General features: G+C 51.1%; 91 protein-coding genes, 2 pseudogenes and 1 riboswitch (1 of these 94 only partly in view). Of the genes and pseudogenes, 60 read left to right on the forward strand and 33 right to left on the reverse strand.

Translation table 11 applies throughout. The features are described 5' to 3' along the window. Positions 1 to 41: 41 nt before the first annotated feature. Both corA and F1381_RS29075 read right to left on the reverse strand, forming a co-directional pair. A complete protein-coding gene (gene corA / locus F1381_RS13265) occupies positions 42 to 977 on the reverse strand; it encodes a magnesium/cobalt transporter CorA (RefSeq protein WP_151735339.1) in 936 nt (311 codons plus the stop codon). 97 nt (positions 978 to 1,074) lie between these two features. Further along, positions 1,075 to 1,197, reverse strand: coding sequence for a hypothetical protein (locus F1381_RS29075; protein WP_281349911.1), 123 nt, complete (start codon positions 1,195 to 1,197; stop codon positions 1,075 to 1,077). Between the two features lie 203 nt (positions 1,198 to 1,400). Then, positions 1,401 to 1,530: riboswitch (SAM riboswitch) on the forward strand. Positions 1,531 to 1,644: 114 nt separating this feature from the next. Here F1381_RS29075 and metA point away from each other — a divergent pair. From metA to F1381_RS13290, 5 genes are all read left to right on the forward strand, one after another. Next, positions 1,645 to 2,562: a homoserine O-acetyltransferase MetA gene (gene metA / locus F1381_RS13270; protein ID WP_151735340.1), complete on the forward strand. Its 918-nt coding sequence runs from the start codon at positions 1,645 to 1,647 to the stop codon at positions 2,560 to 2,562. 54 nt (positions 2,563 to 2,616) lie between these two features. Further along, positions 2,617 to 3,810, forward strand: coding sequence for an aminotransferase class I/II-fold pyridoxal phosphate-dependent enzyme (locus F1381_RS13275; protein WP_151735341.1), 1,194 nt, complete (start codon positions 2,617 to 2,619; stop codon positions 3,808 to 3,810). Then, positions 3,810 to 4,973: a trans-sulfuration enzyme family protein gene (locus F1381_RS13280; protein ID WP_151735342.1), complete on the forward strand. Its 1,164-nt coding sequence runs from the start codon at positions 3,810 to 3,812 to the stop codon at positions 4,971 to 4,973. Before F1381_RS13275 ends, F1381_RS13280 begins: the two co-directional genes overlap by 1 nt. A gap of 212 nt (positions 4,974 to 5,185) precedes the next feature. Then, positions 5,186 to 6,322 carry a cyclic dehypoxanthinyl futalosine synthase gene (gene mqnC, locus F1381_RS13285; RefSeq protein ID WP_151735343.1) on the forward strand — a complete coding sequence of 379 codons (1,137 nt, stop codon included), beginning with the start codon at positions 5,186 to 5,188 and terminating at the stop codon, positions 6,320 to 6,322. Between the two features lie 505 nt (positions 6,323 to 6,827). Then, positions 6,828 to 11,189, forward strand: coding sequence for a bifunctional 2',3'-cyclic-nucleotide 2'-phosphodiesterase/3'-nucleotidase (locus F1381_RS13290; protein ID WP_151735524.1), 4,362 nt, complete (start codon positions 6,828 to 6,830; stop codon positions 11,187 to 11,189). A gap of 159 nt (positions 11,190 to 11,348) precedes the next feature. On the opposite strand, the gene F1381_RS13295 is transcribed toward F1381_RS13290, so the two are convergent. Further along, entirely contained in the window at positions 11,349 to 11,531 is a 183-nt protein-coding gene (locus F1381_RS13295) for a transcriptional regulator (RefSeq protein WP_151735344.1), read from the reverse strand. A 192-nt stretch (positions 11,532 to 11,723) separates the two neighbouring features. Between F1381_RS13295 and F1381_RS13300 the strand changes: the two genes are divergently transcribed. The 20 genes from F1381_RS13300 to F1381_RS13390 all read left to right on the forward strand — a co-directional run bounded on the left by F1381_RS13300 (position 11,724) and on the right by F1381_RS13390 (position 35,039). Next, the gene (locus F1381_RS13300; RefSeq protein ID WP_151735345.1) at positions 11,724 to 12,563 is read left to right on the forward strand and encodes an SPFH domain-containing protein; all 840 of its coding nucleotides are present in this window, start codon (positions 11,724 to 11,726) and stop codon (positions 12,561 to 12,563) included. A 12-nt stretch (positions 12,564 to 12,575) separates the two neighbouring features. Further along, entirely contained in the window at positions 12,576 to 12,746 is a 171-nt protein-coding gene (locus tag F1381_RS13305; protein WP_151735346.1) for a type II toxin-antitoxin system antitoxin, read from the forward strand. Between the two features lie 425 nt (positions 12,747 to 13,171). After that, on the forward strand, positions 13,172 to 15,109 hold the full coding sequence (gene thrS / locus F1381_RS13310) for a threonine--tRNA ligase (RefSeq protein WP_151735347.1): 1,938 nt from the start codon (positions 13,172 to 13,174) through the stop codon (positions 15,107 to 15,109). A gap of 345 nt (positions 15,110 to 15,454) precedes the next feature. Beyond that, entirely contained in the window at positions 15,455 to 16,078 is a 624-nt protein-coding gene (locus tag F1381_RS13315; RefSeq protein ID WP_425495274.1) for a 3D domain-containing protein, read from the forward strand. 154 nt (positions 16,079 to 16,232) lie between these two features. Then, positions 16,233 to 16,373 (forward strand): hypothetical protein, encoded by a 141-nt coding sequence (locus F1381_RS28280; protein ID WP_187355336.1) that lies wholly within the window; start codon positions 16,233 to 16,235, stop codon positions 16,371 to 16,373. Between the two features lie 240 nt (positions 16,374 to 16,613). Beyond that, positions 16,614 to 17,699, forward strand: a complete 1,086-nt coding sequence (liaF, locus tag F1381_RS13320; RefSeq protein ID WP_151735348.1) for a cell wall-active antibiotics response protein LiaF — start codon at positions 16,614 to 16,616, stop codon at positions 17,697 to 17,699. Further along, positions 17,699 to 18,793: a sensor histidine kinase gene (locus F1381_RS13325; RefSeq protein ID WP_151735349.1), complete on the forward strand. Its 1,095-nt coding sequence runs from the start codon at positions 17,699 to 17,701 to the stop codon at positions 18,791 to 18,793. Before liaF ends, F1381_RS13325 begins: the two co-directional genes overlap by 1 nt. Then, the gene (locus tag F1381_RS13330; protein ID WP_151735350.1) at positions 18,790 to 19,443 is read left to right on the forward strand and encodes a response regulator; all 654 of its coding nucleotides are present in this window, start codon (positions 18,790 to 18,792) and stop codon (positions 19,441 to 19,443) included. The genes F1381_RS13325 and F1381_RS13330 overlap by 4 nt, the downstream gene beginning before the upstream one ends. A gap of 28 nt (positions 19,444 to 19,471) precedes the next feature. Further along, a complete protein-coding gene (locus F1381_RS28840) occupies positions 19,472 to 20,248 on the forward strand; it encodes an SMI1/KNR4 family protein (protein ID WP_246188018.1) in 777 nt (258 codons plus the stop codon). Positions 20,249 to 20,824: 576 nt separating this feature from the next. After that, positions 20,825 to 22,489, forward strand: a complete 1,665-nt coding sequence (locus F1381_RS13340; protein ID WP_151735351.1) for a S1C family serine protease — start codon at positions 20,825 to 20,827, stop codon at positions 22,487 to 22,489. 125 nt (positions 22,490 to 22,614) lie between these two features. After that, positions 22,615 to 23,304 (forward strand): response regulator transcription factor, encoded by a 690-nt coding sequence (locus tag F1381_RS13345; protein WP_151735352.1) that lies wholly within the window; start codon positions 22,615 to 22,617, stop codon positions 23,302 to 23,304. Between the two features lie 2 nt (positions 23,305 to 23,306). Beyond that, positions 23,307 to 24,755: a sensor histidine kinase gene (locus tag F1381_RS13350; protein WP_151735353.1), complete on the forward strand. Its 1,449-nt coding sequence runs from the start codon at positions 23,307 to 23,309 to the stop codon at positions 24,753 to 24,755. A 61-nt stretch (positions 24,756 to 24,816) separates the two neighbouring features. Further along, positions 24,817 to 25,767 (forward strand): 4-hydroxy-3-methylbut-2-enyl diphosphate reductase, encoded by a 951-nt coding sequence (locus F1381_RS13355; protein WP_151735354.1) that lies wholly within the window; start codon positions 24,817 to 24,819, stop codon positions 25,765 to 25,767. 271 nt (positions 25,768 to 26,038) lie between these two features. Beyond that, positions 26,039 to 27,085, forward strand: a complete 1,047-nt coding sequence (aroF, locus tag F1381_RS13360) for a 3-deoxy-7-phosphoheptulonate synthase (protein WP_151735355.1) — start codon at positions 26,039 to 26,041, stop codon at positions 27,083 to 27,085. 280 nt (positions 27,086 to 27,365) lie between these two features. Continuing rightward, positions 27,366 to 28,790 carry a type I glutamate--ammonia ligase gene (gene glnA / locus F1381_RS13365; RefSeq protein ID WP_151735356.1) on the forward strand — a complete coding sequence of 475 codons (1,425 nt, stop codon included), beginning with the start codon at positions 27,366 to 27,368 and terminating at the stop codon, positions 28,788 to 28,790. 295 nt (positions 28,791 to 29,085) lie between these two features. Beyond that, positions 29,086 to 31,824 carry a GH36-type glycosyl hydrolase domain-containing protein gene (locus tag F1381_RS13370; RefSeq protein WP_151735357.1) on the forward strand — a complete coding sequence of 913 codons (2,739 nt, stop codon included), beginning with the start codon at positions 29,086 to 29,088 and terminating at the stop codon, positions 31,822 to 31,824. A gap of 36 nt (positions 31,825 to 31,860) precedes the next feature. Beyond that, positions 31,861 to 32,742, forward strand: a complete 882-nt coding sequence (locus F1381_RS13375; RefSeq protein ID WP_151735358.1) for a hypothetical protein — start codon at positions 31,861 to 31,863, stop codon at positions 32,740 to 32,742. Between the two features lie 146 nt (positions 32,743 to 32,888). Then, positions 32,889 to 33,977, forward strand: coding sequence for a 3-phosphoserine/phosphohydroxythreonine transaminase (serC, locus tag F1381_RS13380; RefSeq protein WP_151735359.1), 1,089 nt, complete (start codon positions 32,889 to 32,891; stop codon positions 33,975 to 33,977). A 133-nt stretch (positions 33,978 to 34,110) separates the two neighbouring features. Continuing rightward, complete coding sequence (gene trmL / locus F1381_RS13385; RefSeq protein WP_151735360.1) at positions 34,111 to 34,575, forward strand: tRNA (uridine(34)/cytosine(34)/5-carboxymethylaminomethyluridine(34)-2'-O)-methyltransferase TrmL; 465 nt, start codon at positions 34,111 to 34,113, stop codon at positions 34,573 to 34,575. A 209-nt stretch (positions 34,576 to 34,784) separates the two neighbouring features. Continuing rightward, the gene (locus F1381_RS13390; protein ID WP_151735361.1) at positions 34,785 to 35,039 is read left to right on the forward strand and encodes an AbrB/MazE/SpoVT family DNA-binding domain-containing protein; all 255 of its coding nucleotides are present in this window, start codon (positions 34,785 to 34,787) and stop codon (positions 35,037 to 35,039) included. A gap of 121 nt (positions 35,040 to 35,160) precedes the next feature. Here F1381_RS13390 and F1381_RS13395 read toward each other — a convergent pair whose 3' ends face one another. Both F1381_RS13395 and F1381_RS13400 read right to left on the reverse strand, forming a co-directional pair. Beyond that, on the reverse strand, positions 35,161 to 36,237 hold the full coding sequence (locus tag F1381_RS13395; RefSeq protein WP_151735362.1) for a phosphodiester glycosidase family protein: 1,077 nt from the start codon (positions 36,235 to 36,237) through the stop codon (positions 35,161 to 35,163). Then, a complete protein-coding gene (locus tag F1381_RS13400) occupies positions 36,234 to 36,641 on the reverse strand; it encodes a hypothetical protein (RefSeq protein ID WP_151735363.1) in 408 nt (135 codons plus the stop codon). The genes F1381_RS13395 and F1381_RS13400 overlap by 4 nt, the downstream gene beginning before the upstream one ends. Before the next feature lie 283 nt (positions 36,642 to 36,924). Between F1381_RS13400 and F1381_RS13405 the strand changes: the two genes are divergently transcribed. Both F1381_RS13405 and F1381_RS13410 read left to right on the forward strand, forming a co-directional pair. Beyond that, complete coding sequence (locus F1381_RS13405) at positions 36,925 to 37,581, forward strand: response regulator transcription factor (protein ID WP_151735364.1); 657 nt, start codon at positions 36,925 to 36,927, stop codon at positions 37,579 to 37,581. Positions 37,582 to 37,652: 71 nt separating this feature from the next. Continuing rightward, the gene (locus F1381_RS13410) at positions 37,653 to 38,870 is read left to right on the forward strand and encodes an aminotransferase-like domain-containing protein (RefSeq protein ID WP_151735365.1); all 1,218 of its coding nucleotides are present in this window, start codon (positions 37,653 to 37,655) and stop codon (positions 38,868 to 38,870) included. Between the two features lie 819 nt (positions 38,871 to 39,689). Here the strand turns inward: F1381_RS13410 and F1381_RS13415 are convergent. Beyond that, complete coding sequence (locus F1381_RS13415; RefSeq protein WP_151735366.1) at positions 39,690 to 40,583, reverse strand: DUF2161 family putative PD-(D/E)XK-type phosphodiesterase; 894 nt, start codon at positions 40,581 to 40,583, stop codon at positions 39,690 to 39,692. A gap of 654 nt (positions 40,584 to 41,237) precedes the next feature. Between F1381_RS13415 and F1381_RS13420 the strand changes: the two genes are divergently transcribed. Next, positions 41,238 to 43,133 carry a PrkA family serine protein kinase gene (locus F1381_RS13420; RefSeq protein WP_151735367.1) on the forward strand — a complete coding sequence of 632 codons (1,896 nt, stop codon included), beginning with the start codon at positions 41,238 to 41,240 and terminating at the stop codon, positions 43,131 to 43,133. Positions 43,134 to 43,425: 292 nt separating this feature from the next. Here F1381_RS13420 and F1381_RS13425 read toward each other — a convergent pair whose 3' ends face one another. Then, complete coding sequence (locus F1381_RS13425; protein WP_151735368.1) at positions 43,426 to 44,193, reverse strand: class I SAM-dependent methyltransferase; 768 nt, start codon at positions 44,191 to 44,193, stop codon at positions 43,426 to 43,428. Positions 44,194 to 44,387: 194 nt separating this feature from the next. Between F1381_RS13425 and F1381_RS13430 the strand changes: the two genes are divergently transcribed. Together F1381_RS13430 and F1381_RS13435 are read left to right on the forward strand one after the other, a co-directional pair. Beyond that, positions 44,388 to 45,281 carry an AraC family transcriptional regulator gene (locus F1381_RS13430; protein ID WP_151735369.1) on the forward strand — a complete coding sequence of 298 codons (894 nt, stop codon included), beginning with the start codon at positions 44,388 to 44,390 and terminating at the stop codon, positions 45,279 to 45,281. A 211-nt stretch (positions 45,282 to 45,492) separates the two neighbouring features. Then, complete coding sequence (locus tag F1381_RS13435; RefSeq protein ID WP_222850443.1) at positions 45,493 to 46,344, forward strand: hypothetical protein; 852 nt, start codon at positions 45,493 to 45,495, stop codon at positions 46,342 to 46,344. A gap of 69 nt (positions 46,345 to 46,413) precedes the next feature. On the opposite strand, the pseudogene F1381_RS13440 reads toward F1381_RS13435, so the two are convergent. Next, positions 46,414 to 46,998 (reverse strand): annotated as a pseudogene (locus F1381_RS13440) (SpoVR family protein); the annotation flags it as partial. 100 nt (positions 46,999 to 47,098) lie between these two features. On the opposite strand from F1381_RS13440, the gene F1381_RS13445 reads away from it, so the two are divergent. Genes F1381_RS13445 through F1381_RS13455 form a run of 3 tightly spaced genes read left to right on the forward strand, consistent with a single transcriptional unit; the run spans position 47,099 to position 51,346 of the window. Further along, complete coding sequence (locus F1381_RS13445) at positions 47,099 to 48,613, forward strand: dsDNA nuclease domain-containing protein (protein WP_151735371.1); 1,515 nt, start codon at positions 47,099 to 47,101, stop codon at positions 48,611 to 48,613. Then, a complete protein-coding gene (locus tag F1381_RS13450; RefSeq protein ID WP_246188019.1) occupies positions 48,610 to 49,263 on the forward strand; it encodes a hypothetical protein in 654 nt (217 codons plus the stop codon). The genes F1381_RS13445 and F1381_RS13450 overlap by 4 nt, the downstream gene beginning before the upstream one ends. Positions 49,264 to 49,267: 4 nt before the next feature. Beyond that, positions 49,268 to 51,346: an AAA family ATPase gene (locus tag F1381_RS13455; RefSeq protein WP_151735372.1), complete on the forward strand. Its 2,079-nt coding sequence runs from the start codon at positions 49,268 to 49,270 to the stop codon at positions 51,344 to 51,346. A 147-nt stretch (positions 51,347 to 51,493) separates the two neighbouring features. Here the strand turns inward: F1381_RS13455 and F1381_RS13460 are convergent, their stop codons facing one another. The 3 genes from F1381_RS13460 to F1381_RS13470 form a co-directional block, all read right to left on the reverse strand. Beyond that, positions 51,494 to 52,240 carry a macro domain-containing protein gene (locus tag F1381_RS13460; RefSeq protein WP_151735373.1) on the reverse strand — a complete coding sequence of 249 codons (747 nt, stop codon included), beginning with the start codon at positions 52,238 to 52,240 and terminating at the stop codon, positions 51,494 to 51,496. A gap of 2 nt (positions 52,241 to 52,242) precedes the next feature. Then, the gene (locus F1381_RS13465; RefSeq protein WP_187355338.1) at positions 52,243 to 53,196 is read right to left on the reverse strand and encodes a DarT ssDNA thymidine ADP-ribosyltransferase family protein; all 954 of its coding nucleotides are present in this window, start codon (positions 53,194 to 53,196) and stop codon (positions 52,243 to 52,245) included. A 153-nt stretch (positions 53,197 to 53,349) separates the two neighbouring features. Beyond that, positions 53,350 to 54,822 carry a recombinase family protein gene (locus F1381_RS13470; protein ID WP_151735375.1) on the reverse strand — a complete coding sequence of 491 codons (1,473 nt, stop codon included), beginning with the start codon at positions 54,820 to 54,822 and terminating at the stop codon, positions 53,350 to 53,352. Between the two features lie 114 nt (positions 54,823 to 54,936). On the opposite strand from F1381_RS13470, the gene F1381_RS13475 reads away from it, so the two are divergent. Continuing rightward, positions 54,937 to 55,179: a hypothetical protein gene (locus F1381_RS13475; RefSeq protein WP_151735376.1), complete on the forward strand. Its 243-nt coding sequence runs from the start codon at positions 54,937 to 54,939 to the stop codon at positions 55,177 to 55,179. Between the two features lie 185 nt (positions 55,180 to 55,364). Here the strand turns inward: F1381_RS13475 and F1381_RS13480 are convergent, their stop codons facing one another. Next, complete coding sequence (locus F1381_RS13480; protein ID WP_151735377.1) at positions 55,365 to 55,706, reverse strand: helix-turn-helix domain-containing protein; 342 nt, start codon at positions 55,704 to 55,706, stop codon at positions 55,365 to 55,367. A 44-nt stretch (positions 55,707 to 55,750) separates the two neighbouring features. Here F1381_RS13480 and F1381_RS28285 point away from each other — a divergent pair, with 44 nt between their 5' ends. From F1381_RS28285 to F1381_RS13495, 4 genes are all read left to right on the forward strand, one after another. Then, a complete protein-coding gene (locus F1381_RS28285) occupies positions 55,751 to 55,903 on the forward strand; it encodes a hypothetical protein (protein ID WP_187355339.1) in 153 nt (50 codons plus the stop codon). Positions 55,904 to 55,922: 19 nt separating this feature from the next. After that, positions 55,923 to 57,404, forward strand: a complete 1,482-nt coding sequence (locus F1381_RS13485) for a recombinase family protein (protein WP_187355340.1) — start codon at positions 55,923 to 55,925, stop codon at positions 57,402 to 57,404. Then, positions 57,382 to 58,932: a recombinase family protein gene (locus F1381_RS13490; RefSeq protein ID WP_187355341.1), complete on the forward strand. Its 1,551-nt coding sequence runs from the start codon at positions 57,382 to 57,384 to the stop codon at positions 58,930 to 58,932. The genes F1381_RS13485 and F1381_RS13490 overlap by 23 nt, the downstream gene beginning before the upstream one ends. A 342-nt stretch (positions 58,933 to 59,274) precedes the next feature. Next, on the forward strand, positions 59,275 to 60,585 hold the full coding sequence (locus tag F1381_RS13495; RefSeq protein ID WP_151735380.1) for a competence protein CoiA family protein: 1,311 nt from the start codon (positions 59,275 to 59,277) through the stop codon (positions 60,583 to 60,585). 39 nt (positions 60,586 to 60,624) lie between these two features. On the opposite strand, the gene F1381_RS13500 is transcribed toward F1381_RS13495, so the two are convergent. Next, positions 60,625 to 60,945, reverse strand: coding sequence for a hypothetical protein (locus tag F1381_RS13500; protein ID WP_151735381.1), 321 nt, complete (start codon positions 60,943 to 60,945; stop codon positions 60,625 to 60,627). Then, positions 60,938 to 61,234, reverse strand: a complete 297-nt coding sequence (locus tag F1381_RS13505; RefSeq protein ID WP_151735382.1) for a hypothetical protein — start codon at positions 61,232 to 61,234, stop codon at positions 60,938 to 60,940. Before F1381_RS13505 ends, F1381_RS13500 begins: the two co-directional genes overlap by 8 nt. A gap of 115 nt (positions 61,235 to 61,349) precedes the next feature. Here F1381_RS13505 and F1381_RS13510 point away from each other — a divergent pair, with 115 nt between their 5' ends. From F1381_RS13510 to F1381_RS13530, 5 genes are all read left to right on the forward strand, one after another. Continuing rightward, on the forward strand, positions 61,350 to 62,096 hold the full coding sequence (locus tag F1381_RS13510) for a DUF6946 family protein (protein ID WP_151735383.1): 747 nt from the start codon (positions 61,350 to 61,352) through the stop codon (positions 62,094 to 62,096). A 28-nt stretch (positions 62,097 to 62,124) separates the two neighbouring features. Beyond that, entirely contained in the window at positions 62,125 to 63,180 is a 1,056-nt protein-coding gene (locus F1381_RS28290; RefSeq protein WP_187355342.1) for a hypothetical protein, read from the forward strand. 335 nt (positions 63,181 to 63,515) lie between these two features. Continuing rightward, positions 63,516 to 65,879: an EcoAI/FtnUII family type I restriction enzme subunit R gene (hsdR, locus tag F1381_RS13520; protein WP_151735384.1), complete on the forward strand. Its 2,364-nt coding sequence runs from the start codon at positions 63,516 to 63,518 to the stop codon at positions 65,877 to 65,879. A gap of 36 nt (positions 65,880 to 65,915) precedes the next feature. Further along, the gene (locus F1381_RS13525) at positions 65,916 to 67,385 is read left to right on the forward strand and encodes a class I SAM-dependent DNA methyltransferase (protein ID WP_151735385.1); all 1,470 of its coding nucleotides are present in this window, start codon (positions 65,916 to 65,918) and stop codon (positions 67,383 to 67,385) included. Between the two features lies 1 nt (position 67,386). Further along, entirely contained in the window at positions 67,387 to 68,871 is a 1,485-nt protein-coding gene (locus tag F1381_RS13530) for a restriction endonuclease subunit S (protein ID WP_151735386.1), read from the forward strand. Between the two features lie 75 nt (positions 68,872 to 68,946). On the opposite strand, the gene F1381_RS13535 is transcribed toward F1381_RS13530, so the two are convergent. From F1381_RS13535 to F1381_RS13550, 4 genes and pseudogenes are all read right to left on the reverse strand, one after another. After that, complete coding sequence (locus tag F1381_RS13535) at positions 68,947 to 69,339, reverse strand: retropepsin-like aspartic protease (protein WP_151735387.1); 393 nt, start codon at positions 69,337 to 69,339, stop codon at positions 68,947 to 68,949. Further along, positions 69,329 to 69,586 carry a hypothetical protein gene (locus tag F1381_RS13540; protein ID WP_151735388.1) on the reverse strand — a complete coding sequence of 86 codons (258 nt, stop codon included), beginning with the start codon at positions 69,584 to 69,586 and terminating at the stop codon, positions 69,329 to 69,331. Before F1381_RS13540 ends, F1381_RS13535 begins: the two co-directional genes overlap by 11 nt. A gap of 118 nt (positions 69,587 to 69,704) precedes the next feature. After that, positions 69,705 to 70,529: pseudogene (locus F1381_RS13545) on the reverse strand (SpoVR family protein); the annotation flags it as partial. A gap of 254 nt (positions 70,530 to 70,783) precedes the next feature. Then, positions 70,784 to 71,080 carry a hypothetical protein gene (locus F1381_RS13550; protein WP_151735389.1) on the reverse strand — a complete coding sequence of 99 codons (297 nt, stop codon included), beginning with the start codon at positions 71,078 to 71,080 and terminating at the stop codon, positions 70,784 to 70,786. Between the two features lie 160 nt (positions 71,081 to 71,240). On the opposite strand from F1381_RS13550, the gene F1381_RS29350 reads away from it, so the two are divergent. The 4 genes from F1381_RS29350 to F1381_RS28295 are packed head-to-tail and all read left to right on the forward strand — an operon-like array spanning position 71,241 to position 73,672. Next, the gene (locus F1381_RS29350) at positions 71,241 to 71,543 is read left to right on the forward strand and encodes a GIY-YIG domain-containing protein (RefSeq protein WP_484549334.1); all 303 of its coding nucleotides are present in this window, start codon (positions 71,241 to 71,243) and stop codon (positions 71,541 to 71,543) included. Positions 71,544 to 71,566: 23 nt separating this feature from the next. Then, the gene (locus tag F1381_RS29355; RefSeq protein ID WP_484549335.1) at positions 71,567 to 71,842 is read left to right on the forward strand and encodes a GIY-YIG domain-containing protein; all 276 of its coding nucleotides are present in this window, start codon (positions 71,567 to 71,569) and stop codon (positions 71,840 to 71,842) included. Next, on the forward strand, positions 71,829 to 72,629 hold the full coding sequence (locus tag F1381_RS28845; protein WP_246188020.1) for a DUF7662 domain-containing protein: 801 nt from the start codon (positions 71,829 to 71,831) through the stop codon (positions 72,627 to 72,629). The genes F1381_RS29355 and F1381_RS28845 overlap by 14 nt, the downstream gene beginning before the upstream one ends. 5 nt (positions 72,630 to 72,634) lie before the next feature. Further along, on the forward strand, positions 72,635 to 73,672 hold the full coding sequence (locus F1381_RS28295) for a hypothetical protein (protein WP_187355343.1): 1,038 nt from the start codon (positions 72,635 to 72,637) through the stop codon (positions 73,670 to 73,672). Here the strand turns inward: F1381_RS28295 and F1381_RS13570 are convergent. Together F1381_RS13570 and F1381_RS13575 are read right to left on the reverse strand one after the other, a co-directional pair. Next, positions 73,652 to 74,050: a pepsin/retropepsin-like aspartic protease family protein gene (locus F1381_RS13570; protein ID WP_151735390.1), complete on the reverse strand. Its 399-nt coding sequence runs from the start codon at positions 74,048 to 74,050 to the stop codon at positions 73,652 to 73,654. The genes F1381_RS28295 and F1381_RS13570 overlap by 21 nt on opposite strands. After that, on the reverse strand, positions 74,040 to 74,297 hold the full coding sequence (locus F1381_RS13575; RefSeq protein ID WP_151735391.1) for a hypothetical protein: 258 nt from the start codon (positions 74,295 to 74,297) through the stop codon (positions 74,040 to 74,042). The genes F1381_RS13570 and F1381_RS13575 overlap by 11 nt, the downstream gene beginning before the upstream one ends. Positions 74,298 to 74,434: 137 nt before the next feature. Here F1381_RS13575 and F1381_RS13580 point away from each other — a divergent pair, with 137 nt between their 5' ends. After that, on the forward strand, positions 74,435 to 74,734 hold the full coding sequence (locus F1381_RS13580) for a cupin domain-containing protein (protein ID WP_151735392.1): 300 nt from the start codon (positions 74,435 to 74,437) through the stop codon (positions 74,732 to 74,734). A gap of 231 nt (positions 74,735 to 74,965) precedes the next feature. Continuing rightward, positions 74,966 to 75,721, forward strand: coding sequence for a DUF4362 domain-containing protein (locus F1381_RS13585; RefSeq protein WP_187355344.1), 756 nt, complete (start codon positions 74,966 to 74,968; stop codon positions 75,719 to 75,721). A gap of 129 nt (positions 75,722 to 75,850) precedes the next feature. On the opposite strand, the gene F1381_RS13590 is transcribed toward F1381_RS13585, so the two are convergent. Further along, entirely contained in the window at positions 75,851 to 77,587 is a 1,737-nt protein-coding gene (locus F1381_RS13590; RefSeq protein ID WP_151735394.1) for a glycoside hydrolase family 2 protein, read from the reverse strand. Between the two features lie 152 nt (positions 77,588 to 77,739). On the opposite strand from F1381_RS13590, the gene F1381_RS13595 reads away from it, so the two are divergent. Further along, positions 77,740 to 78,621: a helix-turn-helix transcriptional regulator gene (locus F1381_RS13595; protein ID WP_151735528.1), complete on the forward strand. Its 882-nt coding sequence runs from the start codon at positions 77,740 to 77,742 to the stop codon at positions 78,619 to 78,621. Here F1381_RS13595 and F1381_RS13600 read toward each other — a convergent pair. Further along, positions 78,587 to 79,597, reverse strand: coding sequence for a bifunctional glycosyltransferase family 2/GtrA family protein (locus F1381_RS13600; protein ID WP_151735395.1), 1,011 nt, complete (start codon positions 79,595 to 79,597; stop codon positions 78,587 to 78,589). The two genes, F1381_RS13595 and F1381_RS13600, sit on opposite strands and share 35 nt — an antisense overlap. Positions 79,598 to 79,604: 7 nt before the next feature. After that, positions 79,605 to 80,564: a phosphodiester glycosidase family protein gene (locus tag F1381_RS13605; RefSeq protein WP_151735396.1), complete on the reverse strand. Its 960-nt coding sequence runs from the start codon at positions 80,562 to 80,564 to the stop codon at positions 79,605 to 79,607. A gap of 196 nt (positions 80,565 to 80,760) precedes the next feature. Between F1381_RS13605 and F1381_RS13610 the strand changes: the two genes are divergently transcribed. From F1381_RS13610 to F1381_RS13630, 5 genes are all read left to right on the forward strand, one after another. Then, positions 80,761 to 81,435: a response regulator transcription factor gene (locus tag F1381_RS13610; protein WP_425495275.1), complete on the forward strand. Its 675-nt coding sequence runs from the start codon at positions 80,761 to 80,763 to the stop codon at positions 81,433 to 81,435. Beyond that, positions 81,432 to 82,379, forward strand: a complete 948-nt coding sequence (locus F1381_RS13615; RefSeq protein ID WP_151735398.1) for a sensor histidine kinase — start codon at positions 81,432 to 81,434, stop codon at positions 82,377 to 82,379. The genes F1381_RS13610 and F1381_RS13615 overlap by 4 nt, the downstream gene beginning before the upstream one ends. Positions 82,380 to 82,490: 111 nt before the next feature. Beyond that, positions 82,491 to 83,408: an ABC transporter ATP-binding protein gene (locus tag F1381_RS13620; RefSeq protein ID WP_151735399.1), complete on the forward strand. Its 918-nt coding sequence runs from the start codon at positions 82,491 to 82,493 to the stop codon at positions 83,406 to 83,408. Beyond that, positions 83,392 to 84,081: an ABC transporter permease gene (locus F1381_RS13625; protein WP_246188021.1), complete on the forward strand. Its 690-nt coding sequence runs from the start codon at positions 83,392 to 83,394 to the stop codon at positions 84,079 to 84,081. Before F1381_RS13620 ends, F1381_RS13625 begins: the two co-directional genes overlap by 17 nt. A gap of 284 nt (positions 84,082 to 84,365) precedes the next feature. Then, on the forward strand, positions 84,366 to 86,024 hold the full coding sequence (locus F1381_RS13630; protein WP_151735401.1) for an ATP-binding protein: 1,659 nt from the start codon (positions 84,366 to 84,368) through the stop codon (positions 86,022 to 86,024). 112 nt (positions 86,025 to 86,136) lie between these two features. Here the strand turns inward: F1381_RS13630 and F1381_RS13635 are convergent, their stop codons facing one another. From F1381_RS13635 to F1381_RS13660, 6 genes are all read right to left on the reverse strand, one after another. Further along, positions 86,137 to 86,982: a DegV family protein gene (locus F1381_RS13635; RefSeq protein WP_151735402.1), complete on the reverse strand. Its 846-nt coding sequence runs from the start codon at positions 86,980 to 86,982 to the stop codon at positions 86,137 to 86,139. Positions 86,983 to 87,166: 184 nt separating this feature from the next. Then, the gene (locus F1381_RS13640) at positions 87,167 to 88,027 is read right to left on the reverse strand and encodes an AraC family transcriptional regulator (protein ID WP_187355345.1); all 861 of its coding nucleotides are present in this window, start codon (positions 88,025 to 88,027) and stop codon (positions 87,167 to 87,169) included. Positions 88,028 to 88,232: 205 nt separating this feature from the next. Beyond that, a complete protein-coding gene (locus F1381_RS13645) occupies positions 88,233 to 89,921 on the reverse strand; it encodes a glycoside hydrolase family 13 protein (RefSeq protein WP_151735403.1) in 1,689 nt (562 codons plus the stop codon). An 89-nt stretch (positions 89,922 to 90,010) separates the two neighbouring features. Further along, entirely contained in the window at positions 90,011 to 92,329 is a 2,319-nt protein-coding gene (locus F1381_RS13650) for a glycoside hydrolase family 65 protein (RefSeq protein ID WP_151735404.1), read from the reverse strand. A 136-nt stretch (positions 92,330 to 92,465) separates the two neighbouring features. Continuing rightward, positions 92,466 to 93,128, reverse strand: a complete 663-nt coding sequence (gene pgmB / locus F1381_RS13655; RefSeq protein ID WP_151735405.1) for a beta-phosphoglucomutase — start codon at positions 93,126 to 93,128, stop codon at positions 92,466 to 92,468. A 115-nt stretch (positions 93,129 to 93,243) separates the two neighbouring features. Then, complete coding sequence (locus F1381_RS13660; RefSeq protein ID WP_151735406.1) at positions 93,244 to 94,281, reverse strand: LacI family DNA-binding transcriptional regulator; 1,038 nt, start codon at positions 94,279 to 94,281, stop codon at positions 93,244 to 93,246. 603 nt (positions 94,282 to 94,884) lie between these two features. Here F1381_RS13660 and F1381_RS13665 point away from each other — a divergent pair. Further along, positions 94,885 to 102,465, forward strand: a complete 7,581-nt coding sequence (locus tag F1381_RS13665; protein ID WP_151735407.1) for a pullulanase — start codon at positions 94,885 to 94,887, stop codon at positions 102,463 to 102,465. A 213-nt stretch (positions 102,466 to 102,678) separates the two neighbouring features. Here F1381_RS13665 and F1381_RS13670 read toward each other — a convergent pair whose 3' ends face one another. Further along, entirely contained in the window at positions 102,679 to 104,424 is a 1,746-nt protein-coding gene (locus tag F1381_RS13670; RefSeq protein WP_151735408.1) for an alpha-glycosidase, read from the reverse strand. Positions 104,425 to 105,277: 853 nt separating this feature from the next. Here F1381_RS13670 and F1381_RS13675 point away from each other — a divergent pair. The 4 genes from F1381_RS13675 (at position 105,278) to F1381_RS13690 (ending at position 111,249) form a co-directional block, all read left to right on the forward strand. Then, positions 105,278 to 106,612 (forward strand): sugar ABC transporter substrate-binding protein, encoded by a 1,335-nt coding sequence (locus F1381_RS13675; protein WP_151735409.1) that lies wholly within the window; start codon positions 105,278 to 105,280, stop codon positions 106,610 to 106,612. A 106-nt stretch (positions 106,613 to 106,718) separates the two neighbouring features. After that, positions 106,719 to 108,032 carry a carbohydrate ABC transporter permease gene (locus F1381_RS13680; RefSeq protein ID WP_151735410.1) on the forward strand — a complete coding sequence of 438 codons (1,314 nt, stop codon included), beginning with the start codon at positions 106,719 to 106,721 and terminating at the stop codon, positions 108,030 to 108,032. Next, a complete protein-coding gene (locus tag F1381_RS13685; RefSeq protein ID WP_151735411.1) occupies positions 108,029 to 108,874 on the forward strand; it encodes a sugar ABC transporter permease in 846 nt (281 codons plus the stop codon). The genes F1381_RS13680 and F1381_RS13685 overlap by 4 nt, the downstream gene beginning before the upstream one ends. A 245-nt stretch (positions 108,875 to 109,119) precedes the next feature. Then, on the forward strand, positions 109,120 to 111,249 hold the full coding sequence (locus tag F1381_RS13690; RefSeq protein WP_151735412.1) for a methyl-accepting chemotaxis protein: 2,130 nt from the start codon (positions 109,120 to 109,122) through the stop codon (positions 111,247 to 111,249). Positions 111,250 to 111,412: 163 nt separating this feature from the next. Here F1381_RS13690 and yhbH read toward each other — a convergent pair whose 3' ends face one another. From yhbH to F1381_RS13705, 3 genes are all read right to left on the reverse strand, one after another. Beyond that, complete coding sequence (gene yhbH / locus F1381_RS13695; protein ID WP_151735413.1) at positions 111,413 to 112,576, reverse strand: sporulation protein YhbH; 1,164 nt, start codon at positions 112,574 to 112,576, stop codon at positions 111,413 to 111,415. 110 nt (positions 112,577 to 112,686) lie between these two features. Continuing rightward, positions 112,687 to 114,372: a COG1361 family protein gene (locus F1381_RS13700; protein ID WP_151735414.1), complete on the reverse strand. Its 1,686-nt coding sequence runs from the start codon at positions 114,370 to 114,372 to the stop codon at positions 112,687 to 112,689. After that, on the reverse strand, positions 114,369 to 115,343 hold the final stretch of the coding sequence (locus F1381_RS13705; RefSeq protein WP_425495276.1) for a DUF7507 domain-containing protein. It continues 5,739 nt past the right edge of the window; only the last 975 of its 6,714 coding nucleotides appear in the window; the start codon falls outside the window, past its right edge; it ends in the stop codon at positions 114,369 to 114,371. Before F1381_RS13705 ends, F1381_RS13700 begins: the two co-directional genes overlap by 4 nt.

Consider the following 115,343-nt stretch of genomic DNA (forward strand, 5'->3'; position numbering starts at 1 on the left):
CGGCAGGTCGTCTTCGTCCTTTGGACTTCGTTCGTTTAGGTTCATAGCCAATCCTTCTTGCGGAAGATCAGCAGCATGGTAAGGCCTAGTGTAATCATTACGCCGATGACGCCGTAATAGCCGTATTGCGTATGCGTCTCGGGAATATTGTCGAAGTTCATTCCGTAGATACCGGTGATGACCGTAAGCGGCATGAATATCGTTGTAATTGCCGTGAACACGCGCATGATTTCGTTCGCACGGTTGGCAATGCTGGATTGATAGGCTTCGCGCAAGTTGCCCATGAGATCGCGGTAGGTCTCGAAGGTTTCAGAGATTTTGACCGCATTTTCATAGATGTCGCTGAAGTATTTCTGCAGCTGGTCGTCAATCAGCCGGAGATCCTTTTTGTTGAGCGTGTTGACGACTTCCTTCTGGGGACCGAGCATCTTCTTCAGCCACAGAATTTCACTGCGCAGACCGATAATTTCGTTCAGGTGCGACTTCTTGGTGTGCATGAGGATGTCTTCCTCAAGCTTCTCAATGCGCGCTTCAATCCGGTCGCCGACCGAGAAGTAATTGTCCACTACAAGGTCGATCAGCAGGTACAGGAAACGGTCCGCTTCGCTGACTTCCTGCTCCCAGAGAATAGGCTTCAGGATGCGCAGTTCGTTGATCTTCTGCTTGGTGACGGTAATAATGAAATGTCTGCCGAGAAAGATATTGAGCGCCCGCAGAAAAATCTCTTCATCATCAAAACGGATGCTGTTAACAACGATAAAATAATGGCTTTCGTAAATTTCAATCTTGGGCCGCTGTTCCTCTTCGCTGAGGCAGTCTTCTACGGCCAGGTCATGCAGATTGTACAAAGGCTGGAGCAGCTCCAGATCCTCCACATCGGCATCAATCCAGTAGAAGCCCTCGGCAGGGGCCGTAAGTGTGGTTTGCAGGTCGTCTACAGGCGTAAATACGCCCGAATTCACCAGCCGAATTTTCATCTGATTCACTCCTTCATCATCCGCTCCGCTCAGGCGGCGGGACATGCTTAATTAAGCACAGGGAAGAAATCAGCTTGGCCGGTGATCCCATCAGGGGTTACAGACCCGATGACGGTACGGTGGCAAAAGAATGAAATGCCGCGCCGGCCGGCAAGCTGATAATCGTCCTGTGTGGCTGCTCGTTCTGCACGCTTAACTGCGTACCCGGGTCGCCTTCCATTCTTCTCTCACCTCAATTTTCGTCATAGTGGTAAAACACTTGTCTAGTATAACGCCCGGGGTACCCTCTTTCAAGACAAATTCTTCAGCTTTACAGGGCCCCACAGCATTGTATGACTTGACGAAAAGGAGGTTCATGATTTAAAGTGATTTTTAAGAAAAAACATCTGCAGATGTTTAGCTTGGCCAACTGAATACAGCGAAATCTTATCAAGAGCAGGTGGAGGGACTAGCCCGATGAAACCCGGCAACCGGCGCCCAGGCGCACGGTGCTAATTCTTGCAGAGACCACGCCCGGAATACCCTTCCGGCTGGCGTCTTTGACAGATGAGAGAGGCGCATATGACTTTACAGCAGATATGACCTTTCTCTTCGGAGTGAGGTCATTTTTAGGTTATCAGGACCCCTCCGGTGAACAATCATAAATGATAAAGGAGTGAATGCAGCCATGCCGATTAAAATTCCCGATACGCTGCCGGCCAAAGAAGTGCTGTCCGGAGAAAATATATTTGTGATGGGGGAAAGCCAGGCTTTTCACCAGGACATCCGCCCCTTGCGGATTGCCATTCTTAATCTCATGCCGACCAAGGAAACGACGGAGACGCAGCTGCTGCGCCTGATCGGAAATTCACCGCTGCAGGTGGATGTGGTGCTGCTGCATCCGAGCTCCCACACTTCCAAGAATACATCGGCCGACCATCTGCGCAGCTTCTATACCACCTTCGGGGAGATCAAGCACCGCCGTTTTGACGGGCTGATCATCACCGGCGCACCTGTGGAGCAGCTCGAATTCGAAGATGTGAACTATTGGGAAGAGCTGCAGGAAATCTTCGAATGGAGCAAGGATAACGTCACCTCGACCATGCATATTTGTTGGGCGGCCCAGGCGGGTCTGTATCACCATTTCGGCGTCCGCAAGGTGAGCCTGGAGGAGAAATGCTTCGGTGTATTCTCCCACACGGTGAACCACAATAATGTTAAGCTGCTGCGGGGCTTCGACGAGCTGTTCCACGTTCCGCATTCCCGGCATACCGACGTCTCGCGTGAAGATATTGAGGCCTGTCCCGATCTGCAGATTCTGGCCGAGTCCGAAGAAGCCGGTGTGTATCTGGTTGCCACTTTGGACGGAAGACAGATCTTTGTAACCGGGCACTCCGAATATGATCCTTTCTCTTTAAAGTGGGAATACGACCGGGATGTCGCCAAGGGTATGGATATCGCGCTGCCGAAGCATTACTATCCGAACGATGATCCGCAAGCCTCGCCGCCGGCCGTATGGCGGGCCCATGCCAACTTATTGTTCGCCAACTGGCTGAATTACTATGTATACCAGGAAACGCCCTACGACATTGGCCCGATTATTTGAACTATATAAAGAATCAGGTACATCCCACCACACATTTAGGAGGCTTACTGAACGATGGACGAGAAACTGAGGATTGAAAGCAGACTGGCGCAAATAGGCTCGCAGGAGGACCCCGCTACCGGCGCGGTCAATTATCCGATTTATAATTCCACCGCATTCCGCCATCCGCGGCTCGGACAAAGCACGGGCTTCGATTATATCCGCACCAAAAGCCCGACCCGTTCCGTACTGGAAACGGCGGCCGCGGAGCTGGAGTCCGGCGACGCCGGCTTTGCCTGCAGCTCCGGGATGGCGGCGCTCACCACGGTGTTCACCTTGTTTGGACAAGGCGACCATCTGATTGTCTCGCTGGATCTGTATGGCGGAACCTACCGGCTGCTGGAACGGATTCTCTCCAAATACGGCATCAGCGCCTCCTATGTGGATACGAACGATCTGGACGGGCTGGAAGCGGCCCGGCGGCCGGAGACCAAAGCCGTCTTCATCGAGACACCGACCAATCCGCTGATGATGATTACCGATATCTCTGCAGTGTGTACATGGGCCCGTCAGCATGGGCTGCTCACTATTGTAGATAATACACTGCTGACCCCGTTCTTCCAGCGGCCGCTGGAGCTGGGAGCCGACATCGTAGTCCACAGCGCAACCAAATACCTGGGCGGGCATAACGATGTCCTGGCGGGTCTGATCGTCACCAAGGGCGCGGAATTGTCTTCGGAAATGGCCGTTCTGCACAATTCGCTCGGCGCGGTGCTGTCCCCGAATGACAGCTATCTGCTGATGCGCGGCATGAAGACGCTGGCGCTGCGCATGGAGCGCCATGAGAGCAATGCGCTGGCGGTGGCCCGCTATCTGCAAGAGCATCCGGCGGTGGCCGAAGTGTTCCATCCCGGACTCCCGGATCATCCCGGCTATGAGATTCAGAACCGCCAGTCTTCGGGCAATACAGGGATCTTTTCCTTTAAAGTCAAGGACGCCAGATATGTGGAGCCTCTGCTCCGGCATATCCGCCTGATCGCCTTCGCCGAGAGCCTCGGCGGCGTGGAATCGCTGATGACTTATCCTGCCGTGCAGACCCATGCCGACATTCCGGTGGAAATCCGCGATGCCGTCGGCGTCGACGACCGGCTGCTGCGCTTCTCCGTAGGCATTGAGCATGCCGAGGATCTGATATCCGATCTGGGTCAGGCCCTGGAGGCGGCGCAGCGTGAAACCGGAGAAGGATTGACTGAAGGGGGACAACAATAATGAGCCGGGACCATAACCAGGACGAACTGCAATTTTCCACCCGGCTGCTGCACTTCGGTGCAGAGATTGACAAGGCAACGGGCGCTTCCAGCGTTCCGATTTACCAGGCATCCACGTTTCACCATGAGGATATCCATAATCCTCCGCTGCATGACTACAGCCGCTCCGGCAATCCGACCCGCCAGGCGCTGGAGGATTATATCGCCCTGCTGGAAGGCGGTGTACGCGGCTTCGCCTATGCCTCGGGCATGGCGGCCATCTCCAGCACCTTCCTGATGCTGTCCGCCGGAGACCATGTCATCGTGACGGAGGATGTGTACGGCGGTACATACCGGCTGCTGACGCTGATCTTAAGCCGGATGAATATTGAGAGCACTTTTGTGGACATGACGGATCTGGAGCAGGTGAAGTCGGCGCTGCAGCCGAACACCAAAGCCGTATATATGGAGACGCCGTCCAATCCTACGCTGAAGATTACTGATGTATCCGCTGTCTGCGATTGGGCGGGCAGCCACAATCTGCTGACGATCCTCGACAATACGTTCATGACGCCTTACTATCAGCGGCCGATTGAGCAGGGCGTCGATATCGTGCTGCACAGCGCGACCAAATTCCTCGGCGGCCACAGCGACGTGCTGGCCGGCCTTGCCGTCGCCCGCACGCCGGAGATCGGCGCGCAGCTCAAAATGCTGCAGAACGGGCTCGGCACCGTGCTCGCCCCGCAGGAGAGCTGGCTGCTGATGCGCGGCATGAAGACGCTGGAGGCGCGGATGGCGCACAGCGAGCGGAGCGCGGCCAGACTGGCGGCCTGGCTCGATGCCCGCAACGACATCGCCGCCGTGTTCTACCCGGGGCTGGCCCAGCACCCGGGCCGGGAGATTCATGAGCGCCAGTCCACGGGATACGGCGCAGTGGTCTCCTTCGACGTAGGCTCGGGAGAACGGGCCAAGAAAGTGCTGAACAAGGTCAAGCTGCCGCTGGTGGCGGTCAGCCTCGGCGCCGTGGAGAGCATCCTCTCCTATCCGGCGATGATGTCGCATGCGGCGATGCCGGCGGAAGTGCGCGTGGGGCGCGGCATTACCGACGGGCTGCTGCGCTTCTCGGTCGGCCTGGAAGCGATCGAGGATCTGATCAACGACCTGGAGCAGGCGCTTGCAGAGTAAGGATAATCAGAGGCTGGCGGCTGGCCCGGGAGGACCGGGTACAGCCGCCTGCTATAGTTACAAACCCCGCGGAGCGGGGTTTTATTTTGTCAGAACCTTTTTCAAGTATCGGCGATTGTGTTACCATGAGAGAATGACTGCTATCCATAGACTTAAACTGCTATGATAACTTACTGACCAATGATATGGATTTGATGGGAGGCTGCGAACGAATGAGTGCAATTGACCTTATTCTGGACAAAGCGCTGAAGGGCGAACGTCTGCAACTGGAAGACACAGTCCGGCTGTTCGAGAGCAATGAGATTGAGAAAATGGGGGCCGCCGCCGATGTCATTATGAAGCGCTGGCATCCCGAGCCGCTGGCCACATTCGTGATCGGCCGCAATATCAACTACACTAATGTCTGCGATGTATATTGCCGCTTCTGCGCCTTTTACCGGCGGCCGGGCTCGGAGGAAGGGTATGTTCTTCCCGACGAGACGATCTATCAGAAGATCGCCGAGACGATCGCCGTTAACGGCACGGAGATTCTGATGCAGGGAGGCACCAATCCTAACCTGCCGTTCAGCTATTATACCGATATCCTGCGCGGGATCAAGCAGCGGTTCCCGGAGATTACGATGCATTCCTTCTCGCCGGCCGAGATCAAGAAGATGCAGGAGGTTTCCGGACTGCCGCTGGAAACGGTGCTGCGCGAGATTCATGCCGCCGGTCTTGATTCTCTGCCCGGAGGGGGCGCCGAGATTCTCGACGACCGCACCCGCCGCAAGATCAGCCGCTTGAAGGGCTCCTGGCGCGATTGGATGGACGTGATGCAGACAGCGCATAAGATCGGCATGAACACCACCGCCACGATGGTCATCGGCCTGGGCGAAAGCCTGGAAGAGCGGGCGCTGCACCTGCTGCGCGTACGGGAGGCGCAGGACGAATGTATCGCGAACGGTTATGATTCGGAAGGCTTCCTGGCCTTCATCTCCTGGACCTTCCAGCCGGACAACACCAACCTGAAGCTGGAACGCCAGACTCCGGAGGAATACTTGAAGACGGTGGCTATCAGCCGCCTTGTTCTCGACAATATCAAGAACTTCCAGTCCTCCTGGGTCACGATGGGACCTGAGATCGGCAAGCTGTCGCTGCAGTATGGCTGCAACGATTTCGGCAGTACGATGATTGAAGAGAACGTCGTATCCTCGGCCGGCGCTACCCACAAGGTCAACATTCAGGAGACGCTGAATATCATCCGCGCAGCGGGCAAGATCCCGGCGCAGCGCAACACGCGCTACGACATTCTGCGGGTGTTCGACGATGTTAACGCCAAGGTGGACAATGATTTCGTGATGCAGAACTGACAGTACCCTTTCGTTGAAGGATTGCAGTTTGTATCGTAAAGCCTATTCCTTATTCCATATGGATAGAGGAATAGGCTTTTTTGGTGCGAAGAATGGTTATATCAAAATATGGTACCAAAGAGTGATAGCGGGATTGAAAGTGAATATGATATATATTGATTTGTATAATTTGTTAATACATAACAGCGAAGGGCTTGTCTATCATCTGCGATCCATCGGAGCGAAAGGGATAGGTAAGCCTTTTTATATAGATATGCTTTTGGCCCCATCATCCCAGCAGCTCTAGTATCTGACACTTGCAAATTTTACAAAACACGCAATTCCAGTTAATGCAAAATGATAGATTGCCGCCTGGTTGTGCAGTACAATTTCTTTCGTCACAGGCGGAGCAAGACCTCCTGTAACAGGAGCGGTCATGGCTTTTGCAGGGAATATAAGGGTTCGGAGGCAGCAAGCTGATGTGCGCCTATATTTTTTAAAAAGACACTGGGAGGTTTACAAGTTGATGAAAGAAACAGGATGGAACAAGCCGATAGCTGCTGTGGTGGCCGGTACGGTACTTACCGCGCAGTTATTCGGCGGAATCCTCGCCGGACCGGCACTGGGAACCGCCAAGGCGGAGGCTGCCGGTGAGCAGGCTGCCCCTGCCGCAACCGGGACAACCGTTGATTTGCGGCTGATGAGCACAACGGACGTACATACGAACGTGTACGGCTGGGACTATTTCAAGGATCAACCGTCGCTTACGGTCGGTCTCGACCGGACTGCAGCGCTGGTCAACGAAGCCCGCAAGCAGAACCAGAACAATCTGCTGCTCGACAACGGCGACCTGATCCAGGGAACTCCACTGGGTACTTATTTGGCAAAGGAAACGGATTTCGCTGGTGAACCGGAGCGGGTTCATCCAATGATCGCAGCTATGAATGTTATGGATTACGATGCGGCGACTTTCGGCAATCATGAATTCAATTATGGACTGGATTATCTGGACCGGGCGATCAGCGGCGGGGCAGCGGATACAGGGGCGGACTTCCCTTACGTGAATGCCAATATTTATGTGGATGATCATGACAAGAATCCGGATAATGATGTCAACAAATATCAGCCATACATTATTCTTAATAAAACCGTGGTGGGCAGCGACAATCAGCAGCATACCGTAAAGGTCGGCTTACTCGGTCTGGCCACTCCGCAGATTATGGAATGGGACAAGGTGAATCTGGAAGGAAAGGTTATCACCAAGGGCATTGCCGAAACGGCCAAGAAATTTGTTCCGGAAATGGAAGGAAAAGCAGATGTTATTGTCGTTATGGCCCATACCGGCTTTGATGCGGCAGCCACCGGCACCCTTTCCGAGAATGACATTAATGCATTGAGTAAAGTTCCGGGCATCGATGCCATTACGTTCTCGCATACCCACAAGGTGTTTCCGACGAACGGGAATAACGGCAGCCTGGACGCTTCGTTTATCGATCCAGCCACCAAGGCTCCGTATAACAGCAGCGTAGCCGTCATTGATAACGTTAACGGACACATCAACGGCGTTCCGGCCGTACAAGCCGGCTACGGCGGGGCTTATCTGGGCCTGATCGACCTGAAGCTGGAGCAGGACGGCCAAGGCTGGAAGGTGAATAAGGAAGCTTCCAAAGCTTCGACCCGCTCCATCTACCGGACGGAGAATAAGCAGAATTACTCCACTGTTGAGCCGGATAAGGCTGTGCAGGCGGCCGTTGCAGCCGACCATAAGGCAACCATTGAGTATGTCAATCAGCCGCTCGGCGAAACGGCAATCCCGATGAACAGCTATTTTGCCCTGGTGCAGGATAATCCGACGGTGCAGATCGTAACCTACGCACAGCAGCGTTATGTATCCGATCTGATCAATACCGACGACACGCTGGCCCAGTACCGGAGTCTGCCAATTCTAAGTGTGGGCGCTCCTTTCAAGGCCGGCCGGAACGGTGCGGGGGAATATACTGAAATTGAGGCCGGTCCGCTGACCATCCGCGGGGCAAGCGACCTGTATCTTTATGACAATACCCTGAAAGCGATCAAGGTTCCCGGTTCCACAGTTAAAGAGTGGGTGGAAATGAGCGCGGGCATGTACAACCGGATCAAGCCGGGCATCTCCACGCCGCAATCCCTGCTGAATCCTGCTTTTTCTGTCTTTAACTTCGATATTATCGACGGCATTAAGTACACGATTGATGTAACTAAGAATGCCAAGTACAAGCCTGACGGTTCCTACAATGATCAGACCTCCAGCCGCGTGACTTCAATTACTTACAACAATGAGCCGCTGGATCTCGATCAGGAATTTATCGTTGTAACCAATAACTACCGCGCCAGCGGCGGCGGCAACTTCCCTGGTGTCAAAGGGGCGCCGATGGTCCTCGATACCCAGGAAGAGAACCGCCAGGTGCTGATGGATTACATCAAGGAAGCAGGTACCGTTATCCATCCGGCCGACAACAACTGGTCGATTGCGCCCATCCAAGGCAATGTGAGCGTAACCTTCACGTCTTCCCCGAACGGTGTTCATGCGCTTCCGGCTGACGGATCGATTACGGATACCGGCGTCCAGAACACCAGTGGCTTCGAAGTATACAATCTCAATCTGAAGGCAGATGTTGCGAAGCCGGCCGGTGATATTGAAGTGCATCTGATCGGTATCAATGACCTTCACGGCCAGCTCGACACGACTTCCTTCGTCGGCGACAAAAAAGTGGGTACAGCCGCAGTGCTGGCTGCCTATCTGAAGCAGGCCCAGGCCAAATATGAGCACTCGCTGCTCTTCCATAACGGTGACTCGGTTGGTGCTTCCGCGCCGGTATCCTCGCTGGAACGCGACGAGCCGACCCATGTGTGGATGAACATGATGGGCTTCGATGTCGGCAGCCTTGGCAACCATGAGTTCGACCAGGGCGTTGCGGCGCTGATGGCCCAGCTTTACGGTGGCGTTGATCCTAAAGAGGGGAAGGTTACGCATGCCGGCTCCGATTTCGATTATGTCAATGCCAATGCCGTAGATGCCACTACCGGCAAACCGATCATTAACCCTTATGTCATTAAAGAAGTCGGCGGTGTCCGGATCGGCTTTATCGGCACGGTAACCAAAGCTACACCAGCCAAGGTATCGCCAGCCGGTACGGCAGGCGTGCGCTTCCTGACCCTTGAAGAGGAAGTAGCAGCCATTGAGAAATATGCCAAGGAGCTGCAGGCTCAAAAGGTAGAGACAATTGTGGTGCTGGCCCATGATCCAGCCACGACTAAGAATAATGAAACGACAGGCGAAGCCGCCGATCTGGCGAAAGCATTGCCGGCGGACTCTCCGGTTGATGTCATCGTAGCGGGCGACAACCATGCGCTGGCCAACGGTGAAGTCAACGGCAAGCTGATTGTGCAGGCTTACTCTTACGGCACCGCTTTTGAAGATATCAAGCTGGTCATTGACGGGGCAACCGGCCACGTGAAGAGCAAATCGGCAACCGTTACAACAACTTATCAGGACGGCATCACACCAGATCCTGAAACGGTGGCTCTCGTTGATAAGTATCTGGCGCTGCACCCGGAGCTGACCCAGCCGGTAGGCACAACGGACGGCACCATTACCAAGACTGATGCGTACACCAAAGAATCGAACCTTGGCAACCTGATTGCCGAAGCTATGCGTACTGCCGATTTCGGCGATGGTAAAGGCGCTGCAGACTTCGCCTTCATGAATCCGGGCGGCATCCGCGCCGATCTGCCAAAGGGCAATGTGTCCTTCGGAGACCTGGCGAAGATCCAGCCGTTCGGCAACACACTGGTGAAGCTCACCCTGACAGGTGAACAGATCAAGACGCTGCTGCAGCAGCAGTGGAATGTCAAAGCGGACGGAACGGAAGACATTAAGACACTGCAAATTTCCGGGTTGAAGTACACCGCCCATATGTATTTACCAGTAGCACAGCGTGTAACCAGTCTGACGAAAGCGGATGGTACACCGATCAGCATGACGCAGAGCTACACGGCAGTAGTGAACAACTTTATGGCCGCTGGCGGCGACAATTACAGTGTACTGACCAAAGCCAGTGACTCGCTGGCCGGACCGATCGATCTGGATGTGTTCTATGATTATATCGTGAAGACCTTCAAGGGCGGTGCCATTACCTCCAAGCTGGACGGACGCATTACCAATGTCCTGAGCGCTCCGGGAGGCGGCTCTCCGTCGACGCCTGCGCCGACGGCAACACCGAAGCCAAGCGCAACAGCAGCGCCATCGGCAACGCCTGCACCGGCTGCTACTGCAGCCCCAAGCCCGACTCCTGCAGCGGTGCCGGTGTTCAGCGACCTGGGCAACGTAGCCTGGGCACAGGATGCCATCAATGAGCTGGTCAGCAAGGGTGTTCTCCAGGGTGTCGGCGGCGGCAGCTTCGCTCCGACCAAGAATGTAACCCGCGCCGAATTTGCGGCAATGCTTGTGCGTTCTCTTGGCCTGGAGGCGACGGGAACACCGGCAGCCTTCACCGATGTGAAGGCAGGCGTCTGGTATTCCCAGCCGATTGCAGCCGCGGTCCAGACAGGTCTGCTTCAAGGCTCCGGCAACGGCAGATTCGAGCCCGGACGGCAGATTACCCGCGAAGAAATGGCAATCATGATTGCCAATGCGATGAAGGATCAATTACAGAACGCGGAGAAAGGTTCTCTCGACCAATTCTCCGACAAGGGAGCTATTGCCCCTTATGCTCAGACTGCGGTAGCGCAGCTTACTGAGCTGGGTATCGTGAACGGCATGAGCGGCGGCAAATTCGCACCGAAGACGGCTGCGAACCGGGCACAGGCAGCAGTAATTGTATACCGGATGCTGGAACTTAAGGCCTCATGATTATTCAGGCAGGGCAGCCTCCTGCAGAAGGCCCCAACCGCTGATAACCAAACTAAGACCCATGCGTCTATTCGCATGGGTCTTTGTTGTGCGGAGGCGCATATTTTTTTGCCGGAAGCCCTTGTGTACGAGTCGTTCATCACTCTTAGTCAGGTAGCATTACTTGACGGCTGCTTCCCATTTGCAGCGAATCGGAGAAACAATGGCATTTTCCTTCTTTAGCTCGGTGAAAGCTTTATCGACGGCTTTGCGTTCCAGCCCGGACAGCTTCTCCACTTCGCCTGCACTGAGCGGCTTGTCCGAAGCTTTAATAATGTCGAGCACTTGCTCTTTAACAGTCATGTTTCCCACGTCCTTCTTCAATTTTTGAATTTGAGCGCTGATCAGGACTTTATTTTAGAATAGGATATTTAAAATTTCTGTGAGATTTGTGGCTTGTTCACGGGAAGTGAAAATTATTATTTCGGGATTTACAGTAGTATCCAAAAGTGATATCATATAAATATCAAAACCATATCTATTGGAGGGTTTATCATGGAGGAGAAAGTTTTGCGTCCCGTCAGCGGCTTCTGGGTGGTAGCACTGATCGTCATTTGTGCGGCCGGCGGAGTCTACACCGCGCAGGATTACAACGTTCTGCCCTTTATCCTGTTCTTTATTGCCGGGGTGCTCTGCACGAGTATAACCGTGGTACAGCCTAACAAGTCGGTGGTTGTAACGTTCTTTGGGAAGTATGTCGGCACAATTGCCGTAAGCGGTCTGTGGGCAGTCATTCCGTTCAGCATCCGTAAGACAGTCTCGCTGCGGGTCAGTAACTTCAACAGCGTGAAGCTCAAAGTCAACGATGTGGAAGGCAATCCGATCGAGATCGCCGCGGTGGTGGTATTTAAAGTCGTCAATTCGGCCAAGGCGCTGTTTGATGTCGATCAATATATGGCTTTCGTGGAAATCCAGAGCGAGACGGCACTGCGTCATGTGGCCAGCAAATACCCTTATGACAACTACAAGGATTCCGGAATGTCGCTGCGGGCCAATGCCGATGAGATCGCCAAGGAGCTGGCGGTCGAGCTGCAGGAGCGTCTGGCGATTTCCGGGGTTGAGGTGCTGGAAGCCCGGCTGACGCATCTGGCTTACTCCACCGAGATTGCCAGCACCATGCTGCAGCGCCAGCAGGCTTCCGCCATTCTGTCGGCGCGGCAGCTCATCGTTGAAGGCGCCGTAGGCATGGTGGATATGGCGATCCGCCAGCTGAAGGAGAACGGTGTCGTCGAGCTGGATGAAGAACGCAAGGCGGCGATGATTAACAACCTGATGGTCGCTATTGTATCCGAACGCGGAGCGAATCCGGTCATCAATGCCGGCTCGCTGTATTAGAGGTGAATTGCAATGGCCGCCAAGAAGAGCTTCCCGCTGCGGATCGACCCCGACCTGTACGCAGCGCTGGAGCGTTGGGCGGGCGAGGAATTCCGCAGCGTTAACGGGCATATTGAGTATCTGCTGCGCGAGTCTCTAAAGCGGGCCGGACGTTTGCCGGACCGCTCGCGCAAAGAGGAATAGCTTCTCCCGCTCCGGCCCGCCTGCTGCCTGAATATACAGCAGCCTGCAGGGTTGACGGGAGCGGGGGACAGCTTTATAATTATCCATTATTCACGTTTATCAGCGTTGACAAAGACATGGCGCGATTGCTCCGAACCGTGCAGAGAGAGGGAACCTGGGCTGCAATTTCCTCCGGCTTTCGGCATTCGAGCTACCCCTTTGTAGCTGCGGTTATGAACTCCCGGAGACGGGATGGTAAGAACCGCCGGTTCATGGCCGTTATCCCCATGCTGACGAAGGATTCCTCACAATGAGAGGAATTGAATTTGGGTGGAACCACGGGTATAGCACTCGTCCCTATGCGGGACGGGTGTTTTTTGTTGCGTGGATAATCAGCCTGACCGCAGAATTCAGCGTATTCACTAACTCTTAGGAGGAACAGGAAAATGGCAGTTAACATTAAGCTTCCGGACGGCTCCGTCCGGGAATATCCGCAAGGCAGCACGATTGATGATGTAGCAGCTTCCATCAGCAGCAGCCTACGCAAGAACGCAGCCGCCGGTAAGCTGAACGGCATCGTTGTCGATTTGTCGGTACCGCTGGAGGAAGGGGCGCTTGTCGAAATCGTCACGCTCGATTCCCCGGAAGGGCTGGAGGTGATGCGCCACAGTACCGCACATCTGATGGCCCAGGCCACGCGCCGTCTGTTCGGTGCGAAGGAAGTTAAGCTTGGAGTAGGCCCAGTGATTGAAGACGGCTTCTATTACGATATGGACCTGGAGCATTCGCTTAACCCCGAGGACCTGCTGAAGATTGAGAAGGAAATGGAGCGGATTATTTCCGAGAACCTGCCGATTGTTCGCAAGGAGGTCAGCCGGGAGGAAGCGCTGCGCATTTTCGGCGAGCTGGGCGATCCGTACAAGCTTGAACTGATTGAAGCGCTGCCTGAAGACAGCGTCATCAGCATTTATGAGCAGGGCGAATTCTTCGATCTGTGCCGCGGCCCGCATGTGCCTTCCACCGGCAAGATCAAAGTATTCAAGCTGATGAACGTGGCCGGCGCTTACTGGCGCGGTGACAGCAAGAACAAGATGCTCCAGCGTGTATACGGCACCGCCTGGATCAAGAAAGCCCAGCTTGACGAGCATCTGCGTCTCTTGGAGGAAGCGAAGAAACGCGACCACCGCAAGCTCGGCAAGGAGCTGGAGATCTTCACCTTTAATCAGCTGGTAGGCCAGGGGCTGCCGATCTGGCTGCCGAAGGGCGCGAAGCTGCGCAGCATTCTGGAACGTTACATTGTCGATCTGGAAGCCAGTCTCGGCTACCAGCACGTCTATACGCCGGTTCTGGGCAACGTGGACCTGTACAAGACCTCCGGGCACTGGGAGCACTACCAGGAGGATATGTTCCCTAAGATGACAATCGACACCGAGGAGTTCGTGCTGCGGCCGATGAACTGTCCGCACCATATGATGATCTACAAGAGCTCGATGCACAGCTACCGCGATCTGCCGATCCGGATTGCCGAGCTCGGCACGATGCACCGTTATGAAATGTCCGGTGCGCTGACCGGTCTGCACCGCGTGCGCTCCATGACGCTCAATGATTCGCATATTTTCTGCCGTCTTGACCAGATCAAGAGTGAGTTCAAGCGCGTGCTGGAGCTGATCAAGCAGGTGTACAGCGATTTCGGCATCCATGATTACCGTTTCCGTCTGTCCTACCGCGATCCGCAGGACACCGAGAAATACTTCCAGAACGATGAGATGTGGGAGACGGCACAGCGGATGCTGCGCGAAGTAGCTGAAGAAGCCGGTCTGCCGTTCTTTGAGGCCGAAGGTGAAGCGGCGTTCTATGGTCCGAAGCTGGACGTGCAGATCCGCACGGCGCTCGGCAAGGAAGAGACGCTGTCCACAGTGCAGATCGACTTCCTGTTGCCGGAACGCTTTGAGCTGGAATATGTCGGCGACGACGGCCAGAAGCATCGTCCGGTCGTGCTGCACCGCGGTATTCTCGGCACCATGGAGCGCTTCGTAGCCTTCCTGCTGGAGAATTTCGCCGGTGCACTGCCGCTGTGGCTCTCCCCGCAGCAGGTCAAGGTCATCCCGGTTTCGTCCGCGTTTGACGACTATGCGAAGGAAGTGGAAGCACAGCTGCTGAAGAGCGGCATCCGCGCCGAAGTGGACCTGCGCAACGAGAAGATGGGCTACAAGATCCGTGAAGCCCAACTGGAGAAGCTGCCGTATATGTTCGTGGTCGGCGAGAATGAAATGAATGCCGGAACCGTATCGATCCGTAAGCGCGGCGAAGGCGACATCGGCGCCCAGCCGCTGCAGGAAGTCATTGCCACACTCGTCCAGGAAGTTGCCGGACGCGTGATCTAAATCTTTCACTAATCTCAGCTATAAGCTGCTGGAGCCGCCCCACGGGGCGGCTTTATGTATAATTTTGCGGGAAACGGGAAACCTTCGCTAATAGGGGGAGGTTTAACGATGAACAAAGTGGGCTTATGTCAGAGGTTATGGTTACTTGCGGTAACGATTGTCGTGTTAATGGCCACCGGAGGCATTTATCCGGATTGGAACCGGGAAGCTGTCCAGGCCAGCGGGGTGATGCACGCAGAATCTGCCGATTCCGGCGCAGCGCAAACTAAGCTTGATTCCAATATAGCGGATGATCCGAATGCCGCATTCAGCAGCATGAACACTACGACAGCCAGGGAGCTTCCGGTGATTCGTACGGAGAACAGTCACTCCAATGTTGCATCTCCGCTCGGCGGCACCTCGCGGGCGCTCCGCCACCTCCAAGCGGCCAGGCAGGCCCGGAAGGCGGAGACGGCGAAACCAAAGGTACAGCCGGCAGCCAAAGCCGAGACGCCAGCGGCCACAGCTCCGAATTCCATACCGGTAGCCGCACCCGGGCCGGATCAGATTATTACGACGATGAAAGTTACAGCCACCGGTTACACCGCCGGATTTGAATCGACGGGCAAGACGGCGAAGCATCCGCAATACGGCATTACGTATTCAGGGGTTAAGGTCCGGCGCGACAAGAATGCCTTATCCACCATCGCCGCCGATCCCAAGGTTCTGCCCCTGGGCAGCATCCTGTATGTTCCGGGATACGGCTACGCCGTTGTTGCCGATACGGGCTCGGCGATAAAAGGCCGGAAGATCGATCTGTATTTTGCCACCACCAAGCAGGTTTATAAGGAATGGGGTAAAAAAACGGTGACCGTCCAAATCATCAAACGGGGCAGCGGCAAATGCACGGAACGCATGCTGAAAAGCCTCGGCCAGGCTATTCAAACCTACAACGCCATCCCGCAATACCTGCTGGACGAGCTGATTTGAACACGGGTTGCCGCCGGCTGCTTGCATTTTTTTTCACGTAAGCGGTGCATAATACGGGACCTCACGATCCATACTACTCACTGGGGCACAAGATATGGCCTCTTTCGAAAGAGACTCCGGGCTACAGCCTGGGAAGAGTGGGAGGTGAACATCCGTGGCCAAATCGCAGAAACCGAAGGTAACTGAGAATTATCAAACGCCGAATGAAAAATATGATGCTGAGTTCGCTGTAGAAAACCAAGGCGCAACTAAGCAAGGCACGTTCGTAAAACCGGTGCAAAAACCGCAGCAGTAATGCTGCCGGGCGCAGGTCGAACGCGCTCCCGATGATACAGGCTGCTTCGCCCGGCTTTTTAGCCGGCTGCGGGGCAGTCTTTTTATTTTTGGACCAGTTTCCGTAAAATTCCACCGTCCTCGGTCTGCAGACTGAGCCGAGTTTCCTTCTCACGGCGCTGTTCTCCATTGTTCCTATCCTGTACACTGGGACTATAAGTAGCGGATATGCATGATGACACAGGGTAAAGGAGAGCAAAGCATGAAGAGTAAATTTATGAGCCAGTTGCTCGGCGGAATGCTTCTGATCGGCTTAGGCGCATTGTTTTTATTGAGGCAGCTGGGATATACGGATTTCAGTGTCGGTGATCTGTTTGCGGACTATTGGCCGCTGTTTCTGATCTGGCTCGGGGTATCGCAATTGTCGGAGGCGCGCTCCAAATCGGGATCGCTGTTCGGCGGCCTGCTGTTTACTGCCATGGGCGTCTTCTTTCTGGGACGTAATCTGGACTGGTTCGATTTCTCCGCCGGCGATTTCTTTAAATTGCTGTTCCCGGTGCTGCTGATCCTGGGGGGCCTCTCGGTAATCTTCAAACCCCGGCAATCCCATACGCCGCCACCACCGCCACCGCCAGAGCCGCCCGTACCGCCGCAGCCGTTCAGCCGGGATGCTGATCCGCTGGATGTGCCGGCACCAAGCCCGCTGGAGTCTACGCTGGATGAGGAGTTCGAACGGAAATTCGGCAAGCCCGCCGGCAAGACGGAGCCAACCGGGTATATGGCCAGCGGCGTAGCGGAGGAGCAGCGCGAAACCGCAGAAGGCATCGGCCGCTTTCATTCGCACGCGGAAAAGCACTGGCAGGATAACCGCGAACGCCATGAGCGCCGCCGCCAGGAACGCGAGGAGCGTCATAGCCACAGACACGGGGAGTGGCACGGGGAATTCCGGCAGGAGTACGGCAGCAGCGAGACACTGAACCGTTCCGCTTTTATCGGGGATGTGCATATCGGCCGTGAGCCGTTCCAGCTGAAGCATACGAATATTTCGCAGTTTATCGGCGATACCGTACTGGACCTCACCAGCGCGCAAATCCCTTACGGGGAGACCAAGATCAACATCTCCGCTTTTGTCGGGGACATCAAGGTTTATATTCCGGAGGATATGGATTTGGCAGTGTCCGTGAACGGCAGCTCATTTATCGGAGACATGCAGGTTCTCGACCAGTCGCGCAGCGGGTTTATGGGCAGTGTACAGTGCAAGACCCCATATTATAAGGAAGCCGGCAAAAAGGTTCGCATTAACGTCAGTGCTTTTATCGGCGATATAAAGGTTAAATCGGTGGGCTGATGATGGGCATCCGGATTCTCAAAAATACGAAGTGGGTGCTGCTGCTGTACTTCCTTCTCAGCGGGTCGATTACCGCGGGAGTTGTGTATGCCGGGACATGCCTGGGTTATATAGAGGTCGCCGACTATCGGATGTGGGTGTATCTCTGCCTGGGCATTGTGCTGGTTACGGTTATTATCGGCTATATGGCCGGCCAGCGAATTCAGCGGCGGATCGACCACCTCGATCTGAATATGCTGCAGGTGGCCAAGGGCAATCTCGCCGTGCGGATGCCAGAGAGCGATGATCAGTCCTTCGCCCGGGTCTACCATGAGTTTAATATGATGATGGACACGGTGGAGAACAAGATGAAGCTCCTGCAGAAGCTGGGCGAACAGGAAGTGATGGAGAAGGAAAAAGCGGCTGAGAGCGCGGTGCTGGAAGAACGCCGGCGGATGGCGCGCGATCTGCATGATACGGTAAGCCAGCAGCTTTTTGCCATTCATATGTCGGCTTCGTCCTTGCCGAAGGTACTGGAGCGGAACGCAGAGCATGGCCGGACCGTCATGGACCAGCTCATTACGATGTCGCAGATGGCCCAGAAGCAGATGCGGGCGCTCATCGCCCAGCTTCGTCCGGTGGAACTGGAGGGGCGGAGTCTGTTCGAAGCGCTGGAAAAATGGTTCCCCGACTATTGCCGCCAGAACGGGCTCAAAGGCATTAAGGAGCTGGAGCTGCAAGGCGAGCTGTCCGAAGCGATCGAGCACCAGCTATTCCTGATTATCCAGGAATCCATGGCTAACATTGTCAAGCATGCAGGTGCCCGTCTGGTCAGCCTGTCGCTGCGCGAGACACCGCGGCAGGTGGTGCTCAGCATCAGCGATGATGGCCAGGGCTTCGAGCATGTCCAGCACAAGCAAGGCTCTTACGGGCTGACGACGATGCGCGAGCGTGCGGAGAAGCTCGGCGGCCAGGCGGAGATTATCAGCCGCAAAGGGGCGGGCACGACGATCCGCGTACATATCCCTAAATTTGTACAGGACTCCCGGAAGAGCCTTCACGGGAGCACTGACGAAGACATTCACGAGAACATTGGCAAGGGGGAAGAAGGATGAGTATCATCAAAGTGCTGTTGGTGGATGACCATGATATGGTGCGGATGGGCCTGAAAACCTATCTGATGCTTGATCCCAGCTTTGAAGTGATCGGAGAGGCGGCGAACGGCCAGGAGGCGCTGAAGATGCTGCGTGAGGGCGGTCTGGAGGGCCTGCCTGACCTGGTCCTGATGGACCTTATGATGCCGGTAATGAACGGTGTGGAGACGACCCGGGCGGTGCTTGCCGAATTTCCCGGACTAAAGATCGTCATTCTGACCAGCTTCCTGGAAGATGAGCTGGTTGTGGACGCCATTGAAGCAGGAGCTGTAAGCTATGTGCTTAAGACCGTCTCCGCCGAGGAGCTGATCTATGCGCTGCAGGGCGCCTTCCGCGGGATGCCGGTCATGACCGGCGATGTGTCCCAGGCGCTGACCCGCGGTATCCGGCAGCGCACGGTCCAGAGCGATTCCTCCGGCCTGACCGAACGGGAGAAGGAGGTGCTGCTGCTGATCGCCGAGGGCAAGAGCAACAAGGAAATCGGCGAGGAGCTGCATATCAGCATCAAGACGGTCAAGACGCATGTCAGCAACCTGCTGATGAAATGCGAGCTGGATGACCGCACCCAGCTGGCGATTTACGCCCACCGCAAGGGCTGGGCGCAGGGATAGGTACATAGGGATGGGGCGGGTGCTACCGGTGAGAGTCCTAAAAGAAGAAGACATCAGGCAGTTTATCTCAGATGACCAGTTGAGACTGTTTTATGATAGTAACATTGAAGATATTCGCTTAAATAAAATTTGGTCCCGGTTTGCCTTTTTAAAGGAAAATGCCAGTTCACTGCCTATAGATCAACGGAAGATTTACTACAGCATTTATTTTTGGTTCATGCAGTTTAAAGAACTCCGGACTCTAATAGAGGGCTATGACGCAGGTATTGAACAGGAGACGTTTAAATTATTGGAAAAGATCAATGCAGAACTGGAAAAAGGCATTGATTGGGCTACTATTGAAGCGCTGGAAAAGAGCCCGGAACTTACCAGATGGCGGGCTTTGATTCAGATGTATGCCAACCATACTGATTTTACCGGTGGAGTCTCTGACATAAGCATTGCCGAAGTCGAAGACAAACTAAAGGTTGTTTTGCCGGAGGATTATAAATGGTTCTTGCAGCATTATGGTTCTGGCGGAATCTTCGGTGCAGATATTCTTGGCTTTGGGAAGTCTTCGCTGCCCTCTGTTATTTCAACGACAGTAAGACTCCGTAATTTCGGACTCCCCCATCAGTACATTGTTATTGAGGACTGCGGAGAGTTCGCTTATTGTCTTGATACCGGGGAACTATCCGATGGCAAGTGTCCTGTTGTTTCTTGGGATAGGGAAGCAGGCTTCCGCGGGAGAAGAGCGGAGGATTTCTCTGACTTCTTGTCTACAAGGTTTAGTGAGGCAAAAGAAAACTGGGATGAGGATAGCTGAATTTGGAGGGCTGTTCTAAAATGCAAACTAGGGGACAAATTTCGTACGAACGCGCGAGGCGAATTGCTGAAGACAGTGCCTTGGAGGAATTGAGGCCATTTATCAGGGAAACTCAGATTTCAGTGATTAGGGACTATTACATCGAAGATGAGTATTGCTGGTTTTTCTTTAGAAACCCGCTAATTGAAGGGCCGCCTGAACGGGTTCTAAGATGGGATCGTGCATACGCCGTAAGTAAAAAGGGCGAACTCAGAATGATCCCCGACTATTCCAAGGATTCAGCAAGGCTAACCGAATACCTGCACATTATGTCTAACTATTTTAAAGAACACGGTATATGATAATTGCAGAAATAGTTAAGTAGAATACGAGTAAAATGAACAAACAGGTTAACCATGGATTATCTCCTGGGTTAACCTGTTTTTATTATGTTCTAGTTTTATCTCTTTTCCCGCAAAGGTTTTATCTCGGTTTAAATTGTTTTTAAGGTGGACTTAAGGTTTAAAGTACAAAATAAAGACAAGAAAACAAAACACTTCTTGCCAACGCAGGCAAGGCACAGGAGGAACGAGAACAATGGACGACAACAAATTCTACAATCGTAACAATGAACCGGACAATGGTCGGGATTTGAATAGCGACAACTATAACGACAATGAAGAGAGAAACAACAGCGAACAGCGCTCGGCAGAGGAATCCAATTCCTACTATTATTCTTACGGGCCATTCCAATCGCTCCGTAAGGAAGAGGACGAACAAGACCATGCACAGCATTACAACCGCATGGAGCCGGAGCGTGTGGAGGTTACAGCTCCGCAGCCGGTGAAGCCGCTGCCTTACAGCAGCTCGCTGCGCACAACAGGCTATGACGGCAATGGCGGCCGGGGCGGCAACGGCAATGACGGCGGCAACAACTGGCAGTACAATAACCGCAAGCCGAAGAAGCCGGTCAAGGCCGTGCTGCTGTCCTTCCTCGCCGGTATGGTAGTCCTGTCAGGCTCAATGGCCATGGCGGACTACGGAAACTGGTTTACCGGTGATCCGGTAGCTGTAGCTACTACCGGAAGCTCGGTGGCCAAGACGGCTGTAGGCGATGCCAACGCTGCACCGGCAGCGTCGACGGTCGGTTTGGTTACCGGCTCGGGCGACGTTTCCAGTGTAGTGGACGGCGTTGGACCGGCGGTTGTCAAGATTGAGACGCTGGTGCAAACCAGCTCAGGCCGCAGCTCGACGACCAATCCGAACATGAGCGATCCGTTCTATCAATTCTTCTTCGGTGACCAGTTCGGAGGTTACTCACAGTCCAATCCGGATTCCGGATCGGATTCCGGTTCCGGGTCAGAGTCCAATTCGAACTCGGACTCGACACTGACACCATACGGCATCGGCACCGGCTTCATTTATGATTCGAACGGTTACATTCTGACCAACCAGCATGTTATCGACAATGCCGATGTGATTCAGGTAACTGTTGACGGCACAACGAAGCCTTATGAAGCGAAGCTGCTGGGTTCCAGCAAGGATCTTGACCTGGCCGTGCTGAAGATCGAAGGCACTGACTTCCCGACAGTTGCGCTTGGAGACTCTGATACCATTAAAGTCGGCTCCGAGGTTGTGGCCATCGGTAACCCGCAGGGCTTTGACCATACGGTAACGGCCGGCGTATTGAGTGCGAAGGGCCGCAGCATTGACATCGCCGAAGAGGATGGCAGCGGTACGCGCAATTATTCCAATCTCCTGCAGACCGATGCGTCGATTAACCCCGGCAACTCTGGCGGCCCGCTGCTGAACATGAACGGCCAGGTTATAGGCATGAACGTGGCGGTAAGCGCGGATGCCCAGGGTATCGGCTTCGCCATCGCGGTCAATACCATTAAGGAAGTAGTCGATAAGCTGGAAGCCAACCAGGAAATTCCGAAGGAGCCTGTACCGTTCATCGGTGCTTCCCTGATCACCATTACTGATCAAGTGGCGCAGCAGATGGGTACTGACCTTACCGAAGGCTCGGTTGTAGCGGAAATTACGTTCAGATCGCCTGCGTATACCGCAGACCTGCGGCCATATGACATCATTACCGGCGTTAATGGTACGAAGTATGCAACCAGCCAGGAGTTGGTAGACTACATTCAGACGATGAATGTCGGAGACAAAATTACACTAAATGTGGTCCGTGACGGCAAGACGCTCGACCTGCCTGTGACTATCGGCAACAAAAACGATTTTATCACTGAGCAGCAGTAAGCACACCGGAGCGCGAAGCCAGCAGAAGCGGAAGGGGTAACCCTTCCGTTTTTGCTGCCACGGCTGTAAGACAGCGGATTCATGATACAATAGAGATATATGATTTTATGTAATGGGGGCTGGGTATGCGACCGAATATTCTAATTATTGACGATGACGAAAAAATCATTTCTATGCTGCGCCGCGGGCTTGCTTTTGAGGGCTATGATGTGAAGACTGCGGCCAACGGGGCGGATGGCCTGCGCGCGATCCTGACAGGCGATCCGGATGTGGTCATCCTGGATGTTATGATGCCGCAGGTAGATGGCTTTGAGGTGTGCCGGAGACTGCGGGAGGGCGGCAGCTCGGTACCTGTGTTGATGCTGACAGCCAAGGATGAGATTGAACACCGCGTCAAGGGGTTGGATCTGGGCGCCGACGATTATCTCGTAAAGCCGTTTGCGCTGGAAGAGCTGCTGGCCCGGGTGCGGGCGCTGCTGCGCCGCAAGAGCGAGCAGAGCGGCGGTTCGGAGCAGGCACTGACGTATGAGGATATTACGCTGGATGTGGATTCACGTGAAGTGACGCGCGGGGGCAAGCGCCTGGAGCTTACGGCGAAGGAATTCGAGCTGCTGCATCTGTTCATGCAGAACCCGAAGCGCGTGCTGTCCCGCGACCTCATTATGGATAAGATCTGGGGCTACGATTACAGCGGTGAATCGAATGTGCTGGAAGTCTATATCGCCATGCTGCGGCAGAAGACGGAGGAGCATGGCGGTAAACGGTTAATTCAGACCATCCGGGGTGCCGGATATATTCTAAGAGGTGACAATTAATTATGTCCATCAAATTGCGGCTGACAGCTTGGTATTCAGGGATATTGGCGGTTATGCTGCTTGGCCTTTCGGCCGCAATTTACGGTTTTGTTTATTTTAATACGTACGGTGATTTGAAGGACCGGCTTAAAGCGCAGGCTCAGCAGGTCCAACTGCGGCCCGTGTGGAACGCCGACGGAACATTGCAGACGGTGCTTGGCGGTCCTGCCGGTCAGTCTTTATTTGCACAATTATATATTTATGATTTAAATAAGTTGCTTCCAAGTCCGAACATGACAGAGATCAATTTGGAGCTGAAAGTGCCATCACAGGAGAATCTGGGCAAGCAGCAAGGGTTTTTGCAGGCTGTTTATGGGGGGAACCCGTTTCTGGTCTATCAGCAGCCAGTTGAAGTGGCCGTCAATAATGTTCCTTATGCTTCGGTTCTTCAGGTTGCCGTGTATACAGGGGAGCAGGTAACACTGCTCAATAGGCTGCAGAATATTCTGCTTGTCGGTTCTTTCGCGACCCTTTTCGCTGCCTTTACCCTGGCCGCATTTCTGGCGAAGAAATCAATGAGCCCGATTGGTGATGTCATTGAGGCAGCGAACGGCATTCAAACCGGCAACGACCTCAGCTCACGTATCGAATACAACGGTCCGCCCGATGAAATCGGCCGGCTCATTGAAACGTTCAACAGCATGCTTGGGCGGATGGAAGGAGCTTATAAGGAGCTTGAGGAATCTTATGCCACTCAGCGCCGCTTTGTCTCTGACGCTTCACATGAGCTGCGGACCCCGCTGACGACGATCCGCGGCAATATTGATCTTCTGCAGAAGGTGTGGGAGATGGAGCCGGGCGAAGGCAAATTAAGCGAGGCGGAGGTCCGTCAGCTGTCCATCGAATCCGTTAAGGATATTTCGGACGAAGCTAAGCGGATGAGCCGGCTTGTCGGTGACATGCTCTCACTTGCCCGTGCCGATACCGGCCGCACCTTTGATAAGGAGCCAGTTGCGCTGGAGCCGATGATGACGGAGATCGGCCGCCGGGCCGCTTTTCTGCCGCGTACGGCAGAGTGGACCGTGGGAGATTTGTCGAAGCTCAACGGCAAATATGTAGTGGGGAACAAAGACTACCTGCAGCAAATGCTGTTTGTATTTATTGACAACGCCTTTAAGTACACCCCGTCGGGTGAGGTTACCCTGGATACGGTATTCTACCAAAATCAGATCGGCATCCGGATCTCCGATACCGGAATTGGTATGGATAAGGATGAGGTGCCGCATATTTTTGACCGCTTCTACCGCGCCGACCAGTCACGGGGCGTCACCGAAGGCATCGGTCTCGGCTTGTCCATCGCCAAATGGATTATCGATGAGCACGGGGGCTCCGTGGAAGTGGTTACACGTCAGGGGGAAGGCACCACCTTCATTATCTGGCTGCCGCTTCTCTTTGCGCCGCCGCTGGAATAGGGTATAATTTGAAGGCAAGCCCTATTAATGTCTGACGACAACAGAAAGCGGTGAATTCGGAATGGAAGTGCTCAAAATTTCTCCCCGGGGCTATTGCTACGGCGTCGTAGACGCTATGGTTATGGCGCGGCAGGCTGCGCAAAATCTCGATCTGCCCCGGCCGATTTATATACTTGGCATGATTGTGCACAACAGTCATGTCACCAATTCCTTTGAGGATGAAGGCATAATCACCCTGGACGGCAGCAACCGTCTGGACATTCTCGACAAGGTGGACAAAGGCACCGTTATCTTCACCGCCCACGGCGTATCGCCGGAAGTGCGGAAGATCGCCCGCGCCAAAGGTCTGACCACCGTCGACGCGACCTGTCCCGATGTGACCAAGACGCATGACCTGATTAAGGAGAAGGCGGCTGAGGGCTACGAGATTATTTATATCGGCAAGAAGGGCCATCCAGAGCCGGAAGGTGCTGTCGGCATTGCACCGGAGCATGTACACCTGATTGAGAAGGAAGAAGAAATTGGCGGACTGTCGGTCCCTTCCTCTCGTATTGTTATTACGAACCAGACCACGATGAGCCAGTGGGACATTAAGAATATAATGAAGAAGCTTCTGGAGAAATTTCCCGGCGCTGAAGTGCACAATGAGATCTGCATGGCGACACAGGTGCGTCAGGAGGCAGTCGCGGAGCAAGCCGGCGAGTGCGACCTTGTCATTGTCGTCGGCGACCCGCGCAGCAACAATTCGAACCGCCTGGCGCAGGTGTCAGAGGAGATTGCAGGGGTGCCGGCCCACCGCATCGCCGATGTATCCGAGCTGAAGATCGAATGGCTGCAGGGCGTGGGCAAAGTAGGAGTGACTTCCGGCGCTTCGACGCCGACACCAATCACCAAGGAAGTCATTAATTTCCTGGAGCAGTATGACCCGGCGCTTCCGGAGACCTGGGAGATCAAGCGTACGGTGAATATGAAGAAGCTTCTGCCGCCGGTCAAAGCCAAGAGCACAACATAATGCAGTTATAATTTATCGGGCACATGGCTCCTCCGTACTGGGGCTATGTGCTTTTTTGATTAGCGGGAGGAGAGGGGAGCAGATTTGAGCGTGTTGAACGGCTGGAGCATTTGGTAATATTTCGCTCCTTACATATAAAATGAGTTGACGGAGAGGGAGATATAAGGTAAAATCACTTTAACGCTTAAAAGCGTACACGCGTCGGAGTGCAACAGCATACATTTGACATGTAGAACGCAAATCCACTATTTCCTAAAAGGGGAGCTATCATATGATCGTTATTACATCCAATCAAACACCGCAGGAACAGGTAAACGACATTATTGCCGTTATCGAAAAAGAAGGTCTGCAGGTTCATCTGTCCCGGGGGGCTGACCATACAGTCATCGGGCTGATCGGCGGCGTAACGCCGAAGCTGGCCGAGCATCTGCGCCAGATGAAAGGCGTGGACAACGTCGTCAAAATCTCGAAGTCCTACAAGCTGGCAAGCCGTGATTTCCACCCGGAAGATACGATTATCGACATTAATGGCGTAAAGATCGGCGGAGAGAATCTGGTCATTATGGGCGGTCCGTGCGCCGTCGAGTCTCCGGAGCAGATCGATGAGATCGCCCGGCTGGTCAAAGCCTCCGGAGGCCAGGTGCTGCGCGGCGGCGCGTTCAAGCCGCGTACGGGTCCTTACAGCTTCCAGGGGGTAGGCGTCGAAGGCCTTACCATGATGGCTGAAGCCGGTAAACGCCATGGCCTGCTGACCATTACGGAGGTTATGACGCCCGAATACGTCGATATCTGTGCCGAGCATGCCGATATTCTGCAGGTCGGCACCCGCAACATGCAGAACTTCGACCTGCTGCGCAAGCTGGGCACTTGCGGCCGCCCTGTGCTGCTGAAACGCGGCTTCAGCGCGACCTACGACGAGCTGCTCAACGCTGCCGAATACATCCTAGCGGGCGGTAACCGCGATGTAATGCTGTGCGAGCGCGGTATCCGCACCTTCGAGACGTATACGCGCAATACGCTTGATCTCTCGGCTATTCCGGCCCTGCAGAGCCTCAGCCATTTGCCGGTGATCTCTGACCCGAGCCACGGCACCGGCCGGCGGGAGCTGGTTGCTCCGATGGCCAAAGCCTCTGTAGCTGCGGGTGCCAACGGTCTGATTATTGAGATGCACACCGATCCGGATAACTCGATGACAGGCGATGGCGTGCAGTCGCTGTTCCCTGAGCAGTTCGATGATCTGCTGCGGGATCTGGAGAAGCTGGCGCCGCTGGTGGGACGCAAGTTCTCGGATTCGCTGCAGCCGGCAGCTGTGCTGTAACTCTATATCATAGTCCATTTAGACAGTCCTCTTCGCCGTTTTTTTGAACGGGAGGAAGAGGGCTGTTTTGCTATGCAGCAAGCGGGATTATGCCGTAAAGCAGCGGTTCAGGCAATCTTCACCAAAGCGTCAGAATATCTTACATTGTGATAAGAAATACCTGACATAAGGATTGACGATGTTAGGTATGCGATTTATAATGACGACAGCAAAAAAATTAAACAAAGAACATTTGATACTGAGAGCGGCCTAATGTTCGGAATTTTGGGGAGGAATAATCATGTCGGTAGAAAAAGTATTGCAAACGATCAAGGAAAACAATATCGAGTGGGTGGATTTTCGCTTTGTAGATCTGGGAGGACGTGCTCACCACATCTCTTTGCCGGCGTCCGCGGTTGAAGAAGAAACTTTTGTAAATGGCGTAGCTTTCGACGGTTCTTCCATCACCGGTTTCCGCGGTATTGAAGAGTCCGACATGGTTATGATGCCGGATCCAAGCAGTACATACATCGATCCGTTTACTGCTCACCCTACTCTTAACATTATGTGCGATATCTTCACTCCGGACGGCGAACGTTATGAGCGCGACCCGCGCGGTATTGCGGTGAAAGCGGAAGAGTTCCTGCAAGCCAGCGGTGTTGGTACGGCGGCATTCTTCGCACCTGAATCCGAGTTCTTTATCTTTGATGATGTCCGTTATGAAAGCAGCATGAACACTTCTTCCTACACTGTAGATTCCGAAGAAGCCGTATGGAACACGAACCGTAAAGAAGAAGGCGGCAACCTGGGCTTCAAAGTCGGCGTCAAAGGCGGATATGTGCCGGTAGCTCCAGTGGATTCCCAACAGGATATCCGCAGTGAAATGTGCCGTCTGCTCGGCGAAGCCGGCCTGGAAATCGAACGTCATCACCATGAAGTGGCTACAGCCGGCCAAGCGGAAATTAACTTCCGTTTCGATACATTGAAGAAGACAGCCGACAACCTGCTGACATACAAATACATTGTGCATAACACTGCCCGCCAATACGGCAAAGTAGCAACCTTCATGCCTAAGCCGCTGTTCGGCGACAATGGTAGCGGAATGCACGTTCACCAATCGATCTTCAACGGCGACACTCCGCTGTTCTTCGAGAAAGGCGCCTACGCCAATCTGAGCGAAACCGCACTGCACTACATCGGCGGTATCCTCTACCACGCTCCGGCCCTGATCGCATTGACGAACCCAAGCACCAACTCGTTCAAACGTCTGGTTCCCGGCTACGAAGCACCGGTTAACCTGGTATTCTCCAAAGGCAACCGTTCCGCTGCGATCCGTATCCCGGTAGCTGCCGTGACACCTAAGGGCTGTCGTATCGAGTTCCGGACTCCGGACTCCACAGCTAACCCTTACCTGGCTTTCTCCGCCATGCTGATGGCCGGTCTGGACGGAATCAAGAAGAAGATTAACCCGATCGAACTGGGCTATGGTCCACTGGACAAGAACATCTATGAGCTGTCCGACGATGACAAATCCAAAATCCGCAGCGTTCCGGGCAGCCTGAACGAAGCATTGGATTCCCTGGAAGCCGACTATGAGTTCCTGACTGAAGGCGGCGTATTCACCAAGGACTTCATCGACAACTATATCGCTCTGAAACGCTCCGAAGCACAAGAGGTTGCAATTCGTGTACATCCGCATGAATACGCCCTGTACTTCAGCGTATAATTTAAGCCAGGTTCTTATTCTAAATATCAATTCTAAATATTATGAGGGAAGCTTCCGGATTACCGGAAGCTTCTTTTTTTGAGTTTTACGAAATTTTTCGTAATTAATGAGTGTGTGCTGAATTTTAATAATCTATATAGGGAATAGCGAGGTTCTCTAAAACCCTATGAATATAAGGGAAAACAAAGGAAAGGAAGCTTGAAGTAATAAAAATCGCTTTACAAGAAATTCCGGGGGTGCAATAATATTCACGAAACCGATTTCGTAAATTCAAGCAAAGAGAGGATGATGGTTCGTGAAGCAAAAGGCAACTCCGGGTTGGACTTTCACCGGTGCTAACGGTGATTTCAGACTGATTGAGCCTGAGCGCAGCAGCTTTCTTTATTTTCCGCTGGTGAATGAAGGGGGGATGATGTCCTCGGTAACGCCAAAGCTGCACGGGATGGCTGCAGCAGGGCATAATTCGTTTCTGAATGCTCCCGTTTCGGTAGAGGATCTGCATAACTCCCGGGCGGGGCGCAATTTCTGGGTACATATCGAGGGGAAGGGTACATGGTCAGCTACAGGAGACTCGGCCGCGCAAAATGTGTCCGCGTATTCTCCGCAGGCGGACCGGTCGGTGCTGGATGCCGGGCTGCTCTGGCACCGGGTCACCCGAGAGAGCGGCAGCTATCCGCTCCGGTCAGAGGTTACAAGCTTTGTGCCAAGCGGAGCCGATAAAGTAGAACTGATGAAGATTACGCTCACGAATACCGGGGGGGAGGAGCTGATTGTGACTCCTACAGCTGCTATTCCGCTCTATGCCCGCTCGGCCGATGATTTGCGCGATCACCGTCATGTAACCTCGCTCCTGCACCGGATTTATACTTCGGCCTTCGGGGTGGAAGTGCAGCCTGCACTTTCCTTTGATGAACGCGGCCACCGGGTTAACGACATTTCTTATGCGGTGCTGGGTGCCGAAGAGGCGGGCATCCCGCCGGTTGGCCTGTTCCCGGTGCAGGAGGAGTTTGCCGGCGAAGGCGGCAGCCTGGACTGGCCGCAGGCGGCCGTGCAGAATCTGGCGCCGCCTGCGGATGCGGCTGAAGGCACCTACCGCGAAGGCTATGAGGCACTCGGCGGCCTGCGCTTCGCTTCCGTCAGGCTGCAGCCGGGTGAGAGCCGTTCTTATATCCTGGTGCTGGCGATTGCGGCCGGGCGCATTCCTGTACAGCGGATGATGGATAAGTACGGCTCTGCTTCCGCTTTCGATGCGCTTCTGGAAGAGAATAAGCGCTTCTGGAACAGTAAGGTAAATACCGTACAATTCCATACGGGAGACGATATCCACGACCAATGGATGAAATGGGTCACACTCCAGCCGATTCTCCGCCGTTTATACGGCAATTCATTTCTGCCGTACCACGACTATGGAAGAGGCGGGCGGGGCTGGCGCGATTTGTGGCAGGATTGCCTTGCCCTGCTGATCATGGAGCCGGATGAAGTGCGCCATCTGCTGCTGAATAACTATGCCGGAGTGCGGATCGACGGCAGCAATGCGACGATTATCGGGCGGGAGCCCGGGGAGTTCATTGCCGACCGCAACAATATTCCCCGGGTCTGGATGGATCACGGGGCATGGCCGCTGCTGACGACCATGCTGTATATGGACCAAAGCGGCGATCTCGGCTTCCTGCTGGAAGAGCAGGTGTATTTCCGCGATGCCTTCATGAACCGCTGCCAAGCCCGCGACCATTCCTGGACCGCCGATTCCGGAAGTGTTCTGCGCACTGCAGACGGCGAGGTGTATCGGGGAACTGTGCTGGAGCATATCCTGTTGCAGCATCTGGTTCCCTTCTTTAATGTCGGTGACCATAACAACATTCTGCTGGAAGGCGCGGACTGGAACGATGGGCTGGATATGGCGGCACAGCGTGGGGAGAGTGTAGCCTTCAGCGCATTCTATGCGAGCAATCTGCTGGAGCTTTCTACGCTGCTGCATGCGCTGCAGGAACGCTCCGGTATAACAACCCTTTTGCTGGCGGAGGAGCTGCAGCTTCTGCTGGATTCGCTGGCTGACGCTGTAGATTACAGCTCCGTCCAGGCCAAGCGCGAACGGCTGAGCCGGTATTACGCCGCTGCTCCCAACCGGGTAAGCGGATTAAAGGCGGAGCTGATGCTGCATCTGGTAGCTGAGGATCTCCGGCGTAAAGCCGAATGGATGTTTGAGCATCTGCGCAGGAATGAATGGGTAGCAAGCGCACAGGGGGACGGCTGGTTCAACGGATATTACAACAATGACGGCCAGCGGGTCGAGGGTGAGTTCCAGGATGGCGTCCGGATGACGCTTACCGGCCAGGTATTTCCGCTGCTCGGCTATGCGGCCGCAGCGGAACAGGTTCCGGCGATCATCGCTGCTGTAGAGCGCAATCTGTGCGATCCGCGGATCGGTTACCGGCTCAATACGAACTTCGGCGGTATCCAGCAGAATCTGGGCCGCGCCTTCGGCTTCGCCTACGGGCATAAAGAGAATGGGGCGATGTTCAGCCATATGACCGTAATGTACGGCAATGCGCTGTACAAGCGCGGTTACGTACGGGAAGGCTATAAGGTGCTGGATTCGCTGTACCGGTTAAGCCGTGATTTTGCCGCCAGCCGCATTTATCCCGGAATTCCGGAGTACATCAATGAACAGGGCAGGGGAATGTACACCTACTTAACCGGATCGGCCAGCTGGCTGCTCTTGACGATGGTGAATGAAGTATTTGGCGTGAAAGGCAAGCTCGGTAATCTGCTGCTGCAGCCGAAGCTGGTGGAAGAGCAGTTCGATGCCGCAGGCCGGGCCTCGATCCGCACACTGTTTGCCGGACGTGAGCTGGAGATCGTCTATACGGCCGCAGGAAGCCGCGAATTCGGAGCGTATCAAATACACTCGGCAAACCTGAACGGCGCTGTGGTGACGCTTCAGCGCGTCTCAGAGGGTGTGTTAATTGACAGAGAGGTACTGGAGTCACTTGAAGAAGGCGGAAGTCATCTTCTTGAGGTGGAGCTGGCTTAGAAGACGCCGGCCTCAAATGAAAGGAGCAGCCAGCTTATGGCCCATATACTCAGCAATGGGATATTAACTGTACAGATTGAAGAGCCGGGGACCTACAGCGGTACCCGGTTCGATTGGACCGGGTTTATCTCGCAAGTGCGGCTGGAGCATGGACAGCATACCTTCTGCGTGCCGGAAAGTCTTACTCCCGGGGCGGGTACCGGCGGAGCAGGCTTGTGCAATGAATTCGGGATTGTGCAAGCGATCGGCTATGATGAAGCTGAGGCCGGTGAATGGTTCCCCAAGCCGGGCGTAGGGCTGCTGCAAAAAAATTACCACCTCCCCTACTCCTTCAGCGGTTCTTACCCGCTCATTCCGTTTAAGGTCGATGCGGAGCTGAGCCGGACCTCGGCGGTCTATACCGTGGAGCCGCTGGAGTGCCGCGGCTACAGCATGCTTTTGACCAAGACGCTCGTCCTTAACGGGGACCGCATCGAAATCGGCTACACGCTGGAGAATAAAGGATCGAAGACGATTCGTACGGAGGAATACGTGCACAATTTCCTGGGGATCGACGGAGCTCCCGCCGGAAGCGATTACCGCCTGACGCTGCCCGGGCTGCAGATCGAGGATGCGGAATCTGCCTATACCGAAGAGCTTCTGGAGCAAGCAGAGGATTCACTGACCTGGAAGCGGCAGCCTCACCGCCCGTTCTATTGCAGATTAGGCAGCATAAGCGGCTCTTCCGCAGATTACTTCTGGGAGCTGCTGCATGTTCCCGGCGGGTGCGGAGTCAGGGAGAGCGGGGATTTTGCGCCCAGCCGCATGGCTCTGTGGGGAGAACGCCATGTCATTTCACCCGAAGTGTTCGTGAAGGTTGCCGCCAAACCGGGCCAAACGGTGCAGTGGCGGCGCAGCTTTCAATTTTTTGGACGGTGAACGCCTGCGGATCAGTGGTTCAGGTTCACAAAAGAACAGTCTGAATCTCACCTTATATGTGAATAATTATACTTGCTGGTGTGTACGATTGCTGCTATTATGGAATCCATATTCCATATTGATAGGCGAGAAAGGGTGGGAGAGTTTTGAGCAAGAGAGCATATAATTTTAATGCCGGACCGGCGGCGCTGCCGCTTGCGGTACTGGAACGCGCACAGGCGGAATTTGTCGAATTCCGGGAGAGCGGGATGTCGATCATGGAGATGTCGCACCGTGGCGCTATTTATGAGTCCGTGCATAATGAAGCGCAAGAGCGTCTGCTTAATCTGCTTGGCAATCCGCAAGGCTACAAGGTTCTGTTCGTTCAGGGCGGGGCAACCACCCAGTTCGCAATGGTGCCGCTGAACTTCATCTCTGCCGGTCAGGTGGGCAGCTATGTGATGACAGGCAGCTGGGCGGACAAGGCCTTCAAGGAAGCCAAGCTGGCGGGCGGAGCGCATGTGGCTGCTACTTCAGAAGACAAGAAGTTCCTGGCCATTCCCGCACTGGACAGCATTAAGCCTGCGGACAATGCTGCTTACCTGCATATCACCTCCAACGAGACGATTGAAGGCACGCAGTATGCGGAATTCCCGGATACCGGCTCGCTTCCGCTGATCGCCGACATGTCCAGCGACATCCTGAGCCGCAGCATCGATGTCAGCAAATTCGGGCTGATCTACGCCGGAGCGCAGAAGAATCTCGGTCCGTCCGGTGTTACTGTGGTCATCGCCAAGGAAGAGCTGATTGCCGAGTCGCCATCCACGATTCCAACGATCCTGCGGTACAGCACGCATTATAAGAACAACTCTCTCTACAATACACCGCCATCCTTCTCTGTATATATGGTCAACGAAGTGTTAAAATGGGTTGAGGAGCAGGGCGGACTGTCCGGCATCGAAACGAAGAACCGCGACAAAGCAGGCCTGCTCTATGAAACGATCGACGGCAGCGGCGGTTTCTACCGCGGCGTGGCGGAAGCCGGCAGCCGGTCGATCATGAACGTCACGTTCCGCATGGAATCGGAGGAGCTGGAGAAGAAATTCGTGAAGGCTACCGAACAGGAGGGCTTCGTCGGGCTGAAGGGCCACCGCAGCGTAGGCGGCCTGCGCGCCTCCATTTACAACGCCGTTCCTCACGAAAGCGTAAAGGCGCTGACCGATTTCATGAAGCATTTCCAGCAAACCCAGGGCTAATGGACGAAAGCTTCTGTACCTTCCGCCGGCAGGCGGAAGGTTTTCTTCATTCACTGCAATGCAATAAGTGCTTTCACCATTTTGGCCGTGTGGCTGCTGCAACAAAGATTTGCACAGAAAGGAAGCAAACACTATGGCACTACACATTGTGCTGGTGGAACCGGAAATTCCGGCCAACACCGGCAACATCAGCCGCACCTGTGCGGCGACGGGTACAACACTGCATCTGGTGCGTCCGCTCGGCTTTCGCACGGATGACGCCACGCTGAAACGGGCGGGCCTGGATTACTGGCATGCCGTCAATATTGAATACCACGATTCCTTTGCCGAAGTGCTGGAGAAGTATGAGGGAAGCCGCTTTTTCTATGCAACAACGAAGGCGGACAAACGTTATACCGATTACAGCTTCCAGGACGGGGATTTCTTTGTGTTCGGCAAGGAAACCAAAGGGCTGCCGCCGGAAATATTGGAGCAGGGCCAGGAAACGCTGATGCGCATGCCGATGAGCAATGCCGTACGGTCACTGAATTTGTCCAACTCGGCGGCCATCATTGTATATGAGGCGCTGCGTCAGCTCGATTTCCCCCAGCTATTCTAAAAGTAGACAAATTTATTTATTTTTTTCAGCAGGATTCGACAACCTGATCACGAAATGTATTGTATAGTGCAGAAAAAAGTAGTAACTGTATAGATTGAACTTGAAATATACTAATAGGGAAGAAGTGGTGGCAGCACGACGGTTCCCGGGCAGGATATATCAGTTCAATCTATATATAATCAGTTGAACAGGAGAGGTGTAAGTAAGAAATGAAACCTGCTGGTGTAGTTCGTAAAGTGGATCAGCTGGGCAGAATTGTACTGCCGAAGTCACTGCGCAAGAGATATCAGATGAATGAAGGCGATCCGGTCGAAATTTTGGTGCAGGGCGACCATATTATTCTGGAGCGCTATCGTCCAAAATGTGTTTTCTGCGGATCTATGGAAGGTGTAAACGAATACAAGGAACGTTACATTTGTGCCGAATGTATGGGTGAAATGACCCAGCTGTCCAAACACGCCTAATCAGGGCGGACAGAGAAGAGCTTCGTACATAGCAACGGCCGGCATGTCCGGGATAACAGTGAAAGCACCGCACATTTGTGCGGTGCTTTTTTTGGTGCGGTACATACTAGAAATGCGCACATTATTTGAAGAACAGGAAATTCGTCGGCACCTTCCGCAATTGCCCGTCCGATGGCTTATTAATGACTTTTCCCTTAAAAATCAGGGAAGCGGAGCCGCCGCCGTCCAGATTATACGCGTCGATAACGCCCATATTAAACAGCTTGTTCTGGAGCTCCTGCAGCGTCGCTCCGGAATTGCCGTGTTCATTGTAGCCGTCGGCGACCAGAATAAGAAGCTGGTCGTCCTTATAGTTGCCAATGACCGTGCGGGGAGCCCGCTGCGGACTAAGCTGCCATTTCAGCGGGATGCTCTGTTTCACGCCGTTCTTCAGCAGGACAGGGACAAAGGTGGCCCCAAACACCGGATCGAGCGCTTCAAGCTGGGCGCGGCTGCTGAATTTGCCGCCGATCAGCTCACCCGAACGGCTCAAACCGACAAAGCTGAGGTCCTTGTAGCTGGCTTCAAAGCCGTTCACAAAATTGCCGTTCACGACGGTAGTAGACAGCGGGTAACGCTTGCCGTTCTGGTCGGCGAAGCCTCCGGCGTTGATGCCGGCGGTCGCGCCGTAGCGGTTCACGGCATGCAGTGTCGTCTCGGCGCCGGCTCCGCCCTGCGCGGAGCTTCCGGCGAGGCTCATCTTCATCGCGGCCGCATCCTTGAGCTTGATTTTGAGCGCATAAGCTTTATAATTGCCGGGGTTCAGCCGGTATAATTCAATCGTGATCCGGTCGCTGTTCACCACGTCGGCGGGGATTCCCAGCTTGGACGTGATGCGCCGGTTATATATCCGCTCCGGACGGGCGGTCTGGGCTACGGCGGTAGTCACGATGGCGTTCATCGTATTCGTAGTCTGCTTGTACAGCTGCGCGCTGGCACTGATCGACTCCAGGGTGGCTGTGGCCGAATTTCTGGCTGCGGCAAGCTTCTGCTGCAGTGCGGCCGTCTCTTCAACGGGACCGGCCGCAGCCGTATAAGGCTGCAGATCTAGCTTGAACTCCACCTGCGGATGGTAGAACCACAGGCACAGCAGCAGACCGAACAGCGGAGCAGTCAGCAGCATGAAGAAGCGGTTCACTTTTTTTACGGGAGTCATCATTTCAGCAGATCCATTTCCTTCTTGAGACTGTCCAGCTGCTTGCGGACTTCGCTCAGCTGCGTATAAAGCTTGTTGCTGTTGTCTGTCTTGTCGCTTTGGTTATCCTTGGTGAAAGTCAGCAGTTCATTAAAGGTATCGACAGTGCTCTGCAGTTGTTGAACCTGTTCGGTGAGCGCAGAAATCTTGGTCTCATAATCGGTCTGGAGCACACTCAGTTGCTGCTGGCTTTGGGCGCCCAGCTGTGTCAGCAGCTGCTCTTTCAGATGGTTGGTATAAGTATAGACACCGTAGATACCGGCACCGATCAGTACAATCCAGAACAACAGGAACCATTTGACGGAAGGTCCGTTTCTCACCGCGCTGCGGCGCCGGCTGACCGGATTCGATTCCGCTAGGGGTTGCATTATGAATCACCTCAGGCTGTTTTTGTTCAAGTCCCCATTCTATCAAACTTTTCCTCATTTCGCAAAAATGAAAGAGCTTCCGCTAACAAGAAAAAAGAATTGCAACCTATGAATCTACTGCGATACAATTTCTATAGATTGGAATATCTGAGGGGCGTATTCAAGGTAAATGAAGGAAGAATAGACAAGAGTTCAACCATCCTTGCTTGCAGGAGCCGGGAACGCCGAGGCGCTTTCCATTCTGGGTACATATATATACACATAGCAGGAGGTCAGAGCGTTAATGAGGAAAGTATGGCGGGTGGTCATCATTGGATGTCACCCTACGAGTATGCTGGGTACAAAGCTGATTTTGGAGGAAGGGGGAGAGCTCGAAGTACTTGGAATGTATTCCGGTTGGAACGAAGGCTTACACAACATCCGCGAGTTTCAGCCTGATCTTGTGCTGGCCGACTTTCAGATGCCGGAAGGTACGATTGAAAAGCTGTTGCCGGAGATGAAGCTCAGCGCACAGCAGGCCCACTTCATTGTAATGACCGAAGAAGAGGACAAAGAATTGTTTCAGCCGCTCCTTGAGCTGGGGGCGAGCGGCATCCTGTCGAAGGGTGCTTCCCCCCGTCAACTGCTGCTGATGATCGAGGGTCTGCGTGAAGGCCTGCTGTCGATCCCCTTAAGCTGGATTGAAAAAGGATTCCGCCCCGCTACATCGTCCAAGGGTGCGGAAGGCGTGATGCAGCTGACTCAAACGGAACGTTTTATTATGGAACGGATTGTACAGGGAATCACATATGATAAGATCGCCCTGGAAATTCAAGTGAGCCGCCGGTCCATCGATAATTATCTGCGCAAAATCTACGTGAAGCTGGATGTATCCACCAGGGCGCAGGCGATTGAGAAATACGCGCTTTACTCCAGGCAGAACAAGCAGCTGTACGCATAATGCGCCATTGACTGCGACATATTGCCGCCCGGGGAGGAATACTATTCTGGGTACAGGGAAAGGGGGAGCCTATGAAATACGAGTTTTCGGCCCGTGCACATACGCTGCTGTCTTCACCGCTGCTGAGCATCCGCACCCGGACGCGGCGCGGCAATCTGATCTCACTGGCGGAGGAGCTGCCGGCGGAGGAGCTCTTTCCGTTATCCCTGCTGGCCGAGGCTGCTTCCACCGTCATTTCTGAAGATGCCGGAGCGCTGCAGTACGGCGATCCTGAAGGATATGGCCCGCTGCGGGAATGGCTGACCGGAGACTGGCTGAAGGGTAAAGGGGTACATGCTCCTGAAGGCGGTGTGTTGCTGACAACCGGAAGCCAGCAGGCCATCGACCTGCTGACAAGAGTATATATTGATCCCGGCGACCGGGTGCTGGTGGAGAATCCGACATCTCCGGGCATCCTGCAGGCGCTGCGGATGCAGGGAGCGGTTATTATTCCGGTCAGCGGAGACCAAAGCGGCCTGCGGCCGGATGAACTGCGCAGCGCCTTGCGCCAGCACCGGCCCAAGATGCTGTTCGCCACGCCAAGCTTCACGAACCCGAGCGGGATTCTCTGGAGTCTGGAGCGGCGCAAGGAAGTGCTGGAGCTGTGCGCTGCGAACCATGTGCTGATCGTCGAGGACGATTCATACGGCGACCTTTATTTTCCGGGAGCCGGTGGACGTCCGGCGGCCAAATTGCCGTCGCTCTATGCCCTGGAGAACGCGGGTGAGGGCGGGCATGTGCTTTATATCGGCTCTTTCAGCAAGACGGTAGCGCCGGCGCTGCGGACGGGCTGGGCAGCAGGCAGCCGTGAGCTGATCGGCATGATGGCAGCCGCCAAGCAAATGGCCGACTGGCAGTCCAGCTCACTGAACCAGCGCCTGCTGCATCACCTGCTGGACGTCTCCGCCTTTGACCTGCGCGAGCATATTGCACTCCTGAACCGCGAGTACCATACCCGTCTGAAGCTGACAGCGGAGCTGCTGAAGCGTCCCGCGTGGAAGCAGTGCGCCTATGAGCTGCCTTCCGGCGGGATGTTCGTGTGGGTCGAACTGCCGGAAGGGCTGGACGCGACGCTGCTGCTGCGTGCTTCCCTGCTGAAAGGCGTCGCCTTCCTGCCCGGCCCGCTGTGCTGCGTAACCGGCGGCAACCGGCGCATCCGCCTCAACTTCAGCCATCCCGGCCGCGACGAGCTGTTGCTCGGGATGAACCTGATGAGCGAGGCGATCGGCGAGTTCACCGCCCGGAGCTGAGGGCGGTGAAATGAGGGATTGAGGCGCTGGGGCGCTGAGAGCTGGGACCTGAGAGGCTGGGTAGCCGAGGGACTGAGGAGCTAAGGGGCTGAGGGGCTGAAGGGCTGAGAGGCTGAGTAACCGAGAGGGACTGAATGCCTAAGCAAGTGAGGGTGCTGTTAGAGTATGCGGGAGCCGGGAGTAATGCTCGGGGCTTCGGCGCCACAGCGCGCGGCAATCTGCTGTATTTCGTGCAATAGAAAATTGAATTTGCGCCCGAAAGGGGCGTTTAGGCTGAAATCGATTGTACAAAGTGGAATAGATCGTTTATTAAGCTTGATTTTAGGGGATTCTGATGTACAAAGTACAATAGAAGCCTGCAGTGTCCTTTAGTTAAACGGCAAGTCTCCATGTGAGGCTTGCCGTTTAATGTTTCGGAAGCAAAGGTTCTTACTGGGCGTGTAAGCGGTTCGGCGGGGGGAGCACGCATCGGTATACAGGAGCGAAAATGAGGGGCACAGCAAGGTAACTTATAAAGGCAAAGACCGCTTATGCTTCAAAGAAAGCAAAAAAAGGCTTTGTAGCTGAACCAGGAGGGAGGTTAGTTAGCAGTGAAGCAGCTCAATGAGGATAATGAGCAGATGAACTGTTCAGGGTTAAAAGTGGCAGGGAGCAGGAAGGGTGAGGAGGAGAACGGCTGCGGTAGGAAGGAAGAGTAGTGCAGGTGAGGAAGGCTGTGGGAAGAGGATGAGCGGTGCAGGTGAGAACGGGCGTGGTAAGAAAGGTGAGTACTGCAAGTGAGGAAAGCTGTGGGCCGCCGCCGGATGCAGCGGCGGCGGATCAGCGGATGCCGCCGGAAGCGACGGCGGCATACTCCACCAGCGCTGCCGCGCCTGCCGGCGTCAGCGCGTAACGGCCGCGGTTCACCCGGGTGAACCAGCCGTAGTAGTTGCGCTGCAGGATCGCTGCAGCGCCCGGCACCCCGCTCCGCCGGCGCAGCTCGGCGGGCGTGACGCCCCTCGGCGCCGCCGGAGCAGCGGCGCCTGTCCCCTGCGCCGCCGCGTCTCCGGCGGCGCCGTCCGCCCGGCCGGGTGCAGCGGCCGGGGCTTCTGCCGCCGCAGCAGCTTCGGCTGCGGCGCTTCCCCGCGAGCCGCGGCGCCCGGCGCGCGGGGCGGGGCTGAGGCCGGCGGCAGCCTCGGCCTCGGCGGCCTGCAGCGCGAGCGCGACGCGCAGCGCCTTCTCGCGGTAGGCGGTCACGAGCTTCACGCCCGTGCTGCCGCCGGTGTTGTAGTCGCCGCTGCGCTCGCGGAACTCGAGCAGCAGGCGCTCGCGGCGGCGCAGGCTGCCCCGGGGCGCAGGCGGCGCTTCGCCCGGCTCCGCGAGCACCTCGACCAGCGGCGCCTTCGTCTTGTAGAAGACGACAGTGATCAGCCCGAGGCCGAGGCGGCGGCACAGGCCGCTCAGCTCGCTCCAGCGCTGGTTCACTGCGCCTTTCTTGTCGCGCACCCGCTCTACAGCGAGATAGACGTTCGGGCTGAGCCGCAGCCGCTCGACACCCTGCAGCAGCAGGGCGAGATTGAAGCTTTTCTTCAGCTCGACGATCAGCGGCTGGTCCTCGCCCTCCCGCAGGCCGACCAGATCGCAGGTCCGCACCTCGCCTTTGATATGGTATCCCTGGCTTTCAAAGAAAGCCTTTAAAGGAGCATACAGCTCCGTCTCATGCTTGATGGCCATTGGGGTCACTCCTATAATCCAGCAGCAGTCTGACTGCCGCAAAGTATAATTAATCGTCCGCAGACTTCAGTAAACGCAGCAGCTGCAGTATTGCCGGTTGTACCCGTGCCCGTGCCTATGCCTGTGTCTGTGTCTGTGTCTGTGCAGCTTGCGGGTATACTTGCACTTGGTACATTTATTTTCGGGTAATCACTCTCTGTGAAGCACTTAATTGCACCTGATACAACTATAGTCAGCATCATCAGCCAAACGGTCCGGTCCGGGGAGAAATAGATGTACGAAATGCAGGTATGCGGTAAATCAGCCCCATTTGGGCCGGAATAGTTGTACATTTTACAAGTTACACCTCAAGAGGAAGCTACTGCGATGGTCCGTGCCCCGCACGCTCGCTCTCCAGGCTTCCCTGTGATACGGTCCACCCATCGTTCAACAGGCTGTTTTTTCACCCGCATTAATATTCCGTAAATTCCCTGCATATTACTTGGATTAACCTTCTGTGCAGATGTTGCCCGAGAGCTAACATAGCAGGGAACATCACGATTCTCTATTATAGCACAGCAAAAAAGAGGTCACTATTGCCGGATTACCGCATAGTTATGTAATACACTTTTAAAGCCAAAGGAGCAAGTAGGAGCGCAAGAGGAGGCAGCGAGCATGGATATATTTGAGCGTATAGCTTCGTATCGGGCTGAGAACGACCGTTTGGCGTGGAGCGGCACCTTCAAGGACTATATAGAATTGCTGAAACAAGACCCCTCTCCCGCCAAGACGGCTCACTCCCGCGTATACGACATGATCAAATCCCACGGCGTCGAGGAGATCAACGGTCGGAAACGGTATAAGTTTTTTGAGCAGGAGATTTTTGGCCTTGACAGGGCTGTGGAGAAGCTGGTGGAGGAGTATTTCCACTCGGCGGCGCGGCGGCTCGACGTGCGCAAGCGGATCCTGCTCCTGATGGGGCCGGTCAGCGGCGGGAAATCGACCATCGTGACTCTGTTAAAAAGAGGGCTGGAGCAATATTCCCGTACCGCCGAAGGGGCGGTGTACGCCATTGAAGGCTGCCCGATGCATGAAGACCCGCTGCATTTGATCCCGCTGGAGCTCCGGCCGGAGCTGGAACGGGAGCTGGGCGTGCGCATTGAGGGCAACCTGTGCCCGTCCTGCCAGATGCGGCTGAAGAACGAGTACCATGGAGACATCGAACAGGTCAAGGTAGCGCGGGTGCTGCTGTCGGAGGAAGAGCGCGTAGGCATCGGCACCTTCAGCCCCTCCGATCCGAAGTCGCAGGATATCGCCGACCTCACCGGCAGTATTGACTTCTCGACGATTACCGAATTCGGCTCAGAGTCCGATCCGCGGGCGTACCGTTTCGACGGGGAGCTGAACAAGGCCAACCGCGGGCTGATGGAATTCCAGGAAATGCTCAAATGCGACGAGAAGTTCCTTTGGAACCTGTTGTCGCTGACCCAGGAGGGCAACTTCAAAGCCGGGCGCTTCGCGTTAATTTCGGCGGATGAAATGATCATCGCGCATACGAACGAGACGGAGTACAAAGCTTTTATCTCCAATAAAAAGAATGAAGCGCTCCAGTCCCGCATGATCGTCATGCCGGTTCCTTACAACCTGCGGGTGTCGGAAGAGGAAAAAATCTACGCTAAGCTGATTGCCCAGAGCGACATGAAGCATGTGCATATTGCCCCGCATGCGCTGCGGGCCGCGGCGATCTTCTCCATTCTCACGCGCCTGAAGGAGAGCAAGAAGCAGGGGATGGACCTCATCAAGAAGCTGCGGATGTACGACGGCGAAGAGGTCGAGGGCTACAAGGAAGCTGATCTCAAGGAGATGCAGTCGGAGTATCTGGATGAGGGAATGTCCGGCATCGACCCGCGCTATGTCATCAACCGGATCTCCAGCGCCCTGATCAAGGGCGACCTGCAGTGCATGAACGCGCTCGATGTGCTGCGGGCGATCAAGGACGGCCTGGACCAGCATCCTTCCATTACGAAGGAGGAACGTGAGCGGTATCTGAATTTCATTGCCATTGCCCGCAAGGAATACGATATTCTGGCCAAAAGCGAGGTGCAGAAGGCGTTTGTTTACTCTTTTGAAGAGTCGGCCAAGACGCTGTTCGAGAACTACCTCGACAACATTGAAGCGTACTGCAACTGGACCAAAATCCGCGACCCGCTGACCGATGAGGAGCTGGAGCCGGATGAGCGGCTGATGCGTTCCATCGAGGAGCAGATCGGCATTTCCGAAAACGCCAAGAAGGCGTTCCGCGAAGAGATTCTGATCCGCATCTCTGCCTATTCCCGAAAGGGCAAAAAGTTCGAGTACAACAACCACGACCGGCTGCGCGAAGCCATCGAGAAGAAGCTGTTCGCCGACCTGAAGGATATCGTCAAGATCACCACCTCCTCCAAGACGCCGGATGAAAGCCAGCTGAAACGGATTAACGAAGTCACCCGGCGGCTGATCGACGAGCACAACTACTGCCCGATCTGCGCCAACGAGCTGCTGAAATATGTCGGCAGCCTGCTGAACCGGTAAGGAGGCGGAGTAATCTGCCGGAGGATTGTCTATCCTTGCATGACTGGACCGCGAACCTGCGGTCTTTTTTTATATAACGGAGTCCCCGCAAAGCCTGAATGACTTCTGTCAAACCCGCGATGTGGGGTTCTTTTGTGCCTGGCGGTTTGCCGGATATATCTTCGCGAGCCGCCTCGAAGCGGGGGCGGACGCCGTCAAGCCGCCGTGCGGCCACCGGAACACCCGCGCAGCCTGCCTGCCCGCATAGAAGCGGGCCGTACCTTTGGCCGGCCAAGCTCCGTCAGCGCCCGGACTATCCGGGCAGTTTAACCGCCGCGATGCGCAGCCGCCGGGCATCGAGCAGCCAACTGCCGTCCCGGTACAGCTGCGGCTTGAGCTGCGCTTCGATGGTGTCGTATATCGCTGCTTTGTCCCCGGGCGTAACATCGTGGAAGAAATAGCCGGAGAAGCTGTCCAGCCAGTTCCGGATTGCGGAGTCTCCCCCTCTAAGCGGAGAGGGACTGTCAAAATGCCGGGTATAGGTGACCCGGAATCCGGTCTGCTCCAGCAGGGTGGCGTATTCGCCGGCTGTGGGATGGTACCATGGATTCCGCCCCTCCCAAGCATAACCATGAGCCTCAAGCGCTTGCCGCATTGCGGTCAGGACCGCGGCGGTGTTGCCGCTGCCGGCGAACTCGGCCACGAAGCGGCCGCCCTCCCGCAGCGCCAGCCAGATGGCCCGGGCCGCTTGCGGACCGCTGGCGATCCAGTGCAGCGCGGCGTGGGAGAACACGGCGTCAAAGGCTGTCCCGGTGCGGTACTGGCTGGCATCCTGCACCTCAAAGTGCAGGTCCGGATATTTCCGGCTGGCCTGCCCTACCAGCTCTGCGGACAGGTCGATGCCGGTAGTTACGGCTCCGGCGGCTGCAATCCTGGCAGTTAAATCTCCATTGCCGCAGCCCATATCCAGAATCCGTTCACCGGGACAGGGCTGAAGCAGCTCGAGAATTCCGCTATCCGGTTTAGCTGTCAAATCCGGAGGCTGCAGGCTTGCGGCTGGTCCGGAGGGTTTATTTTGCATGAAGGCTTGTCTCCTTTAGATCATATCATAGACTATATGAATCTATAATAGCGGTGATTTACTTGGCTCGTCAAGCTGCAGCAACATACACCGCTTATCGAACCGCCTTAATTTGCGCAAGACTGGAACGATCGGCCCGGAATTTAATTGCTATAATGAAGATAACGAACAGGGAAAGGCCTGGTGGGTGGGCTGTGAATTACAGCAGGGATATTGAGCGATGCATTGACTATATCGAGGAGCATATCAAGGAACCGTTAACCGCTGACGATATTTGCGCGGTCGCCGGCTACTCGCTGTTTCACTTCAGCAGAGTGTTCAGCTTGACCCGCGGCATGCCGATCATGGAGTACGTACGCAGCCGCAGATTGTCCCGGGCGTCGATGGAGCTGTTCAGCGGCCGCCGGATCATCGATATCGCGCTGGATTATGGCTTTGAGACACAGAGCGGCTTTGCCAAAGCCTTCCGGAAGGCGTACGGATACAGCCCCAGCGACTATACGGCGCGGATGGAGAGCTTTCGGCCGTCACTGCCGCCTGGCCTGATCGGAGATTATATGCCGGAACCGGCGGTTGTGCACAGACCCGCTTTTAGAGTTGCGGGCTACGGCATTGAGACAGATGTAGCGGCGCGCGGGTATACCCAGGAGGTCGCTTCGTTCTGGAGCCGATATGACGGGGATAACCTGGAGTCCAAAATGTATGCCATTCTCCAACCGCTGAGGCACGGAGAGGTCGGATTATGTATTCCGGCGTCCGGGGATGGATATGCAAAGTATCTGTTAGGGGTCATTGTCGAGGACTTTGGCAAGGTGACTGCGGACATGCTAACCACAGAAGTGCCCAGAGCACAATATGCCGTATTTACCACGCCGCCGGTGGATACATCGGGAGATGCCGGCCAGGATGATTTTGTGCAGGTGATCCAGAGCACCTGGGTATACATTTTTGAAGCCTGGTTTCCTTCAAGCGGATATGTGTACGATGAAGACAAGCCGAACTTTGAATTTTATGATGAGCGCTGCCATTCCCGTGCGGATACGGTGATGGAGATTTACGTGCCTGTACTGATTAGAGCCGGGGATTAACCTATGACCGCCGAGAGGCGGTCTTTTCAGTAGGAGCAACTTGCCCTGTCTCTGGAAATTCAAGTTGTGTCTATCTAGTGAAAATATTTTCTGCATATTGTGGTATTAAGAGGAAAAATCATGTATTTTATAGAGGGTACTACTAATTTGGTTGAAGGGGAGTGCGATTTTGAAAAAAGTAATGTTGAAGAAAGCTTTTGCTTTACTGCTCATGTTTTGTTTCATTTTATCGCCCTTTGGCTCTGTGTTCGCAGCTGCAGCAGAGGCTTCGGCCGCCGATACGCCAGCAACCTCAGCGGTTGAGATCCAGGTTGCCTATCCCGATGGCACCATTATGGAGCAGGGCGTGCTGTCTGTTAACCTGAGCGAAGAGCCCGGCGCAAACTACACCTCCTTTGGAGAAGACGGCGTATTTCTGTTCGATCTTCCGGACGGAACGTATAATGTGTCTGGCGTAACCGACTTCACTTCCTGGAAAAGTATCACCTTCTACGATTCGTTTACAGTGAGCGGAGGAAATCCGCAGACGCATATTTTGCAGCTTCCGCCTAAGATTGTCGGCTCCATTATCACTGCGGACGGGGCAGATCTCCCTTATGGAAGACTTTACCTGACCGGCTCTGACGGTACCACCACCAATGGCTATGTCACCAATGTCGACGACGGTGCGTTCACCCTGTATTTACCGGACGGGTCCTATACGGCAGATTTTCTGTCCGAATGGAATCACATGTGGGCTGTCACTCTCCACTCTTCCTTTACAGTGTTGAATGGTCAACTGGAATCCGGGCCGCTGGTAGTGACTGTACCTCTTCAATATACAGGGACCGTCACCAAGAGCGGCGCACCTGTGAGCAGCGGCGCAGTATACTTCCAAAGCACAGATGACAGCAGTATCAGCTACGAGGGCCGGGTTATGAATGGCAGATTGAGCGTATTCCTGTTAAACGGCAACTACCAGATCACCAAGGTGGTAGACTTGAATACCTCTCAGGAATATACCGTCAATCTTAATGTTACTGTGGCAAATGGCGCTGGTCCCGTGAACATAACGATTCCTTAAGCAGATTTAAGCCCGCCGCACATCTGATGTGCCTGCGGGCTGTTTCTGTTCTGCGGGAACCGTTCCAGGTTACAGGAACTTCCGCTGTACCTTTTTCCCATCGTAAGTGAAGAGAGCTTTCTTATCCTCCACCACCGTCTGCAGGTGAACGTTACGTCCCCACAGCGAGTAGATGTGCGGAAGCGTGCGCTCCAGGTATTTGAGATCCAGCTCGATGCTCTCATAGCGGTGAACGATCAGCAGCTCTCCGTTCCGCTCATAATCGGCGTCCTGGACGACGAGGTAAGGCGCACCGCCGTTGACCCGGGCCAGCACCAGCTGGTCGCGGACATTCTCCCAGGCTTTGTCGGTAATTTTCCATTCCGGGCCTTTCTTCTCGAAGACGTACAGATCCAGATCTCCCACCAGCTGTTTGGTCAAATAACTGCGGATAAACGAGATGTCAGAATCCAGCTCGCGCACCTCGAACATTTTGTCGCGGTCCCAGCGGCGTTCGATGTCCTCGAAGATTTTCAGCCCCAAATAGTACGGATTCAGGCTTTGGCGGGAGGGCTGCACCACCGAGGAATTCAGCTTCGAGTATTCAATCGTCTCCTCCGAAGTAAGGTCCAGTTCGCGCATGATCCGCTGATGCCAATACGAAGCCCAGCCTTCGTATTGCTAAGGTGCTTATTCGAATGAAATTATTGTGTTAATGTTTTCCATGTTTTGATATAATTTTTGAATGAATGTGAAATTATTGTCGGAGGGAAATATGGGCCGCGAACTTATTATTTTTAAGACCGATACAGATGCATATGGCACTAATAGAGGTTTTGTGTACCAATATTTAAAAACCTTAATTCAGTGGTTAAAGATCTACAGTAGTAACTCTGTAAATGAATGCATTTATTGTGAATACGAAGATGATACAAAATTACTGAATGAAGAGAAAAACATAGTAAAATTTACTCAAATGAAATGCTACTCAACGGTGTTTAACCTTGGTCACACTGATATTAAAAAATCATTATATAATTTTTTTATTCTTTATCGGATGTACCCAGAATATGAGGGCTCCTTTTCATTTGAAACAAATTCACGTGTTTCTTCTAAAGATCATCTCTTGGATGAATGGACTAGAACACAAAATACGCTCAGTCAGAACCAAAATCTACTTGGCAGCTGTATTGTTGAAGTTCGCGACATTTTGAATGAATCAATTATTGAGAACAGAGATAGCTTAGTTACTGACTTATCAAAGAAAATCGTGAAGCTTGAAACAAAATCAAAAAGAATTACCAAAAAAATCAAAGATCAGATGGCTGCATATAACAATGAAATAGAAGACATAAAAGAAAAAGCCAATGATGTGTTGGCAAGTATAGCAGATACTGATGTGTTAAGTGACTTCGTACTTAGAATATATTGGTCTTTTGATGATATTGCTGCTGAAAAGTCAGTAGAGGTTTTAAAGTCCCAAGCACTTAGTTGCATAACCAGTTTAGGGTTAAAGTACCCTCCAAATATAATTTTTGGTCGTTTGGTTTCTGAAATAGTGCTTAAGTCAAAAGAAGCCAGACCAGAAGCACGATGTTTAGACTTTTCATTAATGCAGAGTATCTTGAACGAAACTGAAACTGCAATTAATTCTAAGGTGGATCAAAGGATATTAGAACAATTTCAGAACATCATGGATAGACTAGATTCAGGTTTTCAAGACGTTTCGTTGGGTATTGAAGTTATAAAAACAGCAATGGATAGAATTGCGCCTACATCACAAACCCCAATACCCTCAGAATACATAGACTTGCCAGAGAGCGATTCGTTTGCACCAGAGAAACTTAAAGAAGTTATTGATAAAGATCCTGTTAAGCAAAGCAACCTTGAAAGGAAAATTAGCAGGATTTTTGAGAATGATGTCGATGATGTCGATGAGGCCGAGCAAGTTAATTTTCTTATTCAAGTTGCGACTGAATTGCGATGCCGCTATCTTTTATTTCTTCAAGAACTAAAAATCAGTAATAGGCACCATACATATTCCAGCGTCAAGTCATTGGAAGGTAAAGTGAAATATGAATGTACTGCCTCTGCAATCAAGCTAAAAAGAGTTGAAAATTTAAATCCAATTGATTTTTGGAGTTCATTTCAAGAGGAATTAGTAAGCCTGGGTAAACAATTCAATCTTCGGGTGAATAAGGATATAGATAAGGAAATCGTTTATGCACAAATGTATCAAATGGCTGCTGAATGTCATTTAAAGTGGCATAAGGAGGTGGCAAGCAAATGAAGAATTCTTCTAAGACAATGGATGCAGTTAACATGTTTTTTGAAAAACTTGCTAAGAACAATATGATTCCTGAGACTGCTCCTCTAGAAGAGCAGGTTGTGTATTTAGACCCTGACGATGACTTCGACTTTCATGCTTACCGAATTCTTCTATTAATTAGAATTTGTGGAATTATCAAGGAGCCATTTTTCGCCAATCATACAATTTACGGACGTAGAAAATTTTCTTTTTTTGATTTTTTAATTCGTTACCCTTTTTATTTGCAAAAGGTAATTGAGAAGAGCGAGAAACATCATTTGTTCAATATTTTGGATATTCGGTCATACGAAACTGAAGAAGCCTTTTCTCCAATGATAAAATATATTCGCGGACCTTGGGACCCTCGCTATGAGTCTATTTTTAATTATATGATCTGCAAAAATTTAATCGAAGTTAAGTTTTCGAATTATTCCACAAGTCAAAAAGCTTTTTGTATAAGTTTAACTAGCTTGGGGCTAGAAATATCAGAACAAATTCGTGATATAGAAAAAGAGTGGTCAACTAGAATGGAGATAATAGGTAATATTTTCTCGGATAATACAACAGACAATTTTATTGAGAAATATGTAATTAAAAATTTTCCTGAGTTGATCTTGGGCAATTGGAGATGAATCAATGTTTATCGAAGCCGTATTAATCAGGATAGTAACAAAAAATGGGCAGAAATATGGAAGATTTATTCCTTTTCTTTTCAATGGTGAAATTCACGAGTTCAATATGATTTATGCGGAAAATACGTTAGGCAAATCAACCCTTATTGAAAGCATAATTTATGGCTTGAATGGTGAGGACATTTACGGACAGCAAAAAGGGGGAATCATTAACTATAAAGACATTTTAAGACTGTATATAACTAAAGAACCTATAATAAATGCTGAAGTTTTTTTGCAGCTTAAATCACAAGAACTACGAATTGTGATTATGCGAGATGCTCTTAATTGGAGCCAGCCTGTGGTTGTTTTTGAAGATATACATCTTGAAGAAGAAGATGAGCCAGATTCCTTATTTCAGAGAGCATCAAAGCATCATTTCTTTAAAATTAGAAAAGATAAGGGGATTAACGGTAACAAGACTTATCAGGATTTTTTGTTTGATTTTATGAACATTTCTACTCTAACAGCTCCGACCGATGAAGTTGATTTCAACGATGAAGAACAGGCTACAAAAGATGAACGATTGATGTTTTATATACAAAATCTCATGCCCCTTTTTGCGGTGCAACAAGGAGCATGGCATGATATTCAAGCGATTAACCCAAGATATGGGATTCCCGAGATTAAAAAGACCGCTTTTGAGATGATTTTGAAGCTTTCTGGCACAGAAGCTGTTTATTTAAGGAGCGAAATAGAAAAATTTAATGATTTGTTAAAAAGTAAAAAGTCTATTTTAGAAGAAGTGGAACAAGTTTTAGGCTTATTGTCGGTCAAATCGATTCAATCGGTTGAGCAAGAGATAAAGCGAACAAATGAGTTGATTGATAGTTATCGAAATAAGCTTATTGAAATGGAGCACAGTAATAATGACTCCAAGAATGTGATTGCAGAAATCCGAGAAAAATTTAGAAAATCATCGCAAGTTTATAAACGATACCAAGAACTGATAAATACACTTGATTCTGAAATAGATGAGTATACTTATTACATAAATAAGATTGTTTCTGACATCGAGAAATATGACAAGTTAAAAACAGCAAAAAAGTTAATTGGAACATTACCGATAGAAATGTGTCCACATTGTATGGCAAATATTAAAATAGACACCGATCAAGAACTATTACAGGATAATTGTGGACTGTGCGGAAGCCCCTTGCAAAAAATTGGTATATCGGAAAATGAGCAATACATGAATTATTTAAAGGACGAGCTAAAGGATTTTGAAGGTTTACGGAAAAAGAAGCAACAGGAGAGAAAGAATGCGCAAGGGCGTCTTGTAGTAGCCGAACTGGAACAAGCTGAATTAAAGTCAACATTGGAAACCTATGAAGAACAGCTTACACCCAAAAACCTACAACAGTACAGTTACTATTCCCGAGAAACAGGCAGGTTGGTAAATCAGATCAAACAATTTGAGAAGGATAAAGAAATCATTAATCGTTATGACGCTTTACTTGATGAAATAAAAAGTCTTAACGAACAAGTGAAAGGCAAAAGAAAAGCGCTCAAAGCATTAGAGTCGAATACTGATCAAGACGAAAACAAACTTATAAAATTTGAAGAGTATTTTAAAGCTAACTTAAAGGCGCTTGATTTTTTAAAGAAAGGTCTTGATGAAAACAAAATTGACGATGAAAAAAACATTAAGAACAAGGCTAAGATAGATATACAAACAATCTATGATAATATACAAATCGATAGGGATAATTATTTGCCAAAAACCGAAGGGAAAAACTTATATTACTTAACTTCTAGCAGTGGTTTGATTCGCATAATCTTGTCCTACTACGTTGCTTTACTGATGACTGCACTTGAATTTAAGGAGGATGTTAATCATCCATTTTTACTCATCATGGACGAACCCCGACAACAAAACTTAGATATGCATAGTTTTAATGAGTTCATGGAGCTTTTAAAAGGTTTGAAAAAAAATCACCCAAAAGGATTTCAAGTAATTATTGCTTCATCTGAAAGAGGTAACTGTGAAGAAAAAGACATTAGCTTAAACTTGGGCAAAGAATATTTAATAAAAGAAATGTAAATTAAAAATGAAAGGCTCAATCCGCTGAGTCTTTCATTTTTTTTTGTATTTTCCACGATCGGGTCGGTCAACACCTGCGTTAAATCATGAATCCCGATCGGGGGAATCTGTGCTGAAATAAGTTGAAGCAGAAGTTAATGACAGGTCCTAAAAATCCATCTCAACTTGTTCAATCTTTATTTGTTTTATTTTTGTGTCTTCATTATTATTGGTTTTTTCAAAATCATTCTTATTTACTACACTCTGGTATAAGAAAATAAATATATTTTCATAAGTTTGTTTACCTAGTCCACTTTGTTTAGCCAAATCCAAATTTCTTACCCGTGATACTGGTAGAAGTTCATTTAATACATTCATCTGTTTATCTGTTAACTTAACCTTTTTCTTCATGTCTTTTATGTCAATTCTATTTAATAAATCAATCATTAACTTTTCAGTACCTTCTGCTTCTTTTTTTTCATCTGTACAAATATATACATCAATATCTAAATTGCTTAGATAATATTCCATTAATTCTTTAACTTTTTTCCATTCTAAGCCACCGTTGTTTGTTCCTAGTTTAGGGAAAGCAATTGATTGAAAATCTCTCCTCTGATAATTATTAACGAAATATCGCAATCCGCTCTCGATGAAGTCCATTTTGGAAGGGAATTTCCAATGGTTTTTTGTTGGGAAATTTAGAATCCATTGGTTGTGAGAATATTCAAATAAGTACGGATGTCCAACAGTTACTTTCTTTTCCTTACAACGTAAAACATAATCCTCATACATCTCTGGATAGCGCATTTTAAATTCTTTCGCAATTCCAGCACCCATAACTCCATAGCAATTAATTGTATTTACAATTGTTTTTGCTGGAGAATTAAAGACTGTACCCTCGGAGTAATATAACATGTTTACCTCATCCTTATATTTTCTTCTATGCTAATAATACCATAAAAATAAAAGCGAAAAATCAAAGGAACCAACGGTATATTAGGAATAATAACAATAAAATCAGTATGGGGTCCTAGTTCAAAATCAATACCGTTAGAAATTAGGATATTGTTATTCTCATCAAGCAATTCATATTTCGTACGATCATCATTAGATAGGGGGAGGTTAAACTTAATGTTTAAATGAAGCTCAAACCCTTGTCCACGTGATACCATTTCAATCGAGTAATCCTGTAAGAAGTTTTCTCTATTGTTATACATTTGTGCGTTTAAAACGAATCTCGGATCATTACCCAAAAGTAAACGAGCCCTTTTTAGATCAGCTGGCGTACGGAAAATTATTTGATTGACGTATGTTAAAGGAATAGGACTTATGGAAAGAAGCTCAGCATGTCTTTTTCTTTTCTTTTCCCATTTATCAGGTCCTTCATCCAAGGGGAGAGGGCTTCTATTTAATACTTCTGCCCAATCAATTCTACTAAAAAATGAGTAATCATTTCCAAAATGCGTATACTGCGATGCTGCGTTTCCATCAGTAAACCATGTATTAGGCAATATAAGAAGCTCAGTAGAAAAAACTAAATATACAGGTATGGGGATATGTGGATTTGTATGATTTTTTTTAATGCCTTCGTTTACATATAAAGTCATCGTTTTTTCTTTGTAGTAAAACCGAACACAATCCTGAACAACGAAGTTCGTATGGCCAATCACTTCACTGTTAGCTCCATCGTGGAAATTTATGTTATTTTGAATGCAATGATTTCTACTATTCAGAGTTTGATTAGGATTCAAAGTAACACTAAATAGGTTTAAGAAATTTGAAAAATCAGTAAAGTGGTATAACCCATAAAAATTAAAATTTGTTTGAAGAGTTTCAACATATTGTTGTATAAGAAAAGAGTCTGCTTTCAATGGTATTCATCTCCATTATAGTAAATAAGATCTGCGACCATTATACTACAATACAGCTATTAATCGGGGTAAAATTATCCAATAATAGAAAGCGTTTAAAATATGTTATCCATAACAGTCAGCTTGGGAATTTTATGTACTATCTTTAAACTATCAAGCTAAACGTAAGTTTATTTCCAACTCTATATCCAACTCCCCCTCCCCCAAAACCGTGACCTTCGAAACCAGAGTCCGTAACAGCACCTTTCCCTCCTCAACAGGCAGCACACTTATCGCATCCAGAACCGTCTTTATTTTGCTCTCAAGCATTTCCTTCAGCTCTTCCACCTGTATTTTCTCTCCCTGTTCATTTAAGTTCTGATTCTCCTGAATAATCCTTTCCATCCGCTGCTTCTCCTCGTTAAGATCCTGCAACTCAATCAGTCCAGCAGTATAGGCTTCGACCTTCCGCTTATAGCGATTTTTTGCAGCCGTGATTTGCTGATCTCCACGGTTGCTCTGGCTACTGCGGGCTTTCTCCACGAGATGAGGGACCAGTTCAAGGCTAAGTGATTCAGACAAACCTGCTAACCCCTGCAAAAACCAGGACTCCACTTCGTCGGCTTTATACTGCTTACTCGTGCATGTTCCTTTGTTCTTGTTCGCAGAACATCGGTAGACGCGATAACGTCTGTCTCGTGACCCTGACCAGCCAATGCTCATCCCCGACCCGCAGTTTCCACATTTCAGTATGCCGCCGAGAAGATGGGGGCTGGTCTGGGCACGGGGGGCAATGCTCGGTCTGTTCATTTTGGTCTGCACTCTTTCCCAAGTGTTCTTGTCGATTATGGCGGGTAGGCAATCGTCAATGACAATCCAATCCTTATCATCCTTTATGGTTCTTTTCTTCTTGCTTGAATCCACGCGGTTCCATACAAAGGTGCCTTTATATACAGGGTTGGTAAGCAGCAGTTTTACGGAACGAATTGACCATTCTTTGTTGTGTCTGGAAGGTATACCTTCTTCGTTCAGTTGTCTGGCAATTGCGAAGAATCCCATTCCCTGATTGAGGTATAGATCATACATCTGTCGTACAGTCTTTGCCTCGGGCTCATGGATGGTAAGTACTTTATCTTCCAAGCGATATCCGTAGGGACTCTGGGTCAGCCATTTGCCTTGGTTGGCAGCATGGAACATATTATCCAGTACACGCTCTCGAATGCGTTCACGTTCAAATTCCGCGACAGCACCAAGCACTTGAAGAGTCAAACGGCCTGATGGCGTGTTTGTATCAAAGGACTCACTGATTGAGATGAACGCTACTTGATGCTGCTGGAACATATCGATCAACGTAAGCAAATCGAGCAGTCGACGGCTCATCCGATCCAGTTTGGTGACCATGACTTTTGAGATTTCGCCATTCTCTATGTATGTCATCAACCGCTTGAGCTGAGGGCGGTCTGTGCTTTTTGCGGAGTAGCCATCGTCAATAAACAATAGGACTTCGTCTGTCCAGCCCATGGCCTTACAATAGGCCTTCAGACGCTCCTGCTGCTCATCCAAGGAGACACCCTCGCGGGCCTGCTCATCGGTTGATACGCGGCAATAAATTGCTACAAAACGGCTTGGGGTATTCTCAACATTCATTGGCGTCCTCCTGATGGGCTGGTCCTTTATTCTATGCACTAAAAATTTGATTTACGATTACAGGGTTGTCCTCACCGATCCCCCACATAGGTTGTATTAAAGGGGGGAGACACGATGGACCTTAAGATACGTTTTACTGTCAACACTCCTTCGCAGCAGATTTGTTTTGGCAATCTTAAGGAAATCGATCATTCCGAAACGTTAGAGATGTTAGCGGAACACTTCGCTTCTTGGGAGAAGACGCTAAAAGAAAGAGCAGCCGCACATCTTCTCACAGGGACCCTAGGTTCGGAACAAGCTAGCGGGTATCAAATTAGCTTTGTTCATAAAGAAGAGAGTCTTCCCGAGGTGGGATAGACTCTCCATTTTTTGATGCGATGGGTCTGATACGTACTAAGCATATCAAGTAAGCTTTATACGCAAAGAGGAGAGCCTTCCCGTCAGGGAATAGGCTCTCCTCTTTTGTTAGGTTTATTCATTTCGATAAACGGTCATTCACTCTAATGTATACAACCCAATAAATGGGCGCATATTAATTTTAGCTAGCCTGAATGTTCGCTAAATACCACGATTCCCCTCTCAATGGTTTGAATCAGGTATTGAACGGCCTGAGGATTCTCTTGTTGTAGCTCGGCAAGCATGTCATGAATTCTCATGATGCGCAGCTGCAGTTCGTTATGATCCTTGTCCTGCAGCTCGTGACGAGGGACTAGCACCAATTCCTCTTGCAGTTTCTCTAAAACCGACAAATGAATCGTTTCTGTCTTGCCAGTTTCCAGATTACTCAGGTAGCCAGGGGATACGCCAAGCTGTTTGGCATAGGCATTCAGGCTAATATTTTTCTGTTGTCGGAATAAACGAACTTGTTGTCCCAGATGGCTCATAGTTTCATCTCCTGATTCATATTCTGAAAGGACTGTATATCAACATGGAAGAAGTTAAGGGACTGAAAATTACCGACATCACATATGTCCATGATGCAGAAGCCATGCAGCGTTGGTTGGATCTATACGTATTGTTGTTTAAAGAAAGCCTGTTTAATGATGTGGAAAATCTGGAACAATCGAATCACAAGCATTAAGGAAAAGGAGTAGATTCTGTTGCCTACTGCGCTTTACTGCCGTTCATCTATCGATTCCCAGGAGCATTCCATAGAAATGCAAAGAACAGTCGCTTATTTTGCAGCAGCTAATCGCGCAACCTTGATTGATGAAGAACATGTTTACATCGATGAAGCTGTTTCTGCCCGTAAAACGAAAATCGATGAACGACCTGCTCTTACGAGCTTGGTTCGTCAGATACAGGCAGGTAAAATCTCTACCCTCTTTGTATATAAGCGCGATCGTTTGGCTCGAAATGTTCAGCAGCACCTTGAATTGTATGAGCTGTTAAAGAAGTATAAGGTGGAAGTTGTCTTTAGCGCTGGCAATGAACTTGCGATGACTTACACGCCTGCTGGAGAGTTTTTTGAATTAATCATTGCAGGTTTCAACGAGCGCGAAGCCAGCCAGATTGCCTTGCGGATAAAGGAAACGAAGCAAGCCATGTTTCTTCTTGGCAAAAATCACGGCAGTAAGATGCCATACGGATATTACAGTGATCAGAATAAGGAAATACAGCGGGATGAAAACAAGCTTAAGGATGTTTTGTTTGTGTTTAACCAGCTGATGTCTACAGACTGCCGCACATTTAGCGACTTCTGTAGATATTTACAATCGGCTAGCACTGTACCAAAAGATTTGTTGAATTATCAGAGGTTAAAGAAAATAATCGAATCCAAAGAATACATGGGAATACGAACGGCGAAGTTTGATGGAGATGTAATTGAAATTGAAAAGAAATCTTTAGTGATCCTGTCCGAAGAAGAATGGAATCAGGCTCAGGACAAAATGAAAATGCTGATTCGTAAGAGAAAAACTGATGATGGGTCTGAGGATTCAGGGATTTTGGACGACCTTGTATATTGCGGAGCCTGTCATACTCCTGCGAAACGGAAGAAAGTCAAGATAGCGAGCAGAGAAGAAAAAGTATACATTTGTCCCGTTCATTATCGACATAAAGCGATTGTCTCACGACTGGAAGAGATAGTTCTGGACAGGGTAGAGCAATGGATTGAGCAACTGGCCTTAGCACAGGAAAGTGAATTATTTAAAGAAGTATTATCAAAGATTATTAACGAATCCCAAATCAAGCTTCTTCGATATGAGACAAACCTGCCTATATTACGAAGCAAGATTGATGAAATAACCAACAAATGGCTTGAAAGTAAGGATGAAGATCTGGAAGGGGAGATGTTTCGATTATATGAGAGCCAGGCCCAATTGTTAAAGCAGATCACGGTGACGAACGACCTGATACAGGCGATTACCCAATACCCTGAACGAATCCGAAAATTATGGGAACAAGTGACTGGAGAAATCAAATTAAGTGGTATGAAACACTCTGATCAAAGAGAACTTCTAAGAGATGTGGTCAATCAAATCTCGATTCAATCCCCGCCAAATGTAAGCATAGAGCTAAAGAACCCATGGGTCGAATTTATGGATGGAGGAAACGGTCTTGCATTTAAAGTCAGTGATTAAACCTGGAATGAGAGCTGTTTTTTATGGCAGACATTCAACAAATAAACAAACCATGGACGCTCAAAGAAATACAGTCAAAGACTTTATGGATAAGTACGAGTGCCAGTTTGTTGGCGAATATTTAGATCCTGCTGTCTCGGCCCGAAAAACAAAACTAAAAGAACGAAACGGGATTTCACAGTTACTGGCTGATGCCCACATGGATAAGTATGATCTGGTCGTTATTTCTCAGCATGATCGAATTGCCAGGAACCCGAGTGAACACCAAATGATACGGATGACTTTGAAGAACTACAATATTCCCGTATGTATAGCGAGCACAGAGAGCTTGTATGATTCTGGTGATTTGGTAGTCGATATAATCAAAGATGGAAACTCTAAACTGGAAGTGGATAACACCCGAATTCGCACAAAGGATACGATGTACAATTTATTTAAACAGGCTAAATGGCGGGGAGGGAAACCTCCCTTTGGTTATAAATACAACAAAGCTACGAAAGCCATTGAAACGGTTGATCATGAACTTCAACTGGTAAAGGATGTCTACAGTATGTATTTACAGTTTGAAGGCTTTGATGCCATCGCTTGCAAGCTGCCTAAAGGTTCATATTTGGGAAGCGACTGGACAGATCAAGCCGTAAGAGCTGTCGTGACCAATCCATTCTATGCAGGTTACCTGCACAGAGGGCGTAAAAAGCAACAGGCCAATAACTCGCTTAATGCTCGGGCCGACTGGGAGCTTGTTCAATCTAAATTGATTCACCCAGTAATCACCATTGAAGAATGGGAACGGGGATGGGATCTTTATCAGAAAAGAGCAGAAGGTACACATGCACCGAATCGGTATAAGACCAGCTTCCTGCTAGCTGACTTGTTGGTCTGTGACTCCTGTAATGATAAGTTAAGGGGAAAGGACCAAACGACACGAAGCAAATCAGGCGCAAGATATGGTAAAAAGGTATACTTGTGTACTAATTGCGGCTATAAAATTGATATACAAAAGACCCATCGTATAATTGACCATCTTTTGAATGACTTAAAATTTCGTCATGAAGAGATGATCGTGGATAAAATTATTCAGAGTCTTGAGCTGGACTTGATGAATTTGCATGCAAATATTCAGGTACTCCAAGCTTCAAAGCAAACCGTCCAACATAAGCTAAACAAGGTGAACCATGAAATTAATGAGCAGTTCAAATGTGTACAGAATCCTGGTGACAAGGATGAACAGCAAAAGAGAGCTGAAATGATGATTCGCATCTTGACAATGACTAAAGAAAATTGTTTAAAACAGATCAAGAGCTTTGACGAACAGATCACCCAGAAACAGCTGCAGATGAACCGAATTCGAGCCGCAGATTTGAAAGCTGACCATATCCGCAGTCGGGTAGATCAACTCATGGACTCACACACCCAAGGGAAATTGCTTCGGGGGTTACTCTTGGAATTTGTTCATCAGATTCGTATTGATAAAACGGGTCGTGTGAAAATTAGTGCCCGATATGCTTTGCTTGAAACGGAGATATAACGATAGGGCTCGTGATACCAACGAGTCCTTTGTTATGCTTATCTCGGTTTTTAGGTTGAATTGCTGAGGATGAATGGTCGGTTCTTCTCGGTTTTTAGTTAGGATTCCGATCCCGAGGCTTGTATAAAACCGAGAAAAATGAGCCTGTTAGCAGCTTGAAACCACTGGGAACATAGGCTTGTTGGCTATTCATCAGTATGGACAGCTGTTCTCCAAAATAAACGTCTCGGTTTTTGGGTTTACCATACATGTGTACATTTGATGAATTGAACTAAATAATGGAGGAATTACCTCGAATGCTGTAGAATTTGCTCTCATTCTGATTACAAGGGAGAGCTGCAGATGGACATCGCCATGTATGAGGGGGAACTTCTTAATATCACATCAGAGCTAAGCAGATATGAAGAAAGTGAAAAGGAGAGGGTAATTGACAAATTCAAAAAAGCAGCCGAGAAGAAGGCCATGACCTGCCCATACTGCCATGAGCAGCTGCTGCTTCGAGCAGGAGAAATCCGTGATATTCATTTTGCACATCTTAGCGGTAAGACCTGTCAGGAATCAAGGGCGTACGATACATACAACAGACAGACGGCTCGTGAAAGCCAGAAGCATAACGTGATTAAAGAAATCATTTATAACGAACTGAAGGGGCAGGAATTGATCCGTCCCGACTTGAAGGTAGAGTATGGTTATAAAGAAAAGGCCACGGAAAAATGGAGTCAATATCCTGACATTTACGTTAACAAGAATGGCCGTGAATTTGCAGTCTCAATCATAACAAATGTGCACCAAATCGGTGACCAAAAAGTGGTTAAAGCGATAAATTCTCGAAATAAATATTTTGCAGGTAAAGGGCTTGAGACGATCTGGTTTGTGGAGGACAGGGAACTGGCAGACGATTATGAGCGTAGAGTGCTGCATCTATGGGAAGCCGAGTATGGACTTGCAATCAAGACGGAAGAGGACCACAAATGGGACAAGCTTCTTCAAGAGCTATACGATGAATTTCCAGAATACAATCTCTATACTTTATTTGGTTATAAAGCTCACGGTACAATGAAAAGCGACGTGAGAAGCCTTTATTACGTTCATACCGTTGGTGATGAAATCACCTTCTCGGTATACCGATTAATCCTTGATCAAATGCGCTCACCGTTTCGTGCCTTCGCGTTAACCAAAGGATATCGAATGAATATTTCGCAAGCCCTGGTCATTCGGGATGAAATTTTGCTTAGCGATAAGGATCAAGAGGATAGAAACCGAACAGAGTTTGCAAATCAGGTACTTCTTCAAATCAATACTATCCAAAGAGAAGCTTCACTTAGGGACCAGCATACTGATGCCGATAATGAACAAATGGAGAACGGGTACAATTATTCAGAATTGACTCGGCAGACGATTAAAGAGGCTGCTGCAACTACAGCCTACTCTCCAGACTTTGATGTAGTAGCATCTATAGCAAACTTGAAAATTCTAACGATTGTTCCGTATGAAGTAGAATCGCTTTATTGGTTCCTGAAACGGCATAAGGACGAGCTGGGCGATTATGGTTTAACTTGGCTTGAGGTGAAAAAATGGGTTCTTTATGCGTTAGGGAGAGTAAATGATCCAAATATCCGTAAATGGCTTGTTGATATTGAAGAAATAAGATAATGAAAGATAGCCCAACTACCAGTAACTCTTGTAGTTGGGCTATTCTTCGTCAGGATCGATGCCCCAGAAAATATAATGCGACAGTCCCGTATTCGCAAAGTAACAAGCATCCACATACACTTCTCGAAGATCCTCGTTAATCCTGTAAACAATGATCACATTGCCGATTAACACCCAGTAATATCCGTTAAACTCAAAGCCAGGGAAATCCGATATTCCATCAGCTTTGTATTTCGGCTCATCGGCCAAGACAGATTTAGAGCGTCTAAAGACGTTCATGGGGTCAACCTTATATTCCTTCATTCGGGCAAGAGCTACCCTAGCGTAAGTGGTCCAGAGCACCTTGTAACGGTCAGTCATTCTGAACCTCTTTCAGTAATTGTGCAAACTCCTCTTCGCTGTCACTATATGTGGAAATTCCATTCTCTCGGTCATACTTGGCCTGACGAAGCTGAGAAAGAACGTCTTCATCTTTGAAAATAACGGATGTCATTCTTTTCTTCTGTTCATCAGTAAATGCAGGTTCATCTTTCCTCTGAAGCGTAACATTAAATCCGAAATTATCCTCGATCAATTGCACCAGATCTTTAAGTTCAACATAAGCTTTGCCCCGAAAGCTTTGCTCCAATTGCTCCTTGGAAATGGACATTTCATTCACCGCCTTTTGCTCATTATAACATAAACCAATAGCAATCTAATTGTGTTAAGATTACATTAATTAACATCTAGGAGTCCAAATAAAAAAATTTCTGAGGAGATGCAATATGGAAATAAAAAGTCGACTTGGATTAAATATTTCTAATTTGACGGACTGGTTTCAACATGCTCCTCCAGCAAAAGGTGAAGCACATTGGGTAGATGGTAGAAGTGCGAAGGAACTTGCGAAGGCATGGACCCAATCAGGTGCTCCTACAGTTCCTAAGGAGTTGGAACGCTTGTTAGACTCACATCAAGATATTAAGGGTTTAATTCCCGAGATAGCCATACCTGAGTGTGAAACTAAATTGGACGCCTTCAACGGCAGTGGGCGTAAACATGATTTGATTGTATATGGAAAAACATCCGATAAAAAAACACTAATTTCTATTGAAGCGAAAGCTGATGAACCATTCGGAGAAGTTATCTCTAATCTGATCAAAAGATATTCAACCAATCCAAGAACAAAAGTACCTGAACGAATAAAGCAATTAGGTCTTTCTGTTTTTGGAGATAAGGATTTTGGACATATCCGTTATCAGTTACTTCACGCCGTTGCTGGAACATTAATAGAGGCCCGCATAAACAACTGCGGTCAGGCAGTATTTGTTGTTCATGAGTTCGTACCATCGGGAATACATTCGAAAAAATCGAAACAAAACAATGAAGATTTGCAGACGTTTGTTGAGCTTCTTACGGATACACCATTAATTGAAGGACAACTCATTGGGCCTATCAAAGTAATTGGTGGTAATAATATTCCAAGTAACATTCCATTGTATATTGGAAAAATCGAATCAGCCATAGAAATTTAATATCAAAACAACAGAGAGGACTGATTCAATGAAAATAGAAATCGGAGAATCCTTGATGCTCTCATGGCTGAGACATGCAAAGAATTGTCAGCTTGTTCAATTGAACTGGAAGCCATCCGTGAAGTCTTGGGAAATTTATAACGAAGCCGTTGTTGAAAGTATGATGAAAGATTCAGACCAATATTTTAAAGAGAAATACAGCCTTGATTTGTTCAAACAAAATAGTTCATTCTCTCAACTACTCCAACAAGCTGAGATTGATGCTCTGGGCTTAGAAGTAGGAGGGGAGAATGGTGTTCAAAACATATATGGTATTGATGTAGCTTTTCATGAGAATGGCTTGAATTACGGCTCCAAGGAAGAAACGATATCCAGAGTACTGAAGAAAATGATTCGCACTGCTATGGCGATCCATGGCTACTTCAATTTGAATGCTGGGAATATTATATTTGCTGCTCCAAAAATATATGGTTCAATACGTGAGCCGCTGCAACTCTACATAGCCGAACTCCAGGAGCTGTTCCATGCAAAAGGTTTAGATTTTCGTTTTGAGCTTCTTTGCAATGAAGACTTCAAGGAGAAAATCTTTAATGTGGTTACAGCCTTATCCAATTCTGTGTCTGATACTTCGGAGCTGTTTATGCGAAGTATACAAATGTATAATCTTTTTGCAGATGATAAGCAGCCAGTAGGCCTACCGAAATCGCCAGTAAAAGTAAAGAAATTACCTGCTGATTTTAAAGGATCTGAGGAAATAAAGATTGGTGCTTTGGTTAGATCCAGTTTTGAGCGACTCATTGCAGATGATCTATTAACAGAGCGCGAAGTTGAGCAATTGCAGCGACTGGACTACGCCAAGAGGACATTTAATATCACTTATCCTGTATTGAAAAAAGTCGACCCTACCCTTTCCTTGACCGAACAGCGGAATATAAACGGACGACCAAGATTCTACGCTGATCCGTATTCGATCTATGGCTATGATTATCTATTATGTAATCATTGGGTGGAGAACCTCAGCAGAAGTTATTTCGATGCATGGCTAAGACGTATAGATGAAACAAATGTAGGGGACTCAATTTGAGTCCTCATTTTTTTATACTACCCTTGTATTTAGACATGTTATTATGAACTTAGGAATATTTTCCTATGCATCATTTTACATTTTAAGAATAAACCATCCAGAGGTGAATGGACTAAGGAAGATGTTACTCAAGATATATATTTAAGAAGGGATCACTGAAGAATAAAGGGATTTTTTAGTCTGGATATGCAACAAGTCCATAGAACTAAATTCAAACTGGATTGTCGTAGTGATCATTGTGAACCATTTACGATAGTTAGTAATATACATAACCACTTTTAATAAGAACTTCATAATATTCATCCAGGTGAAATCAGAGGGAAAGGATTGAGCACATGGCAAAGAGAGATTTATCCGAAGAAGATATCAAAGCCAGATACATCACGCCAGCAATCACTAATGCAGGATGGGAATTAAAAAAACAAATTCGCATGGAGTATCCTTTTACGGACGGAAGAATCATTCTGCGTGGAAACATCACTACCAGAGGCAAGCGGAAAAGAGCAGATTATGTTCTGTTCTATAAGAACAATTTTCCTCTAGCGATCATTGAAGCAAAAGATAATAATCATCCAGTTGGTGCGGGGTTGCAGCAGGCCATTAGCTATGCAAAAGCACTTGACATCTATTATGTCTATGCTTCCAACGGAGATGGATTTGTTGAACAAAATTTAATCACTGGTGAAGTAAGTGAACTAAGGCTTGAGGAGTTCCCCTCGCCAGAGGATTTATATAGAAGATACCTAAAGGATAAGAATGTAACCGATGCAGAAGAAAAAGTGCTTCTTGAACCTTATTATTATGTGCCGAATTACAAGACCCCTAGATATTATCAGCGTGTAGCTATTAATCGAACTGTGGATGCAGTAGCAAAGGGACAAGATCGAGTATTATTGGTATGTGCCACTGGAACAGGTAAGACCTTCATGTCATTTCAAATTATATACAGACTTTGGAAAGCTGGCTTAAAGAAAAAGATATTATTTTTAGCGGACCGAAATGTATTGGTTGACCAAACGATATCTGGTGATTTCAAGCCATTTGGCGGTAAGATGACAAAGGTTGAGAACAGAACTCTAGACAGTTCTTATGAGATTTATCTTGCCTTATACCAGCAGCTTTCAGGGGATGACGGAGAAGAAGCCTACCTGCAATTCCAACCGAATTTCTTCGATCTGATTGTTATAGACGAGTGCCATAGAGGCAGCGCGAAAGAGGATTCTGCATGGAGAAAAATCCTGGATTACTTTTCATCAGCCACACATGTGGGGTGTACTGCTACTCCTGTTGAAACGAAGGTAGCCTCAAGCCAAACTTACTTTGGTGAGCCTATTTACGAGTATTCTTTAAAACAGGGGATTGATGATGGCTTCTTAGCACCATATAAAGTGATAAGAATTGGCCTTGATAAAGACCTTGAAGGCTATCGGCCAGAGATTGGGAAAGTCGATAAACATGGATATGAAATCGAGGATAGAGAATATAATATCAAGGATTACGACAGAACCTTGGTTATTGATGACAGAACGAAGGTAATTGCAGCCAAGATTACTGAGTTTCTAAAGAAGACCGACAGATTTAGCAAAACGATTGTTTTCTGTGTGGATATTGAACACGCGGAGCGAATGAGACAAGCTCTAATTAATGCAAATAAGGATTTGTATGCTGCAAATGATAAATATATCATGCGTATAACAGGGGATAATGACGAAGGGAAAGCACAACTGGAATATTTCATTGACGAAGAAAGTACATACCCCGTTATTGCAGTTACCAGCAAATTAATGACCACTGGTGTGGATGCGAAAATGTGTAAATTGATTGTGCTGGACAACAATTTTGGTGATAATGGAATGACTGAGTTTAAACAAATTATCGGAAGAGGAACAAGGCTTCTCGAAGAATACGGGAAGACCTATTTCACGATCATGGATTTTCGTAATGCGAGTAGATTATTTGCTGACCCAGCATTTGATGGAAAACCAGAAGTCGTCTTAGAGATAAATGGTAATGAGCCAGTAATCGAGCCAATAATTGAAGAGGATTTTTATGAAACAGAGAGTCACAGTAATGCAAGTGGCATCATTGAAACAAGAGGGGATTATAATACGGATGCTTTTAATAATAATGACAAACCTAAAAAGTATTATATAGGAGATGTTGTCGTAAAAGTCCTTTCAGAAAGGATTCAATACTTGGATAAGGATGGTAAGCTTATTACCGAAAGTCTTATAGATTATACTAAGAAAAATATCCTGCAACAGTACGCAAGGCTAGATGATTTTCTTAAAACATGGACAGAAGCTCAAAAAAAACAAGCCATCATTGACGAATTAAAAGATGAAGGTGTTTTGCTGGATGCGGTAAGAGAAGAATTGGGCAAACCAGAGCTGGATGATTTCGATTTAATCTGTCATTTAGCCTATGATAAACCCCCTCTTACCAAGGCGGAAAGAGCAAACAACGTAAAAAAACGTCATTATCTTTATAAGTATTCTGAATTGGCACAGCAAGTTTTAGAAACATTGCTTGATAAGTATGCCGATGAAGGCATCAAAGAAATTGAAGAAACCAAAGTGCTCCAGCTCAAAGAGTTTTCCAAATTCGGCAGTCCTATGAAGATAGTCAAGGCCTTTGGTGGAAAAGCGGCTTACCAGAAGGCGGTTCAGGAATTAGAGAACGAGATTTATTACGCATAACACCATAAACCAACACGACGAGGCAGGTAAATAAGAATGGCAGTAACTAATTTTGTTAAAAGAATTCAGGACGTTATGAGAAATGATGCAGGGATTAATGGCGATGCTCAACGGATTGAACAAATCGTCTGGATTCTATTTCTAAAAATTTATGATGCAAAAGAAGAAGCATGGGAACTGTACGATGATAATTACAAATCAATCATTCCCGAGGGCTTAAAGTGGAGAGATTGGGCTGTAGATGAGAAAGATGGCCAAGCACTTACTGGCGATTCATTGTTAACCTTTGTTAACAACACGCTTTTCCCGACCCTTAAGAATCTTGAAATTGATGATGAAACGCCAATGAATCAGGTCATTGTGAAATACGCATTTGAAGATGCCAACAATTATCAAAAGGATGGCGTGTTATTGCGACAAGTTATAAATATCATTGGTGAGATTGATTTTACAGAATACCAAGAACGCCACGCCTTTGGTACGATTTACGAATCTTTCCTGAAAGACCTACAGAGCGCAGGTAACGCAGGGGAGTTCTATACACCAAGAGCGGTAACCGATTTTATGGTAGAGGTAATTAAACCAATTCTAGGCGAAAAAATTGGGGACTTCGCTTGTGGTACAGGTGGATTCTTAGTTTCTGCTCTAAATGCCTTAGAGAAGCAGGTTGGAAACTCCCTTGAGAACAAAGAGATCTACAATAACTCTGTTTATGGAGTGGAGAAAAAGGCGCTTCCGCACATCCTATGTATCACCAACATGCTGTTGCATGATATTGACAACCCCAACATCATTCATGGCAATACGTTAGAAATGGATTACAAGGAATACAGGAAGATGGAGCAGTTTGATGTGGTTCTTATGAATCCGCCATATGGAGGCAATGAAAAGGATAGCGTTAAAGTCAATTTCCCATCAGACCTTAGAAGCTCTGAGACTGCCGACTTATTCATCAACATCATCATGTACAGACTTAAGAAAAACGGAAGATGTGCCATCATCCTTCCAGATGGATTCCTGTTTGGGACGGATAATGCCAAAGTTAATATTAAAAAGAAATTATTGGGCGAGTTTAATCTTCATACGATTGTGAGGTTACCTCATAGCGTATTTGCTCCCTATACGTCAATTACTACTAATATTTTGTTCTTCGACAACACGCACCCAACCGAGGAAACTTGGTTTTATCGCCTTGATATGCCAAAGGGCTATAAGAACTTCTCAAAGACAAAACCGATGAAATTGGAGCATTTTGAGCCAGCCTTATCTTGGTGGGATAATCGAGAAGAAATCCAAGTTGATGGATTCCCAAAAGCTAAGAAATATACTGTTAATGAGATAGCAGCCTTGAACTATAACATTGACTTATGCGGTTTTCCGCATGAGGAAGAAGTGATTTTAGAGCCGATGGACTTAATACATCAGTATCAAGAAAAAAGAGCATCACTCAATGCTGAAATTGATCATGTGCTAGAGCAGATTACTTCTATGCTTGGAGGTAATTAGGATGAATGCACAGGATTTGAAAAACAGCATTCTTCAGCTGGCGGTTCAAGGAAAGCTGGTTGAACAGAGAGAAGAAGAGGGCAATGCAGAAGAACTGTATCAGCAGACTCAAGAAGAAAAAGCAAAGTTGATTAAGGAAGGCAAAATTAAGAAGGAAAAACCACTACAAGAAATAACAGAGGATGAAAAACCTTTTGAAATCCCAGAGAGCTGGATGTGGGTGCGATTGGGTACCTTAGCAGAATTAATTACTAAAGGCTCATCGCCATCATGGCAAGGTATAAAATATATCGATAAAGGTCTTCTATTTGTAACGAGTGAGAATGTAGGTGTTGAACAAATTCTGTTAAACAATCCAAAGTATTTGGAAGAAAAGTTTAATGAAATACAAGAACGTTCAATACTTAATAAGGGTGATATTTTAACTAACATTGTTGGTGCTTCGATTGGAAGGACAGCTGTTTATGATAGAGATGATCTGGCAAATATTAATCAAGCAGTATGTTTAATTCGTTTAATTAATAAAAGTATAACTGGCTATATAGTGAAATTTTTAAATAGTTACGCGGCGTATAAAATCATGATGAATGATAAAGTTGATACTGCGAGAGCAAATATTAGCCTAGCTAATATTTCGAATTTTATCGTCCCCCTTCCCCCACTTGAAGAACAAAAGCGAATTATTGCCAAGATCGAAGAATTAATGCCTTATGTAGAAAAATACGGTGAAGCCCATTCAAAATTAGAGGTGTTTAATCAAAAGTTTCCAGAGGATATGCAGAAGTCCATTTTGCAATATGCTATCCAAGGAAAATTGGTCGAACAACGAGCAGACGAGGGTACTGCCGAAGTACTATATCAGCAGATTCAAGAAAAAAAAGCAAAACTGATTAAGGAAGGCAAGTTAAAAAAGGAAAAGCAAATACCAGCAATAACAGTGGACGAACTACCATTTGATATTCCAGAGAGTTGGAAATGGGTAAGATTGCGTGATTTAGGTTGGTTCAGTAGTGGTAAAACCCCGTCTATGTCTAAAACAGATTATTGGGAAAATGGGGATTTTCCTTGGGTAACATCTAAAGATATGAAACGTAAATATATTAACAGCTCTGAAATGAATATAACTCAAAAGGCTGCCAATGAGATGACAGTTTATCCAGTTGGAACTTTGTTAATGGTTGTTAGAAGCGGGATATTAAAAAGGCAGCTTCCACTCGCGATATTAACAGTAAATAGTACAATAAATCAGGATTTAAAGGCGTTTACTTTGTACGATAGTTCACTCGTTGAGTATGTATATTGCATGCTAAAAGCGATGGAAGTATATATTTTAAAGGAATATAGAAAGCAGGTAACAACTGTAGACAGTTTAAAATTTGATGAATTTCAAAATATGCCGATTCCAATTCCACCAGTTAAAGAACAAAAACGTATTTTAAGAAGGTTAGAAGAAGTGCTTCAATATACTCATAACCTGATCAAATGATAAGGACTAATTCTTTATTAATAGTTTGTTTACAGAATTTAAATCAAGCAAAGCAGAGAGATTAGGTACCTTAACCTAATCTTTTTCTTTTGCCGAATACATAACAAGTTCAGCCAAATCCAGCACCATATTAGCCTTCATCAACAGATCTAACCCAAACAGCCCATTGATTGCAAGCTTCTCATGAAGCGATCCAACATCCAGCTTCACATTCTTTATATTAATGTCACCTAACTGAATAGAATCGAATGCTTTACGGAAGCAGCTTTCTTCCCCGCCGATGCCAAACGCAGTAACAATTTCGTCTCCATTCTCAAAGAAAACACCAACGTCGGCTACAGCATCGGCAGATATTAGGGTATGGGACGCTCCAGTATCGATGACAAGCTTGTCTATAGTCAGTGGTTGTCCTTTATAAATCAAGGTTAGGGAGGTTTGCAGCAGCCCATCAACATAATCAATTTTCATGCTGCACGACTCCCCTCAATCCGCGAAGGGCACGAATCTCCACCTTCAGTTCATCGTTTGCAGTATGCGACACGATCACGCCGTCCTTAGATTGCAGCAATTCTTTGGTCGCTTCTTGCGGGTCCTGAATAGCACGGATCAGTGCGACTTCGTCAACAAACTTGGTGTTGCCTTCGGTATGTGACGCAAGGATTTGCAGCTTGACGTATTGATTGGGATAAATCTTCCGAACCTCTTCCCATTGCATGGCTGGCACCTCCAGTTGGGTTTGTCCTTTTATTGTATCAGATTATTGGCCATTAAAAAGCTCTCCAAAAACGATGAATATCGTTCCTGGAGAGCCTTTTTGCGTAAGCACCTTGAGGATACGAAGCCCAGCCTTCATTCATGATTTTGGTCTCCATCTGCGGCCAGAAGTAGAGCATCTCATCTCGCAGCATCGTCATGATATCGCGCTGCCAATCCTCCAGGGCAGTGGAGTACTGCTGGATGAACCAGACGAGGTCTTTTTCCGGCTCAGGGGGGAAGGCCCGCCTGGCGGCAGGGTCCGGGGTCGTGGCGCCAGCATCGGTTTTGTCCAGGTTCCACAGTTCCTCATAAGGATTCGAAGATGATTTCCCCGGCGGCTGCCCTTTGCGCTCACGCATCTTGGCCTCGAGCAGATCGGCTTTGCCGAGCTTGTGCGGCTGGATCAGGCTGGGATCGATATGCTCCTGGATCGCCAGCACGGAATCGATAAAGCTCTCCACCGTGTCGGTACCGTAGGTTACGGTATAATCGGCAATCCGGTCGGCGGTGGCGGACATGCTCTCGACCATATTGCGGTTGGACCTGGAGAAACGCATATTGTTCTTAAAGAAATCGCAGTGGGCGAGGACATGGGCGACGATCAGCTTATTTTGGATCAGGGAATTGCCGTCGAGCAGAAACGCGTAGCAGGGGTTGGAATTAATGACCAGCTCATAGATTTTACTGAGGCCGAAATCGTACTGCGACTTCATTTTGTGAAAAGCCTTGCCGAAGCTCCAGTGCCCGAAGCGGGTAGGCATCCCATACGCACCGAATGTATAAATAATATCCGCCGGACAAATTTCATAACGCATCGGATAAAAATCCAGCCCGAACCCTGAAGCAATCTCCGTAATTTCGGCAATTGACCGCTCCAGCGCCCGGATTTCATCGCCTGACAAATGACATCGCCCCTTCCCGTAAAAAGCTCTTGTTCATATATATGGGGAAGATGGGGGGTGTATGATGAAAGGAGACCTGAAGGACTGTTTCCGGCTCGGATTATAGAATTTCCAGGATGAACTAAAAAGCCTAATCCATAAGCGTTTATGGGTTAGGCTTATTCTTCATCAATATTCTTGTTGGATCTACTTTGGATTTCCCCATACGGGCAAGAGCTACCCGAGCATAAGTAGTCCAGAGTACCTTATAACGGTCAGTCATTCTGAACCTCTTTCAGTAATTGTGCAAATTCCTCTTCGCTGTTACTGTATGTGGATATTCCATTTTCACGGTCCCTCTGGGCTTGTCGAAGCTGAGACAGGACATCCTCATCTTTAAATATGGCGGACGTCATTCTTTTCTTCTGTTCTTCAGTAAATGCAGGCTCATCTTTCCTCTGTAGCGTAACATTAAATCCGAAATTATCCTCGATTAATTGCACCAGATCTTTAAGTTCAACATAAGCTTTGCCCTGAAAGCTTTGCTCCAATTGCTCTTTTGAAATAGACATACAGTTCACCGCCTGTACGTCATTATATCATAAACCAACAGCAATCTTATTGTGTTAAGATTACATTTATTAACACTTGAATTCCTGATTTTCTAGATCTAAAGGGGGGCCAATTTGTATGAGCCAACACTGTTGTGAACTACATGGTATAGTCAATAAAATGACTCGACATCACTTTCCCTTCGAGGATAACCTGATCCCCAAAAATGGGGTCTATTTGCTCTTTGAAACGGGGGAATACGGGCATGGTGCAGACCGGATCGTTCGAGTTGGTACCCACACAGGCCATAATCAACTTAGGTCGCGTTTAAAGCAGCATTTTGTTCAGGAGAACAAGGATAGAAGTATTTTCCGCAAGAACATTGGTAGGTGCCTACTGAACCGAGACAAAGATCCATACGCAAGTGTATGGGAACTCGATTTTACAACTAGGGAAGCTAAACTTTTAATAATGGTCATTTAATAGATCCGGTATATCAGTCAACTATCGAGAGTAGGGTCAGTGATTATATTCAGAAGTATTTCTCATTTTGTGTGCTGGCTATAGAAGATAAACCTGAGCGCTTATCTTTGGAATCCAGGCTCATATCTACGCTCTCATTATGTGATGAGTGCGCTCCTTCTGTTCAATGGCTTGGGATGTCCTCACCCCATGAGAAAATAAGAAGAAGCGGACTTTGGCAAGTGAACGAGTTGTATAAAGAACCATTGAATAACCAGGATTTTGACAGAATCGGGGTAGTAGCCAGTGAATCGAGATAAATCGCTCTGTATTATTCCCTGCGGTGCCGCGAAGATATGGGATAAACAGCCTTCAATTGGACCTGTAGAAGCGCAGAACGTTTATACTGGTGTTTTTGCGCTGGCCTGTCAAAGGTATGCTAGAACCTTCTTCGATCATTGGGTGATTCTGTCTGCAAAATATGGTTTTCTATATCCTGAGGATATCATTCCAGAGGACTATAACGTGTCCTTCATTAAGCCTTCCAGTGAGACTATTCTTATCGCTCAATTGAAAGAGCAAGCTGAAAGCAAGGGATTATTTAAATATCAGAAGATTACGGTGCTGGGCGGCAAGCACTATGCGGATCGAGCTAAAGCTGTATTTAATCAAGGACAGGAATTGTTCTTTCCTCTAAGCGATTGTACGGGGATCGGCTATATGCTGCAAAGGTTGACCCGAGCGTTGGAAGGACAGGAGGCGATCTCTGGAGATTCACTGTTGTCACCATCTGAAGTCATTGTACGGCCTGCTTTGAAAAAACATAGAGATCAGCCGAAGAATCTTACGGAGAATAACGTTGGGAAATACGTTTCACTTTATCGATATTTACTGGGTACTAAAGGCAAGCAAGTGATTATGACCATAGACCAAATCGAAGCGATACTAGGTTTCGCACTGCCTGCATCTGCGAGTAAATATCGTCCATGGTGGGCTAATGCGTTGACGAATACACAAGCTAAGTCATGGCTGCATGCTGGTTGGGAGGTGGATTCAGTCACGCTTGGAGAAAAGACTGCATTCAGAAAAATAGGTGATGAGGTGTAGCTCTGTTGAAAATAGAAATCGGAGAATCCTTGATGCTCTCATGGCTAAGACATGCAAAGAATTGTCAGCTTGTTCAGTTGAACTGGAAGCCATCGGTGAAGTCGTGGGAAATTTATAACGAGGCCGTTGTCGAAAGTATGATGAAAGATTCAGACCAATACTTTAAAGAGAAATACAGCCTTGATTTGTTTAAACAAAATAGTTCTTACACACAGTTGCTTCAACAAGCTGAGATTGATGCATTGGGTATGGAGGTAGGAGGAGCAGGTGGGGTTCTAAATATTTATGGTATAGATGTAGCTTTTCATGAGAATGGCTTGAATTATGGTTCCAAGGAAGAAACTATTTCCAGAGTGCTGAAGAAAATGATTCGCACTGCTATGGCGATTCATGGCTATTTCAATTTGAATGCTGGAAATATTATATTTGCTGCTCCCAAAATATATGGTGCAATACGTGAACCGCTGGAGCTCTACATATCCGAACTCCAGGAGCTGTTCCATGCAAAAGGTTTAGATTTTCGTTTTGAGCTTCTGTGCAATGAAGACTTCAAAGAGAAAATCTTCAATGTGGTTACAGCCTTATCCAATTCTGTGTCAGATACTTCGGAGCTGTTTATGCGAAGTATACAGCTGTACAATCTTTTCGCAGAGGATAAGCATCCAGTGAACCTACCGAAATCGCCCTCAGTGCAAACAAAGAAATTACCTGCCGATTTTAAAGGATCTGAGGAAATAAAGATTGGTGCTTTTGTTAAATCCAGTTTTGAGCGACTGATTGCAGATGATCTATTAACGGAGCACGAGATTGAGCGGTTGCAGCGACTAGACTACTCGAAGAAAACATTTAATCTCACTTATCCTGTATTGAAGAAGGTCGACCCTACCCTTTCCTTGACCGAACAGCGGAATATCAACGGACGACCCAGATTCTATGCTGATCCGTATTTAATCTATGGCTATGATTATCTATTATGTAATCATTGGGTGGAGAACTTTAGCAGGAGTTATTTCGATGCATGGCTAACTACGTTCAAACGGTAGTAAAGATTTGGTGGGTAAATGTTCTTTTGTTACCAAAAATTGTGACGGGTTTGCCGAGTACATAACAAGCTCCGCCAAATCCAGCACAATATTAGCCTTCATCAACAGATCTAACCCAAGCAGCCCATTGATTGCAAGCTTCTCATGAAGCGATCCGACATCCAGCTTAACATTCTCTATATTAATGTCACCTAACTGAACAGATTCAATCTCGTCCCCATTCTCAAAGAAAACACCAACGTCGGCTACAGCATCAGCAGATAACAGGGTGTGAGACGCTCCGGTATCTATGACAAGTTTGTCTATAGTCAGAGCTTGTCCTTTATAATTCAAGGTAAGGGAAGTTTGCAGTAACCCATCGACGTAATCAATTCTCATGTTGCACGACTCCCCGCAAGCCACGAAGCGTTCGAATTTCAACCTTCAACTCATCATTTGCCGTGTGGGATACGATTACGCCATCTTTAGATTGCAGCAATTCTTTGGTCGCTTCTTGCGGATCTTGAATAGCACGGATCAGGGCGACTTCATCAACAAACTTGGTATTGCCTTCGGTATGTGAAGCTAGTATCTGCAGCTTAACGTATTGATTGGGGTGAATTTTACGTACTTCTTCCCATTGCATGGATGGCACCTCCAATTGGGTTTATCCTATACCCTTCCATTATCCGCTTCCCGGCGAAAACGGCTGTTTATGCTAAACTGACGGATATTATCCATCTAACGTTGGGATATCAATCCGAATAGGGGGGAGCTTCGGCTATGAACAAAATACAAGTCTCGCCGGGTGTTGAACGTGAGGTGCTCGCGGTCGGGAATGGGCTAATGGTTGTCCGGTTTACCTTTGCCCAGGGAGCGGGGGTGCCCTGGCACAGCCATGAGCATGAGCAATCCAGCTATATTGTCAAGGGCCGCCTGAAGTACTGGATCGGCGAGCAAGTCGTAGAGTTGACTGAAGGAATGTCTGTGATTATACCGCCGCATGTGAGCCATAGAGCGGAAGCGCTTGAGGATACGCTGGATATCAATTCGTTTACCCCGATCCGGGAGGACTATCTTTGAAGCAGAAGAACGGATACGCTGACTGCAACCCTGCCGCCCTCCCGCACGTCTGGTAAATAAATGGCAGCCAGCCCATTCCGTTAAAAAGGGGACATGCATATGACCGATAAAAGATCCTCCGCCCCCTTACGGGCAGGATCGACAAGATTGCGAGCAATTGGAGTTGTTTTGGCGGTGATTGCGGTTCTCCTCATTTTGCTGACCGGCTACCTTATTCAGCGTGGAGGGGACTTGCCTTCAGACCATGAGATCAACCTTGAAGAAGATGTGATTGTTAATCACGGGTTCAACGCCAAAAATGTAGAGCGGCTGGATAACTTCATGATGCGGAAGAGCGGGAGTCAGCGCGTCGTTCAGTTTACGGTTGAAGGCGACCCCATCTTTGAGGATTTGCATTATAAGCGCGGCAAGCTGGTGTATACCTATGATACTACGCAAGACGCGTTCGGTGTGCATAAGGTCGCCAGCTATATCTGTTCCGCTTTGGAGCGGGAAGAGACGGATACGATGCTGCGCTATACACTGACGGGCTGTGATGGAGAGGCTCCTGACCAGCATTTGCTGCAGGTGGACTTCGAACTGAAGCGGCCGGACAGCTTAGGCTTTGTGCTGAAATATGGATATGGCCGCCGGAATGAAATCAATACGCTGGAGGGAACCTTGGTCAAAGATCTTCTGGATGGCACGGTAGCCGGTCCCGTCCCATTTCAGTATGGGCAGGATGAGGCGCAGCAGATTTACCGGAGAATGGTGCTGGCCGATTATCTGGCAGACAAAGAGGTATCTGAAGCCTGCAATATTAAGCCCTATGCCAGCTATGAGCTTAGTGTTGCAATCGGCGGCAGGGACCAGCATTATCTCTGGAGCGAGTGTGACAACAGCAGGGATGGGCAGGAGCTGACCGGTCTGGCCGAATACATCATCGGTCTGGCAGAGGAGACGGACGTTTACCGGTCGCTGCCGGAAATCCGGGGCGGAGTGAAGTAAACGCCCTTAACCGTGCAACCGGTATTTGTCCATGAATTTTAACGGGGCCGCAACTGTTCCTATTTGGTTCAAATCGGCTCGTTCTTGTTATGCGGGAGGGTCTCGCGATTTTTTTCCCCGGTATGATTATTATTGCAGCGTCGTTCCCCAGCGGTAGGGGTCGGTGCATCCGGTATAAATGCCTTTGACTACCCGGTAGGCGAGCTTGGGTTTACGGTATTCGGTGACCAGACCCTTGTTATTGAAGGAACGGGCGCGGTCTCTGAAGTGGGGGCGGAAGCTTTCCAACTGTGCCCGGGTATCCGCAAACTGCCAGACATAAGTGCCGCTTAGCTTCGTGTCACTCCGGAAGAGCTTCAGCGCCTTGCTGAGGATTTCGGCCTGATAGTCTTCGCTGAATAAACGGGGCTCCCAGCCGGTATCGCCGTGGATGCCTGCTCCGCCGAATTCGGTCATCAGCACGGGAGTTTCCTCTGCCCCGTAAGCCTTGCAGCGCTCATGGAAGGTCGAGAGCATCTCCTCAAATTTCGTATGGCCGAAATACCAGCCGTCATAGTAGTTGATTCCGATGACATCGAACAGGCCAAGGCAAATGTCTGTCATAGGGTGCATGGTGGCATAAGCCACAAGCCGGGACGAATCCTTCTGCCGGACAAGCTCTGTCATCTTGACGGATAAGTCATAGGCCTGCTTCGAGCGTGTGTCGATTTCATTGTGAACGGACCAGAACAGGATGGAGGGATGGTGGAAATCCCGCTCGATCATCTCGCTCATCATCGTCATCGCGCGTTGGATGAACACAGGATCGTCCGTATGCTCGGCCGGAAAAGCAGCACCCCAGATCGGAATCTCGCCCCAGAAAAGCACTCCCCGCTCGTCCAGCAGATCCAGCCAGTATTCGCTCTGAGGATAATGGGACCCCCGTACGGTGTTGCAGCCCATCTGCAGAATAATATCCAGGTCCTTGGTCATTAATTTGTTGGGGAAAGCGAAGCCCCACTCCGGATGCTCCTCGTGACGGTTAACGCCCTGGAGATACAGCTCCTTGCCGTTCAGCAGAATCTTCTTGTTCCGCTTCTCCACGGTGCGGAAGCCGATCCGGTCTGCCCGGTCATCCCGGCCGGCTACGGCCCGGATCATGTAAAGCTCGGGATTCTCCGGCTCCCACCGGACCAGTTCCGTCCAGCTCTGCTCTATGTTTAATTCCAGCCTTTCGCCGGCTTTAAGGCGTACGTTCCCGGTGTGGAATAATTCTCCGTTCCGGTACAGGGACACTGGCACTTCCGCTGAGCTGTCCGACAGGGAGCGAAGGCTCAGATTCATCCGGATGTCAGCACTGGAATCGCCGGTCATCTCGTAGGTGATACGCATATTCTCAATGGAGACATCGGGGAGAAGCTGCATCTCCACAGGCCGGATGATGCCGCCGTAATGAAACCAGTCCACGATATGGTACGGTATGGTGTTGAGCTCCAGCGTGCTGTCCGTGCGGACGATAAGTTCATGGATTCCGGCCGTGGCATTAGGAATCGTAAAGTTGAATGGAGTATACCCTCCGAAATGATACCCCAAATGGTTTCCGTCCCAGTATACGTCGGCATGTCCCAGCACAGCATGGAACAGCAGATGGAGATGGCGGCTTTCCTCAAGCGTTACCCGGGTGCGATACCAGGCAACCCCCTCATACTCAAATTTGCCAAGCTCGTTATTCCAGCAAGCCGGCACCGGCATCTGATCGGGAGCGGCAGGAAAGGAGGTGTGCCATCCTTCCGATAATCCGATGTTATCCTTGTCAAAAACGAAATCCCATAATCCGTCAAGCAGATGGCATTCCCGGAGCCGGTGCTGTTGAAACGTTCGAATCAAATGGATCATCTCCAATGATATATTTAGGGTTAAAGCGGACTCATACCCTTTATGATGGGAGTGTAGCACCGGATGCTGTGAAGGGACAATGGCAAAACCAATCGGAATCATTTATCATAAACGATACAAGACATTCTTTAGGAGGCAGAATGGTGGAATATGCGCTGGGAAATTTGGCGGCACAGATCCATTGGGTGCTGGCCAAGCCGGCGGTGCCGGGCTGGGAGGACATACGGCAGACTGTTTCCGGGCATACCCTCTATTACATCTATAGCGGTAAAGGGATATTCCGGTGCGAAGAAGGGGAACGGGAGGTGGAAGCGGGTACCGTTGTGTACCTTTGGCCCGGCTTACCGCTTTACATGCAGTCTTCCGAAACGCATCCTTTACGGATGACGATGCTGCTGTTTGACTGCGCATCGCTGCGGAGGAGTGAGGAGGGGTGGACGGACCCGGAGCCTATTGGCAGGCTGCGGCTTCCCTATCTGATGCCTTTGGCGGGCGAGCGTATGCGGAGAATCGGCGGGCTCTTCCGGGAAGCAGAGCAGGAATGGGTACCCGGAGATCCCGTGCGGGAGGCACGGGTGAAATCGCTGTGGTACCGGTTGGTTTCCGAGCTGCATGAAGCTGCAGACGAAGGGGAGATCAGGAGCGGGGAGCAAGGAATGGCGGCTGCGCTCCGCCGCTTCAAGGAGCAGCTCGACACGGGGTTTGCCGCCGAGCTGCGCATCACTGAATTATGCGAGCAGACCGGCTTCTCGCCTGTCTACTTGCGCCGAAACTTTGCTGCCCGGTACGGATGCAGCCCCAAGGAGTATCTCGGACAGCTGCGCAATGAGCATGCGGTCCGCCGGCTCCGGTTCACAGGCGATTCTGTGGGGGATATCGCAAGAGCCTGCGGTTATTCCGATGTCTACCAATTCAGCAAGGCATTCAAGAAGCGCAACGGGATATCGCCGACCGATTACCGGCTCAGGGCTGAGGAGGTGAAGCCTGCCCCTAGTACACAAACCTCCGCTGCGCCCAGTAGCTGAACACGAAGATCGAGGCTTCCGTCAGAATCTTCGCGACGGCCAGCGGGAGGATCAGCTTCTCGTTATAGAAGTAGAGCAGCCCGTAATTGGCCAATAACACGAGGATGACGAGCGAGAAATATTTCGGCAGCGACTGGAGCCGCGACTTTCTGGTGCCGGTGAATACATATTTCCGGTTCACCGAATAGTTAAAGACGGAGCTGCACAGCCTGGCAGCTACCACGGCCAGGAAGAGGTTGCCGGTCAGTCGCTGGAACAGGAACAGCAGCAGGAAGTCGAGCAGCGCCGACAGCAGCGACGAGGTGCTGAACATCAGAATCGGCAGATAAATCCGGAAAGAGTCGGCGAGCGGCCGGAAATGGGAGGATTTATTGTCATCCAGATATACGGTGTCAATAAATACTTCACTGATTTCATAGCCTGCTTTACGCACGTTCAGCAGCATGTTCATCTCGTATTCGAAGCGGTCGCCGGGGACCCGGCACAGCCACTCCAGCATCGGGGGGGCGAAGCCGCGCAGTCCGGTCTGGGTATCGTAGATTTTGGAGCCTGTCGTGAGTGCGAATACCCCGCGGGTCACCGAGTTGCCGAAGCGGCTGCGCAGCGGAATCTTTCCGCTAAAGCGCCGGCTACCCAGGATAATTCCGGGAGCAGTCTGGCTGTGCAGGGCTTCGGCAACCCGCTTGATATCATGGGGCAGATGCTGTCCGTCGCTGTCCGCGGTAACTACATAACCGGGAAGTCCGGTATCCCGGATATAGGTGAAGCCGGTCTTTAAAGCCCGGCCTTTCCCGAGGTTGACGGAATGCGTCAGCACATGGCAGCCGAACGCTTCCGCCGTCTTGAACAATCCGCGGTAAGCCGGACCGCTGCCGTCATCTACGACAACAATGGGGCCAAGCTGATAGTCTTTCAGCCGTATAATCAAATCAAGCAGCCGGTCGTCCGGTTCATAGGCAGGAATTAGAATAGTCATAGCTGTGTCACTCCTTGATGTAAAGTATGTCGCTGACGCCGCGTTCCTGGTTTTTACCCTGCGGGTTGTTGACGACCCGTCCCATAAAATACATGGTGGAGGAACCGCCGCCGTCCAGGTTGTAGGCTTCCGTTGCTCCAAGGTCCTGCATCAGCTGCGCAAGCTCGGTCAGGGTCATGCCCCGGCTGTAGCCTTCATTGCGGCCGTCAACGACAACGAACACGTAGTGGTTCGGAGCGATCATACCGATGGCCGTCCGCGGATTCGCGTTCTGGATCGAGCGATTGCCGAAATTGGTGTCGATTTTGACACTGCTGAAATCACTGGTGATTTGTCCGTCCTGAATCAGGATCGGGCCGAAGGAAAGGGTGTTCGTTACCCCCTGCGCCAGCAGCTCGGATGAGTCAATTTCCTCCTCGTTATAGGTCTCCATCGTTCCGTCCGACAGCAAAGCCATCGCATCCCGGACCGGATTATCCCGGTAGACTGTGCCACCACGGATAATCACCCCGTCTTCACGGAAGCCGTAATAATCCCCGTTAACCGCGAAGAGTGCATCATTATTCTCAGCAATCTCCGAGGTAACCTCCGTAATGTTCGTACCGAAGCTGTTGTCGGCAAAAGCGGACTGCAGGCTGCTGGCATCCTCAAGCACGACATCTGCCACGAAATAAGTAATCTGATCCGAACCCGAACCGGTCTGTACCTGATCGATCTTGATCTGGATATCGTCACTGCTGTAGCTCCAGTCATCGGAAACGGCGTTAACCTCTTCAGCGGTGACAGCAGAATCGCTAGCTTCACCCGCCGCAGCGGCGTCATCGGCCACAACGACCTCAACATGCTCGATTAAATAACGGTCAGCCAGCTTATAGACCACGCCCCCGATCACCAGGAGAACGACTAGAATCCCTGTTCCGATTTTTTGTTTGAAGCTCAATGTTTTCTTGTTGTACCTTTGTGCCATAGCAGCATCACCTCAACTTGTATATTGCTTAAGCAGCATGATACGCGCCGTACCTTTAGTGAACCTGAAATACGCGGGGAGTCTCTTCAACAGGGAGGGCTCATGCTATACTTTAGACAACAACTGCTAGAGTACAGGGGGAACTGCCGTGCAACAACGGGTGCTGGTCATTGAAGATGACCATGATATCAGCGGAATGGTAAGCTCGTATCTGCAAAAAGAAGGCTTTGAAGTAAGCGCCGCCTTTGACGGCTTGGCGGCGGTAGAACTGCTGCGCAGCGGCGGGGAGTTTGATCTGGTGCTGCTCGATCTGATGCTGCCGAAGCTCGGCGGCCAGGAGGTGCTGCGCAGCATCCGGGAGCGCAGCCTGGTACCGGTGCTGATCATGTCGGCGAAGGACAGCGATGTGGATAAGGCGCTGGGCCTGGGCTTCGGCGCAGATGATTACATCACCAAGCCGTTCTCGATGATTGAGCTGGCCGCCCGGGTGAAGGCGGCCATCCGGCGGGCAGGGTATACCGCCGCTCCGAACGGGGCGGGCGCTCCGCCGCCGGAAGAACGGCGCAATCTCATTACTTTTCGCCAGCTTACGATTGATCTGGCCAATTTCGCTGTCTGGAAGAACGGAGAGGAAATCAAGCTGACGGCCAAGGAGTTCCACATTCTGAAGCTGTTCGCGACCTCCCCGGGCAGGGTCTACACGAAGGCGCAGATTTACAGACAGGTGTGGGATGACGACTATTACGGCGACGAGAATGTCATCAACGTACATATGCGGAGACTCCGTGAGAAGATTGAGGACGATCCGTCCGCTCCGGAGATCATCAAGACCCTTTGGGGGATCGGCTATAAGCTGGGAGAGGCCGAATGACGGCCGCGCTGCTGGGTGTGATGATTGCGGTGTTGCTGGTTGTCATCGGGTGGCAGAGCTACCGTTCGCGGCAGAAAGCACGCCAGCTGCAGTACATCCATGAGAAGCTGGACAGTATTATGGAGCGGAGCTCGCATGAGCGGCTGCTGCTCCTTAGCGACCATCCGGAGGTGCGCATGCTGCTTACGGCCCTGAACCGGCTGCTCGACGTTAATCACAAGGGAGCTGTTGAAAGGGCGCAGCTGGAACACTCCATGCGCAATATGCTGGCCAATGTGTCCCATGACCTGAAGACGCCGCTTACGGTCGTACTGGGCTATATTGAGACACTGCAGCATGACGGAGGGGAGCTTCCGGAGGCGCAGCGGCTGCAAATGCTGGAGACGATCCGGCGCAAAGCCGAAGAGGTGATTGCGCTGATGAACCGCTTTTTCGATCTGGCGAAGCTGGAATCGGGTGACAAGGATATTCCGCTGTCCAAGGTCGATGTGGGTGAAGTCTGCCGCAGCAACATTCTCGCCTTCTATGACCTGCTCAGTTCCAAGGGAAGCAAGGTGGAGGTGGAGATTCCGGAGGAGCCGCTTTACATGCTGGGAAATGAAGAAGCCCTGACCCGGGTGTTGTCCAACCTGATTTCCAATAGCATAGCGTACGGTGATGCCGGGGGAGTTCTGGGCCTCCGGGTATACGGGGATCAAGAGGGACGGCAGGTGTCGGTCGAGGTATGGGACCGGGGCAAAGGCATACCGGATACGCATCTCGAAAAAGTATTTGAACGGCTGTATACGCTGGAGGATTCGCGCAACCGCAGCTATCAGGGCAGCGGGCTTGGCCTGACCATTACGAAACGGCTGACCGAGCAGATGAAGGGCAGCATTACTCTGGACAGCAAGCCTTATGTCAAGACCGTATTCACATTGACGTTCCCCAGGCTGAATTATTAACGGTGCGCGGAGCAACTTAAGATTTACGTAAGAATCAGGTAATAAAAAAGCAAGCTCCGCCCTGTACAATAAAACTCAGGAAGCAAAGAAACGGCAAAGGGGATAACGGAGATGTCAACGATACTGCGGACCTGGAATCTGACCAAGGTGTACCGGGACAGAGAAGCGGTCAACAACGTCAATATGCAAATCAAGAAGGGCGAGATTTACGGGTTCCTGGGACCGAACGGCGCCGGCAAAACAACGGTCATGAAGATGATCACCAACCTGGTGAAGCCGACCTCCGGCGAAATCGAGCTGTTCGGAGAGACGCTGACACCCAAGTCATACGAAGTGCTTAAGCGCATCGGCAGCATTATTGAATACCCGGTCTTCTACGACAAGCTGACAGCCAAGGAGAATCTGCAGCTGCACGGCGAGTACATGGGCTACTATGACCCCAAGGCGATGAAGGAAGCACTGGAGCTGGTGAGCCTGAAGGGGACGGACAATAAGCCGGTAAAAGAGTTCTCGCTGGGGATGAAACAGCGGCTGGGCATCGCCCGTGCCGTCATGACGAAGCCGGAGCTTCTGATTCTGGATGAGCCTATCAACGGCCTGGACCCGCTGGGCATCAAGGAGCTGCGCGATGTATTCCGCATGCTGAGCAGGGACTATGGGATGACCCTGCTGATCTCCAGCCACATCCTGGGTGAGATTGAGCAGCTGGCCGACACCGTCGGCGTGATCCGGGACGGCATCCTGCTGGAGGAAGTGACAATGGATACGATCCGCACCCGGAATACGCAGTATATGGAGCTTGAAACCGGCGAGCTCAATAAAGCGGTCTATATTTTGCAGCATAAGCTGCGACTGTCGAACTACAAGGTGCTGAACGCCCGCACGATCCGGATTTATGACGCCATTTCACAGCTGGAGGTCAACAAAGCGATGGCCGAAGGTAATGTGGAGCTGGACAGCATCAGCAAGAAGCATCATTCGCTGGAGGATTATTTTGTGGAACTGATCGGGGGTGAAGGCATTGCTTAAGCTGATCCAACTGGAAATGCGCAAGAACAAGACCAAGCTGCTGCGCGGAGCGCTCATTGCCGACTTGATCCTTTTGGCTTTTATGGTGCTCGTTGTGTTCACCGAGGAGGGGGAATTCAGCACCTATGCCGATGTGTTTGACGGCTTATATGTATTCACCAAAGCGATATTTATCATCTTTGCCTCCGTCTTGCTCAGCAAGCTGGTTATCGACGAATACAAGAACAATACCATCACTGTACTGTTTATGTATCCGGTCTCCCGTAAAAAGCTGATGGCCGCCAAGCTGCTGATTGTCTTCGGATTTACCTTCATCTCGATCTTTCTGTCCGATATTATACTGAGCCTGCTGCTGGGCGGCATTGATTACTACTTCTCGGATGTAATCCAGGGCGAGCTGAGCGTTCGAATGATGCTGGATGAATTGCCGGGAGTTGCGGCGGATGCGGTTTACAGTGCGGGCATTGCCCTGATTCCGCTGTTCTTCGGGATGCGCAAAAAGTCTGTGCCGGCGACGCTCGTGTCGGCTGTGCTCCTGGTCAGTGTGCTCTCCTCCGGCGTCGGACAATTCCGGCTGGGGAATCAGTTTGGCGTTGCAATTTCGCTGTCGCTGATCGGTGTATTCATTGCTTATCTTGGAATCAAGGATATTGAGGTCAAGGATGTGGCTTGATTACTCCCTCATCCGGTAAGCTTTGAAGGTGCTGTTCTCCACTGGAGAGCGGCGCCTTTTAATGCTCGATCTGCTAATCAGCCCAACAATAGGGCGGGCTACCCAATTCACCCCGGAATAGCGGGATTTTTTCGCTGAAATCGGGCTTTTTGGGCGCAGTTTGTGGCGACCGGCAGCGCTTTTTTTGATATAATAGAAAAAAATTCAGATTTTTCTACATATATAGAGGATTTCCGCATATTCCGGACCCTGGTCATAGATATAAATGATAGAGGAGGTGTGCCATGCCACAAGACTGGGCTTCCATCTTAAGCCGGATGCTTTCGGATGACAGCGCTTATAAAGCGTTCTATGCATTGCATCCGGATATCATTCTCGTGCTGGACCGGCAGGGGCGTTATGTCGAGGGTAACCGTGCCTTCAACGATCTGCTTGCCGGCAGACCGTCTTCACCGGAAGGAAGCGCAGATGGCGCCTGGGCGCCGTTTCCCGGTGAAACTTATTTTGCGGATGCGCTGCAGGGCACGCCCTCCTGCTTATCCGTGGCGGACGGGCTTAACGGGCAGACGCTGACGGTTGATTTCATCCCCATCCGCGCGGAGGAGGGAGTGGCCGGTGTGTTCGCGTTCATCCGCTGCGACCGCACAGCCCCGCTGCCAGCCCTACTGCAGGACTGGCTGGACAGCCTGCCGGCGGCAGGGCCGCCTACCGCGCGGACGCATGTCGATGCTGCGCCCGCGCCAGCTCAGGCGGGAGCCGGAGAATGCCGGCAGCCTGAGCTGATTGTAGAGATGGCCGAGGACCGGCGGCTTAGCCTGATCCTGAACTCGGTGGCATCGGGCATCTGCGGCATTGATACGGACGGCCGGACGATCTTCGTGAACCGCGAAGGTGCGGAGATGCTGGGGTATGAACCTCATGAGCTGACAGGGATGCACCTGATGGAGCTGATCCAGCACATCCGCAGCGACGGCTTCCGTTATACCCATCTGGATTGCCCGGTAAACTTGACTCTGCAGGATGGCATTACGCGCAGCAAATCGGATGACATCTTCTGGCGCAAGGACGGAACAAGCTTCTTCGTCCATTACCGGATCGCTCCGCTGCTCGACGGAAATGCGATCTGCGGCGCCGTCATCTCCTTCAGTGATATTACCAATGAACGCGAGATTCTGCGGGCCAAGGAGTCGGCCGAGCAGGCGGCGCAGGCCAAGTCGGATTTCCTGGCGATGATGAGCCATGAGATCCGTACACCGATGAACGGAATGATCGGGATGGCCGATCTGCTGCTGGAGACGCCGCTTGAAGAGGAGCAGCGGGGGTATGCCGAGATTCTGCGCAGCAGCAGCTACAGCCTGTTGCAGATTTTGAACGATATTCTCGACTTCAGCAAGATGGAAGCGGGTAAAATGACGCTGCAATTCGAGACGTTTGACTTGCGGGAAATGCTGGAAGGCATCATCGATCTCTTCACGCCCAAAGCGGAAGAGCGGAAGCTGAAGCTCCGGTGGTGGGCGGATACCAGCGTGCCGGCTTTTGTCACCACTGACCCGAGCCGCCTGCGGCAGATTATCGTCAATCTGGTCGGCAACGCGCTCAAATTCACCGAGAGCGGCAGTGTGACCCTCTCCGTCAAGAATATCCCGCTGCCGTACTCGCCGGAATATTTGCTGGAATTCTCGGTCCGCGATACGGGAGTGGGGATTGCCGACAGCAAGCTGAATCTGCTGTTTCAATCGTTCTCGCAGCTGCATCCGTTTATCAACCGCAAATATGGCGGCACGGGGCTGGGCCTGGCGATTTGCAAGCAGCTGGTGGAGCTGATGGGCGGCACTATCTTTGTGGAGAGCGAAGAGGGCCGGGGCTCCACCTTCCGGTTCATGCTTCCGTTTCTTAAAGAGGAGTGCGGGGTGGAGATGTGGGAGGCCGAAGCCTCCACGTGATCATCCAATATTCGGGAGAGAGCTGAAATAAATACGGCAAGGCCCCGGCTGCTTAAGAAAGCCGGGGCCTTATTTTACATATCAGAAGCATTCATCGGGGTAATACTTAAGATTATCGGATATACATAAGTCCCACAGTTGCCGGGCCGCAATGGCTGCCGATGACGCAGCCGGCGTGAATCACGGCGATTTCATCCACATTCGTCCGCTTACGGAGCTCTTCCACCAGGTACTGGGCATCCTCTTCCGCCAGCGTATGGGCGACGATGACCAGCTCCTTGTCCATTTCGCCGGCATGGACAAGGGCATGCTGCAGCATTTGCTCCACAGCCTTCTCTTTCTTGCCGCGAATCTTGCTGACCGGTACAATGGCGCCGTCAATCAGGCGCAGCACCGGCCGGATCTTCAGCAGGCTGCCGATGAAATTCTGCATGCCTGAGCAGCGTCCGCCCATATATAAGTAATCCAGGGTATCCACGACGAATTCCGTCTCCACGCGGCTGCGGCAAGCTTCCAGCATGGCGACGATTTCCGCACTGCTCTGTCCCTTGGCGGCGGCGCGCGCCGCTTTCATGACCAGGAGCGCGATTCCGCCGCACAGTGTCTCGGAGTCGACGACCCGGACACGGCCTTCCGGAAATTCGCCCGCAGCCAGCAGGGCGTTTTGGTATGTAGAAGATAATGCCGAAGAAAGACTGATATAGACGATATCTCCTCCGCTGCTGATGACCGGCTCAAAGGCGGCCATAAAGTCGGCGGGAGAAGGCGCGGCCGTCTTCGGAAGCGCACCGTTTGCGGCGACGCGGCTGTACACTTCCTCCGGCGTAATGTCTACACCATCCTTGTAAGTACCGTCCTGAAACACAACATACAGGGGAACAATCCCGATATCATACGTTTCCTTCCAGCCTTGCGGCAAATCGGAAGTGCTGTCTGAAAAGATTTTTACGATCGACATGAGTGTCTCCTTCACCGGATCTCAAAATGACTAAAGCACACAGGCTGAGCTGTGGTGTCAATTCATTATACCAAGCTTGCCGCGTTTCTCAAAATAGAAATGCCACATCTGCCAGCAAATGAGAGAAGGAGGTCAGTAAAAAAGGACTTCAGCATGTGAAGTCCTTAGCGATTACGGTCATATGCTATTTCTTCATCACAGGAATCCATACTTCACATACATAATCTTCTGCGCCGGGATCGCCGGTAAGATACAGCTCGAACTCCGGTCCGCCGGTATGCTCATACCCGGTAGAAGGAAACCATTCCGAGTATATACGCTCCCAAATCTTCTGGATCGCATGCGGCATGGGTCCGACCGATGTGAAGACCGCCCAGGTTGCAGCGGGAATAACCGTTGTTTCATAGCCTTGAGGATCGGTCTCCTCCGTGCCTTCCGCGGCAATCCAGTAAGTCATCGTTTCCTTCTGCATGTCCATGTCGCTGCAGATGCCCAAGAGGTTCGGATGCACGCCGATAAACTCTAATCTTTCGGAGGTGCCGTCGCTGTTGGCCTCGTTCCACAGCTGCGGGATTTTGCGGAAATTCTCCCCCTCGCTGGTGCCTACTACCCATGACTTTCCAATGACCTGAAACGCTGCCTTTTCCACAATTCTGTAATCCATTTCCTGATCTCCCTTCAATGATAGATGGAAGGATAGGCGGGGGAAGGCCTTGAGGACAGCGCCGGGCTCACGCGCCGCGGAAGGCGTAATGCCATGCGCCTTGCGGAACGCCTTGGTGAAGGATTCCGGTGTGTCGTACCCGTATTTCAAAGCGACATCCAGCACCTTAACCTTGGACACAGCCAGCTCCTGGGCGGCCAGCGTCAGCCTGCGCTTCCGGATATAATCGGCCACCGTGAAGCCGGTGACCATCCCGAACATGCGCTGGAAGTGAAAGGGCGATACATGGGCCACCCGCGCCACCTCTTCAATACGCAGCGGCTCCGTCATTCTGCTCTCCATATAATCCAGCGCGTCCTTCATGCGGTTCAGCCATTCCAATATCGCCATCTCCCTTTGAACCCATCTTATCATGCTGCCTGCCGCTGGTCCGGTTATTCTGTGCTCACTTCAGACAGGTACGGCTAGAAGGGGAGCACTTTGGCGGAGGAGGATCCGAAGGCCAGGACGGGCTTTGCCTCCATGATGACAGGTTCAGGGAAACTCGTAAAGCCATTGTTGATGCCCGATACGGCATTCCTTATGGCTAAGCTTTAAGCGAATACACAACCGCCTCATAAGGACGCAGTGTTCGGCGTTCTTCTGCAAGCTGCTCGCCGCCGTAGTTGCCGACAATGACGCCGTTTACGGCGGCCAGCTCGCCGGGGAGTTCCACTTCCTGCGGACTATCGCTGAAATTCAGCAGCACCAGCCACTTCTCCTTCTCCAGCGTGCGGGTGTAAGCATAGATATATTCATGCTCCGGCAGCAGCAGGTCGTAATCGCCGTAGACCATGATAAGGTGCTTCTTGCGCAGTGCAATCAGCTGCTGATAATAATAGAAAATCGAATCCGGATCGGCCAGGGCCTGGTCTACATTGATATCCTTATAGTTCGGATTGATCTTGAGCCAAGGGGTTCCCTCCGTAAATCCGGCATTATCGCCGGCGCTCCACTGCATTGGCGTACGGGCGTTGTCCCGCCCCTTCACATGGATAGCATTCAGGATCACATCATGGTCTGCGCCGCCTTCGGTCACTTTTTCCCGGTACATATTGAGAATTTCGATATCCTTATAGTCTTCCAGCACAGGAAATTTCACATTGGTCATACCGATTTCCTCGCCCTGGTAGATGTACGGCGTGCCTTTTAGCGTATGGAGCAGAGTAGCCAGCATTTTGGCCGACAGCACGCGGTATTCGCCGTCATTGCCGAAGCGCGAAACCATGCGCGGCTGGTCATGGTTATTCAGATACAGGCTGTTCCAGCCGCGTTCTGCCAGTCCCGTCTGCCATTTATGCAGGATATCGCGCAGCTTGGTCAGGCTCCACGGCGTAACCTCCCATTTGCCGGTCGGACCGGCGTCCACGTCCATATGCTCGAACTGGAACACCATCTGCAGTTCATTCCGGTCCTCGGCGGTATAGAGGATGGCGTCTTCTACGCTGGCTCCCGGCGTCTCGCCGACAGTCATGACCTCGTACTTGGATAACACCTCCCGGTTCATTTCCTGCAGGAATTCATGGACACGCGGACCGTTCATGTAATACTCGCCGCCGCCCGCAAGGTCTCCCGGCGCCAGCCCTTCATGGGTTACGGAAGGCAGGCCCTCCACCTTGGAGATCATGTTGATTACATCCATGCGCAGGCCGTCGACGCCTTTGTCCAGCCAGAAGCGCATCATGTTGTACAGCTCTTCGCGAAGCTTCGGGTTCTCCCAGTTCAGATCGGGCTGCTTGCGCGAGAACAAGTGAAGATAATATTCATCTGTCTTCTCGTCATACTCCCAGGCCGGCCCGCTGAAGATCGAGCTCCAGTTGTTCGGCAGCTCTCCGTTCGGGCCGCCCGGACGCCAGATATAATAATCGCGGTAAGGACTATCCTTGGAGGAACGCGATTCAACGAACCAGGCATGCTCATCCGAGGAATGGTTGATGACGAGGTCCATCATCAGCTTGATGCCGCGTTCGTGCATCCCGGCCAGCAGCTTCTCCCAGTCGGACAGCGTGCCGAATTCGTCCATAATATCCTGGTAATCGCTGATATCATAGCCGTTGTCGTCATTCGGCGATTTATAGACGGGCGACAGCCAGACGACATCGACGCCCAGCTTCTGCAGATAATCCAGCCGGGAGATGATCCCGCGCAAATCGCCGATCCCATCCCCGTTGCTGTCTTGAAAGCTGCGGGGATAGATCTGGTAGACGACGGCTTCTTTCCAAAATGCTCTGTTCATTGGGTTAGCTCCTTTGAAATGGGATAGTAAGGTTCTGCCTGCAAAAAAGCCCCGTAAGCAAATTGCCTGCGGGGCCGGTAAAAGCGTACTTATGCCGTAACGGAGGAGCCTTCGGCGGTGACGCTGCTCAGGCCGTTCACAGTATAGTCTTTGCCATGGACGGTAATGGCAGCTGGAACTTCAGTTTCGTTGATTACAGTGACCTGCAGGTCGGTTACCTTGACCTTCAGGCGGGCGCCGCGGAACATGATTTTGAAGGAATAGGAAGTCCAGTGTCCCGGGTTGGAAGGATTCAGAATCAGGCGGTCGCCTAGCACACGCAAGCCGCCGAAGCCGTGAACGATCGACATCCAGGTGCCGGCCATGCTGGTCGTATGACAGCCGTCTTCCGTATCGTTGTTATAGTTGTCGAGATCCAGCCGGGAGGTGCGCAGATACATCTCATAAGCCTTCTCCTTGTAGCCCAGCTCGCTGGCGAGAATGGAATGGATACAAGGCGAGAGGGAGGACTCGTGCACGGTAAGCGGCTCATAGAAATCGAAGTTCCGCTTCTTGGTATCCAGGTCGTAACGGTCACCCAGGAAATAGAGGCCTTGCAGCACATCTGCCTGTTTAATGTAGCAGGAGCGCAGAATGCGGTCCCAGGACCAGTTCTGGTTCAGCGGCAGATTCTCCGGCGAGACTTCCTTGACCGGAATTAATTCTTTGTCCAGGAAACCGTCCTGCTGCAGGAATACACCCAGGTCTTCATCGGCCGGATAGTACATCTTGGCGATAATCTCCTGCCATTTAGCGGTTTCGCTGTCCTGCAGCTCCAGCTTATCAGCCAGCTCGGCATAGCGTGCAGCTTCATGCTCCTGCAGGTATGCCAGGGATTCCAGCGTGTATTCCATGGTCCAGGAGGCAATACGGTTCGTGTACCAGTTATTGTTGACGTTATTCTCGTATTCATTCGGTCCGGTTACGCCCAGCATGACGTACTGGTCTTTGCGCGGCGCATAGTGGACGCGTTCCTCCCAGAAACGGGAGATTTCGACCAGCACTTCGAGACCGTATTGACCGAGATAGGCTTTGTCGCCGGTATAGTTCACGTAGTTGTAAATAGCGTAGGCAATGGCCCCGTTACGGTGAATTTCTTCAAACGTAATTTCCCATTCGTTGTGGCATTCCTCGCCGTTCATCGTAACCATCGGGTACAGCGCGCCCTTCTTGAAGCCGAGCTTGCGGGCGTTTTCCTTTGCTTTTTCCAGGTGCTTGTAACGGTAGATCAGCAGGTTGCGGGCAATGCCGGAGTCTGCGGTGCTAAGATAGAACGGTACGCAATATGCTTCGGTATCCCAGTAGGTGCTGCCGCCGTATTTTTCACCCGTAAAGCCCTTTGGTCCGATGTTCAGACGGTCGTCTTCACCGGTGTATGTCTGGTTAAGCTGAAAAATATTGAACCGGATCCCCTGCTGCGCCGAGACATCGCCCTCAATAATAATGTCGCTTTCCTTCCATTTCTCGCCCCAAGCCGCCGCCTGTTCGGTGAGCAGCAGAGCAAATCCGGCTTCGCGGGCGTTCTGCAGCGCAGTCTGCGCAGCTTCCACCAGCTGGCCGAGCCCGTAATTGCGGGAAGTGACATTCGCCGCATACTTATAAATAACCACTTGCTGGCCGGCTTGCACGGGAACAGCCACTTTGCTGCCCACGTATTTCTCCTGCTCCAGCGCCTCGCCTTCGGCGGCAAGCTTCTCGCCGTTCACCACAATGTCAAAGGCGAAGGCAGAGGTTACGTGAAAATCAAGCTTCTTCGTCTTCAGCGTCAGGTAACCGCCGTCCGCTGCCGCTTTCTTCTCCACTTCGTTCCAGAACTTCTCGTCATAGTTGGAATCCTTGTTCTTCACGTCCCCGTCAAGATAGGGGGTCACCGTAATAATGCCCGAGAAGTTGAGCGGTGTAACTGAATAACGTATGGCGCCGATCTCATGGCGGGCCATGCTGACGATGCGGATGCTCTCCACCTTGACTTCCTTGCCGTCCGTGAGGGTGGCCGTGAAGCTGCGGGAGAGTGTGCCTTCCTTCATATTCAGCTCGCGGCGGAATTCACCCACGGTGCACGCGGCCAGATCGAGCGGAGTGCCGTCCAGGTCGATGTTGATGCCGATCCAGTTCGTGCTGTTCAGCACCTTGGCAAAATACTCCGGATAACCGTTCTTCCACCAGCCGACCCGTGTTTTGTCCGGATAGTATACACCCGCCATATAACTGCCCTGCAGGCTGTGGCCGCTGTATTGCTCTTCAAAGTTGGCTCTGCCGCCCATATAGCCGTTCCCGATGCTGAACACGCTCTCGGAAATTTCCTGGGTATTCGGATCAAAGGATTCCTCAATGATCGACCACTCGTCAATTTTTAAATATTGTTTCATGAAATACCGGCTCCTTTTGAATAAAGGTTATTTATGAGATGAACTATGCGGCAGGCAATCCGCGAGAATAGCTCCCGCCAATAGTTCGGGTAAACGTTGCACATAGGATATCTCTGATCAGACAGCAATAAGATGCTCAGACAGCGGCAAAAGCTTCCCGCAGCCCGGCGACGCTGACCTGTGCCAGGGAAGGAACGACCAGGTTCGCGGCTCCCAGGGTGTCGGGCGAACCGATGCCGACGCTGCGCATACGTGCGCGGGTGGCTGCCTCAATTCCGGCCTCGGCATCCTCGAAGACGATGCAGTGGGCGGGCTCTGCGCCGACGGCCTGAGCGCCGAGCAGGAACACCTCGGGATCCGGCTTGGCTGCACTGGTATGCGTGCCGTCGATGATGGCGTCGAAATACGGAGTAAGCCCCGTATTGTTCAGGATCGTGGCCGCATTCTTGCTGGCGGAGCCCAGTGCGGTCTTGATGCCGGCGGCTCGGCATTCCTGCAGGAACTCCAGTGCTCCCGGCAGAATCTCGGAGCTGTCCATCCTGGAGATATATTCGACGTAACGGTTGTTCTTCTGCTCCGCCAGCCGGGCCTTCTCGGCCTCATCGAAAGTGAGCCCGCCGATTTCGAGCAGAATATTAAGCGATGCAGCCCGGCTGACGCCCTTAAGCCGCTCATTGTCCTGTTCGGTGAAGACGAAGCCAAGCTCCTCCGCCAGCTCCCGCCAGGCAATAAAGTGATATCTGGCCGTGTCGACAAGCACGCCGTCCAGATCGAATAAGCAGGCTTTGATTTGTGACATGTTGATCCTCCTAGAAATTTGAATAATATGAGCGTTCCAAAATAGCGCAAACGTTTGTACAATTAGTGAAAAAATAAATGAAGCGTTTAGGCTTCATTTATTCCTGTTTCCGCAATCATTTCTTCCCGGGAGCATACATAGATGACTCTCTGACGATCAACCGGTGGGGAATTACAAACCGGTTCGTATATCCGTCATGGTTATCCGGCTTCTGGATGGTCTGAATAAGGACCTGGGAGGCCGTATAACCAAGATGATAAATGCCGATGTCGATACTGCTGATCGGCGGACTGGACAGCTCCGAGAGCGGAATGTTATTGAAGCTGACAATCGCCAGGTCTTCGGGGACCTTGTACTTCAGCTCGTTCAATCCGCGCAATACGCCGAAGGAGACCATATCGTCGACAGCGACCAGCGCGGTCGGCCGGTTCGGGAGATTCATGAAGAATGACATCGCCCGGTATCCGCTATCCTGCAGGAATTCGCCTTCCACAATCCATTCCGGCCGCATTTCGAGACCGTTGCTCTCCATCGCCATGCGATAGCCTTCCAGACGGTCGCGGGAAACGATCAGATTCGGCGGTCCGCTGACGAAGCCGATGCGCTCATGGCCCATGGCAATCAAATGATTCGTCGCATCAAAGGCAGCCTTGATATTGTCGTTATCCACGGAAAGAATATCCTCGTAACGGTCGCTTCGGCCAATCAGCACGAAGGGGTAACCGCCGGCTTCCAGGAAATCAATCACCGCGTCGTCTTTACGCGAATACAGCAGAATGACGCCGTCTACACGGCGCCCCTTGAGCAGGCGGGAGACCGCCTCAAGCTCTTCACGCTCATTCGCGCCGGAACTGATCAGCACATCGTAGCCGGAACGGCTGGACTGTGTGACGATCCCGCGGATCAACTCCATAAAGAAGAGATTGGAAAACAGTTCTTCTGCCGGTTTCGGAAGGATGATGCAGATGCTGTTGGTGGTCTTCGAAACGAGACTCTTCGCCATCATGTTCGGCGTGTAGCCCATTTCCTCCATAATCCCTTTAACCTTGCGGGAAGTTTCTAGGCTAATTCTGGGATGGCCTGACAACACCCTGGATACTGTGGAGGGAGAAACTCCCGCTTTCTTGGCCACGTCCTTTATGGTAACTGTCATAGAAACCTCCTAATGGAACCGTTTGCTTTACAAAGTAATATTAATCGAATCGCAGATAATTGTAAATAGTGAAACTGTTTTAAACCGCCAAAATACTGATCTTTTCGCCAGATCGACGCTTCTTATCTCCCCGAATATTTACTTGCGGAACAAAAATTCTCCAGTTATCCGTCTGCTGAAAGAAATGATAGAGAAAATAATGCGGCAAAGGAGTCCGGGGAATGTGCAAACGTTTTTTGTCGGTAAATCCAAGGATATTCTACTGATTTTTAATTCGTTTTGTGCAACTTTGTGCAATTATACGTTGAGAGTGTGATTTAATCCGTAATAATTATTTCTCCGGAAAATGAATTTTGCCAGTTGACAATGCGGAAAGTTCAGGATTAGTATGATAAAAAGAACATAAAGCGCTTACAAAGAGGATTTCCGGCCGTGTTTTCGGCTGGTTGATTTTCCGTTGCGCGTAATGGCTGTGTTCAGCTATTTTTGCAAACGTTTGCGCTATGTGTGAGGTGAAAACATATCAGGAATAGGGGAGGTGACCGGAGCGTCCATTGCTTGTCTTAACCGCAAACAACATAGCGACAGGGAGGTTTTTAACGGATGAAATGGGCATTATGGGGCAAAAAGGCATTTGCGATCAGCATGATTATCGTTTTGGTCTGCTCCTATTTTACAGGTTACCCGGCAAAGGTGGCTGCGGCTGAAACAACGAAGGTTGTGCTGGCAGGAAATCTGCAGACCAAACTGGGGAACACCAAGGACTGGGATGAGAAATCCACAGTTACGCAAATGACCTATCTGGACAATGGTACCTATACCTTTACCGGAACTTTACCGGCGGGAACCTACGAGTATAAAGTGACTTTGAACGATGCTTGGACGGACAATTTCGGCATTGCAAGCTACACCAATCCAAACGGCGCCCAGAAGGGCGGCAATATTGTCCTTACCCTGGCCGAAGATACGGCCGTAACGTTCTATTACAATGACATAACGAAGAAAATTGCGGATTCGACGTATTATCATCCCGTCTCGCCGCGTCTGACAGGAACACTGCAGACCGAGCTGGGCGAAGCCGCAGACTCATCGCCGCAAACGGCGCAGACTATACTTGCCGACACGAACTTCGACAATGTGTATGAACGCAAGGTGAACTTGCCGGAGGGCGATTATACTTACCAGATTTATATTCCGGGTACTGCTTCTGCGGAAGAGCAATTGTATCCCGAACAGGCGGAGGCGCTGAGCCTGCCGCAGGATCTTGCCGTTACCTTCAGCTACAGTGCAGCGGATCACGGAGTGAAGGCAGACTTCACCGTGCCGGTACCAAAGCCTGAGCCGGGAGAAGTTATTCCGGTGCCGGAAGGGCATATCCGCATTCACTATCAGCGCGAGGACGGGAACTACAAGAACCAGGGAGTGTGGATATGGGAAGGTGTACCTGCTGAAACCACGGGATGGCCGTACGGCGCTATTCCCATTCCGGAGGGACAAACGGACAGCTATGGTGCTTACATTGACATTCAATTGAAGGAAAATGCCAAGAACATATCGTTCCTGATCGTCAACATGGTAACCGAGGAGAAGGACGGCGGCAACAAGCTGTATACAATCGGCACTCCGCAGACCAATGAGGTCTGGATCAAGACGGGATCGGATAAGGTGTCACCTTATGAACCGGTAGAACTGCCTGCCGATACAGTGCGCATTCATTACAACCGAGCAGACGGGGATGAAAGCTCTTATGGTGTATGGCACTGGGAAGACGTAGCCCGGCCGTCCGAGACGGTGGGGAAATGGCCGGAAGCCGCCACTGCGTTCCCGGAAGGCCAAGTGGACAGCTACGGCGCTTATGTGGATATTCCGCTGACCGAACAGGCCAAAAAAATCGGCTTTGTGATCGTCAACCGCTCCACCGGGGAGAAGGATGGCGAGAACAAAACCTTTTCACTGCTGGACCGTTATAATCAGCTTTGGATTACTGAGGGCAAGGACACTGTTTACGTTTCTTCCTTTGGTGAACTGCCGGTAAGCCTGGCGTCCGCCGAAGTCGTGTCCGCGACCGAGCTGCTGCTCGGCTTTACATTGACCGACGGACTGGATGCAGCAACGCTGCAGAACGGAATTACAGTGCTTGACTCTGACAATTCAGTCATTCCGGTCAAGAGCGCGGCAATCCTTAACGGCATACAGGTGAAGGTCACTACCGAAGCCTTCAATCTGGATAAAACCCCGCTCAGTGTAACGTACTCCGGACGGACCGTCTCTGCCGCAGGCGGCTGGCGGATGATCGATTCGCTCTACAACTATACGGGCGATGATCTCGGTGCCACTTATAATTCTGCGGATCATACGGCGACGCTGAAGCTGTGGGCCCCGCTGGCCGGCAGCGTGGTGGCCAATTTATACGACAAAGACGATGCCGCCGTGCATGTCGGGCAAATCAGCCTGTCCCGGGGCGAGCAGGGTGTCTGGTCGGCTACGCTTAAGCCGTCCGACCTGAAGGAAGTGCCGGGCGCAGACGATGTGCGTGGCTACTATTATCAATATGAAGTGACGAATAACGGTGAAACCAAGCCTGTACTGGATCCTTACGCCAAATCGATGGCCATGTTTACAGTCAATTCTGCGGGCCAGGCAGGTGCGGACGGCGATACCGTCGGCAAGGCTGCGATCGTCGACTTAAGCGCTACCAATCCGGACAGCTTCACCGCTGCGGACATCGACGGATACGAGAAGCGCGAGGATGCGGTCATTTATGAGGTGCATGTCCGCGACTTTACCTCCGATCCTTCCATCGAGAGTACGCTGGACGGCGAGCGCTGGGGCTCCTATGCCGCTTTTGCCAAGAAGCTCGATTATATTAAATCACTTGGAGTTACCCATATTCAGCTGCTTCCGGTAATGTCGTGGTACTATGGCGACGAGACGAAGATGGGCGAACGCGAAGGCGGATACTCCGCCCAGAACAATGAATACAACTGGGGGTATGACCCGCACAGCTACTTCTCGCCTGATGGCGCTTATTCAGAGAATCCTGCTGACCCGGAGCTGCGGATTAAGGAACTGAAGGGCCTGATTGACGCCGTCCACGAGGCGGGTATGGGCGTAATTCTTGACGTTGTATACACCCATATGGCGAAGAAGGATTTCCTGAACGATATCGTTCCGAACTATTATTTCTTCCAGGATGCGACCGGCAATTTTGTCGGCGGCTTCGGCAACAACCTGGCAACCAGCCACCTGATGGCTGAGAAGCTGATGGTCGATTCCGTTAAATACTGGTTCAACGAGTACCGAATCGACGGTATGCGCTTTGACATGATGGGCGATGCCACCCAGGATGCGGTGCAGGCCGCCTATAACGCGGCGGCGGAGATTAACCCGGACGCGCTGTTCCTCGGCGAAGGCTGGGAGACGTTCAGCGGCTATGCTTCCGACCCGGCTCTTACAGGCAAAGGGGCGGATCAGAACTGGATGAACAAGACCGACGATGTCGGCGTCTTCTCCGATGAATTCCGCAATGAGCTGAAATCCGGCTTCGGCAACGAAGGCCAGCCGCGCTTCCTGACAGGCGGCGCACGTCAAATCTCTTACATGCTGGATCTGATTAAAGCCCAGCCATCCAATGTTCCGGCAGATGATCCGGGCGACATTATTTCTTATATTGAAGCGCATGACAATCTGACGCTGCACGATGTCATCGCGCAGTCGATCAAGAAAGACCCGGCGATCGAAGCGAATGAGCTGGAGATTCAGCAGCGCATCCGGCTCGGCAACCTGCTGGTCATGACTTCGCAGGGGACACCGTTCATCCAGGCCGGCCAGGAATACGGCCGCACCAAGGAGTGGAAGGCGGAGGGCGTTCCCGAGCAGAAAGCTACCGAGATGTTTGATGAAAGCGGCCAATCCTTCGGTTATTTCATTCACGATTCCTATGATTCTTCGGATGCGGTCAACATGTTTGACTGGTCGAAGGTCACCGATACGGCCAAGTATCCGGTACAGAATTTGACCAAGGATTACACTGCAGGCCTGATTGAATTGCGGAAATCGACCGATGCTTTCCGTCTTGGCGACCAAAGGCTGACCGATACCAATGTGACCCTGGTTGAGGCGCCTGAAGTGAAGGAAAGTGATCTGCTGCTTGGCTACAAGAATAAAGCGACGGATGGAACCGGCCTTTATTATGTATTTGTGAATGCCGACGGTGTATCCAGAACCCTGTCGTTGTCCGAGGATCTGACGGGAGGCACGGTGCTCGTGGATAGCGATGAAGCAGGTATCCAGGCTATTCCTGCCGCGGATCAGACCGGCTTCACGCTGACGGATAAGGCCATTACACTGGACCCGCTGACTGCGGTCGTCATCCAGGTGGATGCCGAAGCTGCCGTGCTGACTTCTCTGGAGACGGACAGCGCCGGGTATGACCTGGAGCTCGGCAAGACTCATCAGATGAAAGTATCCGCTCTTTACGATGACGGCAGCAGACGGACAGTCACGGGCAGTGCGTCCTATGTCTCCGACAAGCCGGAAGTGGCGGCTGTGACCAATAAAGGTGCGGTTAAAGCAGTCAGCAGCGGATCTGCCAACATTACGGTGAGCTATGGCGGCAAAACAGTGACCGTACCTGTCAAGGTAAAACGGCCTGTGCTGGACAACAAACGCTACGTCGAGTTTACGTATATCCGTCCGGACAAGGACTATACCGACTGGAACATGTGGGTCTGGGAGAGCGGTGCCAGCGATGGCCAGGTTGACCTGGACACAGCCGAGGGCGGTAAGGTTACCGTGCTGGTCGAAGTTGGCAAGGATATTACCCGGATGGGCTTCGTGCTGCGGAAAGGCACCGACTGGTTAACGGGCAAGCAGGATATTCAGAATGACCGGTACATTCCGCTGCCTGCAGGCGAGAGCTATATCAAGGTAACGGTAACCAGCATGGTTCAGGAACTGGATGTAACGCCGGTTATTACTGGCCCTGTCCTGGAGAACGGGACCGTTCAGTTCTTGTACCGCGATCCGGAGCTGTTCCGGCTTGGGGACGTCTCACCGATTACGGATATTAAGGTTAAGGTGAACGGAACCGAATATGCGATGACCTATGATCCGGAGAATGAATGGTTCAGTTATACCCTTACCGGGCTGACAAACGGTACGTATGAATATACCTTTGTTGTGACCAAGGACGGGGAGACCCGCGAAATCACCGATCCGAAGAATACGGTGGACGGCAAATCATCGGTTTATTACCGCAATCCGAAGGTTACGCTCACGGCCTCGGTAAGCCCGGCGGCGATAACCTCCGACGAGAATGCAGTGGTGGAGGTTCAGGCCGTTTCGGACGAAGAGGTGACGTATAGAGCGGGATATCTCGATTTGAGCGAGCTGGGCGGTCCGTCGGCGGTACCGCTGGATACGGAGCTGCTGAAACAGACGGTTGCGGTCAGGGACAACGTTCCGGCCGGAATCAAGACTATTCCGGTAACCCTGGTGGACCAGTACGGCAACCGTCACCAGCAGCAGGCGACCATTCAGGTCAAGGCCAGAACCTATACAGGGGATGCACTTGATTTTGATTGGGATGAGGCGCGGATTTACTTTGCGCTGACCGACCGCTTCAAGGACGGCGATGCCAGCAACAATGAGAATGTGGATAAGGATCATCTCGAAGCTTATCATGGCGGAGATTTCCAAGGAATGATCGACAGTCTGGATTACCTGAAGGAACTGGGTATCAACACGCTCTGGATTACACCGGTTGTCGACAATATCGACTTTAACCAGGGAGCAAGCTTTGGCAAGCAATATGCTTATCACGGCTATTGGGCCAAAGATTTCACCCAGCTTGACGAGCATCTCGGCGACATGGAAACCTTCAAGGAGCTGATCGAGAAAGCGCATGACCGCGGCATCAAAATCATGGTCGATGTCGTGCTGAACCACGCCGGCTATGGCCTTAAGGAAAGCGACACGGCTTCGGGCGTAACCGCCGAAGATAAGGCGCGCTTTGCCGGCATGCTGCGTACGGACGGCGTAGATACAGATAAGGATGTCATCAAGGGAGAACTGAGCGGCCTTCCGGACTTCAAGACGGAAGATCCGGCTGTACGCGAGAAGATCATTGCCTGGCAGACGGGATGGCTGGAGAATGCCCGGACGGACCGCGGCGATACCATTGATTACTTCCGCGTGGACACTGTCAAGCATGTAGAGAGCACTACCTGGAAAGCGTTCAAGAATGCGTTGACCGAAATTGCGCCGAAATTTAAAATGGTTGGCGAGTACTTCGGCGGCACCATTGACAATAACGGCGGCTATCTGCAGTCCGGACAAATGGACAGTCTGCTTGATTTCGGCTTCAAGGAGCAGGCCAAAGCGTTTGTGGGCGGAAGCATCGAGGCGGTCGACGGCTACCTGCAGGAGCGTGAAGCGAAGATCGACAATACCAAGATGATGGCGCAGTTCCTGAGCAGCCACGACGAGGACGGATTCCTGACCTCGGAGGCGGTGAATGGCGACAAGGGCAAGCTTAAGGCAGCTGCGGCGCTGCAGATTACTGCCAAAGGCCAGCCTGTCATCTACTATGGCGAAGAATTGGGACGTTCCGGAAAGAATGCCGGTGATATGTCTAAGGGCGAGCTGAGCGAGAACCGCGCCGACATGCCTTGGGATCAGCTGGAAGCGGAAGCGGACCTGCATGAGCATTACCAGAAGCTGCTGAGCATCCGGGCGAAGTATTCCAAGCTGTACTCGAAGGGTGAACGCACGAAGCTGGCGGGCTCCGACGAGACCGGCTACCTGGCATTCGATAAAGCATATTTAGGAGCGCATATCGTTACAGTAATCAACACGAACGCTGAGAAGGTGAATGCAGCGATTCCTGTACCTTTTGCGGCAAACAGCGCCGTGAAGGATGAATACAGCGGCAAGCAGTACCGTGTGGCTGCAGATGGCACAGTTGCATTTGAGCTGCCAGGCAGAGATGAGGGAGGAACTGTAATTCTTACTGCCGTTCCTTATGATGGAGGAACACCTGCACCGGCTCCTGCGCCGACCCCTGCTCCGACAGCCCCTGCTGCGGCCCAACTGGTCGGCAAGGACATTCTGTCCGCCGTCAAAGACGGCAAGGTGACAGTGAAGGTGGAGACGGGCAAGCATGCCGTACAGCTGCCGGTGGATGCTGCTGCTGTTATGGGCGCAAGCGATCTGGAGCTGCAGATGAACGGGTTGACTGTTACGCTGCCGAATGCCGTGCTGGCTGCGCTGCAGAAGTCGCTCACCGCAGCGCAAGCGGATGGCGCATCCATTACTTTCGCGGCTGCGCCGCTCGAGGAGGCTGCCGCGAAGGCGCTGCTGCAGAAGCTGAACAGCAGCAGTACACAGGTGAACGCAGTGTCGGACATCTATGATTTCCGTCTGCAGATGATGCTGAAGGACGGTTCTGCGGTTCCGGCGACGGCCTTTGACGAACCGGTTACCCTGGCCTTCCAGGTGAGCGGAAGCCCGGACAGCGACCTGCTGGGCGTGTTCCATCTGGACGCCGGCGGAGAACTGGATTATGCAGGCGGCACGCTGCACGACAAGACTGTTACAGCCCAAGTGACGCATTTCAGCCAGTACGCGGCGCTTGAAGTCAAGAAGACCTTCAAAGATGTACCGGCTGCACATTGGGCGTTCCAAGCGATCCAATCGCTTAGTGCGAAGCAAATCGTGAACGGTGTGAGCCAGGATGCCTTCAATCCCGGAGGCAAGGTGACGCGCGCCGAATTTACCGCGCTGCTGGTCCGCGCGCTGGGACTGCAAGGCACTGGCCAGGGCGCTTTCGCCGACGTAGCGGCGGGTGCATGGTATGCCGCCGATGTGAACACGGCGGTCAGTCTGGGGATCGTGAACGGACGCGGCGAGGGCCGCTTCGCACCGAACAGCACGGTCACCCGCGAGGAAATGGCGGCGATGCTGATCCGTGCGCTGCAGGTCAAGGAAGGACGCGAGCTGACTGCGGCAGCTTCAGCATCGTTCACCGATGCCGCTGACATCAGCGCATGGGCTGCGTCTTATGTTAACGCAGCCTCCGACCTGAACCTGATCCAGGGCCGCGAAGGCGGCGGATTTGCACCGAAGGCCGCGATGACCCGTGCCGAAAGCGCACAGGTCATCTACCGCCTGCTTGGCTTGTAAGGGCTGCTGTGACTAGCGGCACCGGGCAATTAACCGGTCACAAGAAATAAAGAAAGGCACTCTTCTTCGTGAAGAGTGCCTTTCTATGTTGTGCGGCTTTGTGTTCTGAAAGCTTACCGGCAGTATGCAGGTGTCCGCTAAACTGTTCATAACAAACTGCAAGCTAGCAGTTTCAACAGGCAGGCTTAGACATTCGGCCCTGCAGTGCTGATGCTATATCTGGGCTTTCAGTACCATATAGCCGTACCCCGGCAGCTTGACCGTCAGCCTGCCGCGTTCGGCCCGGAGCGTATCCCCTGTGAAGAGGTTGTTCCACTCCCGTTCATCCACGCTCAGCTGGAAGGTTTGTGCGGTTTCCTCCGTATTCATCAGCACGATAATTACTTCACCGCCGAGGCTGCGCTCGTAGGCCAGCTTGGTGCCCTGAGGAGCGGCTTCCAGGAAAGTGATGGAGCCTGTCCGCAACGCCGGATGGGCGGCGCGGATACGGATCAGCTGCTGATAGTACCCGAATAGCCCGCGGTCCTGCTTCGCCGGGTCCCATTCCATACATTTGCGGCAGCCGGGATCGTTCTCACCGTCCATGCCGATTTCATCGCCGTAGTAAATGCACGGCGTTCCCATGAAGGTGAACTGGAAGAGTGCGGCCAGCATGAGCTTGTTCTTGTTGCCTTCCGCGAGTGTCAACGCGCGCGGTGTGTCATGGCTGTCCAGCAGATTGAAGGCAACCTCGCTGGCCTGGAGCGGGTAGCGCGAAAGCTGGCTGCCGATGGCATGGGCGAAGCCCTCCGCATCCGCATTTCCCTGCACGAAGAAGTCCAGTACCGCATCGGTGAACGGATAATTCATCACCGCATCAAATTTGTCGCCCTCCAGCCAGGGAGCAGATTCATGCCAAATTTCACCGAGGATATATGCATCGGGATTGGCAGCCTTTACGACTTTGCGGAAGTCACGCCAGAAGGCATGGTCGACCTCATCGGCCACATCCAGCCGCCACCCGTCGAGCCCGACCTCCCTGATCCAGAATTCAGCTACTTTGAGCAGGTAAGCTTTGACCTCGGGATGCTCTGTGTTCAGCTTCGGCATCAGCGGCTCAAAGGCAAAGGAGTCGTAATTCGGGATATTGTCGATAACCTGGAGCGGAAACTCACGGACATGGAACCAGTCTTTATAAAGAGAGGCTTCGCCCTTCTCCAGAACGTCGACGAACGGGGCGAAGGTACGGCCCGAATGATTGAATACGGCATCAAGCAGCACACGGATTCCCCGCTCGTGGCAAGCGCCGACCAGACGCTTCAAGGTCTGAACGTCCCCGAAGTGCGGATCGACCATCATATAATCTTCTGTATCGTATTTATGGTTGGTCGTCGCTTTGAAGATCGGCGTGAAGTAAATGGCTGTAATGCCAAGCTCGGTCAGATAATCGAGATGATCGATAACCCCCTGCAAGTCTCCGCCAAAGAAATTATGCGGAGTCGGCGTTCCGCCCCATGGCTCTACATCCTCGGGGTCAAGCGCAGGGTCGCCGTTCGCGAAGCGTTCAGGGAAAATCTGATAAAACACAGCATCCTTTACCCAAGCCGGCGGTGTAAACACATCGATCGGATTGAGGAACGGATACTCGAACAGCTTGAGCGGACTGGCCGGGCGTTCGGTGACGAAGCCGTTTTCAGTCATCCAGATACGTTCTGCATCCTTTTGCAGCAGGAAGCCGTATTTCAGTCTCCGGAGCTTGGGCACCGACTCACATTCCCAGTAATCGAACATGGCATCCGAGGTGAACAGCTTCATAGGAATCAATTCTTTGGTGGTATCCCAGGCGTATTTGTCGCCGACCCAGGCGAACACTTCAGTCAAGTCGCCTTTTTTGGCGCGCAGGCGCAGATGGATGGTCTGGCGGTCATAGGCATAGGACCAGTTCAGGCGGGGACGGTGATAGACAGCTTCAAGCAACATAGATGAATCCTCCTAAAATAATTGATACACAGCATTCCTGTAAGCGGCCTTACATATGTACTTTCTGGTGAAACTATCTCTGCGATCGCTCGCTTGTCAAGCGCAAACGTTTGTACAAAAAGCGAAAAAAATAAACGAAGCCTATGGCTTCATTTTTCGGCCGATTGTCTATTCATCACCGAGGGTCTGATGGAATCGTTTGCTTATAAACATATTAATCAAGCATGGCTAAATTGTAAACAGAAATGCTGGAGGCTGGAAAAATGGCAAGCCAGCCTCCATATATTCTCCTGAGGGCATCCGGATACATAAATGGTCGAAAAGAGCAGAAATTAAGCAGAGGTCATTCTGTGCCGGAGCATCCTGCACTGATTCGGGATCCGGGTGCAGACAACTACATCTTATCGCCGACGCAGCGCTTTGCACAAACCGTTGCACGTACGGAAGATTTTGCGGGTTGCAGTTTATTGAAAATGAAGCGGTACATTTGGGCTAATAAACCCTCATAATGTATTTTTTGCAGGCTCATTGTGGACATGAATCCAAAACGAAAAGTAAAAACGAGTGAAAATAAAAGGAAATCGGAGTAAATATGCGATATTCGGCGTAATCATCTTATATTTTTATAAAAACGATTAAAAATGGTCAAATTAGATATGTGCAAACGTTTTTACAAACCATTATCTGTGGTGTATGATTATTTCAGCAATAAAGCGCTTTCTATAGATTTGGCAAACGATTACCCAGAGTTAAAACACAAAGATAGCATTTCATTTTTATTTTATTGGAATCGTTTGCGCAACATCTCGGAAGGTCTTTCATTTGAGTTAAATAACAGGAGGGGTTATCTGTAATGAAAATGAAAAAATGGATGATGGTCACAGCCGTTGCCACAATGGCAGCATCGCTTGCAGCTTGCGGAGGCAACAACAATACTGCGAACAACGGCAACACGGAGCCGACGAATGCACCGGCAGAAAGCGCAGCTCCAGCCGGAAACGCCGGCGGTGAGAACACTGGCGGCGAAACCGCCCAAATCACACCTGAGGATGGCGCAACCCTGGTTGTTTGGGAAAGTAAGGAAGAAAGAGCCTTTACCGACGCCATTGCCAAGGAATTCACGGAGAAATACAATGTTCCGGTAAAAATTGAAGAGCTGTCGCCGGTAGAGCAGGTTACCAAACTGTCCCAGGACGGTCCTTCCGGTCTTGCTGCCGACGTTATCCTGATTCCTCACGATAACCTGGGCAGAGCCGCAAGTGCACAGCTGTTGCTTCCAAACGATGTGTTTGAGCAAGAAACTGTTCAGAACAATACGGAAGCTTCGATTACGGGTTCCAGCTATGACGGAATGCTGTACGGCTATCCGCGTGCGGCTGAAACTTATGCTTTGTATTACAACAAGTCTCTTGTTACTGAAGCGCCAAAGAGCTTTGATGAAGTCATCGAATTCGGCAAAACCTTCACGGATAAAGCCCAGAACAAGTACGGAATTATGTGGGAAGTCGGCAACATGTACTTCAACTATCCGTTCATCGCATCTAACGGCGGATATATCTTCGGGGATAACGGTACGAACAAGGATGATATCGGTATCAATACCGACGGCGCCATCCAAGGCTTGAGTGAATTCGTGAAGCTGAAAGAAGTGCTGCCAATCAACAGCGGCGACATTAACCCGGACATCAAGCGCAGTCTCTTCAACTCCGGCGATGTGGCCATGGATATCAACGGACCTTGGGAGCTGGCCGGTTACAAAGCAGCTCTGGGAGACAACCTGGGTCTGGCACCGCTGCCGACCATCGGCGGCAAGACGGCCATCTCCCTGGCCGGCTTCAAGATCTTTGCAGTTAACGCCTATACCCAATATCCAAATGCCGCTAAGCTTTATGCCGAGTTCGCTTCCAGCAAGGAAGCCCAGCTGAAGCTGAACGAACTGGTCGGATCGATTCCTACCAACCTGGAAGCTTTGGAAGACCCGCAAATCAAGGATGACGTTTATGTATCCGCTTTTGCTGAACAGGCTACCAACTCCCAGCCAATGCCATCCATCCCTGAAATGGGCAATGTATGGAGCCCTGTAAATGCAGCCCTGCCGGAAATCTGGGACAAAGGCGCAGACCCTAAGACTGCCATGGACAAAGCAGCCCAACAGATCAAGGATCTGAACAACGGCTCTGCACAGTAAGCATCTACAGGTCTAATCCAACAGTGAATTTATGAAATCAAATCGCCCGCCGCCCGGTTGCGGCGGGCGATTCACTGATTTCCCAGGAGAGGAGAGCGGAAGGGAAATGCAGCGACACCATACTAGAGCTACGATACTGTCGACCTTGTTTATGGGATTGGGACAAATATATAACCGCCAATTTATCAAAGGTATTATTTTTATCATTGTAGAGGCACTAAGCTTAACTTACTTTATTCAGAATCTGGGACGGGCATTCTGGGGAATCGTCACTTTGGGTACTGCCACCCAGCACTTCGAGAAGGTCAACGGAATTGCCAAGCTGGTCAAAGGCGACCATTCTATATTCATTCTGATTCAAAGCTTGATTACGCTTATATTCTTTGTGCTGTTCCTGATTGCCTGGTATATGAATATCCGGGATGCTCGCAAGACAGGGGCTGCGCGGGACGCAGGCCATACTCCCGCTACATTTAAGCAGAGCATCCGCTATATCCTCGATTACAAGTTTGCGCAGACCTTTCTTATCCTGCCGTCAATAGGTATTCTGTTATTTACAGTAATGCCGATCATCTTCATGGTCCTGCTGGCGTTTACGAACTATTCTGCGCCTAACCATATGCCTCCGGCCAAGCTGGTAGACTGGGTTGGCTTTGAAACCTTCCGTAATCTGCTGGTGCTTAAATCCTGGAGCCAAACCTTTTACGGGGTACTTACCTGGACTATTATCTGGGCCGTTTTGTCCACGGTTACGACCTATTTCGGCGGTATGCTGGTCGCGATGCTGGTCAGCCAGCAGGGCATCCGTTTCAAGGGCGTCTGGAGAGCTATCCTGATTATTCCTTATGCTATTCCGCAGATGATCTCCCTGCTGCTTATGCGCAACCTGTTCAACGGCCAGTTTGGCCCGATTAACCAATATCTGAAGTTCTTCGGACTCGGCGGCCTTCCATGGCTAACGGATCCGTTCTGGGCCAAAGTAACGGTTATCGTAGTTAACATGTGGGTCGGCATTCCGGTATCCATGCTGCTGATTATGGGGGTTCTGACTACGATTCCGCGCGACATGTATGAGGCGGCCGAAGTAGACGGGGCGACCAACTATCAGAAATTCCGGATTATTACATTGCCGATGGTACTGTTCTCGACGGCACCTACCCTGATCGCCCAGTTTGCAGGCAACATCAATAACTTTAATGCGATCTTCCTGTTAACCGGCGGTAATCCTCCCAACGGGGATTATCAGTATGCGGGTTCCACCGATTTGCTCGTAACGTGGCTTTATAAGCTCACGCTTGACCAGAACAAATACAACATGGCATCTGCGGTCGGAATTATCATCTTCCTGATCGTAGCCAGCTTCTCGATTTACAATTACCGGCGGACGAAATCATTCCAGGAGGAGGACATGATCCAATGAGCGGAGTAAAAATTAGAAGAAGAATACGGCTCGGATTAAGTTATTTGATGCTGCTGATCCTGTCTGTTGCAGCACTCTATCCTGCCATTTGGATTTTGTTATCGTCGCTGCGGCCAGGCAAATCCCTTTACAGCAAAACACTGATTCCTGAAACATTCACGCTGGAGCATTACCGGGCGCTCTTCTATGATCCCACCCTGCTGTTCCCTACCTGGTGGCTCAATACCTTAAAGATCGCTTTATTCTCAATGGTTCTGGGCGTTTTCCTGACCTTGCTTACCAGTTATGCGGTTTCCCGGTTCAGATTCAAGGCACGCAAGACCACCATGTCGGGCCTGCTGGTGCTTGGTATGTTCCCGGGCTTCATGAGTATGATTGCCATCTATCTGCTGCTCAAAGAGTTTGACCTGCTGGATACACATATGGCGCTGATTATCGTGTATGCAGCCGGGGCTCCGCTGGGCGGGACGCTGATTGCAAAAGGGTTCCTCGATACGATACCGCGTTCGCTGGATGAAGCCGCGCGCATTGACGGTGCCAGTAACTTTGGGATCTTCTGGAAGGTTATCCTGCCTTTGTCGAGGCCGATGATTACCTATATGGCGCTTACGCAGTTTGTCGGGCCATGGGTCGACTTTATCTTCGCCCGGCTCATCCTGCGGACCAAGGAGAAATGGACGGTAGCCGTCGGGATGTGGGATATGGTGAATTCAAACCAGAACTCCAACTTCACGACCTTTGCGGCCGGAGCGGTACTGATCTCTATTCCGATTATGATTCTCTTTACCTTCCTGCAAAAGCTGCTCGTCGAAGGATTGACAGCTGGCGCGAGCAAGGGTTAATCAGCTCTTACTGCTTTGCGCTTTAACGAAAACAAGGTACAGCCTTCATTTGACTGCGAAGGGTGTACCTTGTGTTTTTTCAATCCCAAAATGGCGTATCTCCGTGAAACACCTGAATGGACATTCATGTAAAATCCTGCATCATTGTGGGTTACACAGGAACTCCTGCCGGAGCGCCTGAATTAGGCTTCAAGGATAAAACCCACCACTGTGGCGTTATTTTATTCTATGGGGAGAGTAGACTTATGAAACAGCAACGAAGCCTGCGTCTGCAATCGGTTGGCGTCAAATTGTTCGTAATTCTGTTCAGTACGATTCTGTTATTGTCTTCAGTGCTTGGTTTGACTTCCTATTACACGGCAAAAGGGATCATCACCGATGAGGTGGCGGCCGCCTCCTCCCAAGCGATTGTCCAGGCCGCCGATAAACTCGACTTTCTTTTTACGGAATATGAAGCGCTTTCGCGGCAATTTGCCGTGGATCAGGCGCTCAAGGCCGATCTGGAGGCGGTGAATGCTCCCGGGATCGGGACGGTGGACAAGGTAGCCGCCGAAGGGCGTATCCGCAGCAAGCTGGATGCCGTCAAGGGCTCCGATGAGCGTCTGATGGGGATCCGGCTGGTTTCCCGCAGCCTCGCTGAAGTTGAGTCTTACAAGACCTCGGGCGTTACGGGAATCCGTACCGACGAGGGCATCCTGGCGAGAATCAAGCAGATTGACGAGGCCAAGGGCAACCCGGTGTGGTTCCCGGTCCGGCCGAAGGGCTTTTTCGATACATATTCGGAAGCTTCGCTCACGATGGGGCGGCTTCTGCGCAATATGCAAAATCCGCAAGCGGAGTATTATATGCTGATTGAGATCAAGCGGGATGCTCTGAACGGGATGCTCTCGAACTTGCACATCGGCCAGGGCGGCGAGCTGCGCATCCTGGATGATGCTGGAAGCGTCGTGTATGCGGCGGATGATGCCCTGCTGGAGCAGCCTTCATTCATCAAGCCGTCTGCGGCTCTGGCCGAGCCGCAGACGGAGCAGGAAATGGACCGCTCCTTTATGGCGGATGATGAAGCCGGAACGGAGCAACTGGCGGTGTACCAGCCGCTGACTACAAGCGGCTGGACACTGCTTGGCTACGCGCCGGTCAGCGATTTCACCAAGTCGGCTGACCGCCTGCTGTATATTACGCTGCTTGTGGTGCTCGCGGCGGCGCTGATCGCTCTCCTGATCGGTTATGTGCTGATCCGTCTGATCGGCCGGCCGCTGGGCAAGCTGGCCCGGTTGATGGAGGAAGGAGAACAGGGCAATCTGCAGGTACGCACCCATTTCAAAGGGCGGGATGAGATCGGCCGGCTCGGTCACAGCTTCAACCGGATGATGGAGCAGATTTCGCGGCTCGCCGGACAGAGCGGAACCTCGGCGAAGGAGGTCCTGTCTACCTCGGAACAGCTGGTTCATGCTTCCGGGACGATTGCGGACCATGCCCGTGAGCTGGCGGTAGCGACGGATGAGATTGCCCAAGGCGCCGCCAGTCTGGCAGCGGAAGCGGAGAGCAGTAACCATGATGTGGAACAGATGGGCGGAAAGATGCAAGAGGTGGACGGGATTAACCGGGTCATGGACACGGCAGCCGGGAAGGTGATCGCAGTCAGCGAGCAGGGAGCGGAGCTGATGAAGACGCTGGTAGCGCAGAGCGAGTCCACCGTGCAGATGATGCGGCTGATTGAAGAGAATTCGGCCAAGCTGCAGGAGAGCACGCATCTGATCCGCAATATTCTGGCGCCGATGATCGCAATGAATAAGCAGACCAATATTCTGGCGCTTAATGCCTCCATTGAAGCTGTCCGTGCCGGAGCAGCCGGCAGGGGCTTCGTTGTCATCGCCGACGAGATCCGTGCGCTGGCCGGCCAGTCCAGCCGGTCGATTGCCTCCGTCTCGCAAATTACGGAGGAGATCGGACGGAGCATCGAAGACACCGTCAAAGTGGTGGGCGAAGCTGTGCCGCTGTTCAGCGGGCAAATCGGTTCCGTACGGGAGTCCTCGCAGATCTTTGCCGCAGTACGCAAGGAGATGGAGGATTTTATCGGACTCTTAAGCCAATCCTCCGCTGCGGTTTCTGAGCTGACGATCTTCCAGTCGCGTCTTGGCGAGTCCATGGGCAGTGTCCGTTCCGTTGTGCAGCAGACCAGCGCATCTACTGAAGAGGTAGCGGCAATGTCTTCCCGGCAGCTGACGGTCAGCGGCGAATTGGTCAGCCTGTCCAGGCAACTGGAGGAGCTGGCGGAAAGCTTGAAGCAATCGCTGGTGTCTTTTCAGGGACAGGCCGGAGAATCGGCGGTGAACCCTTCAACGGAGCAAGCGCAGGAAGGCGGTAACCAGTAAATTTCAGGATAAACTGAGGCTTGCAGAAATAAGTCGGCGCAGCTTGAATAACCCTCTTACCGCTGATGCGGACAGGAGGGTTATTTGCTTTCTACGTAAGGCGGCAGCCAGCTGCCGTCTGCAGATGAGCCGGATCAGGAAAGCCTTCTGCACGCTGCGCAGCTCAGGACTTGGCCGGCTCTCTTTTGCCGAAGAAGCTTCTCAGCGCCTGGTACACTTCCTTCTTATCCTTAATGACATAGTGCATAAACTGCTCCTGCTTCAAATGGCGGTAAGCGGACATCAGGGTGCTGCTGCGGTTGTACTGGTTGACTTCCCCGTAGCCGAACATGTTGCTGCGCTTCAGCAGCTCGCCGATCAGCTTCACGCAGCGCTCGTTGTCCGAGGTCAGATTGTCGCCGTCCGAGAAATGAAAAGGGTAAATATTGTATTTGGCCGGCGGATAGCGGCTGTCGATAATCTCCAGCGCCTTCTGGTAAGCCGATGAACAGATCGTGCCGCCGCTTTCGCCGCGGGTGAAGAAATCATGCTCGCTGACCTCCTTGGCTTCCGTATGATGGGCGAGGAACACAATCTCCACCTTCTCATATTGGCGGCGCAGAAATCGGGTCATCCAGAAGAAGAAGCTGCGGGCGCAATATTTTTCGAACGTGCCCATCGAGCCGGATGTATCCATCATGGCAATGATCACCGCATTGGAGTGGGGAACCGTGATGTCATCCCAGGTCTTAAAGCGCAAATCGTCGGGACTGATGCTGTGGATGCCGGGACGGCCGCTGCTGGCATTGCGCCGCAGATTCTCCAGCAGGGTGCGTTTCTTATCGATGTTGGACATCATGCCCTTCTTGCGGATATCGTTGAAGACGATGGATTTGACCTCGATTTCCTCTTTATCCTTAGGTCTTAGGTGAGGCAGCTCCAGCTCCTGAAACAGAATATCCTCCAAATCCTCAATATCCACCTCGGCCTCGACCGTATCTTGACCCGGCTGGTCTCCGGCCTTGTCGCCTTTACCCGGCTGGGAGGACTGCGAATCGCGGCCGAGCACATCGCCTACCTGGCTCTCGCCGTCGCCTTGCCCCACATGCTTCTGCTTCCTGAAGTTATAAATGATTCTGTACTCATCCAGGCTGCGGATCGGCACCTTCACAATCTGCTTGCCATCCGACATAATAATATTCTCTTCGGTCACAAGGTCGGGCAAATTATCCTTGATCGCTTCCCTGACCTTTTGCTGATGGCGTTCCTGATCCTGATGGCCTTTGCGGTGCAGGGACCAGTCTTCTTTGGACACGACAAACGAAAATGGACTCGGCGAATCGGGCAAACGGACCACCTCCCATGAAAGTTCAAGCGGTACAGGCTGTTGTAGCACTTAGCGCAAGGTGCAGATGTAAGAAAAGTATATTCATGGGGATGGCGAATATGTGATAAGACTTATTCACTGATTTCTTCAATAATAAGCTTGTAGGTATTGGACAGGGTCTCGCCGCTGAACCGGCGTCCGTCAATTTCGAAGGTGTATATAGCCGTCGATGAGCCCTGCAGCGAAGTTCCCAGGAAATCGGGGTTGATCCGCACATGGTATTGAAGATGAACGGACTGCTCCGGGGCCACGGTGCCCAGCGGCACAGTTCCCCTGGAGGCAGCCTCAGGAACAGTCACTGCGCTGACGGTTACCCTATCCGGATCAATCATGCTGCCTACGGGCACGATACGGGCTACGTTGACATGCGCGGGATAATTGCCGCTGTTGTGTACATAGATGTTGAATATGGCAATGCTGCCCGGTTCAATGATCGGCGGTTCTCCGGTCATGCGGATGTCAATAATCGGGGAGAACAGCAGCGTTGTCACCGGATTGGAAAGATCCGCTTCCTGCACGCTCCGGCCGTCAGGCAGCGAGAATGTATACTGGACACTGCCCTGATTCTGCACGGCCGGCAGCTGTCTGACGTCCGCCGATTCGGGAATCACAGCCTCAAGCACGATGGAGGTCGCTACCGCCGGCCGGAGTGTGCCCAGCGGGATGCCTTCAGCGGGCCGGATCCCCTTCAGCTGAGCGCCGTTGACCCGGACACTGTCCCAGACAAACAGTGTTCCGGCGGGTACAGCTCCCAGGAGTACGGCTTCCACCGCCTGATTGCCGCTGTTCCACACGGTGAATTCATACCGCAGCGTCTCGCCTGGAGCAGCTGCCGGATAGTTCACCTTCAAGCTGACCGTAACGCCGGGCACAATGACCCGCACCTGCACACTGTTGCTCTCGGTGAATTGGGTGGCGTTGCAGACTTCGTAAACGATCTGCGCGGCGGTTGTAAGTAGGGAGCCGGGAGGCTCCGCTGCAACCCGAACGCGGAAGGTAATTTCGGCGGATGAGCCTGCGCCCAGCGTTCCCAGCCGGATTCCGCCCTGCGGGCTGGCGCCCGGAGAATAAATCCCGCGTGCGATGACGCTGCCCGGAATGAACTCCGCTCCCTCCGGTACCGGAATGACGGCGGTCACGCCGCCCATCGCCAGACTTCCCTCGTTACGCAGCAGCAGTGTGTAGGTAACGGCATCGCCGATGAAGGTGGTGGATGTGCTGGCATGGAGCCGGGTGTACAATTGGTATGAGAGCAGCGAGACTACGGCTTCATTGGAGGTCAGCTCGCCATGCACAAGCCGCCCTTCGGGAGTCCTGAACGTATACTGGCCCAGCGCCTGGTTGCGGAGCTCAAGGGCTTGGGGCAAGGATACGACTATGGCTTGAAAAGCAACCGTAACCCGGCCTCCCGGAGCGATGCTTCCGAGCGGTATTCCTGATCCCGGCACGATTCCCGGCAGGGGGACACCGTCTCTGATGACGCTGTTGGCAATAAAGGATACGCCCTGCGGCAGAGGATCGACGGCGGTGACGAGTGCCGGGACATTGCCCCCGTTCAGTGCGGTCAAAGTGTAGACCAGCGTCTCCCCAAGGGAGACGCTGGTTTTGTCCGTGCTTTTGGTCAAGGAGAGCATAGGGCTGAGCACAGGGGTCACGACCGTATTCGAGAAGCTGATGCTGTCCTGGCCGGTTGCCGAGCTGAACAGGATTTTGGACTGGTTCGTTACAACAGGCTGCAGACGCTCGGAGAGGCTCATATTTCTACAACCTGCACCTGGAACGTTACCGTTACTGTAGCGCCCGGCGCAATGCTTCCGATCGTAACGCCGGTGGCCGGGTTGGCTCCCGGACGCGGTACGCCGTCAACGGTGACACTGTTCGGAACCAGGACGCTGCCGGCCGGAATCGGGTCAACCAGTACGACATTGTTGACGGTAGCGATGCCGTTGTTGGTAACTGCAATCGTGTAGGTGATAATGTCTCCGACCACGGCGTCGATGGCCGGCGTACTCTTCACGGCGCTGACGTCCGGCGAGGATACCGGGATCACCAGTGTATTCGAGAGCGATGTACCGCTCAGCAGCCGGCCGTCCGGCGGTGTAAAGGTGAAGCTGGCCGAAGCCTGGTTCACGAGCTGCTGCGCAGCAGGCAGCGTGGCTACCGTTACCTGCAGCGATACCGTAATCGTAACCGTAGCTCCCGGTGCGACGGTACCGACATTGATGCCGGCTGTAGGATCGGCGCCCGGCACCGGCACGCCGTTGACGAGCACACTGTTCGGAATGAATACGCCGCCCGGCGGAATGGCGTCCGTGACGGTTACCGCAGCCGGCAGGTTGCCGGTATTGGTCACATTAATGAAGTAAGTGATGGTGTCGCCTACGGTGGCGTTGGCAGTGTCGGCGCTCTTGACGACATTGACGATCGGCTGGAACACCGGCGTGGTAAGGATGTTGGAATAAGCCGCGCCGGAGAAAGCGCCGGAAGAATAGCTCACCGAAGCCTGGTTATTCAGATTGGCCGGATTAGGCAGAGTGTTGACCAGAATGTTAAAGGTAACGGTAACCGATGCACCCGGCGCAATGGAGGCAAGGGAGATCCCGTTGGCTGGGTTAGCCCCGGGTGCAGGAGTGCCGTTAATGACGACGCTGTTTGGAACAAAGCTGCTGCCGGCCGGAATCTGGTCGCTGAGCACTACATTATTAACGGGAGCAATGCCGTTGTTGGT

It is taken from the genome of Paenibacillus tengchongensis, assembly GCF_008973665.1.
Classification (GTDB): Bacteria; Bacillota; Bacilli; order Paenibacillales; family Paenibacillaceae; genus Paenibacillus_AQ; species Paenibacillus_AQ tengchongensis.

Bases quoted from the DNA above. Each gene is read 5' to 3' on its own strand.
- corA (WP_151735339.1), bottom strand. From the start codon at position 977: ATGAAAATTCGGCTGGTGAATTCGGGCGTATTTACGCCTGTAGACGAC.
- F1381_RS29075 (WP_281349911.1), bottom strand. From the start codon at position 1,197: ATGGAAGGCGACCCGGGTACGCAGTTAAGCGTGCAGAACGAGCAGCCA.
- metA (WP_151735340.1), top strand. From the start codon at position 1,645: ATGCCGATTAAAATTCCCGATACGCTGCCGGCCAAAGAAGTGCTGTCC.
- F1381_RS13275 (WP_151735341.1), top strand. From the start codon at position 2,617: ATGGACGAGAAACTGAGGATTGAAAGCAGACTGGCGCAAATAGGCTCG.
- F1381_RS13280 (WP_151735342.1), top strand. From the start codon at position 3,810: ATGAGCCGGGACCATAACCAGGACGAACTGCAATTTTCCACCCGGCTG.
- mqnC (WP_151735343.1), top strand. From the start codon at position 5,186: ATGAGTGCAATTGACCTTATTCTGGACAAAGCGCTGAAGGGCGAACGT.
- F1381_RS13290 (WP_151735524.1), top strand. From the start codon at position 6,828: ATGAAAGAAACAGGATGGAACAAGCCGATAGCTGCTGTGGTGGCCGGT.
- F1381_RS13295 (WP_151735344.1), bottom strand. From the start codon at position 11,531: ATGACTGTTAAAGAGCAAGTGCTCGACATTATTAAAGCTTCGGACAAG.
- F1381_RS13300 (WP_151735345.1), top strand. From the start codon at position 11,724: ATGGAGGAGAAAGTTTTGCGTCCCGTCAGCGGCTTCTGGGTGGTAGCA.
- F1381_RS13305 (WP_151735346.1), top strand. From the start codon at position 12,576: ATGGCCGCCAAGAAGAGCTTCCCGCTGCGGATCGACCCCGACCTGTAC.
- thrS (WP_151735347.1), top strand. From the start codon at position 13,172: ATGGCAGTTAACATTAAGCTTCCGGACGGCTCCGTCCGGGAATATCCG.
- liaF (WP_151735348.1), top strand. From the start codon at position 16,614: ATGAAGAGTAAATTTATGAGCCAGTTGCTCGGCGGAATGCTTCTGATC.
- F1381_RS13325 (WP_151735349.1), top strand. From the start codon at position 17,699: ATGATGGGCATCCGGATTCTCAAAAATACGAAGTGGGTGCTGCTGCTG.
- F1381_RS13330 (WP_151735350.1), top strand. From the start codon at position 18,790: ATGAGTATCATCAAAGTGCTGTTGGTGGATGACCATGATATGGTGCGG.
- F1381_RS13340 (WP_151735351.1), top strand. From the start codon at position 20,825: ATGGACGACAACAAATTCTACAATCGTAACAATGAACCGGACAATGGT.
- F1381_RS13345 (WP_151735352.1), top strand. From the start codon at position 22,615: ATGCGACCGAATATTCTAATTATTGACGATGACGAAAAAATCATTTCT.
- F1381_RS13350 (WP_151735353.1), top strand. From the start codon at position 23,307: ATGTCCATCAAATTGCGGCTGACAGCTTGGTATTCAGGGATATTGGCG.
- F1381_RS13355 (WP_151735354.1), top strand. From the start codon at position 24,817: ATGGAAGTGCTCAAAATTTCTCCCCGGGGCTATTGCTACGGCGTCGTA.
- aroF (WP_151735355.1), top strand. From the start codon at position 26,039: ATGATCGTTATTACATCCAATCAAACACCGCAGGAACAGGTAAACGAC.
- glnA (WP_151735356.1), top strand. From the start codon at position 27,366: ATGTCGGTAGAAAAAGTATTGCAAACGATCAAGGAAAACAATATCGAG.
- F1381_RS13375 (WP_151735358.1), top strand. From the start codon at position 31,861: ATGGCCCATATACTCAGCAATGGGATATTAACTGTACAGATTGAAGAG.
- trmL (WP_151735360.1), top strand. From the start codon at position 34,111: ATGGCACTACACATTGTGCTGGTGGAACCGGAAATTCCGGCCAACACC.
- F1381_RS13390 (WP_151735361.1), top strand. From the start codon at position 34,785: ATGAAACCTGCTGGTGTAGTTCGTAAAGTGGATCAGCTGGGCAGAATT.
- F1381_RS13395 (WP_151735362.1), bottom strand. From the start codon at position 36,237: ATGATGACTCCCGTAAAAAAAGTGAACCGCTTCTTCATGCTGCTGACT.
- F1381_RS13400 (WP_151735363.1), bottom strand. From the start codon at position 36,641: ATGCAACCCCTAGCGGAATCGAATCCGGTCAGCCGGCGCCGCAGCGCG.
- F1381_RS13405 (WP_151735364.1), top strand. From the start codon at position 36,925: ATGAGGAAAGTATGGCGGGTGGTCATCATTGGATGTCACCCTACGAGT.
- F1381_RS13410 (WP_151735365.1), top strand. From the start codon at position 37,653: ATGAAATACGAGTTTTCGGCCCGTGCACATACGCTGCTGTCTTCACCG.
- F1381_RS13415 (WP_151735366.1), bottom strand. From the start codon at position 40,583: ATGGCCATCAAGCATGAGACGGAGCTGTATGCTCCTTTAAAGGCTTTC.
- F1381_RS13420 (WP_151735367.1), top strand. From the start codon at position 41,238: ATGGATATATTTGAGCGTATAGCTTCGTATCGGGCTGAGAACGACCGT.
- F1381_RS13425 (WP_151735368.1), bottom strand. From the start codon at position 44,193: ATGCAAAATAAACCCTCCGGACCAGCCGCAAGCCTGCAGCCTCCGGAT.
- F1381_RS13435 (WP_222850443.1), top strand. From the start codon at position 45,493: ATGTTTTGTTTCATTTTATCGCCCTTTGGCTCTGTGTTCGCAGCTGCA.
- F1381_RS13445 (WP_151735371.1), top strand. From the start codon at position 47,099: ATGGGCCGCGAACTTATTATTTTTAAGACCGATACAGATGCATATGGC.
- F1381_RS13450 (WP_246188019.1), top strand. From the start codon at position 48,610: ATGAAGAATTCTTCTAAGACAATGGATGCAGTTAACATGTTTTTTGAA.
- F1381_RS13455 (WP_151735372.1), top strand. From the start codon at position 49,268: ATGTTTATCGAAGCCGTATTAATCAGGATAGTAACAAAAAATGGGCAG.
- F1381_RS13460 (WP_151735373.1), bottom strand. From the start codon at position 52,240: ATGTTATATTACTCCGAGGGTACAGTCTTTAATTCTCCAGCAAAAACA.
- F1381_RS13470 (WP_151735375.1), bottom strand. From the start codon at position 54,822: ATGAATGTTGAGAATACCCCAAGCCGTTTTGTAGCAATTTATTGCCGC.
- F1381_RS13475 (WP_151735376.1), top strand. From the start codon at position 54,937: ATGGACCTTAAGATACGTTTTACTGTCAACACTCCTTCGCAGCAGATT.
- F1381_RS13480 (WP_151735377.1), bottom strand. From the start codon at position 55,706: ATGAGCCATCTGGGACAACAAGTTCGTTTATTCCGACAACAGAAAAAT.
- F1381_RS28285 (WP_187355339.1), top strand. From the start codon at position 55,751: ATGGAAGAAGTTAAGGGACTGAAAATTACCGACATCACATATGTCCAT.
- F1381_RS13495 (WP_151735380.1), top strand. From the start codon at position 59,275: ATGGACATCGCCATGTATGAGGGGGAACTTCTTAATATCACATCAGAG.
- F1381_RS13500 (WP_151735381.1), bottom strand. From the start codon at position 60,945: ATGACTGACCGTTACAAGGTGCTCTGGACCACTTACGCTAGGGTAGCT.
- F1381_RS13505 (WP_151735382.1), bottom strand. From the start codon at position 61,234: ATGTCCATTTCCAAGGAGCAATTGGAGCAAAGCTTTCGGGGCAAAGCT.
- F1381_RS13510 (WP_151735383.1), top strand. From the start codon at position 61,350: ATGGAAATAAAAAGTCGACTTGGATTAAATATTTCTAATTTGACGGAC.
- F1381_RS28290 (WP_187355342.1), top strand. From the start codon at position 62,125: ATGAAAATAGAAATCGGAGAATCCTTGATGCTCTCATGGCTGAGACAT.
- hsdR (WP_151735384.1), top strand. From the start codon at position 63,516: ATGGCAAAGAGAGATTTATCCGAAGAAGATATCAAAGCCAGATACATC.
- F1381_RS13525 (WP_151735385.1), top strand. From the start codon at position 65,916: ATGGCAGTAACTAATTTTGTTAAAAGAATTCAGGACGTTATGAGAAAT.
- F1381_RS13530 (WP_151735386.1), top strand. From the start codon at position 67,387: ATGAATGCACAGGATTTGAAAAACAGCATTCTTCAGCTGGCGGTTCAA.
- F1381_RS13535 (WP_151735387.1), bottom strand. From the start codon at position 69,339: ATGAAAATTGATTATGTTGATGGGCTGCTGCAAACCTCCCTAACCTTG.
- F1381_RS13540 (WP_151735388.1), bottom strand. From the start codon at position 69,586: ATGCAATGGGAAGAGGTTCGGAAGATTTATCCCAATCAATACGTCAAG.
- F1381_RS13550 (WP_151735389.1), bottom strand. From the start codon at position 71,080: ATGTCTATTTCAAAAGAGCAATTGGAGCAAAGCTTTCAGGGCAAAGCT.
- F1381_RS29350 (WP_484549334.1), top strand. From the start codon at position 71,241: ATGACTCGACATCACTTTCCCTTCGAGGATAACCTGATCCCCAAAAAT.
- F1381_RS13570 (WP_151735390.1), bottom strand. From the start codon at position 74,050: ATGAGAATTGATTACGTCGATGGGTTACTGCAAACTTCCCTTACCTTG.
- F1381_RS13575 (WP_151735391.1), bottom strand. From the start codon at position 74,297: ATGCAATGGGAAGAAGTACGTAAAATTCACCCCAATCAATACGTTAAG.
- F1381_RS13580 (WP_151735392.1), top strand. From the start codon at position 74,435: ATGAACAAAATACAAGTCTCGCCGGGTGTTGAACGTGAGGTGCTCGCG.
- F1381_RS13600 (WP_151735395.1), bottom strand. From the start codon at position 79,597: ATGACTATTCTAATTCCTGCCTATGAACCGGACGACCGGCTGCTTGAT.
- F1381_RS13605 (WP_151735396.1), bottom strand. From the start codon at position 80,564: ATGGCACAAAGGTACAACAAGAAAACATTGAGCTTCAAACAAAAAATC.
- F1381_RS13610 (WP_425495275.1), top strand. From the start codon at position 80,761: ATGGTAAGCTCGTATCTGCAAAAAGAAGGCTTTGAAGTAAGCGCCGCC.
- F1381_RS13615 (WP_151735398.1), top strand. From the start codon at position 81,432: ATGACGGCCGCGCTGCTGGGTGTGATGATTGCGGTGTTGCTGGTTGTC.
- F1381_RS13620 (WP_151735399.1), top strand. From the start codon at position 82,491: ATGTCAACGATACTGCGGACCTGGAATCTGACCAAGGTGTACCGGGAC.
- F1381_RS13630 (WP_151735401.1), top strand. From the start codon at position 84,366: ATGCCACAAGACTGGGCTTCCATCTTAAGCCGGATGCTTTCGGATGAC.
- F1381_RS13635 (WP_151735402.1), bottom strand. From the start codon at position 86,982: ATGTCGATCGTAAAAATCTTTTCAGACAGCACTTCCGATTTGCCGCAA.
- F1381_RS13645 (WP_151735403.1), bottom strand. From the start codon at position 89,921: ATGAACAGAGCATTTTGGAAAGAAGCCGTCGTCTACCAGATCTATCCC.
- F1381_RS13650 (WP_151735404.1), bottom strand. From the start codon at position 92,329: ATGAAACAATATTTAAAAATTGACGAGTGGTCGATCATTGAGGAATCC.
- pgmB (WP_151735405.1), bottom strand. From the start codon at position 93,128: ATGTCACAAATCAAAGCCTGCTTATTCGATCTGGACGGCGTGCTTGTC.
- F1381_RS13660 (WP_151735406.1), bottom strand. From the start codon at position 94,281: ATGACAGTTACCATAAAGGACGTGGCCAAGAAAGCGGGAGTTTCTCCC.
- F1381_RS13665 (WP_151735407.1), top strand. From the start codon at position 94,885: ATGAAATGGGCATTATGGGGCAAAAAGGCATTTGCGATCAGCATGATT.
- F1381_RS13670 (WP_151735408.1), bottom strand. From the start codon at position 104,424: ATGTTGCTTGAAGCTGTCTATCACCGTCCCCGCCTGAACTGGTCCTAT.
- F1381_RS13675 (WP_151735409.1), top strand. From the start codon at position 105,278: ATGAAAATGAAAAAATGGATGATGGTCACAGCCGTTGCCACAATGGCA.
- F1381_RS13680 (WP_151735410.1), top strand. From the start codon at position 106,719: ATGCAGCGACACCATACTAGAGCTACGATACTGTCGACCTTGTTTATG.
- F1381_RS13685 (WP_151735411.1), top strand. From the start codon at position 108,029: ATGAGCGGAGTAAAAATTAGAAGAAGAATACGGCTCGGATTAAGTTAT.
- F1381_RS13690 (WP_151735412.1), top strand. From the start codon at position 109,120: ATGAAACAGCAACGAAGCCTGCGTCTGCAATCGGTTGGCGTCAAATTG.
- F1381_RS13700 (WP_151735414.1), bottom strand. From the start codon at position 114,372: ATGAGCCTCTCCGAGCGTCTGCAGCCTGTTGTAACGAACCAGTCCAAA.